Raw genomic sequence first — 115,343 nt, forward strand, 5'->3', positions numbered from 1 at the left:
AACATAGGAAATATTTATCTTCTTATATTATAACAGAAGATACAAAACTTCTCTATTTCCCTAAAAATGGTATAATCCATTTAGGAGGTGCACCAATAATGATTGCTGTCTTTTGTATCATCGCTACGTTTCTCTCTGTTCTATTCGCTATCATGCATCGGCACAAGTATCCTGGTTATAGCATTTTAGCGGTAGCTATTATACCAGCTGTTTCCTTCTACGTATTGGGTAAATATCAATATACGGAAGTGTTTATCGGTTTTGCAATCTTCTACTGCGTCTTCGGATACATACTAACAATGAAAAAAATTTTATTAAATCATTAAAAGGGACCGATTTCTGCTAACAGAAATCGGTCCTCTCACGTATCTTTCGGTTGCCCACACGAAAGATACGACTTCATTCAATTATTTCTCATCTTTTTTCATAAAAAACTTATGGTGCGGTAAATCAACATTCAATGCCTCTAATTGTTTCTTTTCATTGTCTAAAATCGCTTTTGCTTTTGTTTTTGTTGCCTCATCTAATCCTGCAAATATATCTTCATGCTTCTCTTTCTCTGGAAGTTTCACACCTAATTTTGTTAATTCTTCTTTTGCTTGCTCATGCGTTAATTTTCCAGATTTCTTTTGCTCTAAAATTGACTTTGCTTTTTCTTTTGCCTGTTCATCTAAGTTAGCAAACATGTCTCCATGTTTACCTTTCTCCGGCATTTTCACGCCTAGCTTTGTTAATTCCTCTTTTGCTTGCTCATGCGTTAATTTTCCAGATTTCTTTTGCTCTAAAATCGACTTCGCTTTCTCTTTCGCCTGTTCATCTAAGTTAGCAAACATGTCTCCACGCTTACCTTTCTCCGGCATTTTTACGCCTAACTTTGTTAATTCCTCTTTTGCTTGTTCTCGTGTTAATTTTCCAGACTTTTCTTGCTCTAAAATCGACTTCGCTTTTTCTTTCGCCTGTTCATCTAATCCCGCAAACATTTCTTTACGTTTTTCTTTTTCTGGAAGCTTTACACCTAGCTCCTGTAACTGTTTCTTTGTATCGTCCATAATCGTTTTTACTTTTTGTTTTGTAGCGGCATCTAAATCTTTTTTCGCTGTTTTTGTCGCTTGCTCAGCTGTTGGAGTATTTGTTGCCGCGAATGCCGGAACACCGACTCCTCCAATGATTCCGAATGATAAAGCACCTGCAATCGCTAAATAACCAACTGTTTTCTTCTTCATAGGAAATTTCCTCCTTCATATTTCTAAAGCATGTACACTTTCGTATACAACGCCAATAGTAATATTGGTTTCTTAAAATTTCCTTAACGATTCAAATAAAAAACACCGCTCGTAATGAGCGGTGTTTCTCTATGCTTTTTGTAATTGTAACTCTTCACGTTCCATTATTTTTCTTAATACAATTGTTTGTGTCATTGTAAATAAGTTACCTGTTATCCAATACAACACAAGTCCTGATGGCGCCGCAAACCCCATAAATAGAATCATTGCTGGCATCATAATTTGCTGCATCTTTAGCATCTGTACTTGTTCTCCAGGTGTAATATTCGATTGGAAAACTTTCATCTGAATAAATGTCGTTAACGCTGCAATAATCGGTAATATATGATATGGATCTGCATGTCCTAGGTTCACCCATAAAAACGAAGATGTGCGAATCTCTTCCGTTCTGCTAATCGCATAATACAAAGCAGAGAAAATCGGCATTTGTATAAAAATTGGCCAGCAACCAGCAAGTGGATTCCAACCGCCTGATTTCATTAGTTCTGACATTTCTTTTTGATACTGCTTTTGTTTTTCAAGGTCTTTGCTTACATCACCGTATTTTTTCTTTAGCTTCTGCAATTCAGGTTGCATTTTCTTCATTTTCGCTTGGCTGCGATATTGCGAAACAGCTAATGGAATCATGGCTGAACGAATAACGAGCGTCATAATAATGATAGCAACCCCGAAGCTAGCTCCCGGTATATGATGAGCAACAAATTGAATCATATACGAGATTGGATATACGAAATAATGGTTCCATATTCCCGTACTATGTGAATCAATTGTGCCTGCATTACTGCAGCCAGATAAAACAAAAACAAGTACTACTGATAAACTAATGAGCGCAGCTCGGTATGATTTTAACATGTTCATTCCTCCAATGTTTCGTAATTATTTAGCGAAACATTGGTGTATACGGACCAACCTCATCATTCTCTTCACTTGATTCTTGTCTGCGTACGGAACGAATCATTCCATATTTATAAAAAATTGAAAATAGCGGTACATTTCCCGCACTATCTTCACATGTATCAACTAACGCAAAAGCTCTTTGTCTACCGCTTGATGCTTGTTGACGCACAAAGCGAGAAACATTAGTAAGGAAGAAAACTTCTAATAAACAAAGTGCTGTCGTTACAAACGATATATATAGAATTGCATCCTGCAATAAAAATTCCATCGCTTCACATCCTTAATAAGGTCATTTTAGCACATCGAGCAAATATTCTCTATTTCCTTTTATTTTCAAAAAAAGTATTTTGCATATTTTCTCAAGAAAACAATAATTAAGAAACGTTGTATTCGCTTTCTTTAGCATATTCACACACATCAATGAATAGGCTTGATTTATTAGAAATTTATAAAATTTTTGCATTATAATAAAACTATTGCCAGTTTTTGAAAAAACCTTTATTCTCTTCTTGTAATCAAAAATGAATATGGAGATGAAACATACTATGGGTCAACTAGGAGACGCCGATTACGTTCCCGACACCGCCTTTTTATCCTTCCCAGCAGCTAAAACATTTCACTTAGAATTTATGATACAGTTGGTTGTTATTTTTATAGCTTCTATTTTGTATGCAATTTCTATGAATATGTTTTTTATCCCGCATAATATGATTAGCGGTGGATTCGCTGGTGTAGGGATGATTATCGGTTATTTAATGCACTACAATATCGGTGCACTTATCTTTTTACTAAACATTCCTCTTCTTATTTTAAGTCACTTTTACTTAGGAAAGAAGACAACCTTTTTAACAGCGTACTTTGTAGCTGTATCATCGTTAGCGATGAACATTATCCCGGTACACCAAGTTTCAGACGATATTTTACTTTCTTCTGTATTCGGTGGTGTTATCTGCGGAGCAGCTTCAGGAATTATATTCCGATTTGCTTCTTCAACAGGTGGTTTTGATGTTGTTGGATTGATTGTAGCGAAATACCGAGATGTTTCAATTGGAGCAATCATATTTGTATTCAACTTAATCTTACTTGTAGCAGCAGGTTTTATTTTCGGATGGGATATTACACTTTATACGTTAATTAGTCGATTTGTAGTCAGCAAAGTTATCGACGCTGTGCATACGAAACATATTAAATTAACGATAATGACTATTACAGAAAAAGGCGAGGAAATAAAAAGCGCACTACTACATCACGGCATACGCGGGGTGACAATGGTAGACGCTGTCGGCGGCTATACAAACCATAAGAAAAAAATGATTTACACTGTCGTGACTCGCTATGAGTTAGGCGAAATGAAACGTATTATCCGTCAAGTGGATAACAAAGCATTTATGAACATTACTGAAACAGTTGAAATTGTCGGCCGTTTCAAACGCATATAAAACCGGTTAATAAATTAAAGGGCATAACATATTATATATGACTAATATGTTATGCCCTTTGTTATTCAACTAACGTACCTTTTAGCATAATAAAATCACTAAGTTTATTACTACAAATCGGAGGATAGCATTCCATATACAATACTATCTGTCCATTCCTCTTTATTCCAAAAATCTTGTATGAAATGGGCTTCCTTTCTCATGCCTATTCGTTCACACAATTTTTGTGAAGCTGTATTACGTGCATCAAGATTAGCCTGTATACGATGTACATTACATTCATTAAATAATTTCAATACCAAACTACTTACTGCTTCTGTTGCCAAACCTCTCCCAGCTACTTCATTTGCAAAACTATAACCAATCTCAACAGTGTCTTTCATATTTGTGTACCATACTGATAAATCACCAACTACTTTAGTTTTGTATATAACTGCCAAACTTAATATTGTTTCTTTAGTAAGTACATTATTTGCTAGCTTCTTATTAAATCTTTTCTGCATGTCTTCATGAGTCCACTTATTATGTAATAGGAACTTACATGTATCATCACTATTATAAATAGCAAATACATCCTGTAAATCAGTACTCTTAAAAGGTCTAATTATTAATCTTTCTGTTGTGAACTCCAAGTTAGCTCTCCTCCCTTACATTCATGCTATAAAACATTTTTTATAGTATTTAAGCCTCATTCTTAGATCTCACCTTGATTACATATTTCATCATAATAAATTAAAATCCTTCTTCCACTAAACTGCACCGTTAATTGTATTTCCTTACGCTTTTTATTTTTTACACTTATTACAAAATCAGATAATTCTATTATTATGTCCCTAAATGTGTTATAATGAAAGCAGACTCACAAAAAAAGAGTATATAGACTTGGAAGTTTCTCTTATTTTACAAGCAAAAAGAAACGAGCAGTCGGGTATATTTCAGACACCATACACGTAACGGTTTAAATAACCGATCATCTTAGTTACTCTTCAATGATCTTTTTATAAAAAGATACGTACAATTAAAACTCACTTCAATATACTATACCTACCTTTTTGACTTCCAAATCATCTTATTACATAGGGAGATGAACATATGAATCAATATATACGATATACAATAGCTGTCCTGTTTGCTATTATCGGCGGAGCAATCTGCTTCTGGACAAACACTCAGCTTGGAGAGAATATCATCTTTAACGGAATTGAAACACTTGTAAGCGCTTCAATTCTAGGCGGATACATTTACTTCCTCTTCAATCCAGAAGAAAATGCTCAAAAAACAATGTTATTAACAATGATTGGAATCGTTGGTGGATGTATTTCCTACTCAATGACAAACTATACATTACCACTTCAATTAAGCTCAGCTTTCTTCCACGGTCTATGGACTTGGTTCATTGCATTCTGCCTAGCAGACGTATTCAACCTATTACAAGACACTGAAGAAGATAGCGGTCGTCAAATTGAAAGTAACTCTTAAGCTGGAAGATACTCTTCCAGCTTTTTATATTGTTTTGCATATCCCCGCATCACGATAAAAAGAAGTTACCCTCACGGCAACTTCTTTCTCACATACCCCATCCAGTACCAACCGGATTATATCAGCGATTCTCCATATATATCGGCGATTTCTCCACTTATATCAGCGATTTTTTCATTATATCGACCGTTCGACACAGGATATCGACTTACCGGCAATTTTCGGCAACCTATTTATGCTCTATACCCTGCCACTACAATAAAAAGAAGCTACCCAACGGCAACTTCTTTTCCACATACCCCACTTCGTATTCACTAAAATATATCAACGATTTTTCAAATATATCGATCATTTCTCCACTTATATCAACGATTTTTTCATTATATCAACGGTTCAACACAAGATATCGATTTAACGACAACCTTCGACACTCGAAACACACCACATACCCTATCCCCCAAGCAACTTACTGCCGAACTCTACGATTAAAAAGATAATTAATAGGATCGCGAGTATCTTTAATGCTACATATGCCACTTTAAAAACAACATAAATGAGCAAGACTATCAAAATAATTGATAAAATTTCCATATCTACTTCCTCCAAGCTTTGCTCTTCTTATCTCATTTTACTCGCCCCGGGCTATTTATGGAACGGCATAAGATGACATATAAAAAAGAGGATACCTCACCCATCGTAAGATACCCTCACCTTCAACTGCTCAAACCATTCTCTTTCTAATTGTAAATATCCCATCTCACTCTTCTCGGCGCTCTCCAATTCTTTATCAGCTTTCTTCATATAAGTATGGGAAGCTTCTAGATCATTCTCTAAATATTTGATAATTCCTTGTGTACGGTAATATCCACTTAGGTCCATTTTTGTAATAGCCTTTGCATGTTCCTTTGCTTCTTGCAAAGAAAGACTATCCATCTGATAAAGGGCTTTATATAAAAGATACCAACTATGAAAACTACTAACGAAAAACTTATTTTCTTTCGTTACAGGTAGTTGAACAATTCGTTCTATATACGGTATCGCTCTTTCCATTCCCTCTTGATCTGCACGAGCAAAAAAGACAAGCATAAGTCTACTCATTATCTCTCTTATCCCTTTATTCTCTTTTATTTTCTCCTCACTCAATTCTACTAATCTTTCATCCCAATCTTTCGGTCTTTTATAACTAAATAACTCACTCGATATTTGAATCTCATATAAATGATTTCTAGCTCTTTCATCATCTTTAATTAAAATAAGAAATTGCATCCCATCACTCATAAGCGTTCCTTTTATCGGCACAATTGTAACCGCAAAGATTGCAAAATGGAAAAAGGAAAAATATAAAAGATATTGATAATAACTCACCATGTATATGTAACCGGAAGTAATACCAAACAGTAAACTCGTAATTGGTCCACCTAAAGTGAGCCACGCCCATTTTTTCGAAAGATTCGGTGTCTCTATAGAAGTTGGTACTAGTGTTGCAACGCCTCCAAAGTACGCCCATAATTTATTTTCTCGAATGCGTAATTTTCCCTTTTCTTTTTGAATAGTAATGGGTCCTACTGTCATAAATTTAAATGTTAAACCACCTATTACACCAAATACTACATGTCCTAGCTCATGAATGGCTAACACTAACAATGAAATTCCAACTATTGCCCATAGGTTCAAAATTACTTCTAATTTCCCAGTTCGGATTACTCCGTATAAAATGGACAGAATTAACGCCACTGTCATTGAGCCAGCTGGCCTTCTTAAAATATCCACCTTTTTCTCCCCTTAATAAATCATTTTCCTCTGCATTTCGTACATGAACTTCCCGAGATGCAATATCCAAATAAATGAGATTAGGCCAATTAATACAAAATCGATATTACTAGCAGCTGTATATATAACGGCAGCCCACCATACATATGCCAATATTGTATTCGTAAATTCATATGCTTTATATCCAGCCTCATGCACAATGTGCTTTAATCCTTCATCTGCATTTTTCGTCCACATTTTCATAGATTCCATATACGTTACACCTTGTTCAGGATATAGCTTATTATAACGATTTTTTGTTATGAGTCCGATAATTACTACTGTAGTTAAACAAGCAATAGAAGCTACTAAATTCCACACCGCAAATGAAACATCTGTATCCTGCAACAGTGCACGTCTACATGTAATAACTGCATATACAAACCATGCCTGCGTAACTATATCACCTACACGTAAATATATACTTATAATGCCTAATTTTCTGCCTTGTACGCTCTCTTCTTCATCGCGTGCCTCTGCTAACATACGTGTATTCTTCCAAGTATAGTACATCATTAAAATTCCAAAAATAGTACATATACCTATAAATGTATTGGATGATAATTTTCTCGGTTCATCCGAGAGTAAATTTAAAGCTATATAAGACGTTAAAAATCCTCCTATCATACTTAATGCTATTTTCCCCACAGAATCAAATTGTTTTTTTCGCTTACTCTTCATCGTCCTCTTCCCCCTCTACTAACGTAAATATTTCCTCCACCGGTACATTGAAAATTTGTGCGATTTTTAACGACAATACGATAGATGGTGCATAATCCCCACGCTCAATTAAACTAATCGTTTGCCGTGATGATCCAATCGCTTTCCCTAAATCCCCTTGTGATAAACGATGCTTTGCTCGCAATTCCCTCACTCGATTTTGAAGCTTCATGTCTTCCCTCTTTTTCATTTATTTAATTAAAATTGTAAATAATATCCTTATATTTGTCAATTATAATTGTCATTACGACTATAATAATTGACAAAATACTTATTTCTTATCCTGTATCAAATTCCTATAAAGAATGTAAAATGTGCATTAAACATAGTCTTAAAAATAAAATAAAAAAGGCAGTGCTTTTGCACTACCTTCCTAAATTCTGACATAGAATGGATTTCATATTAACTTGCGTTTTGTAGTAATACTCGTTTTAACTGCTTACGGAAACGAATACCCAACGTAACCGCTACAATCACAATAACTCCAAAAATGATTTTACCGATATGACCTTCTAGCACTCCAAAGATATCATGTAAGTTTCCACCTAACCAGTAACCACCGATTAAGAAGAATGATACCCAAAATAGAGCGCCTGAATAAATTGTAATGGCAAAACGACGGAATGGTAAATTAATAATTCCTGCAAAGTATCCTGTGAAATGACGTACACCAGGAATAAAGAAACCAATAAAAATTAGGAAGTACCCATACTTATCAAACCACATTCTCGTTAAGTCAATTTTTCTTTGTGTTAAAAATACGTATTTCCCATACTTTTGAATGAAAGGCATACCTAATTTATTTCCTAAAAAGTATTGAATCGTCATTCCTACACTTGTCCCAATAAAGGATAGAATGATTAAAATCGGTAAACTTAAATCACCCTTATGTGCTAAAAATCCCGCATATGCTAATGTTGGCTCTCCCGGAAACGGAAGTGCAATATATTCTAATAGCAAACCGACAAGTACAACATAATACCCGTATTGCTGAAATAATTCATGAATCCATTCCATGTCATCTCTCCTTTCAATCACGTACAACTTCTTACTATTATTGTATAAAAAAATTGTCGAAATAACTATCACAATAGCTTACATTTTTATTACATTTTTGTAAGGGTCACACTAATGATTTTCGTTCTTTATTAAATAGTAAAAATCATTTTTCAATTCGAAATAGCGAAAAGACGCATTAATAACATGCAGATTTTATCCATTTTTTAGCACTAAAAAAGCTCTCTTATTTTGTTCTCAATAAAAAACCATCACAAACTCATGCTAACTTCATATTAGCTTCATATACGTATTGTAAGATTATATCGGAATTTGTTGAAAAATTTAACCAATATATGACTAAGCATTAATTTGAATAAATATAAGTCGTTTTTCGAAATTGAAAAAAGGGTGAATACGAAATGGAAGCATATAAAATGCACGATTTTATTAATACAAATGTTGAATCTCATCAAAATGAAACCGTTTTTAATTTACAAATATGTGAAACAAGTGAATTTGACGTAAGTTTAACAAAATCTACAACACTATCTTTTATCGTTTCAAAAAAGAATATTAAAATTGTCACGAAAAAATGGATTAATTCAAATCAAGAAAGCATGATTGGCAAAAGCTACATCATTCCAACAAAAGCTTTTCACTATTTCTTACCAATCATTTCTGAAAATGAAGATGAGCTAAATATTCAAGTTCAAAGTTTTGGCCTACGTGGTGAGCTTTTATTAAATGAAAGATTACTTATTGATAACAACAAACACAACAGCAAAATCACTACATTCTTTGAAACATTAGATGAAAATGTAAATAAAGCATTACGAGGATTACAACTTCATTGTATGTAAGACTATTACGATAGTAAAAGGAGAATAACAATGAAAAAATTATTATTAAGCGCACTATTATCATTAGGATTTTTGACTCTTCCATTCGCTAGTGCAGAGGCAGCTACAACGAAAGATCAATTAATCGTAGACACTCAGTTAAATAAAATGGATTATTATCAGGATGGAAAATTTATAAAAAGTTTTACTGTCGCTACTGGAAAAGCTGCAACACCTACACCTAAAGGCACTTTTCAAATCGTAAATAAAATTAAAAACCGCCCTTATTATACAGGCAAAATTAAAGGCGGCGATCCACGTAATCCACTTGGTGACCGTTGGCTCGGATTAAATATGGCAGGAACTTACGGAACAACTTATGCGATTCACGGAACTAACAATAATCAAGCAATCGGCAAATGGACAACACTTGGTTGTATTCGTATGTATAACAATGATATACACTGGTTATTTGAGCGCGTTCAGCAGCAAGCTACTGTCACTGTAAAATAGCCTAAAAACAAGATTTATGTGTAGCCAAGAATTTTATGTCTTGGCTTATTTTATTTATTCATTTACAGTAGCAAAACAACTGTATTTACATATATAATAGGAATAGATTTGATTAGCTGATATCTAAACATTGATAAACGTAGATATTAAAATTATACAGTTATAATGTTTTATAAATTTTATAATACATACTATAATAGAACTACTGTAATTCTGAACTATTCAGTAACACTAAACTATTCCCCTTGCTACCTTCATGATTATTTTATAGCGGGGGCTTATTATATGTATAAACAATCTGAGTCACTCGAAAAATGATGAATTCGAATATTGCAGTAAAAAGCGTTATTTAGGAGGTGTTACTATGACGCATATACTGGTGATTGAAGACAACCCAGATATACAAGAACTTATTCGTGAATTTCTAATGGCACAAAACTTTACAGTTGATGTAGTTGGTGCTGGAACAGAAGGTATTCTTCTTTTCCAAAAAAATTCATACGATCTTGTCCTCCTCGATGTAATGTTACCAGATATAGATGGCTATAGTATTTGTAAAATTATGCGAGGACAATCTGATGTACCAATCATTATGTTAACAGGCTTACATAATGAAGAAAGTGAAATTAAAGGATTTGAGTTAGGTATTGATGACTATATTACGAAACCGTTCCATTACACTGTATTTATTAAGCGTGTAGAGGCTGTATTAAGAAGGGCAGCAACGAAGGAAGCAGAAGCTGCAACTATACTACAATTCCATGAATTGATGTTAAACTCTACAGCATATGCAGCTTATGTTCATGGTAATCAAATTGAATTGACAACAAAAGAATTTGAAATTATTTATACTTTACTGCAAAATCGAGGAAAAGTATTATCAAGAAGTGATTTGTTGAATAAGGTATGGGGCTATGAACATTATGGTGATGTAAGAGTTATAGATACACATATTAAAAACTTAAGAAAAAAATTAGGAATTCCTTATATTAAAACGGTGAAAGGCATTGGCTACAAAATCGAATCGTAGCAAAGACAACATCACCAAAAATATTTTCATCAAAACCTTATTATTTTGTATTCTTTTATCACTTTGCCTTTATCAAATTATTTACTTTCTAGCTTCAAACTACGATAAAGAACGTTTTGCGAAAGAAAATGGAACGCCGACTACAGAACAGGCCGATTCAGATAAGCAAAACGACGGAAGTAAAACGAAGCAAAATAAAGCTGTGTCAGAGGAGAGCATTTCTAATTTCCAATCTTCTATTATAGATTATAAATCTCTTTCTACAGCTATCAATCACCTTTTGCAGCCTAGCCAAACTGTAAAGGCAAAAGAACATACACAAAATCTTTCGGGGAAAAATAGCACTTCTAATCCGCCTACAGAAGCAGAAAAGAAAGCCGCTAATAATGATGCCTTACATACACAAAATGCAGCAAGTAAAACAAATGATACAAATGATAATCCAAAGTTAGCAGATGCGTTGCAGCAATTAGCTCCACATATTGGCGCGACAATGCTTGCATTATCACTACTTGGATCTTTAATTTATACAAAACTAATTGCCAAACCTTTTCAATATATGAGCGATGCTTTAAAAGATATTATGAATCTTGATTTCTCAGATAAAAAGCTACTTAACAAAAATGCAGATCAAACAGATTTTAATTTGCAAGTAGCTGCTTCACAAGTACCAAATATTGTGAAGAATTTACATGAAAGCAATCAAGATTTAAGAAACGAGCTCAAGAAGGAACAACAATTAGAACAATCTCGTAAAGAATTTATGTCTATGGTGTCCCATGAATTAAAAACACCAATCGCAGCCGTTATGGGACAACTAGATGGCATGATTCACGGAATTGGAGCTTATAAAGATAGAGATAAGTATTTGAAACGTTCCTACGAGATGATGCAAGACATTAACATATTAACGGAAAAAATGTCGGAATTATCCAAAATACAAAACCCTCAATTTAAACCGAATTTAGAAGTCATTTCTTTATCTAATATTATTGAGGATGTTATGAAGAAAGTAGATTACTTTGTATCTGTAAAACAATTAAATGTACAATCTAATATTAAACACGACGTACAAATTTTAGCTGATCCTAAATTTATTCAAACTGCTATTTTTAACATTATTTCAAATGCAATTCATTATACAATTGACCATCAGCACGTATATATAAAGCTTTATGAAAAACCAAATGGTTATGCATTAGAAGTATTAAATACAGGTTCACAAATTGATGAAGATAAACTTGCTCATTTATTTGAACCTTTTTATCGCGCAAACCCTGATAAACACGGTTTAGTACAAGGTAGTGGTCTTGGATTATATATCGTGAAACAAATATTAGATAAACATCAGTTTCCTTACGGGATACAAAACACAGCTCAAGGTGTAAAATGCTCCATTGTATTCCCAAAAGCAATGTAACATTCACTATAATTACATACCCCAAACTCATACTTCATGTGTGAGTGGCGGAATTTTGTAGAGTGTCTTACTCTGTTTCGTTCGCCCGTTATCCTTATTTGGATAGCGGGCGTTTTTTATTACTTAAAAGGAGGATTTTTTATGGAAAAGTTTAAATATTCATTGCTCGTTTTATTCGGTGCTTGCAGCTACGGCATACTTTCAACTATTTTCAAACTCGGATTCATAAATGGATTTTCAGCACATCAACTACTAGGGGGACAATATGTCTTCGGATGGATTGGACTATTTCTACTCGTTCTTTTCTTTTCACGTCATAAAGTAACAAAAAAACAATTTTTTTCATTACTAACCGTCGGAACAACAATGAGTATGACTGGGATTTTTTACGCTATTTCTGTAGAAGAACTACCCGCATCTATCGCTGTCGTCCTACTCTTTCAGTTCACTTGGATTGGTGTCATTATTGAAGCAATTGCAAATCGAACATTTCCAAGCCGCGATAAGATCATATCTATCCTTATTTTATTTGCTGGTACATTGTTTGCAGGTGGTGTATTTGAAGGCCTCGGACAAAGTTTTTCTACGAAAGGGATTATCTTTGGGCTATTAGCTGCTGTCTCTTTTTCATTCTATGTTTTTGCGAGCGGGCGCGTCGCTACGGATGTTCCGCCTTATACGAAAAGCTTTCTTATGACAACAAGTGCTACTCTTATCGTATGCCTATTCTTTCCGCCAACCTTTTTAACAGACGGTGCTTTGCAAGCTGGCCTATGGAAATATGCTTTCTTCCTCGGATTATTCGGCGTTGTTGTACCTGTCATTTGTTTTTCAATCGGTGTACCAAAGGTTGGAACAGGGCTTGGTACAATATTAGGTGCAGCTGAATTACCAACTGCTATTATTGCTTCTATTACACTTGTACATGAAGTCGTAACGTTCATGCAGTGGATTGGAATTATTTTTATATTGGTTGGGATTTTCACTCCTCAGCTGCTTACGGCTAGGAAAGAAAGGAAACACAATCGCGTGCACAGCGCTTGAAAAAATACAGAATTTATATAAAAGATATAACTGCAACTAAAATAAGTAAATTTATCTGGAGGTATAAATGACTATTTTAAGCATCGTATTTTTTGCTATTATGTGTATCTTCTTCCTAATAAGATATATGAAAGAAAAGAAATTTTACGATTTACTTCTCGTTCCCGTTTGTATATATGCAGGAGCAGTGAAAACTCCTTTCGTAGAGTACTTAAACTTTAATACTACATTTAAAATAACGTATGATATTGCAGCTATTATTCTTGTAATCCTTGCTGTACTTTTCTTTTTGAAAGATAAGAAAGAGAACCATACTGCATAACAAAAGACCTTTCATTTACTTGAAAGGTCTTTTTCTCTATCTCATTTTACCGCTCCATACAGCTTCTCTATCTCATGCTCAATTTGTTTTACATCGATTCGCTCAAATAATGGCTGTACGCTATCAATTCTACTTGGCAACGTATTTTGCGGTTCCCAATTTTGTTTCACAATCGACAATGTGTTTCGAACTCTTTCACTTGAAAATGGTAAAAATGGCTCAAGGAGATGGGCAAAATTAACGATAAGATACACACAGTTATAAATCGTTTCTTCACATGAAACTGGATCATCTTCTCTTTGTTTCCAAGGCTGCTTTTCATCAAAATATTTATTTGCAAAACGTACTGTATCAAATATTGTTTCTAGCGCCACCTTAAATTTAGTTTGCTCAATCGCCTCTCCTACCTGTTTATATAATCCTTCTACTTTATCTTTCAGCTCTACTTCAATACTTCCTTTCGGCACGATACCACCATAATATTTTTCAATAAACTTTAATGTCCGGTTCACAAAGTTCCCGTATGCACCTAATAATTCACTATTATGACTGTAAATAAATTCCCGCCATGAAAAATCAGTATCGCGATTTTCTGGTGCGTTGACGGTTAAAAAGTAACGAATAGAATCTGGATCATAGCGTTCTAATATGTCAGGCACCCATACTGCCCAGTTTTTACTTGTAGATAATTTTCTTTTTTCAACTGTTAAATATTCATTCGAAACGATATGACGCGGGATTGCTTCCTCCCCTATTCCAAGTAATACCGCTGGCCAAATGACGGAATGAAACGGAATATTATCCTTTCCGTGCACATAATATGTTTTCGCTTCGCTATCCCAAAACTCTTGATCATCTTTCCCTGTTTCTTCAACCCAATGTTTACTCGCTGAATAATAGCCTGTCACTGCTTCAATCCATACGTAAATTTTCTTATCTTCATACCCTTCTACTGGAATTGGTACCCCAATTGGTAAATCACGTGATACGGCCCTATCTAGTAATCCTTCCTTTACATACCTCTCTGTTAGTTGAATCGCATTGTCGCGCCATGTCCCTGTTTGTTTGGCAATTTCTACAGTCCTTTTAATTTGCTGCTGAAATGTATGCAATGCAAAATAGAAATGCTCTGTTTCCTCTACAGATGGCGTACTACCACATAACTTACATTTCTTCTCTAACAAATCGAGAGGATCTAAAATAGCTGAACACGCATCGCATTGATCTCCTCTTGCTGCTTCATGGCAATGTGGACATATTCCTTCTACATAACGATCCGGTAAAAACTGCGTACACGTTTCACAATACGCTTGTTCCACTGTTTTTTTATAAATATGTCCTTCTTCTAATAAACGTAAAAAAACATTTTGAACCGTTTCATGATGGTGCTCACTATCTGTACGTGTATAGCAATCATAAGTAAAACCAAGGCTACGAAAACATCGTTCAAACCCTTCATGATACTTATCAGCAATTTCCTTCGCTGTCACACCTTCTTGTTTTGCTCTAATTGCAATCGGTGTTCCATTACAATCACTCCCTGAAACATACAGCACATTCTCACCTTTTGCCCTGTAATAACGCGCTAAAATATCTCCAGGTAACAAACTCGCAATATGGCCAAGGTGTAACGAACCATTTGCATACGGCCAAGCGCCTCCAATAAAAATACTCATCTTACATTCCTCCTTTTAAATATAAAAAGCCCCGCCCTTATCTTAAAAAAGATAAGGGCGGGGCTGTATAAACAGTCGCGGTACCACCTTATTTCGCCAATTACTCACATAATTAGCCTTAACAAGTACGGAGCTATATGCTCTTATACTGTGGTTTTGATAACGAGTACCAACTCTCGTCGCCGCCTACTATTATCATTTGATAAGTTCAGGACGAAGCTCAAAGGCCATTGTTCAAATGAATATTCTTGCTTCTTCTCAGCTACCGAAGCTCTCTGGAAAGAATGTGTTCATCCTACTTTTCCTTTTCAACGCTTTTACGTATAAAAAGTATTGTACGACTTAATCACAGAAAAATCAAACTTTTATTCAGAAAGAAAAGGAAATCCCATCCCCCTGCCGAATAACTATACGTTCACAAAAGGAGTGATAACATTGAACCCAAAACAACTAAGCACTATAAATGCAAAAAGCTGGAATACAGCTGCTTATGAAGCTTGGACGAATCGCCACGGGGCACCAGCTGATTATGCGAAAAAAATCATGAAAGATCCCACGCGCGAAGTAGCACATTATTTACCTTACATACAATCTCCAAAAGGAAAATGTATTATTAATTTACTCGGCTCAAAAGGAAATAAAGCTGTCGCACTCGCTCTTTTAGGAGCTGACGTAACAGTTGTTGATATTTCAGCAAGTAATGCAAAATATGCAAATGAACTTGCGGAAGCCGCAGGCGTCTCTATTCATTACATCGTTTCTGATGTACTAGATGTAAATCTCTCCAAATCATTTGATATCGTATTACTGGAACTTGGTGTACTTCATTACTTTCTAGATTTAAAACCACTTTTTACAACAATCTCTCAACTACTAAAGCCCGGTGGAATACTTATCCTTCGCGATTACCATCCAATATATACAAAGCTATTAGGAGTAGACCATCCATCATTTCGAGCAAGTGGAAATTATTTCGATGAAGAATTAATTGAAGATGATGTTGCTTATAGCATCCTTCTTACAGAAGCACAGAAAGAATCGCTACCTAAAACAACCATCCGTCGCTGGACGTTAGGAGAAATTATTACAACACTCGCGGAAGAACATTTTAAAATTGAAAAACTAGTTGAAGAACACGGACCTCATCAAAGATGGCTCTTCCCTTCTGCTGCACCGGAAGGAATCGAAGAACGTATCCCTGGTCTATATACAATAATTGCGACAGCATGCAAAAAAGGATCCCTTCACGGATAGGATCCTTTTTGCATGCTCACGCATATAAGTTGAGGTTGGAGATTACCATAATTCTGTAGAATAGGACACAAGATATTTCAACATTTCGTCTCTGACTTACGTCGTCAAAAAGGGGTATGACCAACATAACGAAGAGTAATGTTTCAGTTGATACTGATAATCGTTATCAACTAATTAGAAGTATACATGATGTCATTTCAAATTTCAATAGCATTTCTAATATTTATTTATGAATTTTATGATATGCAAATGTATACATTTTAAGAACTTTTTCTAATACCAATCTGACTCCTTCCATTATCTGCTATAATTTTCATTGAACAGATTAATAACTTCATAATAATGTTTTTATTAATTTCGTTTTAAATATCCATAAATCATAATAAACAGTTTAAATGAGGGTAGGGGTAACGATGAAATATGTTAGTATTCGAAAAAAACTACTGTTCACACTCTTAAGCATTTCTTCTTTATTTAGCATTGCTCTTATAGTTATTCTTTCATTCGCCATGAATCAAGCAAGTGAAATCGAAACGTTAAAAAATGATGTATCAAAAAGAGCGACGATTTTAAAAGAACGTGGCGATTGGTTCCAAGCACAAGTTGCTGGTTTACAAGAATATTTACTATCACATGATCAAAAAGGATTAGATAAGTTCAACCGAGAAGGGAAAAAATTAGCTGATACTAGAGAGAAAGTAACAAGTGACAAGAAGCTCCCAGAAGGAATGAAAGAAGCTATTTTAATGGGGGGAAAATGGCGTAGCGTCATAGATAATGAGGTACTACCTCTTGCTCGTGAAGGAAAATGGGACGAAGCATCCAAAATTGCTTTAGCACAAACAGATTATGTAAATGATCTGTTAGATCGTTTTAATAAATATACAAATGAAGAGAATGAGAAACGTGACGCATTAATTGCTGACGTTGAGTCTTCTTCATCACTTATTCAATATATTATTTTCTTCTCACTCATTACATGTACATTAACGTCTATTTTATTAGCATGGTGGTTCTCTGGTAAACTCGTTAAACCAATTCGAAAAATTGATGAGAAGTTAAAAGAATTAGCTTCTCAAGATGGAGATTTAACGGCTAGATTACACGTAACAAGTAAAGATGAAATAGGTGACATTGCAAATTCCTTTAATCAAATGCTCACTAACTTACAGCTTATAATAAAACAAGTTCAACAAACATCAACAAGTGTAAAAGAAGCTTCCGAAAATGTATTTATCGAAACGACTGCTTCTATGGAAAATACCGCAAGGACCCAAGAAACTATGAATGCTCTTGAACACAATATTCGTTCACAAGTTTCTAGCATTGAAGAAAGTTCAACTGCAATGGATGACATGGCAACAAGTGTTCAGCGTATCGCTGAGTCCGCCTCTTCTGTTACTAGTTTAGCTGTCACAACTTCAGAAAAAGCAGATGATGGGAATAAAGTCATTGAGAAATCTATTACACAAATGCACACAATTAACGAAGCTGTTAACGCTACATCACAAGTAGTTGAGCGACTCATTACACATACAAATCATATCGATACTGCACTTCAATCTATTTCGAATATCGCCGAGCAAACAAATTTACTCGCTTTAAATGCTTCTATTGAAGCAGCTCGTGCTGGTGAACATGGAAAAGGATTCGCTGTTGTTGCTGATGAAGTTCGAAAACTTGCTGAACAATCTCAACTAGCCGCAACTGACATTAACCATTTACTGCATCAAATTCAAGCCGATACTAAAATAGCAAATGACATGATGACACAAGGTCAAGCAGAAGCTTCTGAAGGAATTACTGTTATTCGTACTGCCGGATTTTCATTCTCAGAAATTGTTAACCACATTAACAAAGTCTCTACGCAAATGCAAGAAATGTCTGCAACTGCTGAAGAGATGGCTGCAAGCTCTGAAGAAATGAACGCAGCTTTAAATAATATCGCCTCTATTTCAAATGAAGTTGCTGCAGAAACATTACAAACAGCACATTCAGCTGGTGATCAAGTAAACAAAATGAGTATCGTGGCTAACAAATCATCTGAAATGAAAAAAATCGTACAAGAACTTGAAGTTCTCGTCTCTCATTTCAAAACAAACGCTTAAAGTGAAAATGACACGAACTCAAAGGTATAGGAAAGAAAGTTTTACAGGTTCTCCTTTTTCACTTTAAAATATCTCTTTCTATCTCTCATTCCGTCTGCTATAATTCCTAAAGGAAATAAGAAAGCTTTATTCCAACTGGAGTAAAGCTTTCTTTCAATTTTTTACATTTATTAATTCTAATACTAAGATTTCACAAAGGAGGCTTTTAATTATATGAATTTTGTAAGTATCAGAAAAAAACTTATGTTCATGATGGGAACGATTTGCGCTTTATTTGGCATCGCCTTAGCTTTTATTTTATTTTTTGCTATTGACCAATCTCGTAAAGCTGAAACATTACAAAAAGAAATTTCTCCACTGGCAACAGAATTGAAAGAACGTGGAGATGCTTATCAAGTACAGCTATCTGCTTTAAGAGGTTATTTACTACAACATGATCAAGTCGAAATAGACAAGTTTAATGAGATGAGTAAACGTCTTGAGGATTCAAAAGATAAACTTCTTTCTAATCCAAATCTTTCTTCGTCCGTAAAAAGTACAATGGAATTAGGTTCTACTTGGAGAAAGTTCGTTGAAGAAAAAGTATTCACTCTTGCAAAAGAACAAAAATGGGAAGAAGCTTTACAAGTAGCTTCTTCAGAAAACGGAACGGTCTATAAAGTAATTGGTGACTTCACAAATTACAGTAATGAACAAGCTAAATTACGTGAACAATCTATTGAACAAATTGATCAATCTTCACTAGGAATTGAATATGCAGTCTTTCTATCACTTGTTATTTGTATTATCGTTGCAATTATTCTTGCATGGTGGTTCTCTGGTAAACTTGTGAAACCAATTCAACAAATTGATACAAAACTAAAAGAATTAGCCTCTGAAGAAGGTGACTTAACGGCACGTCTACAAGTAAATAGCAACGATGAAATCGGTGCTATTGCAGCATCATTTAATAAAATGTTAGAAAACCTACAACATATCATTAATCGTGTTCAAAAAACATCAGTGGAAGTACAAACCGCTTCTGAAAATATGCTAGAAAAAACGAATACATCACGTGAGGCGACATTAAGAGTCCAAAGGTCGATGTCCAACTTAAATGCAAGTATTCAATCACAAACTTCTAGTATGGAAGAAAGTTCAACTGCAATGGACGATATGGCAGTAAGTGTTCAGCGTATTGCTGAATCTGCTTCATCTGTAGCGGAACTTGCTGTTGCCACATCTGAACATGCTAGCGATGGAAGTACCGTTATTCAAAAATCTGTTTCACAAATGACAACAATACACGAAGCTGTAAATGCTACGTCAGAAGTGGTTGAACGTCTAATCACTCATACGAAATATATTGATACTGCTGTACAATCTATTTCTAATATTGCTGAGCAAACAAACTTACTTGCTTTAAATGCTTCTATTGAGGCAGCTCGTGCTGGCGAGCAAGGAAAAGGATTTGCTGTCGTAGCTGACGAAGTTCGAAAACTTGCTGAACAATCTAAAACAGCTGCAACAGACATTAATCAATTACTACATCAAATTCAAAATGATACAGAGACTGCTAGCTCTATGATGTCTCAAGGCCGTTCTGAAGCATTTGAAGGTATCAATGTTATTCGTGAAGCTGGTACTTCTTTCACAACAATTGTGGAACAAGTAAATAAAGTATCTACTCAAATGCAAGATATATCAGCAACTGCTGAAGAAATGGCTGCAAGTGCTGAAGAAATGAATGCTTCACTTAATAACATCGCTTCTATCTCTACTGAAGTATCCAGCGAAACTGCCGCAACGGCACAATCTGCTGAACAGAAAGTTATTGTTATGAATGAAATGACAGTAACTGCTAGAAAAATGAAACAAACAGTTGAAGAGTTAGATCAGCTCGTATCTCATTTTAAAACAGAATAGATGTTCAAAAAATATCCCTCTTGCGAAGAGGGATATTTTTTTGAGCTCATTTCCTGCACATTATGCTCATTTCCGTTATAATGAGAATCGATATCATTAAAGTGTAGGAGGGGCTGCTTATGTCACAAGAAGCATTTGAAAATAAATTACTTGTCAATTTAGAAGCTGTTATTGACCCTGAACTAGGTGTTGATATCGTTAATCTTGGATTAGTGTATGATGTTACAGCAGATGAAAATAATAATGCTGTCATTACGATGACTATGACTTCTATCGGTTGTCCAATGGCTGGGCAAATCGTATCAGACGTTAAAAAAGTATTATCAACAAACGTACCTGAAGTTAATGAAATAGAAGTAAATGTCGTTTGGAATCCACCGTGGTCGAAAGAACGTATGTCACGTATGGCGAAAATCGCATTAGGTATTCGCGACTAAATAAAGTGGAAATTTCATCATTTGCGGATAGCGGGATAAAGAAAAGACCTGACTAGGATGTCAGGTCTTTTCTCTTATTATTTTACACCTACTGCATCATAAGCTTTCGTTACAGCTTGTACAGCTTTAGAGTTTTTACCGTATAAATCTTCAGCTGACTGAAGTGCCGCTTGACGCATCATTTTGAAGTCAGAGTTTGCAGTTAAATATTTCGTAAGCGCACGGTAGTAAATTTTTTCTGTCGCTTCACGGCCCACTCCAGTTACTTTCACGCCGTAATGATCTCCGCCTTCAGAAACTAAATAAGCAGCTTTATTATTAATACTACTGTTAATATGAACGCCGCCATTATCAGCTGTTCCAGTATAACGTTTACTATAGTGATCTGGGTAACCTTCACTTGGTTTTAATGGGTTTGGAATAGACGCTGGATCTTTTAATGAACGAAGCGCATCACCAGGTTTATCAGGTGTATAAATATCAGCACCTAAATCCCAGCTCTTCTTCTCAACCATAACACCCATAATATCAGATAACGATTCATTTAACGCCCCTGACTCATTTTTGTAAACAAGGTTTGCTGTATGTTCAGTTACAGCATGCGTTAATTCGTGACCGATAACATCAAGTCCAGCAGATAATGGAATGAATGTTTTTCCATCGCCATCACCGTACATCATTTGCACACCATTCCAAGCTGCGTTATTCCAAGCTGTACCTACGTGAACAGTTGAAATAAGCTTCGCACCTTTATCATCGAAAGAGTCACGATTAAATGTCTTTTTGTAGTAATCATATACTTTTCCTGCATTTACATGCGCATCAACTGCAGCTTTATCTTCGAAGAACTTAGATTTACTTTCAACTTCTTCTCCTGTATATCCAAGCCATTGTGAGAATAAATTAAACCAGTTCTCGTCCATATTTTCTGCATCAAATGTATGAACACCTTGTCCTCGTTTACCATCAAACAAGTTGAATTGTCCTGTTTTCGTATCTTGAGCAATTTCAAATGATTGTCTAGCACCTAATACTCCGTAACCAAATCCAGTAATGTTATCTACAGCGTTATATTTCTCAATAACATTTCCATTCGTTGCATCAACAAAATAATGCCAATATCCTGGAGCTGGTTTTGAAATCGATGCCTTAACTAAGTATGCAAGGTAGTAATTACCGTCCTTTTCATATACAAATAAATCTTTTTTCACACCGTCATAACTCTTTACTTTACCAATTTCTTTCTCAATATCTGCCTTTGCAATCGTTTCTGCTTGTTCCGCAGTAATGCTTGCAGCTGCAGGAATATTTTTATCATCTAAATTCGGAATAACTTGTCCGAAGAATGCTTTTACATTATTCTCTTTATCAAGTGTAACAGTTTGATCAGAACCGTACACAGGAATGTTATTATGTTTCTCAACTAGCTTCACATGTGTCGTATCAGATTCAGCGTCTTTTTCTTCCCCAACGATATTAAAATGCTTTTCAATATTTCCTGCTAATTTAAACATATCTTTCTTACTCTCTAAGTATTGAAAGACTGTCTCTTTTTTATCTAGTCCTTCCGGTGCTTTCCATTCTTCACCTATGTATGCAGGTGTTTTAAATTCTTGATGATATTGAATTTTTTGTTCTTCCGCTTTCGTTGTCGTTGCCCCAAACGCTCCAAATCCCCCGGCGATAACAGTTAACGCTAATGCTGATGAAATGACTTGCTTTTTCACTATAACATTCCCCATTCCCATAAAGATTTTTGACACTTTTATACAATTCTTATTTTCCCAGCCGATACCTCTACTAAAATTTTGAGAAACATTTTTCAGACAATTCCAATCAAAAAAAGAGGACATCTATCGGATGTCCTCTTTTCTATAAACCTTTTATTGTTTTTTCAATTCAATTGCTAAATAATGAGATTGCTCTTTTGCTTCAATATGAATATCTTCTTCTACCGCTTCTGCTGCATCACGCATAACAAGATTTTCACCATTGATTACACTGCTTCCTTCAATTTGTACAAGGTACAATTGACGGCCTTCTTTCACTGGAAAATGAATTTCTTTTCCAGCCTCTAATGATAAGGAATATAAATTCGCATCTTGGTGAATTTGAATTGGTGCATTTCCTTCTACTGAAGATACCATATGGAACCATTCATTTTCACGCTTGCTCCAATCAAATTTAAACTCACCATAGTTTGGTTTATGATCTGCACGGTCTGGTAAAATCCAAATTTGTAATAAACGCAGCGTTTCATCGCCTAAATTATGCTCGCTATGAAATACACCCGTGCCAGCACTCATATATTGAACATGTCCACGCTCAATCGTTCCGCGATTTCCCATGCTGTCTTCATGTGTTAAAGCACCATCTACAACGTAAGAAATAATCTCCATATCACGATGTGGATGCATATCAAAACCAGTTTGCGCCGCTACTAGATCATCATTAATAACACGTAACGCTCCGAAGTTCATGTTATTTGGATTATAGTAATTGGCAAAAGAAAAATGAAAATGTGTATTTAACCAACCATGATTTGCTCTGCCCATATTTTTATGATCAACTTTTCTAAACATATCCTTCACCTCATACTATCTCGAATTCGAGATTTATTTTAAAATTTTTTCTTACTGTAACTTTTTTAGTAGTGTTAATAATTGCTTTTGTTCCTCTATATTTAAATTATGAAACTTCTCTGCTTGGAACGTTTCTTGAGGTGGGACGATTTCCTCATATAAAGCTCTTCCCTTTTCTGTTAAAGAAATATATTTCGTAGTACCCTCTTGTTCACGCAAAATCCACTCAAGCTGCTCCATTTTATTTAAAAGCTGCGTTACATTTCCTTTCGTAACAAATAGCTTATTTCCAAGTTCTTGCTGCGTTAAACGATTATGTCCTCCAACTTGAGCTAACACATCAAACTGGGCGGCAGATATATTCCATTTTTTCAAATGCTGATTCGTCTCACGAATACTCTTATTATAAAAGCGTGACAAACGAAACCATAATAGTAGCCCTAGTCTATCTTCTGTTTTCATTTCATCACCTCGCTCGTTTCATATCATTAGTTTAGAACTAAACTTAATAAAAGTCAAATACTTATTTTTAATAAGCATAAAAAGCACAGCGCTATTTCTCCACTATGCTTTACATTAACTTTCTACTCTTATATTCATCCAATTTCCTCTCCGCGAACTTCCTCGCATCTTTTTCAATCCACCGCTCTTCGTACCGTTCACTTCCCACATACAATATATCTCTCTTATGCTGCATCGCATGGCGAAATTCATGCAGTAGCGTTTTGAGAACTTGCTCATACTCTTCCCACATACAAACGAAAATTAATTGCTTTTCTTTATGATAAAAACCACCTACTGGGAATAGGAACTCTTCTTCCTCTTCCCCTAATGATAGAAGTACATCATTTGCATCGCACGTATCACAAAAAATAACGGGCGTTTTACATACTTCAATAAGAGAACACAAATCCTCTCTCAGCTTTTTGACATCCCAAGGAAGCTCCGAATCCAACACATACCAATTCTCTACCTGTTGATATACATTTTGAAACTGGAGTTCCATTTTTCTTTATTCCCCTTTCCAAACTCCCTTTTCCTATATGTATGCCACAATATGGCAAATATTAAACGTATTCTTTCATCCTTGAAAAAATGCCAATAAAGAAGGGATCTATGTCGACATAAATCCCTTTTTTCATAAATATCTTGTACTTTGATTTTAAAAAATTCAGCTCTTCTTCATATCCCACTTAAAGATTTTATTTAAGAATTTATATACATTCTTCGACTCCTTTGTCAGAAGTGGGCCTAAAATGGATAGTATAAGCACGTATAGTGCTGAGAATGGTTTCAGTACTGACATTAAACCACCAGCGATACCGATATTAGCCATAATGATGGAGAACTCTCCTCTTGAAACGATTGTTAATCCGATATTTGTTGATGCTTTATGAGATAATCCAGCTTGTCTTCCTGCAATCATTCCTGCTACAAAGTTACCGATTATCGTAAGAAGGACAGCACCTAACGTTAACCATATCGCTCCGCCTAATGAGAACGGATCAATACTTAACCCGAAGCTGAAGAAGAAAATAGCTCCGAAAAAGTCTCTAAATGGAACAACAAGATGTTCAATTCGGTCACTATGCTCTGTCTCAGAGAAAACTAATCCTAGAAGAAGTGCTCCAATTGCTTCTGCAACGTGAATTGTTTCTGAAAAACCAGCAATGAAGAATAATGAAGCAAATACTACAATAATAAAGATTTCATCTGAGCTAATATTGAGCAATTTATTTAATAACGGCGTAGCCTTTCTAGCTACTATAAAGAATAGAAGCATATATCCTAAAGCAATTCCAATTGAAGTAAGGGCACCTAAGAAGGAAGCGTGATCCCCAAGTACTAAACCAGAAACAACTGATAAATATACAGCAAGGAATATATCTTCAAACATAATAATTCCTAAAATTAATTCGGTTTCATTATTACCAGTTCTTCTTAAGTCCACTAACACTTTAGCAACGATAGCGCTAGAAGAAATCGTAATAATACCCGCAATAATTAAGATTTCTAGTAATGGGAATCCCATTATAAATCCGTATAACAAACCAAGTGAAAAGTTAATTAAAATATAAATCGTTCCGCCAATCGCAATAGATCGTCCAGATTTAATTAGTTTTTTCATTGAAAATTCTAATCCTAGATAGAATAGAAGGAATAGAACCCCAATTCGTCCAAGGAAGGAAATTACACTTGCACTTTCAATAAATTTGAGATCGATAACACCTATTGTCGGTGCATGCGGTCCTACTAACATTCCAAGAACGATTAGAAAAGGAATTACTGAGAATTTAAATTTCCCAGCAATTACTGCTGCAATTGCCACTAAAACTAAAGCTGTACCAACTTCAAAAATTAACGTATCCATCTAATCAGTCCCCCCTATTTGAAAATAATTCATTAATGATTTTTTTAATTTCTTCTCTCTCACCTGACACTACAAGCATATCTCCTTCTTCAATTACTGTTTCTGGTCCTGGATTAAATAGCTTCTTCATGTTCTTCTTCATAACCGCGATTATCGTTACGCTATATGTTTTTCTTATTTCAAGATCGCCAATTGTTTTTCCGATTGATGGAGCTGTATTCTCCACTTTGAACCACTCAATCGCTAAACCTTCAAAAACCATCTCAACATTTTCTAACGCCCTAGGCTTATATACCATTCCACCTAATATTGCAGCGATTTGTCTCGCCTCTGAGTCACGTAGTGAAATACTTGAGATGCTTTCTTCATGATCTGAATCAAAATGATACATTTCTCTACGACCATCATCATGAATGACAATTACCATCTTTTCGTTACCTTTCGTAACGATTTGAAACTTATAACCAATACCTGGAAGTTCACTTTCTCTAATATTCATTTTTAGCTCCTCCATAACTTATTTATTTTAATTTTCTGTTTTTCTGCCTTTTATTCATCCAATCAACTTTAGAAATTCTAACCACTCAGGATATTTGTGATTTGGAAATCTTTTATTGTAATAATAAGTGGACCCTAAAAAGATACTTAAAGATGTAATGATAAAAAATATATTACTTCTCATTTTCAAACTCTGAAGGCTTACTTTCCATAAAGAATCTTCTTTCAAATTAGCCCCACCTTCTCGCTTTAAATTTAGTTTTTTAAAATGTAAATAATTCTAAAAATATTATGATGTAACATAATCATAACACAAAAACATTTTAAGTAACATAACTTTTTAGAAAAATTGATTCTCGTATATTTTTTGCATATAATTTTCTTATTACGAAAAAAAGGAAGTGTATTATATGGTTGATATCTTTAGCAGATTCCTTGAGGTAACGAATAATATTTTATGGTCATATATTCTTATTGCAATGCTAATCGGCTTCGGTCTTTACTTCTCTTTTAAATTAAAATTTGTCCAAATTACTCATTTCAGTGAGATGGTCAGCTTAATTAGTAAAGGGTTTAATCGAAAAGAAAAAAAGAAAGATAGCATCTCACCATTCCAAGCATTTTGCTTAAGTGCAGCAGCACGTATCGGTATCGGAAACTTAGCTGGTGTAGCATTAGCAATTTCAATGGGTGGACCTGGCGCAATATTTTGGATGTGGTTTATCGCAATTATCGGAGCAGCTACTAGTTTTGTAGAATGTACACTTGCGCAAATTTATAAAGTAAAAGATGGAAGTAGGTTCCGTGGTGGACCAGCATATTACATGGAAAAAGGGTTAAACAAACGCTGGATGGGCGTCTGGTTCTCACTTCTTATTACAGTTGCGTACGGATTAATTTTCAATTCAGTGCAAGCGAATACAGTAACAATAGCGTTTGAAAATGCTTTTGGACTAGAGCGAACTCTTGTAGGAGCTCTATTAGCTTTATTAGTTGCAGTTATTATTTTCGGTGGTATCAAAAGCATTTCACGTATTACAGAAATGATTGTTCCTCCAATGGCAATTATTTATATTGGTGTGGCAATTTTCGTCGTAATTAACAACTTCAGTATGTTACCAAGCATTTTTATAGAAATATTTAATGGTGCATTCGGTTTAGACCAAGCCATCGCTGGTGGTATTGGAGCAGCAATCAAGTTCGGAATTCAGCGCGGTTTATTCGCTACAGAAGCAGGAATGGGTAGTTCTCCTAATGCAGCCGCAACATCTGATGTATCTCACCCTGTAAAACAAGGGCTTGTTCAAGCGTTAGGCGTTTTCGTAGATACATTCTTAGTATGTACATCAACAGCATTTATCGTATTATGTTCTGGACTTTACAAAGGATCAAATTTAGAAGGTATCGAATTAACACAAAACGCATTAAGTTCACAAATTGGACCGTGGGCAAGCACTTTCTTAGCGATTATTATTTTCCTATTCGCTTTCAGTTCACTTCTAGGAAACTACTATTATGGTGAAACAAATATCGCATTCATTAAAGAAAGTAAAACATGGTTAATGATTTATCGTGTTGCAGTTGTCGGAATGGTATTCTTCGGATCAATCGCTGCTCTTAAAACAGTTTGGAGTTTAGCTGATTTATTCATGGGACTAATGGTATTCACAAACTTAATTGCCATCTCATTCCTTAGCAAATTTGCTTATGCTGCATTAGTAGACTATTTGAAGCAAAAGAAACAAGGAAAAGATCCTGTCTTCGTTGCAAACTCTATCCCTGGCTTAAAGAATACAGAGTGCTGGGATGGGCAAGATGTAGAAGAAAAACAAAAGGCTGTTTAACAAACAAAGGCCCTATTACTTCACCGTAATAGGGCCTTTTATTTACAACAGTTCATAATTTGTTCAAATTAATTCCAGCAAAAGGGTTGATTTATAGAGATTACTAGATTATAATTATTATAAATTAGTAATTGATATCACATAACAACTCAAAAGGAGATTGATCATAATGAACAAACAAGTAATCGAAGTATTAAACAAACAAGTAGCAGACTGGAGCGTTTTATTCACAAAACTTCACAACTTCCATTGGTACGTAAAAGGACCTCAATTCTTCACATTACACGAGAAATTCGAAGAACTTTACACAGAATCAGCTACTCACATCGATGAAATTGCAGAACGTATTTTAGCAATTGGCGGCAAACCAGTAGCAACAATGAAAGAATACTTAGAACTATCTTCTATTCAAGAAGCAGCATACGGAGAAACTGCAGAAGGGATGGTCGAAGCAATCATGAAAGACTACGAAATGATGCTAGTCGAACTGAAAAAAGGCATGGAAATCGCTCAAGACTCTGACGATGAAATGACATCTGACCTACTACTAGGCATCTACACAGAACTAGAAAAACACGCTTGGATGCTACGTGCGTTCTTGAATCAATAATAATTAAAAGCGGAAGCGGCTCGTTCAGAACAGGAGGGTGTTGGAACTCCTGATTACGAGGCGCTTTTTGCCTCGAATGAAGGAGTGAAACAACCGACTGTTCTAGCCGCTGGAGCTGGATATTACTTTAAAGCGGAAGCGGCTCGTTCAGAACAGGAGGGTGTTGGAACTCCTGATTACGAGGCGCTTTTTGCCTCGAATGAAGGAGTGAAACAACCGACTGTTCTAGCCGCTGGAGCTGGATATCACTTAAAAGCGGAGGTAGCTTGCTCAGAATGTGAGGGGGATGGAGCTTTTGACGTAGAGGCGCTCTTTGCCTCGCAGGAAAAAGCGAAGCCACCGAACATTCTAGCTACCGGAGCTGGATATCATTTAAAGCGGAAGCGGCTCGTTCAGAGTCGCTTTTTTCTATAGATTGATCGCGCATGCTGGTACATGAAATTTATATCAGCGATTTTTCCAACATATCGGCGATTCTCCCCAATATATCAGCGATTTTTCAATTATATCGGCGATTCCCTCCAATATATCAGCGATTTTTCAATTATATCGGCGATTCCCTCCAATATATCAGCGATTTTTCAATTATATCGGCGATTCCCTCCAATATATCAGCGATTTTTCAATTATATCGGCGATTCCCTCCAATATATCAGCGATTTTTCAATTATATCGGCGATTCCCTCCAATATATCAGCGATTTTTCAATTATATCGACTTATCGACAAATCACGACAATATTAACACACCCCTCTCCCCTACTTTTATCAATATATTACAATCTCATCTATGTTAAAATATAGGAAACACCCTTTTGCTTTTCCAAATTCATCATTTACTACTTAAATGACGGGAGTGGTTCAGTTGAAAGACTACTTAATTAGAGCATTTTTTGCGTTAATAACAGTTGGGATTCTCTTACTTATAGCTAATATTTTCAATATACGTGTCGAGGTTAAGGACTATGCTTTCCTCGTTGTCGTAGCAATTGGTGGCGGCTGGGGTGGCTGGTACCTGTATAAAAAACAAAGCAATCAAAATAATAAAGGCATTCCAAAGTAATACGGAATGCCTCTTTTTATTGCCTTCTGTAATAAATAATGAAATTCAGACCACTAATACAACCAATCGCAATAAACATACAAAACGATTGTGGACCTCCACCTAGATTATACTCATCAACGATGAATCCGGACATAAACAACGTTATCGCGGAAACACCGATACACAATACCGAGATAAACCAAAGCGAAAATTCATTAATCAACTCTTTCTTCTGTCTCAAAACAATTAGCATAACAAGAATAGACGCTGCTAAAATACTTTTAAAAACCGGTCTTAAATACACAAACTCCTCCATCTCTTTCTCCTTTTCCAAAAACATTACATCTAAACATTAACATATTTAACCAAATTAAAAACACATGCCGTCTTAAATTAAAACGACATGTGTTTCCGTATTTGCTATGATAGTTGCTTCCACTTCGTTCCCAAAACAGGACGTTCATAATTTTGGATTGCATGAATTAGTTTATCTGCTGTCTCTGCTGAAACGATCAATTCTTTATTTGATGGATTCATAAATCCTTCTTCCGCTGCACGTTCAACCATTTGCAAAATTGGTCCGTAAAAACCTTTTATGTTTAATAAACCAACCGGCTTATTATGTATACCAATTTGTGACCAACATACAACTTCAAATAGTTCTTCAAACGTTCCGTATCCGCCTGGAAGCGCAATAAAAGCATCTGCAAGCTCTGCCATTTTCGCTTTACGTTCATGCATCGTCTCTACTTCAATTAATTCTGTTAATCCTGTATGCACAATTTCTCCTCGGAATAGACCGCGTGGCATAACACCTGTTACACGTCCACCTAAACGAAGAACTTCGTTTGCTACTTCTCCCATTAATCCGACACATGAACCACCGTATACGAGCTCATAGTCGTTCTCAACAAACATTTTACCTAACTGAATTGCCTGCTCTTTAAATTCTGGTCTCTCCCCTAAATTAGAACCTGCAAACACACAAATCTTTCTCATCCCTACACCCCGAAACTATATATTGTTATGATACAATGAACATTGTACAACATATTGAGGAGATGAGGAAGAAATGGATATCGTTGCATTTCAAAGATGGGTTGAGGAATTTTACGAAAAACGAAGCTGGTCACAGTATAATGCCTTTATTCGCTTAAATTTCTTAACCGAGGAAGTTGGGGAAGTTTCACGAGTCGTTCGTGCTATTGAAATTGGCCGCGATCGCCCTGATGAAGATGCGAAAACAGAAGAAGAGCTAAAACAAGAACTAAAAGAAGAACTTGGCGATGTACTATCTAACCTTATTATTCTTTCGCAAAAATATGATTTAGACTTACAAGACATTATGGACGCACACGTCACAAAGCTTTCGAAAAGGTTCGAAGTATCTAAATGAGAATATTATCAATTATGGTATAATATTCTTGTCACAATACTAAGGGGGATTTTATGTTATCAAAAAAATTGCACGACGCATTAAATGAACAAATGAACTTTGAATTTTACTCTGCCCATGCTTATATGGCAATGGCTGCTTACTGTACATCTGAGAGCTATGATGGATTCGCTAACTTTTTCCTTGTACAAGCTGAAGAAGAACGTTTCCACGCAATGAAGCTTTACAACTATATTAATGACCGCGGAGAGCGCGCTATTATTACTGGATTTGATAATCCAAATAACGAATACGAATCTGTATTAAACGCTTTTGAAGTCGCACTTGAGCACGAGCGTGAAGTAACGAAACGTATTTATAACTTATCTGATATCGCTTGGGACGAGCGTGAACATGCAACAATTACATTCTTAAAATGGTTCGTTGACGAACAAGTTGAAGAAGAAGCTTCATTCGATAGCATCATTCAAAAATTAAAACGTATTACAAGCGATTCAAACGCACTGTTTATGCTAGATGCTGAATTAGAGAAACGTACATTTACGCCTCCAGCTGAATAATATTTCAATCACCTTAATACATGTATTAAGGTGATTTTTTTGTTTGCTCTCTATCTTAAAATCACCTTAAATTTCCTCATATTTGACATAGTGCCAGCTATAAAATGGTATTATTTTCAATATAAAAACGAATATACGAGGAGAGGAAAAATGAATCAACGTGTAGAAGCTGTTGATGCAATTCGTGGTTTCGCTTTGTTTGGCATTTTACTAGTCAATATGACATTAATTCAATTCGGGTTCTTCACCAGTGAAAAACCAACTTATCTATTCGGCGATCTTGATAAAGGCGCTAATTGGTTTATTCAATTCTTCGGTACACATAACTTTATATCCCTATTTTCTTTTCTATTTGGGCTTAGCATTATTTTGTTACAAAAAAGTATTATCGCAAAAGGAAAAAAATTCTTCCCCACATACATAAGACGTATTATCATTCTTTTACTACTAGGCTACATTCACGGCACTTTTGTTTGGGAGGGCGATATTTTATTTGCATACGGAATAATCGGGATTTTCTTAATGATGTTCATCAATCGAAAACCGAAAACTTTGCTCATTTGGGCGATTATTCTACTCGCACTTATTACACTTATGTCTTATCAAACTGATCCATCTACAAATATAGATGATTTTGCACCTTATACTGAAAAAGAACATAAAGTCCATCAAACTGGAAGCTATATGGATCACGTCAACTTTAGATTGACTGAAAATCCTTTTGATTACATGGGAATTGACGGTGCATTCGGATTATTTTTCATATCAGTTTTCGCAATAATTTTTATGTGTCCACTGTTCCTATTCGGAATGTATGTAGGGAAAAAAGGCTGGCTATTTGAGGTCAATAAACATATACATGCTGTCAAAAAAATATGGTTTGCCACCGGTCTCTTCTCTTTTACAATTAAAATCTTAGCTATGTTTGTAAAGCACCCGCTTTTAATTATGTTACAAGATGGCCTTACACCAGTAACTATGACCTTCTTTTACGGAAGCACAATCATTTTATTATTCCATTACAAAAAAGCAACCCGTCTACTAACATACATGGCGAACATAGGGAAAATGTCCGTTAGTAATTACTTAGCACAATCTATTATCGTAACAACCATTTTTTACGCATATGGATTTGGCTTATACGGGAAAATTGGCTATTTCTTCGGTATTCTTTTAACCATCGGAATTTATACGATTCAATTATTCGTTAGCACCTATTGGCTCCAAAAATACCGGATGGGGCCAGTGGAATATGTGTGGAGACTGGGAACTTATTTAGAGAAACCACGTTTTAAAAGAGACTTGGATAAAGCAAGTTAAACAAAAAAAGCAATGAGCCTACGCTCATTGCTTTTCTTAATTTATTAAAGCATAACCCCAACGATAATCGCTGATAATATACTTACTAACGTTGCACCGTATACAAGTTTTAAACCGAATGATGATACAACGTTTGCTTGTTTGCCATCGATACTCTTCGTTGCACCTGCGATAATTCCGATAGATGAGAAGTTCGCAAATGATACAAGGAAGATAGATAAAATACCTACTGTACGAGCTGATAAATCACCAGCTACTTTACCAAGGTCAAGCATTGCAACGAATTCGTTCGTTACTAATTTTGTTGCCATAATTTGTCCTGCTTGTAGCATCTCTGATGTTGGAATACCCATTACGAATGCTAATGGTGAGAAGATATATCCTAAAATGCTTTGGAATGTGATTCCGAAAATTGAATCGAATACACCGTTAATTGCTGTAATTAATGCTACGAAACCGATTAACATCGCCGCTACTGTTACAGCGATTGAGAAACCAAGCATAATATATTCGCCTAACATTTCAAAGAATGTTTGTTTCTTGTCTTCTTGTAATTCTAAAATATCGTCTTCTTCTTTTACTTCATATGGATTAATGATATGAACGATAATGAATCCACTGAATAAGTTTAATACAAGTGCTGTTACTACATATTTTGGATCAATCATTTTCATATAAGAACCGACGATTGACATCGATACTGTAGACATTGAAGATGCACAAAGTGTGTATAAACGATTTTTCGGTAATTTGCTTAGTTGATCTTTTACTGTAATGAATACTTCCCCTTGACCAACGATTGCAGCTGCTACCGCATTATATGATTCTAGTTTTCCTAAACCGTTAACTTTACTTAATAGGAAACCGACTGCACGAATGATAATCGGTAAAACTTTAATATGTTGCAGAATCCCGATTAATACTGCTAAGAAAATAATCGGTAATAATACTGTTAAGAAGAATGGTGCTTGTCCATCGTTTGCTAGACCACCAAATACGAAATTAACCCCAGCTTCCGCAAATTTTAAAATAGCGCCAAATCCATCTGCGATCCCTTTTACTAATACGAATCCGACCTTTGTATTTAGTAAGAAATACGCAAGTACCAATTGAATGACAAGCATAAGTGCAATTGGTTTATATTTAATTTTCTTACGATCTGAACTGATAAGGAAACCTAGTACAAACACTACAAGTAAACCGACTAGAAACATTACGAACTTCATATGTGAATCCTCCACTTCTCCCACGAGTTATTGGTCGTATAACGTATAACGAATGACGTCTGACCATTGTTGTTAAAAAAATTTTAAACCCCTAAAACTATTCAACTGTCATCTAAAATCAGTAAGCGTTTACATAAATTGCAATTTATAAAAGGTAGCTTCTTCTCTCCTACCATAATTGAAAGTCTGAAATTGATACCACCTACAAATCAAATTGTAAGCGTTATCTAGACGAAATGCAATATAAATTTTAAAAGATTTTTATATGTTAATATATTCCTAATTAATTGGTTTTTTCATGCAAATTTACCATAAAAATAGCCCTAGCTATGAGCTAGGACCATCCTTTTTCACCCCGATTGTTGAGGGCTAATAATGATCGTGGGATAAAGCCACCCCACTGATTAAAGTTTCACTTTATAACATAACACCAACGATAATCGCTGATAGAATACTTACTAATGTCGCACCGTATACAAGGCGTAGACCGAATGATGATACAACATTTGATTGATTTTCATCGATACCTTTCGTTGCACCTGCGATAATTCCGATAGATGAGAAGTTCGCAAATGATACAAGGAATACAGAAAGGATACCAACTGTACGAGCCGATAAATCACCAGCTACTTTTCCAAGATTAAGCATCGCAACAAACTCGTTTGATACTAATTTTGTTGCCATAATTTGTCCCGCTGTTACCATCTCAGCTTGAGGGATACCCATTACGAATGCTAATGGTGAGAAAATATATCCTAAAATAGCTTGGAATGTAATACCGAACATTGAATCAAACAAGCTATTAATTGCTGTAATTAATGCTACGAAACCAAGTAACATAGCTGCTACTGTAATCGCAATCGTGAAACCAAGCATAATGTACTCGCTTAGCATTTCAAAGAATGATTGTTTTTTCTTATTTTCTAATTTCAGTGTATCTTCTTCTTCTGTAATATCGTACGGGTTAATAATATGAATGATAATGAAACCACTAAATAAATTTAATACAAGTGCTGTTACTACATATTTCGGTTCGATCATTTTCATATAAGAACCAACGATTGACATCGACACTGTCGACATAGAAGATGCACATAATGTATATAAACGATGTTTTGGGATTTTACTTAATTGATCTTTTACTGTAATAAATACTTCTGCTTGTCCAACAATGGCAGCTGCTACTGCATTATATGATTCTAGTTTTCCTAGACCATTTACTTTACTTAACAACGTACCAATAGCACGAATAAATATCGGTAAAATTTTAAAGTGTTGCAGAATTCCGATTAAAACCGCAAAGAATACGATTGGTAATAGCGCTGTTAAGAAGAATGAAACCTCTCCTTTATTAACAAGACCACCAAATACGAAAACGATTCCAGCTTCCGCATATCCAAGAAGTGCGCCAAATCCATCTGAAATTCCTTTTACTAAAATATAACCAACTTGCGTATTTAATAAGAAATAAGATAATGCTAGCTGAATAATAAGCATAATTGCGATTGGTTTATACTTAATCTTCTTTCGATCGGCACTTATAAGAAAACCGAGTACAAACACAACGAGTAATCCTACAAGGAACATAACAAACTTCATTAATAAAATCCTCCATTTAACTCTTCATTAACGTTGAACGTCTGACTATTCAAAACAAGAAATAATCCGAACTTTCCATTTCTCCTCCGTAACCTTCGATTGGATAGGAAATGTCATAAAAACTCTTTGTTTCAAAGGCATTTTCCATTCTAACATAAATCACAACTCATATCCGCACTTTTCTTTAAAAAATTACATTTAATTATGAAATGCTCATAAATGTTCGTCTTTTACCATCTATAAACAACTGGATAAAACAAAAAATGAGCATCAAGTTTCACTTGATGCTCACCTCATTATACTGCTTTTTCTTTATCAGCTACTGCTGACTTATCCCAGCACTCTGTATTTTTCAAACCTGGAATAGAATCCGCATAGAATACCGGATCTTTCCCTTGTTTCTTTTGCTTTACGTAATCTGATAATGCCGCAAAAGCATACTTAGAGAGGAATACAATCGCCACTAAGTTAATAACAGCCATAATACCCATGAATAAATCTGCTACATCCCAAACGATTTGAATTGTCGCTACAGATCCTAACATAACCATACCAAGTACAGCAATGCGGTACGCTGTTAATAGCACTTTACTTCCATTTAAGAATTCAATATTTGTTTCACCATAGTAGTAGTTACCTACTAATGAACTAAATGCAAACAAGAAGATTGCAACTGCTACAAATATAGAAGCCCATGGACCGATATGTTGACTTAACGCCTGCTGCGTTAATTGAATTCCATTTAAATCAGCTGCATTATGCACATCTGATAAAAGAATAATAAATGCTGTACAACTACAAATTAATAATGTATCTGTAAATACCCCTAAAGTTTGAATGAAACCTTGTTTAACTGGATGGGTTACGTTTGCAGTCGCAGCTGCATTCGGCGCACTACCCATACCTGCTTCATTTGAGAATAATCCGCGTTTTACCCCTAGTAAAATCGCGGCTCCTAGTCCCCCACCTACTACTTCTTTAATTCCGAAAGCATGTAAGAAAATCTCTTTAAATACATACGGAATTGCCGTAATGTTTGTCACAACAACGAATAATGCCACTGCTACATAAATAATTGCCATTACTGGAACAATCATTTCAACCGCGCGAGCAATTCGTTTTACTCCGCCGAAAATAATAACTGCAAGTAAACCAGCCATAACAAGACCTACTAACCTACTATCTGTTTTGAATGCCCCATCAAAAGCTGCTGCTACAGTATTAGACTGTACAGCATTAAAAATCAATCCGAAACTTACTGTTATTAGAACAGAGAACACAACACCTAACCAGCGTTTATTTAAACCCTTTTCCATATAATACGCTGGGCCCCCACGGAATGCATTCCCATCTTTCACTTTATAAATTTGCGCTAATGTGCTCTCTACAAATGCAGAAGCACCCCCAATTACTGCGATTAACCACATCCAAAATACTGCTCCTGGTCCACCTGCTGAGATTGCGATAGCTACACCAGCTAAGTTACCAGTACCTACACGAGAAGCTGTACTCATACAAAAAGCCTGGAACGATGATACACCGCTCTTCTCCTTTTGCGCTTTCCTCGTTTTCGAACTTGCCCCATCCCCAAGCAATCGAATCATTTCACCGAAGTAACGAACTTGGACAAATTTCACACGAAATGAAAAATAGAGCCCTAACCCAATTAACATCGCAATAATGACATATGACCAAAGGATATTATTTACATCCCCAATTACCCTAGCTAAAAAATCCATATTTGCATTGCCCCCTCTTCCTAACAATAAGAAAATTATATTCTAAAAACTTTTAGTAATCAAGAACTTTATGTTAGGTTTTATGACATGATTGCGTTAACTATCTTAACATACGTGTTTTTTTCATAAAAATATAGCTATTACATGCATTTATCCAATACTCAATCTCTTATCCTCTTCGACCAGCCATACTTTTAAAACAGTACGTTCCCCACAAATAACGAGAGGAACAAACAAAAAGTTATATTAATAATTACCCCTCACCCTTTTCATCATTTACTACAACAAAAAAGGCGAGCATCAAATTTACCTCGATGCTCGCCTTTTCAATTACACTGCTTTTTCTTTATCTGTTACCACTGGCTTATCCCAGCACTCTGTATTCGTTAAACCAGGAATAGAATCTGCACTGAAGACTGGATCTTTCCCTTGTTTCTTTTGCCTTACATAGTCTGTTAATGCCGCGTACGCAAATCGGCCAAGAAGTGTAATCGCAATTAAGTTCGTTATTACCATTAGACCCATAAATAAGTCTGCCATATTCCATACAACTTGAAGCGTTGCTACGGAACCGAATAATACCATTCCAACTACCGCAATACGGTAAATTGTTAACCACGTTTTGCTTTGCTTAATAAATTCAATATTCGTTTCACCATAATAGTAGTTTCCTAGAAGCGAACTGAAAGCAAATAAGAAAATAATAATCGCTAAGAAGCTACTTGCCCACGGGCCAATTTGTGAACTTAATGCATTTTGTGTTAATTCAATACCTTCTAAGTTCGTTGCTTTATATGCACCAGAACATAGTACGATAAATGCTGTTGATGTACATACTAAGAATGTATCTACTAAAACACCAATTGTTTGAATAAAACCTTGTTTAGCTGGATGCGTTACATCAGCCGTCGCTGCCGCGTTTGGTGCACTACCCATACCTGCTTCATTCGCAAATAATCCGCGCTGAATACCATATTTCATCGCAGCACCGATACCACCGCCTACAGCTGAATCTAAACCGAATGCACCTTTAAAGATTTCTGTAAACACATCTGGTAGTAAATAGAAGTTTTTAATAACAACAAAAATCGCTACCGCAATATAAAGAATTGCCATTGGTGGAACAATCATTTCCGACATACGCGCGATACTTTTTACACCACCAAAAATAATAACCGCAACTAATACTGCTAATACAATCCCAACAACGTAACGCTCAATACCAAATGCATTTTTAAACGCTAATGTAACTGTATTTGCTTGTACTGAGTTGAAAATTAAACCGTAACTAATTGTAATCAGAATAGAGAACCAAATCCCCATCCAACGTTTATTTAAACCTTTTTCCATATAATAAGCAGGACCACCACGGAATCCACTGCCATCTTTTATTTTATAAATTTGTGCAAGCGTACTTTCGACGAAACTTGAAGAAGCCCCGATAATCGCAATCACCCACATCCAAAATACTGCTCCAGGTCCTCCCATAGAAATAGCTAACGCTACACCAGCTAAGTTACCGATACCAATACGAGCTGCAGAACTCATACAAAATGCTTGGAAAGAAGATACACTGCCTTTTTTACGCGTCTTTCCAGTTAACCCATCACTCATTAAACGAATCATTTCCCCTAAATGAGTAATTTGTACGAATTTCAATTTAATAGAAAAATAAAGACCTAAACCAATTAACATTGCAATAAGAATATATGACCAAAGAATTGTATTCGTTGACGAAACGAATTGTTCCAAAATATTCATACAATTAACCCCTCCTTTTCTCCATAAAACGAATTATATTTAAAAAACATTCAAAAATCAACATTTTTCGACAATTTGCAATTTCCAAATATTAGACAGGATCGCAGTAATAATACCTTTATGACTACCCTCCCTCTAACTGTGCATACTAAGACAAAAAATAAATTCACAAACAACCCTATTGACAAAAACACCAACCTGTAACTATAATGATTACATCAGGTTGTAACAAACCTAATTACAACGTATTCATTTACTTTCAGATATACACTTTAACAAAACACTTTGGAGGAATTTATTATGAAAATCGGAATCATCGGAGCAACTGGTAAAGCAGGAAGTCGTATTTTAAGAGAAGCATTAGATCGCGGACATGAAGTAACTGCAATCGTAAGAAACGCTGCAAAAATTACAGAAGAAAACGTAAAAGTTTTAGAGAAAGATGTATTCTCTCTTACATCTAACGACTTGCAAGCATTCGATGTCGTTGTAAATGCATTCGGTGCTCCAGCAGGCGAAGAACACCTTCACGTAGATGCAGGAAACGTACTAATTGAAGCTATGAAAGGTGCCCCTAACACAAAATTACTTGTAGTTGGCGGCGCTGGAAGCTTATTTGTAGACGAAGAAAAAACAACACGTGTATTTGATACACCAGGTTTCCCGAGCGAATACCTTGCAACAGCTCAAAACCAAGGTAAAAACTTAGAAATCTTAAAGCAAACAAATGATATCACTTGGACATTCATCAGCCCTTCTGCACTATTCGCATTAGGAAAACGCACTGGTTCTTACAAAGCTGGCAAAGACAACCTTCTTGTTAACGCAAAAGGTGATAGCTACGTAAGTTACGAAGACTTCGCAGTTGCAGCACTTGATGAAATCGAAAATCCAAAACATGTAAACGAACGCTTCACAGTTGTTTCTGAAGCTGAATAATAAAAAAGCTCGTAAAACATAATGTTTTACGAGCTTTTTTTATTATTGCACTTGCTCTAAACCATTTGGAGTAATCTTAAAGGAAATTTCTTTAAACTTTTTCTTATCTCCTTTTCCAACTAACTCACTATTTTTATACCAATTCAAACGATCTGATTCCGCATGATACACTTTCACTACATCTCCATATTGGAAGGAAGTTCCGTTTACTTGCTCAGCAAAATTCTTTGAAGTTTCTTGTCCTTCTGCTGTTACATGTTTTTTCTCCGTTCCATTTTGATCATATAGGGTAATTCCCATATATAATTCATTTTTAAAGTAACTATGAATTTGTTCATTTGTATGCGTTACATGTAGCTTCTTATCTTCATGATTGAACGTTACAATAGAACGAATATCATCACCCAGCCCTTGGTATACAAGACTATCTCCATACGTTACTGTTAGAGGAACTTCTGTCACTTGCTTATTTCCAAACATATCTTTCGTTTCTACTTTTACTTTTTGTTCACCGATTTTTGATGTAGTTGGTTTCTCTACAAATCCAACTACCTCTCCATCTTTTACTTCAACAAAATTTTTCGCGTCTAACTGTTCGCTATCAGTTCCAATTACTACTTTTTGTGGCACTGCTTTTACTTCTTGCAACATATCCATTCTCTCAAAGCCTTTTTCTGTTACTTTGAAGAATAGTTCTTTTGCCCCTTTTTTCTCACCTTGACCAGTAAGTGTATTATTTTGATACCATTTCAAACGAATCGGTTCTGCGTGGAATACTTTCACTACATCTCCATACTCGAACTGCATACCATTCACTTGCTTCGCAAAGCTCTCTGATGTTTCTTGTCCCTCTGCTGTTACATGTTTTTTCTCTTTTCCTTCTCCATCGTATAACGTGATCCCCATGTATAGCTCTTTATTAAAATACTCATGAATTTCGCTATCCATATCAGTTGCATGGAATCTCTTCTCTTCGTGCTTTAAAGTTACAATTGAAGCAATATCATTGCCATATCCTGCATATGCAATGCTATCTCCATAAACCACTTCTAATGGTACTTCTGTTACTTGCTTATTTCCAAAACGATCTTTCGTTTCTACTTTGGCTGTTTGTTTTCCGATTTTCATTGTAGTTGGCTTTTCTACAAAGCCAATTACTTCTCCGTCTTTCACTTCAACAAAGTTTTTCGCTTCTAGCTTTTCTGCTTCTGTTCCGACTACTACTGTTTGTGGCTTTGCTGTTACTTCTTGCAATGATTTTAATCTCTCAAATCCATTTTCAGTAATTTTGAAGAATAATTCTTTTATTTCTTTATTTTTTCCTTCTCCCACATATAAACCTTTTTGATACCAATGTAAACGTGAAGACTCTGCATGGTATACTTTCACCACATCTCCATATTCAAATGCTAACCCATTTAATTCCTTGGCAAGAACTTCTGTATTTTCCAAGCCTTTTACCGCTACATTTTTCTTCTCTCTTCCTTCTTTATCGTACAGTGTGAACTCAAAATACTTTTCATCTTTAAAGTAATCATGAATTAAATTTTTTGTATCTGTTGCACTAAATTTTTTTGTACCATGATGTAGAGTTACGGTTGACTTCAAATCTCCCTCCCTAGTATAGTTCAATCCATATACAAGTAGGCTATCCCCATATCCAACATTCACTACAACTGGAATAAAATTCTTATTCCCTTTTCTATCTACAATTTCTACTTTTACAGTTTTTTCTCCAACTTCAGGCTTATCTTGCATAATCACACCTGTTGTCTTTACACCTTCTCCTAAATTCTGTACAAGTTCCTTTGCTTTTTTCTCATCATGTGTAGTACCGATTACTACATTTTGTATTTTTTCATTATTTGGCTCGCCATATGGAACTTCATATAACTCAGTTTGTTTTTCACGAATTGGATTGCTATCTGTAGATAACCATATTTCTTTTTCTAATTTTGGTAAATTTAATTTTTCAATCTTTTCTCTCGTAGCATCATTTGCAAATAATCCCCATTTATCAAAGAAAGGAATTAAATTTTGTCCTGCCACTTTTGACGTCATATAAATAAACATCTGCTTTTTCTCTTCATCAGATTTAGGCAGTTCTGTGTCATGTAACAAACGATACATTTGATGTAAATTCGGATAGAATTGATCCCCATAAGCTAAATGTAACTGCCAAAACATAACTAATTTCTCAAATACATCCATCTTTTCTTGTGCATCCGGTTTACCTAAATAAGCAAATGCAGCTTCATAGCGCCCCTCTTGCTCTAACCTTGTTTTATGCCCGAATGTAGTTTGAACTGCCAAAGAATAAATATTAACGGTTACTTCTCCAAGTCCATCCCATAACCAAGTGTCTTGTTGATGTTGATGTCCAACTTCATGCCAAGGCCCCCATCCATCATTAGTTAACTCTTCTAGATTTAGTACTGACTCTAAATTGCCTTTACTATAAGCTGTTCGATAATAAGTCGCATACATATAATCGTCTGTATACCAGTCTTCAACAAAATGAATGGAATGTTTACCTTGATTCGCAACACCCGCACCATCTTTTGATAAACCTGATATCTTATGTTCTATATTAATTATTTCATCGTGCTTCTTTAATAACTCAGCTGGATCTTCTTGCTTCAAATGTTCCGCCACAGTTTCAGGATGCATAGTTAATAAACTATTTTCTCCCTTCATTTCTATTGCATATGGATCAGGATTCTCTGCCAACATACGCTTCCAATCTTTTGTCGTATGCTTTCCTAAAATAAATAAAGGATTTGATGTACCACCTTTTTTCACTTTAGCCACTACTTCTCCTGTGTTGTGATAATTATAAAAGTATAATAGCCCCCCATTTGGAGAAGAAATTTTATTCTCACCAGAATTTAAGTTGAATTGTTTAGGTTCTTCTTTTTCATAAGAATATGTACCAATATAAGCTTTAATCTGTTGAGTCCCTTCTACTTGAATAACTACTTCTTCACCTGGCTTTACATAAATGCCAGTTGGTTCATAAGGAGAAAAACTCATTCGACGCTGATGCAACTCACGCATCCCTTCTACATCACCTTTTGGCAGCAATTGATACACTCGCTCTTCTTGCTGTTTCTCCTTATCTTCAATCGTCATCTCTGCATACACCTTAGGTAATTCAAGTCCATATGGCGTCAATAACGTAGCTAAACAAACACTAGCTACTAATACCCTACTTGTCTTTTTCTTCGACATAATCTGTGTCCCCTGTTCCTTTATTTAGATAAACTATCCTATATATTCACCTAATAAGTAATCCTATTATTTCTATAAAAACATTTGATGAATGGACTAACACCTCGCGCACCTGTATATATTACTACCGCATTTCTCTCCATGCATTCGCTTTCTTACATTGTAAAATTTTTATGTAATATGCCCTCCTCACTTCTCTCTATTTGTGATGAGTTCTCTTGCTACATAAAAAAGAGAATAGTAAAAGATATTTGTCAGTATTGTCATCTATACATCTAAAAATAAAAATAGCAATAAAAACTTACATTTTCTTCATATATGACCATCTATAGGTAGTTTTTCCAACTGAATTTTACACGCTTTTACCTTCATTTAATAGCCTCCCCCCCAAGAATAATATTACAATTTTGTGAATTTAATCTATTAATCGTAACGTCAGGATTTTATTATATTTATATTATTTTTAAATATAATTTAACCTTTAAAAACACTATTTCTATCCATTTTATTTTTTTCAATATAACTTTTATCCTCACATACAAAAAGCATTGGCATACGCCAATGCTTTTTCATTATCTCTTTTGATTCGGTTTATGCGGTTCATTTGGAGTATATGGCTTATTTGGTTTATTTGGAGCCTCAGCCTTTTTCCAACTTACCGCTAACTCTGGACTTGTTTTTTCTTCACTACGCTCAAGTAATACTACTGCATTTTGAATAGTCGGTGTACCTTTATGCGCAATCCCTTGTAATTTCGTTAAATTTCCTGATACTTTAAAGCTAAATCCACCAGCTGGTGTTTGTTTCGGAATTAAAATGCGGAACTTGTCTCCTACATTAAATTCTGTTTTTGTTTCGCCTTTTTCATTTGCAAATTTCACGCCCGCTGGTGCACCTGTTGCTTGCACTTTATACGTTCCGCTTTTTGCATTTGTTTCTACTGTATATAAACCTGTTTCAAAGAAATCATTTTTTAATACTGCTTCTTGTTCTTCTGTAGGAGTTACACTCATCGTAATTTCTTGTAACTCTTCACTAGCGCTTGCTTTTGCAACGATGTCTTTCGTTACTTTCTCTACATTTTTATTGCGGAAATCTAAATCATTAATATCGATTTGTTTTAACGCATTCCACACTGCAAGCTGCGTTGCGTAATGTGCTTCTCTCCAATCAGAAACACCTAATTCTTGTGGACTCTTTTGTGGATATCCATTCAATAGTACACGGTATACGTTAATATCCACTTTCCCCATTTCCGGTAAATCTTGACCGCTTGGAGATTTCAAATCTACATTTAAGCAAAAAGCAATTTTGCCATCTGCCGTTTTAATAAGCTCTGTTCGAATTGGTTTCTTCTTTGACTTACTATAACTCCAATTCATTTCATACTTTGTATGGTCCATAACTTCTGCAAATGCTTTTTGAAGCGGGAATAACACAAATAAAACACTTAAAAACATAGCTAAAATCTTGAACGATTGCTTTATATTCATGTTTACAGCCCCTTATCACAAACTTAATACTAAGTAGTATTTATTTAGAAACTATTTTTATGCACAAAAAAAGAGTGCTTTTACGCACTCTTCTTTCTTACTTTAATCTTAGAAATCGAAGTTATCAGGATCCGGACCAACGCGGTGATTTTGATTTAACGCATCGATTTTTTCCATATCTTCTTTCGTTAATTCGAAATTAAATATATCGGCATTTGCAATAATGCGGTGTTCTTTCGTTGATTTTGGAATAGTGATTACTCCATTTTGAAGATCCCAACGTAAAATAACTTGCGCTGTTGTTTTACCGTGTTTCTCAGCAATTTCTTGTAATTTTTCATTATCTAATAATTGACCTTGCATAAGTGGTGACCATGCTTCCATTTGAATACCTTGTTCTTTACAGAAAGCTTGTAATTCTTTTTGTGTTAAACGAGGGTGGTATTCTACTTGGTTAATCATTGGTTTAATTTCTGCATCTTTCATTACATCTTGTAAGTGATGAATTTGGAAATTACTTACCCCAATTGCACGTACGCGTTTTTCTTTATAAAGTGTTTCTAACGCTCTCCACGTATCTTTGTATTTCCCTTCTACAGGCCAATGAACAAGGTATAAATCTAAATAATCCAGCTCTAATTTTTTTAAGCTTTCTTCATATGCAGCAAGTGTCGTTTCATATCCTTGATCCGAATTCCACACTTTTGAAGTAATAAATAAATCTTCACGAGAAATGCCTGCTTCTTTTATACCCGCGCGAATGCCTTCACCTACAGCTTTTTCATTTCCGTAAATTGCAGCTGTATCAATGCTGCGGTATCCTGCTTTAATCGCCGATTTCACTGCTTCTACAAGTTCTGGTCCATCCTCTACTTTAAATACACCTAAACCGAACCAAGGCATTTCTACACCATTATTTAATACTGTTTTACTTTGTAAGTTTTTCATTTTATTTTCTCTCCTTTTATTTTACTTGATCTCTTTTTTCTAATGTCATACTCCACGCAGTTAAAACAACAGCACCTACTACCATAATTCCACCTACCCAAGCCGTATGAATTAATCCTAACGAGTTCGTTACAATACCGCCCAAGTAAGCACCAAGAGCAATTCCTGCGTTAAATGCTGCAATGTTAATCGCCGATGCTACATCAACAGCGCTAGGTACAAACCTCTCAGCTAATATAACAACATACACTTGTAGTCCTGGAACATTCATAAATGCGAATAGTCCCATGAAAATAATTGTGATGAATCCAGCGACTTTAAATGGCGCTGTAAATGTTAAAACAAATAATACAATCGCTTGAATAAAGAACATGTAAAATAACGCTCGAATCGGATTATGATTTGATAATTTTCCCCCGACCATATTCCCAATCGCAATTGCAATTCCGTATACTAACAAAATAATTGTAACGGTACTTGCTTTAAATCCTGTTACTTCTTGTAATAACGGAGATAAATACGTAAATGTTACGAACGTTCCCCCGTATCCTAATGCAGTAATAATAAATACAAGTAACAGTCTTCCATTCGTAATCAGCTTAAATTGATCGCGAAATGATACAGACGTACCTTTTTTTAAATTAGAAGGAATTAGCATACTATTGGCGATTAAAGCAACGATTCCAATGGCCACAATAACAATAAACGAGGCCCTCCAGCCAAATTGTTGACCGATAAATGTTCCAATTGGTACACCTGTAATAGTCGCAACCGTTAAACCAGTAAACATAAATGCTATTGCACTTGCACGTTTATTCTCAGGTACAAGCGCAGCCGCAATTGTAGATCCAATTGACATAAAAACACCATGCGCAAATGCAGATACAACCCTCGCAATAAGTAACACAGTAAAACTTGTTGCTACCGCCGCAATTCCATTACCAATAATGAAAATAATCATAATCCACATTAATAACGTCTTTCGCGACATACTAGCTGTTAATGACGTTAATACTGGAGCACCAAACGCTACTCCTAATGCATATAAAGAAACAGTTAACCCCGCTGTTGTAACAGAAACATGTAAATCCTCTGAGATAGATGGTAATAAGCCGACACTAATAAATTCAGTTGTACCAATTCCAAACGCACTAATTGCTAGTGCTAATAAAGCAAACATACTTCTCCGATTCGTCTGCATAACCGAAGAAGATACTGTATATGAATTCAATTGAACTCCTCCTTAATGCGAGAAATCCAATCATAATAGTATGATAAAAAGGCCTTTTTATCTTCTACAAAAATAACTTTACTGTTGATATACGCTATTATGAATGGCTTTACTCTTTTTTTGAAGAACGCACTTAAAAGTACGATAGGTACCTAAAAGTAACATAGGCACTTTTTAGTACCGTACTACTCATTTTCCTCTTACGTATGCTATTATGGAACATATTCAACATGATAAAAAGTACGTACTTTAAAGTGCTATAGGCACTTTTTAGTAACATTTAATTATTTAGCTTCTTTTGTTGGAGAACTTAAATCTACATTCATCAAAGGAGATTTTTATATGAAGAAATATAATATTCCCGTTGAAGCGACTTTAGAGGTTATCGGTGGAAAATGGAAGGTTGTTATCCTTTGTCATCTAACGAAAGGCACAAAAAGAACGAGTGAACTAAAACGTTTAATGCCTGGGATTACACAAAAAATGTTAACTCAGCAATTACGTGAATTAGAAGACGATGGGGTCATTCAAAGAAAGGTATACAATCAAGTACCACCAAAAGTAGAATATTCACTTACAGAATACGGTTGGTCTTTAGAGTCCATTCTTGATTCTCTTTGTACTTGGGGCGAATGCCATCTTGAAAAAAGCGGTAACACATCGATGCTAATTGTAGAAGGTGAATAATAGGAAAAAGGAAAAAACGAACATGAATTTGTTCATTTTTTCCTTTTTTTCTTTATATGTATATACATTTCTAACTGGAACAAAATATTTTATACGCTTTCATACCTTGTCAGCACTACGTTATACACTCAATATCAAATAATTAGGAATCATTTTTATGTTAACATAGGTGTATATAGTATATAATATAGGATATATATTATATACACTTTCCGGTAACGGAGCTTTTCCATTATGCGGACAAGCCATGTATCGGACAGTTCATAAATAATAAGTAAGACGTTATGGTTTTAGATTTATGTTTGCAGCTTACTTGCTGTCGTAAATTTAAAGGCATTTTATTGTGTTTTGTGAAACTTTGTATAAAGTTTCGTAAACGTTTACTATCTTACTTATAAAAAATAAGAGTATTGCTATCGTAAAGGAGAATTGGAGATGCCAGAAACTATGACTCAAACAAAGCCAGAACAAGAAACTGTACAAATTTCTGCTAGCCAAGGACAACTTGATGTACTTGATCAGTTGTTAAAACCTGAGGTACAAGAATCATTAACAACACTAGTAGAACAGCTTCCAAAATTAACTGAGCTTGTTAACATTTTAACTAAATCTTATGACTTCGCTCAAACTGTTGCTACTGATGAAGTATTAAAAAGCGACACTGTTGGTGCAATTACAGAGCTTGTAGAACCTGTAAAAGATACAGTGAAAAGCATGGCTGCAACTGCAATCGAAGCGAAAGATCGTGCTGAAGAAAGCAACGAAGTTATCGGCCTATTCGGTCTTTTAAAATTATTAAAAGATCCACAAGCACAAAAAATGTTCCGCTTTGTGAACGCATATCTTCAAATTAGTGCAGAACGTAACAATAAATAATTTAACTTATAACAACAATTAGTAAAGACGGGGGATATCATACTATGTCAAAACAAATTGTCATCTTAGGCGCTGGTTATGGCGGTCTTCTTGCCGCTTTAAACGTACGTAAATATTACAGCAAATCAGAAGCACAAGTTACAGTGATTAACCAATACCCAACACACCAAATCATCACTGAACTACACCGCCTTGCAGCTGGTAACGTGTCTGAGCAAGCAGTTGCAATGCCACTTACAAAGCTTTTCAAAGGGAAAGACATCGATCTTAAAATCGCAACAGTTGAGTCATTCTCAGTTGATAGCAAAGAAATCAAACTAGCTGGTGGCACTACTTTATCTTACGATGCACTTGTAGTTGCTTTAGGAAGTAAAACTGCTTACTTCGGTATTCCAGGACTAGAAGAAAACAGCATGGTATTAAAATCTGCTGCTGATGCAAACAAAATCTACAAACACGTTGAAGACCGTATTCGTGAATACGCGAAAACGAAAAACGAAGCTGATGCTACAATCGTAATCGGTGGTGGCGGATTAACTGGCGTTGAGCTAGTTGGTGAGCTTGCTGACATTATGCCTAAACTTGCAAAAAGCCACGGCGTAAATCCAAAAGAAGTGAAACTTCTTCTTGTTGAAGCAGGTCCAAAAATCCTTCCAGTATTACCAGACCACTTAATCGAACGTGCAACTACTAGCCTAGAAGCACGCGGTGTTACATTCTTAACTGGTCTTCCTGTAACAAACGTTGCTGGCAATGAAATCGACTTAAAAGATGGTCAAAAACTTGTTGCTAACACATTCGTTTGGACAGGCGGCGTACAAGGTAATCCATTAATCGGTGAATCAGGTCTTGAAGTTAACCGTGGACGTGCAACAGTTGATGCATACCTACAATCTACTTCTCACAAAGACGTATTCGTTGCTGGAGACAGCGCAGTTGTCTTCGCTCCAGACGGACGTCCATACCCACCAACTGCACAAATCGCTTGGCAAATGGGTGAGTTAATTGGATACAACTTATACGCAGCACTAGAAGGCAAAGCATTAGAAGAGTTCGCACCTGTAAACTCTGGAACACTTGCTAGTCTAGGACGTAAAGATGCGGTTGCTACAATTGGAGCAAGCAATACTCCACTTAAAGGCTTACCAGCATCATTAATGAAAGAAGCAAGTAACGTTCGTTACTTATCACACATTAAAGGTCTATTCAGCTTAGCTTACTAATCTGAATATAAGCCCGAATCATGCCCTGCATGGTTCGGGCTATTTTTTATCCGTAATTTTCTCTAACTTATTTATTCGTCAAAAAAATTATATACCCTTTAAATTTATCTAAATATACTGACTTTTTACAATAAAAGCTGTCCCGTTCGGAACAGCTCTTATTGTCGCTTTTTGTCGATAAATCGATATATTGGGAAAATCGCTGATATATTCGGATTTGCGCTGATATATTTCAAAAATCGCCGATATAATTCGAGTTACGGTCGATATATTCGAAAAATCGCCGATATATTTTCCAGCCTTACTTATTATCCTAATTTCACAAGACTGTAGTTCTTCTTCCCTTTACGAATAATAATAAATCTTCCATCAAATGAATTTTCTACAGTAACATCTGTACCCACATCTGTTACTTTCTCACCATTCATAGAAATCGCACCATTATTAATGTCCTCGCGTGCTTGTCGTCTAGATGGTTCAATCCCTAAATCGACTAGCCACTCTACGATGTTTTTCGTCTCTTTTGAAGACTGGAATGTTGGCATTTCTTTAAAGCCTTGTTCAATTTCATCAGCTGTTAACGATTTAATATCTCCGCTAAATAACGCTGCTGTAATTTTCTCAGCTTGCAGGAACGCCTCTTCTCCATGAACAAATTTCGTCATTTCTTCCGCTAACACTTTTTGCGCTTCACGTTTATGAGGTTCCGCTTCTACCTTCGTTGCTAATTCATCAATACGCTCTTTCGTTAAGAACGTAAAGTATTTCAAGTATTTAATTACGTCACGGTCATCTGTATTTACCCAGAACTGGTAAAATTCAAACGGCGTCGTTTTTTCAGGATCAAGCCAAACCGCACCACCCGCTGATTTACCAAACTTCGTACCGTCCGATTTTAATAATAACGGAATCGTTAATCCGAATACTTTCGCCTCATGACCTTCTAACTTACGAATTAAATCTAAACCACTCGTAATATTTCCCCATTGGTCACTACCACCAATTTGCAGCTGAACATCCTCTTTCGTGTATAAATGGTGGAAATCCATCGCTTGCAAAATTTGGTACGTGAATTCTGTGAAAGAAATACCTGTATCTAAGCGACTTGCTACAATATCCTTCGCTAACATGCTATTGATGCTAAAGTTTTTCCCGTAATCACGTAAAAACTCAATAATATTTATTTCATGTGTCCAATCATAGTTATTTACCATCTTCACTTCGCTATTTCCACCAAAATCAAATAGCTTTTTCATTTGTGCTGTTAACGCATCTACATTATGCTGAACCACTTCTAACGTTTGAAGCTGACGCTCTGATTGTCGTCCACTCGGATCACCAATTGTTCCTGTTGCCCCGCCAATTAAAATAACAGGATGATGGCCAGCTAATTGGAATCTCTTCATCATCATAAACGGAATCAAATGTCCGATATGCATACTATCACCAGTTGGATCAACTCCGCAATATAGTGAAATCTTTTTCTCTTCTACTAGCTTACGTAAGCCTTCTTCGTCAGTCTGCTGATTAACGGCGCCGCGCCATTCTAATTCATCAATAATATTCATCATTTGTCATCCCCTTTACTTTTTAAAAACAAAAAAGCCCCTATGTCTACGATAGACATAGGGACGATTATTCACCGTGTTACCACCCAGTTTGCATAAATAGCATAGCTACTCATACCACTCTTAGCAATAATATCGATTGCTAGTCCGCTTAGCATTACCTAAGATACTCCAGAGTGTAATTCGCAAGTTTGTTTGTGCTAGGTTCCAGCAACCCCTAGCTCTCTCGTTAACAGTGACAAACTGCTACTGGGCTCTTTCAACGTATGTTATTTGTTAAATTATTAGCCATTATATTGAATCGAAAACAAATTGTCAACAATACCCAAATGTTATTTTAAAATAATTCATATCTTCATACGTATTTCGTTATTCTTTATCTTCTCCAATAATCCTTACTTCTCGCTCCAACTTCACGCCAAATTTCTCTTCAACTGTCTTTTGTACGAAGTGAATTAAATCGATGTAATCTTGTGCTGTTCCGTTATCAACATTCACCATAAATCCAGCGTGTTTTAAAGAAACTTCTACTCCACCAATTCGCTTACCTTGTAGTCCTGAGTCTTGAATTAACTTACCAGCAAAGTTATTTGGTGGGCGCTTAAATACGCTACCACATGAAGGATATTCTAGAGGCTGTTTTGACTCACGTTTAAACGTTAAATCATCCATTTTGGCTTTAATTTCTTCATGTACACCTTCTTCAAGTTCAAATCTCGCTTCAAGAATAATGTAATGGTTGTTCGCAAATACACTCTTACGATATCCAAATTCAAATGCTTCTTTCGTCAAAGTACGTAGCTCTCCATCACCTGTCATTACGACAGCTTCTGTTAATACAAACGAAATTTCACCGCCGTATGCACCAGCATTCATATATAATGCTCCGCCAACTGAACCTGGAATACCACAAGCAAACTCAAGACCCGTTAAGTTATGGTCTAAGGCAATACGTGATACGTCAATAATTGCTGCACCACACTGTGCTACAATCGTCGTTCCTGTTACAGTAACACCTGTAATATGAATTAAACTTACTGTAATCCCGCGAATTCCACCATCTTTAATAATGACATTCGATCCATTTCCTAAAAACGTAACTGGAATATTATATTCGTTCGCATATTTAATAACTTCTTGAATTTCATCATAATTTGTAGGCGCAACAAAAACATCTGCTTTTCCGCCAACTTTAATATGCGTATGATTCTTTAACATTTCATCTTGTTTAACATGTCCTTCAGGCAATACCGTACTTAAATATTTATAAACCTCTTGCATATTCATTTTACGATTCCTCTATTTCTATATTCATTTTATCCCGTTATACGGGCCCATAATATCCCCACGTACATGAAAGAACCTAAAGTGGTGGATACAGTGTACCCAAAATCAATTCGAGACACCTATAAACCTCTTAATTTATAAGAGGTGCCAATCATATTAAAATATATATTGCATAATAAAGCAACCCAAATGGACTACTAAACTTGACATGTCATCAGAAAGACAACAATTTGTAAAATATGTGACTTTTTCAAAACACTATCCCTCAGTATCTTACTATACCATATAAAAAGAAAGTGGTATTTTTTTGTACTTTTTACTTTATTTACATCAACAAAAAGAGCACATCCCACAGAATGTGCTCTTTCTATACTCTTTATATTACTTTTCGTTCTCTTCTTTTTCTTTATCAAACCATAACAGCTCATCGTTATCAACTTCACCATTATAATTGATTAAAATTTCTTCTCCTGCTTTTATATCTTTATAAGCATAGAAGTTAAATGTATGATTCTCAAAAACGATGTCATACGTTGCATTCGGTGTATATGAATGATTAAATAACATACCATATCCTAAAAGGATTGCCGTATGATTGATTCCATACTCAAATGCGTAATCAGCAAGTAACGTTTTCTCAATATGTTCATGCTGTTCATTCGGATAAGAGATAACTGGTGCTGCGTGTATCAACTCACCCTTTTTAATATCACGAGTTGCAAATACACCTCTATTAAATTCTCCATCACTAAGTTCAGAAGTCTTAACTTCGATCATATGCGTCACCTATATAATTCTTTCTTTGAAGTATTTTATTCCGCTATTTGCGGATAGCTTGATTGGTGAGGGCTAATAATCAGTATGTACTAGTCTCACTTTATCTCCTTAAGCTTGGCAGAAAACGCGCAGAAAAGCAATTAAATTCCTATCAAGTATTCGTTTCAATGAAAAAAGAGCACATCATTCGTGCTCTTTCTAAGCAATATTACTTTTCTAAAATATCTTCTAACAACTTCACTTGCTCGCTAACAGTTTGTAACGTCTTCACTGACGTATCATTTCGATGTTTTTCTTCTTCCACACTCGCTAGCACTTCTTCTGTAGCTGTAGAAGTTTGCTGAATTACGTTAGAAGCATGCGTAACATCCTTTACGATATTCGTCGTTTTAACTTGGAAACTTTCTTGATGAACAACAACCTCTCGCATTACTTCATTAATCGCATCAATAAACTTCCCTAAATCAGTTACATTTGTTAAAACACTTGCTAACATCTCGTTACATTCTTCTTGTACTCTTTCTGATTTCTCTACCTGCACTTCTACCTTACTTGCTTGATTACTAAACTCCTTCAAAATCCCTTGAATTCTTCCCGCAGAACGATTTGATTCTTCAGCAAGCTTTAACACTTCACTCGCTACAATAGCAAAACCTTTTCCATGCTCGCCTGCCCTCGCAGCTTCAATATTTGCATTTAAAGCTAGCAAACTCGTCTGACTTGAAATATTCGTTATTACATCTACAATTTCATTAATTTGTTTCGATTGCATCATTAAATCTCTAAATATAATTCCAGACTGTGAAACAACATCATTTAAACTTCTCATGTTAGTTTCAAAATTTCTTAGAGTATGTACACTACCTTTTGAAATTTCTAAGCTTTCATCCACACGAGCCGATGCAGTTCTTACTTGAGAGATGATTTGTTCAATATTTCCCTCCATATCATTCAATACTTCTACCGAACGATACATCATCTCTGATTGTGATTGCGTACCAACTGCCACCTCTTCAAAGGCAAAATTAATTTCACTCATCGATTCCATCGACGTGTTCATATTTTGTCTTAAATGATTGAAATTACTATCTAGTTTCACAACTGTTTCTTCAATAAGTCTTTGCGTCTCTTCTAACTCCTGAGCTTTTCTCATTACTTCTTGCTTCTCATCACTTAAACGAAGGAGCAGATTAGAACCGATTTTCGTGACGCCCCACATAGCGATTGTTACAATCGCTAACAAACTTGCGAAATTAGCAGCTTCAGACGAGGCTGTATAAGCAAAAAATTGCTCCGGCCAATAGCTACAAAGGATAAATGTGATCACAACAGCTATCCCGCCAAGAATTAAAATGAGGCGCTCACTTAAGTAAATAAGTGAAACAGCTAATGTAAAATAGACCATTTGAAATACAGCCGGGCTTTCATTAAAAGCTTGTACCATAATGTAAGACATTGTAAGCAACATAAATGTCATGATATATTTATACACTGATTCCATACTTTTTATAAAAGTAAAAAGCGTTCCAAATGCAACGACAGAAATACCACAAATCCAAAATGCTATTGCTCTCTCTGTAAAAATATATCCATAATACCCAATCGCGATTATCCCAAGGAAGAAACTACAAATCGTTATAAACAGTAATAAATGATTTTTCTGTGATTCTTTCTCAAGGTTAGAAAAACAAGTCCTCTTTAACCACTCCATATGAAGCCCCACCTTCTACTTATACATATCAATTACTTCAGTTTAAATACCGCACTTACTGGGTTATGATCGCTATTTTCAAACTTTAAATCTTTCCCTTGTACATTTACAATCTCTACATTCGGTGAAACGATAAAGCCATCAATAATAGTGACGAAATTTTCACCTTCTACATATTTCTTTACATCATCTCTTACAGTCATAACAGACGGATCTACAGCCCACTTAAAGCCACCGTCTGTAAAGTCCTTCGGTAACTCTACTAACCACTCAGGACGCTCTTTCACGAACTTCGGATCACTTAATTGAGCGTTCGAAACCAATTGATTCCAATCTCCACCCATTATTACGTAATCACCATTTTCATAATGCTTGTTCATATATTCTTTTAAATACTCTACTTGCTGTTTTCTAATTTTCCCGCCTTCATCATAAGCAGACAAATGTAAATTTACGAGTCTAACATGTTTCCCATTATTAACAGGAATTTTATATTCCACAATTGCTCGATCTAAATCAAACAAACGCTTTGGCCAAGGCTCCATTCCAGGAAGCTGGAACCTCTTCGCTTCTTGAACAGTGTATTTAGAAAACGTACTTAATCCAGCCTCCGCATATCCCATTGGATTTGTTATTGGCACTGGAACCCATTTCGTATCGTAGTTCTTGCCAAATGACGAAACATAATCAGGTAATCCTTTTTTCAAAAATTCATGTCCATTTACATCAAATGAACGAAGTGACTTTATATCAACTTCTTGTAATAGCGCAAAATCACTATTCTCATTTTGTAAAAACGAAAGCATATTCTTTAAATTAGTTTCCGTTTGCTCTTTACTACTTGAACCAGATCCCTTTCCACCATCCATAAAGAAATCTTGGTCCTTATCTAACCCAGCATATCCAATATTAAATGTTGTAACTTTAAATTCATTTCCAGTCGCTAATACGCGCTCCTTATTATTCTCCACCTTCAAGCTTATAACATCAGCAGGCTGTTCTTTAGTAAGTGTCATATACGCTAGAAACCCTCCTACAATGCCCGCTACTACTAAAACACATATAAATACGATTTTTAAAAATTTCTTCAAATAAATGACTCCTTTTCACGCGAATTTATTTTTCTTTATTTTCAGTCAAATGAAACAAAACGACACACATAAGAAACATTTTATCATAATTAAAACTGTATATCACTATATTTAGTTGATAAGTAATCGATCCCATTTTAATTACTTAAAAAACCTTCAGACATCAAAAAAAGAAAAGTTACACCCACCTCCTCACTGGAAATTAAACGGTATATTTAGTACACTATATGTAATAATCATAGGCGATGGAGTTCGCCATAAACGCTGCTTAGCTAATGACTCCTACCAGTATACATACTGGTAGGAGTCTATTTTTTTGAGCAAGCTATTTAAAGAGGTGAGAAAATTGATTTATATTATCGTCGGCATTGCCGGTATATTAGGAGCTCTTTCTCGTTATTATTTAGGCCTTAATATCACCACATTTTGGCATCATTCATTTCCATTAGCAACATTACTCATTAACTTAATTGGTTGCTTCTTCTTAGCGTGGCTAACTACTTATATCGCTCGGCTAAACATCTTACCTTCAGAGATTATCACAGGCATCGGAACTGGATTCATCGGTTCCTTTACGACTTTTTCAACATTTAGTGTAGAAACTGTGCAATTGATCAATCATTCTGAGTGGAGCATAGGCTTCTTATATGTATCATGTAGCATACTTGGTGGCCTCATTATGTCTGGCCTTGGCCATACAATTGGAGATTTCTTAATTAAGAAATCTCTTACGGAAGGTGATTACTCATGATAGAAGCCTTATTAGTCGCAACAGGAGGATTTTTCGGTGCGATTACACGATTTGCAATTAGCAATTGGTTTAAGAAAAGAAATAAAACACAATTTCCAATTGCTACATTCCTTATTAATATAACAGGGGCATTTTTACTTGGATATATAATTGGCAACGGATTCACTACAGGCTGGCAACTATTATTAGGTACTGGATTTATGGGCGCATTCACTACATTTTCTACGTTTAAATTAGAATCTGTTCAGCTTCTCAATCGTAAAAAACTATACATCTTTCTTTTATATTTAAGTGCTACTTACATAATTGGTATCGCCTTTGCCTTCCTTGGAATGAAGTTAGGCGGAATATAAAAAAGCGACTCTATTGAGTCGCTTTTTTTCATAAGAAATATGTCCCGCCATATGGAATGGAAAATAAACCAGCTGGATGTACATCGTAATGTATAATTTGCATCGGAAGTTGTGAATAGGGCATATACTGACTTTGCATCATTTGTGCAAAATATGCTTGTTGCTGCATTTGAATAGCTTGATTCACAGCATGAATTGTCCCTTGTGCCCCAGCCAGCGTAATAGCAGCTCCTACTTGTCTACCATTATAAAAATAATAATTCATCATGATTCATCTCACTTATTCTTTTTCTTCCATATAGTATGTTTCTATTTCATAGTGAGTGTTTTGTCCCTATCTATTGCCCTTTTTCAGCTTTGAAGTAATAAATCCAAATAGCAATATACCAATACCACTAAGGAACAATATATAACTTATCGGTACTAGGAAAAAGAAAGGTTCTTCAAGAAATCCATCCGCTCCTACTTTACTGTTTGAAGCATGTATCGTTAAAGAAATAATCGCTAAAATCATGAAAGAAATAGCTACTACGTATTTATTTTTCATTTCACATTCTCCTCTACTTATGTAATTCCCCTTAGATTCTTACCATCATATTATCTAAAAAATAATTATTGACTAAACAAACAAAAAAAAGGTTTGCAAAGCATCTTAAATCACTTCGCAAACCTTCTAAATTATAAATATTTACACTTCAAACCTCTTGCTTAATACAATATACATTGCGCAAAATAGCACGAATATCCCAGCATAAATTAACAAAATCTCTACACTAAACATATCCGACAATGGACCAAATATTATCATTCCTAAAGGAAGCGCGCATGAATTCGCAATTTGTACAAGGCTAAACATCCGTCCGTGCATTGATGGTTCTACTTTCTCTTGCAATAACACAGTAACTGGTGTATTGAAGCACGGCATTGTTATACCAATTAAAAAGTTAAATACTAAATACATAATAAATACCGGAGCGATCCCTAGTCCAATCATAAGCAGTCCATACAACGCACAAGCTAGCGCTGTTGTATGATTACGGAAACCACCCCACGCTGCAATCAAAATGCCACCAGCTGCCGCTCCCACACTAAAGGTCATCTCACTAGCAGTAAGTCTCCACATTTCGGCCCCGAAAGAACGAGTTACCATTAAAGGTGTTAAAAAAGCAGCTGGACTTATTAAAATCATGACGATAATCAATAAAACGATTAGCCTTTTAATAAATACATTTTCTTTTAAATAAGAGAATCCTTCTTTAATTCCTTGTAGATTAGATTTTTGCTTATTCTCTACATTCGCATGTCCTTCCACCTGAATAATAAACATAATACTAATTCCAATCATAGCCGTAATAACATCAATAAAAAATGTTGTTTCAATGCTGGAAATAGAAAGAATCGTCGCACTTGCTGCTGGAGAAAGAAACATAATTAAAGATGTAATACTGCTATTTATTCCATTTACTTTCATCAGATACTCTTTCGGAACGATTTGCGGAATTAATGCATTCACAGCTGGCGTTTGTACTCCTGTTCCAGCTGAACGAATGAGTAACACAATAAAAAGTAACCAAATACTTTTATATCCTGTTAAAAATAAAATTGCTAAGACTAACGTCGCAATCGCTATAATTCCATCCGATAACATAATCATCTTTTTACGGTCATAACGATCAATCCAAACACCTGCAAACAAAGATATCGCAATTTGTGGTAAAAAACCGCAAACAGTTGAAATAGTCAACATCACTCCTGATGATGTTGTAAGGGTGATATACCATATAATCGCGTATTGCATGAGAGAGGAACCGAACAACGAAATAGTTTGAGCGGTCAAAAATAATATAATTTTCGTTTTCCAATTGTTTTCACTCATATGTTTCACCCCCCCTTAACTAATCCTGTCTCTATATGAAAGATGCTATCTGCCCAATCAAGATAAAAACTTGCTTCGTGAGATACGAGTATAATGCTGCCCTTAAACTTAATTAACGCCTTTTGCAAAGCTTCCTTCGCTTCTGCATCCAAATGATTTGTCGGCTCATCTAAAATTAAGAAGTTACAAGGTGATAGTAATAATCCACACAGTTTCACCTTCGATTGTTCACCACCACTTAACGTACGAATTTCTTGCGAAACGTGCGTATCCTTCACTCCACACGCAGCTAAATGATGGCGTATTTCCTTCATATTCAGTTTAGGAAACTGTTCTGAAATAATTTGAAGCGGCGTTAAAGAATCATTGCTCCAATTTAAATCTTGCTCATAATATCCAATCTTTATTTGCTCTGAAAAGTGAAACTCTCCAGAAATACTAGCAATATTTCCAACGATTGTTTTTAATAAAGTAGATTTCCCTACTCCATTGAAACCTGTAATAACAAGTTTTTGCCCACCCATTACTGAAAAATTCAACTTTGGTAAGAGAGCGAAGTCGTAACCAACTTCAAGATTATTTACTTCAAGAACTGTCTGAACTGAAATGGGAAGTTCCTGAAAATGAATAGACGGTTTATGATTAAAACTTGGTGGCGCAATTCTTTCCATACGCTGTAATTGTTTTCTACGACCTTGCGCTATTTTTGAATTCACCCCAGCAATATTTCTACGAATATACTCTTCCGTTTTTTCAATTTTCTTTTGCTGTGCATAATATTGGCGAATATAATCTTTTCGCAAATGCTCCTTTTGTCTTACAAAATCTGAGTATTTGCCGTAATACTTCTTAACTGTTCCGAACTCTACATCACATATGCAAGAAGTTACCTTTTCCAGAAAATCAAAATCATGTGATACGACAATAAACGCTCCTTCAAAATTCATTAAATAATTAGCAAGCCACTCCACATGCTCCTTATCGAGAAAATTCGTCGGTTCATCTAGCAATAAAATATTAGGCTCTTCTAATAAGAGCTTTGCTAAAATTACCTTTGCACGCTGCCCTCCGCTTAATTCACCAATCACACGATCCATCCCAATCACATCAATACCTAAACCGGCTGCCACCTTATTCGTAATACTATCTACTGAATAAAAATCACGGGCCTCGAGCAGTTCTTGAATTTCTGCCGCTTTCAATAGTTGATTTTCATCTCCAGTCATCGCACTTTCTTCATATAACTTGTTCATTCTCTTTTCCATTGCATACAAATCATAAAAGGCTCTCTTTAAATATTGTGAAATGGTATAACCCTCATCAATTTCTGCGTATTGATCAAGATGTCCAATTTGAATATTAGGTTGCCACTTTATGTCTCCCTTATCAGGAATAATTTCCCCCACCAATATTTTCATTAATGTGCTTTTTCCTGCACCATTCTGTCCAACAATTCCCATATGCTCCCCTTTATGCAAATCAAAAGAAGCATTTTCGTATAATACTTTATCTATAAAACTATGTGATAAACTTTCAACTTTAAGTAAACTCATTTTTATTCCTCTTTTCCTGAAATTAAAAAAAGCAGAGAGATAGCGTCATTCGACACTAGCCCTCTGCTTCGTGGTTTTTCCTATACTACTCCAATTTACAGTAAAGACTCATCGGAATAATATACACAAAGGGCCATAGACAAAGCATTGTCTATGGCCCCTTAATCTATTTTATACACCAGCTGAAAAACCATAACGAAATAAGCATAGATACACTATACTTTTTTAGAAAAGTTATTCAGCCGATGAATATAGGGGATTTATACCCCTTGATTAAGCTCCGTACAACGCTTCACCGTATACATTTGTGCGGAGCAAAGTTTTCTAATGAGTTTTACAAATTTTATATAAAGCATATTATGCACCTTCCTTAATACTTAAAAAGGATTTTAGCATACGGTTTTACGAAGCGTCAACATTACTTCCGAATCTTTCAACTACTTGTTTTCAAAATATTGCTTCTGAAACATACACATTCTTATCGCATTATGATAGTTACCATCAACGAAAAACTCATCGATAAGCTCACCTTCTACCATAAACCCAACTTTTTTATAAACATGTACTGCCTTTTCATTTTCCTTATCCACAACTAAATAAATCTTATGCATATTTAATACAGAAAAAGCGTAATCCATTGCTAAACGCGTCGCATCCACTGCATAACCATATCCTTGATAATTCGGATCAATAATAATTTGGAATTCTGTTCTACGGTGAATATAATCGATTTCTACTAACTCAACTAATCCAACCATCTCATTGTCTTTCTCAACGATAAATCGGCGTTCGCTTTGATCATGTATATGTTTATCGTATAAGTCTTGCAGCTCCACAAATGCCTCATACGGCTCTTCAAACCAATACGACATAATATGCGCATTATTATTCAGTTCGTGTACAAACTTTAAATCTTCTCGTTCTAATGGACGTAACTTCAATTCCTGATTCATTCCTATAACCTCCAAGTAAAAGAAACCTCTTCACTTAATTTCTCAATTTTTTTCGATTTCAAACGCCCTAATTTCATTGTAAACTTTCAAGCAACTTGAAGGTCAAGATGTAAAAAAGTAGTGCAAACTTACGTCTGCACTACTACTCTTTTCTCAAATCTCTCATATTTGATATGTATAAAGCAATAACTAAAACAAGAATTGCCCCTGCGTATAATAACGTCTCCATCGGTTCCTCATGAGACACAATAATTAATCGAATTAAGGCCGTAATTCCGATATAAATAAAATAGCGTAACGGGAAATGATAGTTCGATTTAAAATACTTAATAATTAATGCAATGAACTCGAAGTATAAGAAGTAGACGATGATACTTTCAACCAATTTATAAGACGTATACTCTTTTGCCGAAAAAATATACTGTACAAACGTAATTGTCTCATTCACTAAGAAAATTGATAACACAATGGATAATATAATTAAGGCTATATTTAATATCCATTGCAAAACACTAGCTATAACATGATCGATATTAAATGACTTCATTTTCTCTTTAGACTCCCCTTCGTATAAGTACTTATTTATTATAGCAAAATTACGATTGGAAAGAAGTTAAATCATATATTCGTCCTTTGTTGTTGCCAGTGAAGGTGATGTTCATTGTTTGGAGGAGTCTTTTAACCGCAGAACTAGATTCCATATTAAGAAATTCCCTCAATTCGCTATTAGTAGTTATCACACTAAACAGAAGTGTGTAATCTTGTACAGCACGTAAATGAGCATGTTTAGACATACTATTGCAATTTGAACAACGCCATCCCTGTCTTTCTTTTAACATTGCCATTGTAAAACATTCCTCACACTGTACACCCTTTAGCAATTCCTCTTTTTTAATTTTATATTGCGCAAGAACATTTTGACGTTGCGGAATGTGCTCATTCATAATCTGGCCTATAAGTCCATTTATATTATCAATCACTTTTTCTTTATATTGATTTTTAATCTGTTTTATTCTATTAGGTAAATTTGCACTGTGGATAATTTTACTAGACAGTATTTCATCTGAAGTTTTAATAATTGTACGAGGGGAACTAATTACAACGAGGGATTCAATCGGAATATTATGTAAATCATGTAGATTCAGCCATTTTCTCAGTTGCATCTCTTGCCGTTGCAGTTGTAAAAGCGGATTTGGGAATCCTTCTTCCGTAGTACCATCTACTATTCGAATAAGTTGATTGAACTTTGCATCAAAAATTAATGTACCAATAATATTTTTTATTTCAAGAAAAAGAAGAAAATAAGATGAAACTATGAGAGTATCAATTTGGAAATAATGTTTTTGATCAAATAACCTAATATCATGTAAAATACTGTATTCTGTTTCGGGTAAAAAACTAAGTGGATATTCAATCGCCTGCTCTCCTTTATAGCCGGCCATAAATTTCGCTAGACTTTCAACCACCACATTCCTTTTTGGATGATGAGCAGGCAATCTTCTAAGTAAAGCTTCTAATTGCAGCAAATATACGGGCATTTTCCGCTCTTTCACAATCATTTTTATCCCCCTCCAAAATATATCAGCGATTTTTCAAATATATCAGCGCAACTCCAAATATATCAGCGATTTTCGAAATATATCGGCGCAACTCCAAATATATCAGCGATTTTCGAAATATATCGACTTACCGACAAAAACCGACACAACATACACACATAAAATCTTATACACAGTATAACATCACATCTAAAATCGCAATGTAAGCATAATGTGTATACCCCAATGTGATTACGCCAGTTTCAAAATAAGAAATTTACATTCACCCCCATGTAAAAGACCTTTTTATAAGTATGAAAAAATTTTAGGAATTAGTTTATCTTTTTTTAATGTTTTATTTAGAGGCAGTTTATAGTCGGGGATTAACATAAGAAACGTAGCAATTAAGTTTATATATGACGCACTGCTACTATAATCGCTAACCGTACTACTTGAAATCATAAAATAAGGAGACGATAAAACATGAACAAAAAAACAAAAGCACTATCATCCGTACTGCTCGGATTCACATTAGCATTAACAGGGTGTGCTGGTACTAAAGCTGAAGAAAATCATGGGAAACAAAAACAAGAACAAGTTGCTAAAGAAACAAAACAGGAAAACAAATTAACTAAAGGGCAAAAAATGGCTAATATTCTTAGCGAGACAAATTGGCAAGGTACACGAGTGTATGACAAAGATAAGAATGACTTAACAAAAGAGAATGCGAACTTCATTGGTCTTGCAAAATATGATGTGAAGTCCGGCAGATATGAATTTTTTGATGCTAAAACAGGTGCAAGTCGTGGCGATAAAGGAACTTTCTTTGTCACAAATGATGGGAAGAAGAGAATATTAATTTCAGAATCAATGAAGTATCAAGCTGTTGTTGACATGACAAAACTAAATAAAAATATATTTACTTATAAACGAATGGGGAAAGACGCTAACGGTAAAGATGTAGAAGTTTTCGTTGAACATGTTCCATATAAAGAAAAAGAACTTTCTTTCACTGATCCGGACAAGCAGCTGAACACGACTACAGGAGATATTGTTAAAAACGTTGATGGAGATAAAATTTTAGGCGGTACCCTTTGGCACGGAACAAAGGTATTAGACGAAGCTGGTAACGATGTAACACAGTTTAATTCGAATTTTATAAGTCTAGCAAAATTTGATGACAAATCTAATAAATATGAGTTCTTCAATAGCGAAACAGGTCAAAGCCGCGGTGATTATGGCTACTTCGATGTTGTACACAAAAATAAAATAAGAGCCCATGTTTCAATTGGAAATAACAAATACGGTGCTGCTCTTGAACTTACTGAACTAAATAAGAATAAATTTACGTATAAGAGAACTGGTAAAGACCAAGCTGGTAAGGATATAACTATATTCGTTGAACATGAACCTTATAAAGGTGATATGAAACCACAATTTAGCTTTTAAAAACGTTTGATTAAAGATCCTGTACTGAGTTACAGGATCTTTCTTATTAAGCAAGAGAACGAAAAGACGAAAAACATGTAGCTTTTCGTCTGCACAATATTCCCACCTTATAGTTGATGATTTACAAAACTTAAAAACATACCGATACAAAATAAAATTTGTGACCAAGTAAAAAGCGCCCTACTTATAGGGCGCTTGTTTTATACTTAATGACTAATACTAGCTGTTGGGTATAATGTTGTTCCTCCAATTGAAACTTTTATTTCATTTGTTAATGGAACGTTTTGTTCATTAATAATTGTTCTCCACCATTCCCATGCAAGACCTGTACATTCTCTTGCTACAATTTTTATATTTTTTGAGTTCGGTGGAAGAGGGATAACTGTAGAGTAATGAGCCGTTTTGTCTTTTCCGCTACCATCCCACGTTTTATGTGTTAATACTTCGTTACCCTTTTGGTCAAATGTGAATTCATCCCAAGATACATCAAATTGAGCAACGTAAGCACCGTAATGATCAAGTGTCATTTTAGCACTTGAATATTCTGTAGTTGTCGTCTCAATATAATCTGTATTGTTATGAACAGCAGCAGTTGCATTATCTTTTAAGAAAGTGCTTGTATATGAAATTGGGTATGCTGGATTTTTAAGACTTAATTCAGCATTATCTTTAATGATATTTCGGATTTCATTGAAATCTTTAGTAACAACCTTGTTATGCTCTTTCGCATCTCCGCCTAATACTACAGCAGTAAAGGTACTTTCTTCAAAAATATCTTTATACTGTCCACTTGTTTCAACGCTGTTATTCTTAAGTAAGGCTTTAAAAGCAGCTTGTACATCTTTGCTCTTAGATGTTGTTTCTAATTTTACATAAATCGTTCTACCATAAGCTACATTTGAAACCATAACAGGTGGAGCCGAATTACTTACGCCTTTTCGAGTTAACTCGTCAAAAGTAACGCTATTATCAAAAAGGTCGGATGGATTGTTAGGTAGTTCAGCACTTACCGTATAAAATATTTGCTTATACGCCGCTACCATCACTTTTTTCTCTCCATTTGCAACCGCATTAAAATCAATGTTTAGACTGTTATCAAGATATTTAGCGTTAACATTAAGAGCACTTGCGATTTGTGATTTACTATAAACCATAGATTCCGTATACTGCATTCTTGCAGGTAACGTATGTGTTGTAGAATACTTTTCATTCCAAGTAGATACTAAATCGTCTACTGCTCCAGCTACATTACCATATGTCGGATTTTGGACAGTGATTGTATTTTCTTTTCTCATGCCCGGTAAGTCTATACTAATATTCAAAGGTTTTCTCTTAGCCACTAATAAACTCGGTTGATTGTCTGCAAAAGCTTTATTTGCAAGTTGTACAGCTCCTGGATACGTACGATTCACTACAGAATCAATAATTGAAATATCGACTGGCGACGTTGTAAGTGATTTTTTCTCGCGTTCCACTACTACAAATTTACCATTTGAATTGATACTTTCTTTCGGAACAAAACTTTCTACTTTATCACCATTTACAGCTAAAACCTCTTGATTATTATATTTAAGATTTGCTATACCATTATCAATGCCACTAGCATTTTTGGTTACATCAGTTGTATTACTTACTTGTGTTTCTGCGAAGGAAATAGATGAATAATTAATAGTGCATAGACTAACTAATAAACATGCAAGGAACTTTCTTCTTTTAGTGTTTTTCTTAATATTCAGAAAAATCACCCCGTTCTTTTTTTAGTAAAATACGATAATGATTGCTAACTAATAAATTTACATAAATGCTTTTAAAAGTTCTTGAATTAACGGGATTACGCCACCTACAAATTTTAAAACTGCCATTGCGATTTCCATATTATTTCCTCCTTTTTATTGCTACGAAATTTTGATTTATCTTTATGCCCTCATTATAGTGACCCCTTACACTTTTATCAATACACTCTGATATGCAATATTACATATACAAAAAACAAGCTGAATTCTTTTAAAAAGTTATACAGAGATATTTTTTTCGTTTAGTACATACTTGAAAAGGTGAAGCATTCTTTTGCATTTTATGAGTAGTCACATAAAAAAGCTGCTGCCTATAAAATATAGACAGCAACTTCAACTAGAGTAGCTTGCATAATCTACGCAAGCTACAGTATTTTTTTACATTTTATAACTAATAAACTGCGATTGGCCCATAAGGACCATTAATAATTTCTATTTTTGTTTCAAAAATATCTGTCAAAAGTGTTGGGTCCATAACTTCTTCTACTGTTCCGAAAGCAGCAATTTGTCCATCTTTCATAGCACAAATTTTATCCGAGTATTTAGCTGCAAAATTTATGTCATGCATGACAGTCAAAATTGTTCTTCCAAATTCATTAGCTGCACGTCTCAAATGCTCCATCATTTGAACAGAACGAGCAACATCAAGGTTGTTTAAAGGTTCGTCCAAAAGTACATATTCCGTCTCTTGGCACAATACCATCGCTACATATGCCCTTTGTCTTTGACCACCAGAAAGCTCATCTAAATATCTATTCTCTAAACTAGTTAAATCTAAGAAATCGATATATTTAGAGATGATAGCCTCATCTTCTTTAGTCAATCTTCCCTTTGAATAAGGAAAGCGCCCAAATCCAACTAATTGTCTCACAGTAAGCCTAGTTACAAAATGATTTTCTTGTCGCAATATAGTCAAAACTTTTGCTAAATCTTTTGATTTGGATTCAGAAACATCCATATTTGCTACCTGAATTTGACCTTCATCCATATCTAAAAGTCTGCCAATCATCAAAAGTGTCGTTGACTTTCCAGCGCCATTTGGTCCAATTAAAGAAGTAAAGCCTGCTTTTGGTATTTCAATATCCAAAGGTCCTATTTTTACCTTATCAGTATAGAACTTTTTAACATTATCAATTTTTATCATAAAGCCCTCTTCCTTAAAACTATAGTTAAGAATATGATTCCACCAAATAATTCAATAATAACTGAAACTACACCTTGAGCATGGAATACATGATACATTAAAAAGTATGCGCTCGTCATTATTAAAAATCCTATAGCAAAAGCCATCGGAAAAATATATCTATGATCATACGTTGACGCCGCCTGATAACTCAACGTTGCTACTAAAAAGCCGTAGAAAGTAAGTGGCCCAATTAGAGCTGTTGAAATAGACATCAAAATAGCTACTAATACAAGCGTATAAATTACACTAGGTTGATATTTAACTCCAAAAGAAGTAGCAACATCCTTTCCTAGTGACAAAACGTTCAAATTCTTAGAATGAGCAAAAATTAATACTGCTACAATTATGATCATCGGAATTACAATAGGAAAATATGCAGGATCTGCATGATTAACAGAACCAAATAATCTTGCTTGTAAAATATCAAATTCTGAAGGCGCAAGTAGTTTTCTCATGAAAGTTGACACAGAATTTAGCCCGGTACCAATAATAATTCCAACTAAAAGCATAAGTTGTAAATTCCCGTATTTACCGGAAAGTAACCATCCATAAAGTATCAAACTCATGAAGACCATAACAACAACTTGGAATAAAAAAGATCCAATTCCATTAAAATTCATTAATGCACTAGCACCAAAGAAGAATATTGTACTCGTTTGAATTGCTGAATAAAGTGATTCGAAACCTAAAAGCGAAGGAGTAATAATTTTGTTATTCGTAATAGATTGGAAAGCAACTGTCGACAAACTATGGCAAACTGCAGCGATAATCATCGCAACAATAGCTACTATCCTTCTCTTAACAACTGGGATAAAAGAAGGTGAATCTATCGGAACTGGATTGTTATAAACTAAAAGTCCATATGAAGAAAGGAGACCTAAAGCAATCAATGTAATCAGTAAAAACCAATAACGTCTTGCTTCCTTCTTAGACCGAAAAGCACTAGCTGATCTACTTTCATTATGAAGGCTAGAATCGATTTCGACATTTTCTTTATTTCTATAATCTAATGTGATCATCGCAGCCTCCTTGGTTTTCTTTGTCTCAATAAAATAGTAATAAACACGACTGCTCCCACCGTTGCAAGTATTAAAGAAACAGGTACTTCAAAAGGCTGTATAATTGTTCGAGAAATGATGTCACAGGCAGTTATTGACCCCATTCCGATCACACAAACCCAAGGTAAATTACTCCTAAGATCATCACCTCTAAACATTGAAACGATATTTGGCACAATTAATCCTAAGAAAGGCAAGTGTCCAATAACAGCTGCAACAATTCCAACTGCAACAGAGATAAGGGCAGTCCCCAAAAGAACAATTCTATTATAATTAACTCCAAGGCTTGTTGCGACATCTTCTCCTAGTCCAGCTAAAGTCAATCTATTAGCATACATAAAAATAAGAAAAGTAATGATAACAATCAGCCATAAATATTCATATCTTCCCACCTGAATGTTAGCAAATGAACCTACAAACCAAGTTTCAATACTTTGCGTCTTTTGAAAAAGGAGTCCTAAAAAAGTAGACACTGCAGAAATTACTGCTCCAAGCATCAATCCAATAATCGGGACAATTAAAGACGAACGAAGCTTAACTCTTCTTAAAAATAGAAAGAAAATCATAGTTCCTATAAAAGAAAAAATGATTGCACCAGTCATTCTTTGAACTAAAGTCGGGGCAGGAAATAGTAAATACACAAAAAGCAGGCCTAAGCCTGACCATTCAATCGTCCCCGTTGTAGTAGGTTCAACAAAGCGATTCTGTGTAATGAGTTGCATTACGAGCCCTGCCATCGCCATTGCAGCTCCAGTAAGCATTAATGCAACTGTTCTCGGAACACGAGTGATGAAAAACATCTCCATTCCATCCTCTTGTCCACGTATATCATAAACTCCAGTAAACAGTGATATAATCCCTAAAATTATAACAACTATAACCGCTATTATAAAAGGTTTTGTCCATATTTTATTGTGATTATAAAACTGGGGTTGAGAAATATTCTCAACCCTAGAAATCATATTTTTTGACACTGTTTCGTACCCCTTTACACTACTTAGCTAAAGTTTTTGCAAGATTTCCAAATAACTCTACATAAGTCTGAATTGATTCATTTGTGTAAGTATCTTCTGGTGCATAAACAACTTGTTTTTTAGAAACAGCAGTTGTGTTTTGAAGAGCTGGTGATTTAGAAATAACATCCTTAGCAGGTGTTGACTTAGCTGCATCAGATGTTGCAGCATCACGATCTAATACGAAAAGCCAATCAGGATTTGTTTGTGCGATAGCTTCAACAGAAACGTCATCACCTTTATGACCTGCAGTAGAATTAGACACTTCTAATGCTGGAGTCCAACCGAAAATTTCATACATTGGTCCCCAAACGCGACCAGAGTGCGGCGCAGCAAAGCCAATATTTCCACCAGTAACGATAACACTCATAACTTTATCTTTTCCGTTATAAGCAGATTTTGCTTTTTCAATAGATTTATCGAAATCAGCTATTAATTGTTTAGCTTCTTTATCTTTAGCAAAGATTTTACCTAAAGTAGTTGTAGAATCTTTAAGTCCTTTTACTAAGTTTTCTCCAGGCTTAGTAGCCTTCTCAGAAACATCAAAATTAAGATCAATAACAGCTGCATTTGGCACTAATTTTTTAATTTCTTCGTAATGATCAGCAAATCTTTGACCAACGATTACAAGGTCAGGGTTTGCCGCTGCAATAATTTCAAGATTTGGTTCACGGTGATTTCCAATATTTTGAACTGAATCATCCTTTTTATATGCTGAATCTGCAGGCATGATATCTTTTGGAGCAGCCGCTAGTTTAATTCCCCAATCAGATAAAGTTTCAAAAGTTCTGTTATCCAAAGCAACTACATTCTTTGGGTTTACAGGTACTTTAACAGTTCCATGAGCATCAGTGATTTCAACCGTTTTTGGCTTATCACTACCATTATCTTTATTATTAGCCTTCGAAGTTTCTTTACTTGAATCTGAGCAAGCCACTAACATTAAAGTGAAAATTGCTAGAATACTCACTAATTTTAAAAGCATAGATTTTTTCATATGTATACTCCTTATAGTGTGATTTATTTCGAAAATGATGACATCCATAGATTGAATTAGAAAGTAACTTTTATTCAATTGAATCGCTATTGATAATCATTTTCATTTGAACATCCTGTTAATTAGTATAGTCATTAATTCTGTGAAAATCTTGTGAATGGTGCGAATTCATAAAATCAGGCATAGAAAGTAATATGTGAAGTCGGGCGTATTGATTAACCATGATTTCCTCTACAAAACACGCCCATTAATAGCTAATATTTTCATAATCCATTTTTTACGTCTTTTAATACTTCTAAGAAACTTTTTTCTATTACCTTATTTTATCATTCAATCATTGAATAGCCTCTGCCGTGTATCGTTTGAATATATCTGTCTTTCTTCTCGCACTTTAACTTTTTTCTTACATACCCAATATATAAATCTACTACATTTGGATTTACTACTACGTTATATCCCCAAACTTGATTCAAAAGCATTTCACGGCTCAATATCGTGTTTTTGTTTTTGATTAAAAATACAAGTAAATCGTACTCACGCTTAGTAAGTGAGAGATTTTCGCCACCTTTTTTCACAATATTGCTTGATGCATCAACAAAGAGATCTTTAAACTGAAAAAAGTTTATCTCCTTTTGCTGGTTACAATCACTTCTCCTTAAAATTGCTTGAACCCTTGCTACTAATTCTTCTTTCGCAAATGGTTTTCTTATATAATCATCTGCTCCTGCTTGTAACCCTGCAACGCAATCCTTACTAGAAATATTGTCAGTCACAATAATAATCGGTGTCGTTTTAACAAGTCGTATTTGTCTGCAAATTTCTGGTCCTGATATACTTAATGAATCCCAATCCAATATGATAATATCCCAATCTTGTTCATATATTATATTTAAACCTTCGTTTTCATTGTGAAGTTTTAAAATGAAATAGCCTTCTTGCGTTAGACCGCTTACGATTTTCTTTGCTGAAGACCGTTCATTTTTAATCACCAACACCTGCTTCACCGATGGTTCACCTCTACTTCAATATAACTTATTTATATAAAAAATTATTCCGAAAAAACAATTTATGATTTACAAATTCCCCCCCTAAATAATCCATTAAAACAGCTTATTAGGAGAACTCTATATAATCTTACAATAGGTATGGATAAAAACACAAAACATATGAAGATTCAAATAAAGTGAAGTATTAATTGATCAAACAGGGATGTTCATCCCCACTAATTATCAGTCCTCACCACTCAGGCTTTGACGGGATAAAATTGTGATCATTAAGGGATAGCACACAAGATACATTGAGGATGTAAGTGAAAGAACCAAAGAATTAGATACATTCTATTTTTAGAACTATAACTTTTCCATAAACAAAAAGAACCATAACCTCGCCAACCTGGCAAAATTATGGTTCATATCATACAAAATAAAAAACCACCAAATATGTATTGGTGGAGACGGTGGGAGTCGAACCCACGTCCAAAAATATCGGCACTTAAGCTTCTACGAGTGTAGTCGATATATTAGCATTTCGCGAACTCTTCGGCCTATCGACAGGCTTCCAAGTTGCTAGTCTGGTTGTTCTCTTCCTTTGTCCTCAGACGGCGAACTCCGGCGTAGTCCACTTAGTTTGAGTCCCTTACCCTACCACATGGACGATGGAGGGAGGAACCTTTAGTGCAATTAAGCAGCTAAAGAAAGATTGTTTTGTTTGCCAATTATAGGCTTTGACGTTTTAACGAGGCCGATCCCCTCGACTCGCAACCTAAGCTCGAACTATCCCTGTCGAATCCGTAACGTCCCCATGATAAAAATGGAGCATACGAAGAAAATATCGTGATAGCTACTAAGAGCTGTTTTTCAATGTGCAACAACCTTACATAAGTTATTATAACATACGAGCTCCATTTTACAAATGTAAATATCTGTATTACATCTTTTGGCGATCACGGAACGCGCGTGCAATTTCACGTTTAGCTTCTTTCTCTTTTAAATCGTGACGTTTATCGTATTGTTTCTTACCTTTTGCTAAACCAAGTGCCATTTTTGCAAATCCATTTTTCAAATAAATTCTAAGTGGAACTAATGCGTAACCTGTTTCTTTCGCAGCGCCCGCTAGTTTATCAATTTCTTTTTTATGCAGAAGTAATTTTCTAGTACGAAGTGGATCATGGTTGAAACGATTCCCTTGTTCGTACGTATTAATGTGCATATTATGAACCCATACTTCACCATTATGTACACGTGCAAACGCATCTTTCAAGTTTACGCGTCCAGCGCGAATCGACTTAATTTCCGTTCCTTGAAGGACAAGCCCTGCTTCGTATGTTTCTTCGATGAAATAATCATGAAATGCTTTTTTATTTTGTGCAATAACCTTACCTGTACCCTTTGGCATATAACGTCCCTCCTCTATTTTTACTATTGTAACAAATGTTAATAAAAAGCGAAAGTGGCTCGCTCAGAATCTTTGGACATTGGAACTCCCGACAGAGAAGCGCTTTTTGCTTCGTCCGAGGGAGTGAAATGGCCAACAGATTCTAGCCACTGTAGCTAGATTCCATTAAAAAGCGAAAGTGGCTCGCTCTTAAGCCACGAAGAAAAAAGAAAAGGCCCCGCTTTTCATCAAAGCGAAGCCACTCTTTTCTTACTTACGCTTTTTCTTTTTCTTCTTGAATCCTGGTACGTTTTCGAAGAATGCTTTTTTCTTCTTACCGTTACCATCTTTTTTTCCTGGCTGGCTAGCAGAAGCGGATGCGGATGCAGATCCTCTTCCTTTTCCTTTACCACCACGGTCAAATTTTCTACCTGTGCCACGTTCACCGCCGCGCTCATTACTGCGCTCGCTACGTCCACCGCGTTTCTTTCTGCCTGTTCTTGGCTGCTCGATAACGACTGGACGATCTTTGAACTTACGGCGAGGTGTGCCTTTCATGCCAACGATTTCAAAGTCGATTGCACGCTCGTCTTTGTTTACGTTAATAACGCGAATTGTAATTTCGTCACCGATGCGGAATACGTTTCCTGTACGTTCTCCGATCATAGCGAAATGTTGCTCGTCATAACGGTAGTAATCATCCGTTAAGTAGCTAACGTGTACAAGACCTTCAATTGTATTTGGAAGCTCTACGAATAAACCGAAGTTTGTTACAGAGCTAATCATACCGTCATACTCTTCACCGATCTTATCAACCATATACTCTGCTTTTTTCATCTCATCTGTTTCACGCTCTGCTTCAACAGCACGGCGTTCCATATTAGAAGAGTGCTCTGCAATCTCAGGTAATTTTTCACGCCATTTTGCTTGCGTTTCGTTGTCGACTTTACCATTAATAATGTATTCACGAATTAATCTATGAACGATTGTATCTGGGTAACGACGAATTGGTGATGTGAAATGTGTGTAGAACTCAGTTGATAAACCGAAATGTCCTAAACTATCCGCATCGTAACGAGCTTGCTTCATAGAACGAAGCATAACTGTTGAAATAACTACTTCTTCTGGCTGTCCTTGAACCATTTCAAGTATTTGTTGCAGCGCACGAGGGTGCACTTCATTCGCACGTCCTTTTACCGCATATCCGAAGTTCGTTACAAACTCGAAGAAACGCTCAAGCTTATCTTCTTTCGGATCTTCATGGACACGGTACATAAACGGTACGTTCATCCAGTGGAAGTGCTCTGCTACTGTTTCATTCGCAACAAGCATAAATTCTTCAATTAACTTCTCTGATACAGAACGATCGCGCATGACAACGTCTGTCGGTTTTCCTTCTTCATCTACTAATACTTTCGCTTCTTTAAAGTCAAAGTCAATTGCACCACGGCGCATACGTTTTTCACGTAAAATTTGTGCCAATTGACCCATCTCTTTAAACATCGGTACGAGCGGCTCATAACGCTTAATTAACTCTTCGTCCTCATCTTCTAAAATGCTTCTTACGTCAGCATACGTCATACGCTCTGTCGTTTTAATCACACTTTGGAAAATCTCGTGTTTAACAACATCACCTAAGTTGTTGATTTCCATTTCACAAGATAATGTCAGACGGTCTACTTTCGGATTTAATGAACAAATACCGTTAGATAGACGATGTGGAATCATCGGGATTACACGGTCAACAAGATACACACTTGTCGCTCTTTCCGCTGCTTCAACATCAATTGGAGAGCCTTCTTGAACGTAATGACTTACATCCGCAATGTGAACGCCTAGCTTGTAGTTACCGTTCTCAAGCTTCGTTACTGTAACAGCATCATCTAAATCTTTCGCATCTGCACCATCAATCGTTACGATCATTTGATCACGCAGGTCGCGGCGATCTTTTAAATCTTCTTCTGAAATCGTTTCTGGTACACTGTTTGCATGCTCCATCACTTCCTCAGGGAATGCTAAAGGTAAATGATGTTTATGAATGACAGATAAAATATCTACTCCTGGATCATTTTTATGACCTAGAATTTGAATAACTTCACCTTCTGCACTTAAACGATTCTCTGGATAGCTCGTAATTTTCACAACTACTTTATGACCTTCTACAGCACCCATTGATGCGCTTTTCAAGATAAAGATATCACTCGTCCAACGCTTATTGTCAGGTATAACGAATCCAAAGTTTTTCGATTCTGTATATGTACCAACTAGTTCTTTCGTTCCACGCTCTAAAATGCGTACAATTGAACCTTCTTGACGTGAACCGCTTGATTGAGAACTAAGGCGTGCTAATACTGTATCGCCATGAAGTGCACCGTTTAATTCTGTAGGCGGGATGAAAAGATCATCGTCTCCTGTTTTCTTCTCGTCTGGTACAACGAATGCAAAACCACGTGCATGTCCAATTAATTTACCGCGTACTAAATTCATCTTTTCAGGAAGACCGTAACGGTTGCTACGTGTACGAATAACAAGTCCCTTCTCTTCCATCGTTACAAGTGCCTTTACAAAATCTTTAAAACCCTCAGAACCTTCAATTCCAAATGCCTCTTCTAACTCTTGTATCGTTAGCGGTTTATACGCTTCTTCTCTCATAAATAATAACAACTTATCAATATGTTCTTGTATGATTTCTTCCAAGCAAAAATACCTCCTTTAAAACCTTATATTATTTAGTGTATCCGAAAGATAGGGGATGTATAAAGTGAAACTTCAATACTCCCCTTATGATTTTTACAGTTTTCACAAAAAATTCCTTATGAAAAAAAGAGGCAACTAGATCTTACCAATCTAGTTGCTCCAAGAAGTTATATACATCCTCATGTAGCTCGTCACGTTGTTTATCAAGTGTAATGACATGCGTAGAGTCTTCATACCATTTAATGTCTTTTAACGTAGATTCTACACCGTTATAAATAATGTTAGCACTATCTGTATTAATCATTTCGTCATGACGTGCTTGTACAACAAATGTTGGTGCATAAATCATATCCACATTGTTACGTACGTCAGCAATTAATTGTTGTAATGCTTTTAATGTATTCATCGGTGTCTTTTGGAATTCCAACATTTCTTGTTCAATTTGTTCAGGTGATTTTTGCTCACGTTTTTTATATTCGCGGGCATATGCCAATATACCTTGGTACATCGTTTCTTCGCTCTTAATATACATCGGTGCACACATTGGTACTACACCTAAAACCGGTACTGTATAACCTAATTTTAAAGAAAATACGCCGCCAAGTGACAATCCAACAACAGCAATTTTCTCAAAACCTTTATCTTTTAAAAGCTGATATGCCTCCGTTACATCTTGCCACCAATCTGTAGGCCCTGTATGAACAAGCTCTTCTGGTGGTACACCGTGCCCTTTATAAATTGGCGCATGACAAGTATAGCCCTTCTTTTCTAAGAAACGCCCTAACATACGTACATCAGCTGAGTTCCCTGTGAATCCATGTAGTAATAAAACAGCGCGGTCTCCACCCTCAAATGTAAATGGTTTCGGAGATGCTAATTTCATCATGTATTTCTCCTCTTTCTCTTCTGTAATCTAGTCGTATTCTTTCTATATCTAGTGTACCATATTTGTATTTCTATAATCTAATTAGAAACATCTTTCAAATGACAAAACAAAAAAAGAAGAACCATTAGTACCATTCACTAACGCTTCTTCTTTCAATTCTATAAATTGAAGTACGTAACACCAATTGTTAATACAAAGAACAATACAGCTAAAACAATTGTAATACGGTTTAATACCGCTTCAATTCCACGTGCCTTTTGCTTACCAAATAATTGCTCCGCACCGCCTGAAATTGCACCTGAAAGGCCTGAGCTATTACTAGATTGCATAAGTACCATAACAATCATTAAAATCGATACAATAATAAGTAAAACTGATAATAACGTATGCACTTGGCGTACCTCCTACAAAGATTCAGTTATTGTAACTGTAGCATAAATTCTATAGAAAAGCGAGAGCTATAGAGGCGCTCTCGCTTTTCTTCTATTACATAAACATCATCGCAAATAACGGTCCAAGTAAACATGTCAAAATTGCTGTTAATGTCATTGTTACCGATCCAATAACACCTTCATGTTCGTTATTTTTCATCGCTCTCATAACACCCATAATATGAGAAGCACATCCAAATCCGATACCTTTACCAACTGAGTTTGTAACACGGCTCCATTTTAATAAAAGGGGTCCTGTAATCGTTCCAGTAATACCTGCGATAACAACGAAAGCTGCTGTTAAGGAAGGTACACCACCAACTTGTTCTGAAACACTCATCGCAACTGGCATTGTCACCGATTTTGGTAAAGACGATAAGATTAAGCTTTTATCTGTTCCCATAAGTGAAGCAATCGCAAAATCACTAGCGATTGCAACTGTTGTACCTACTAATACCCCACCAGCAATCGGTACAACATATTTTTGCAGAACATGACGTTGTTTATAAAGAGGAATTGCAAATGCTACAACACCGGGTCCAAGTAGCTTTGCAATCCAGCCACCACCACTTTCCATATAATGTTGATATGGTATATCAAGCACGATAAATAGGAAAGCCATTAATCCAGTTGCTACAAGCATTGGAATGGTGAATGGTGTTGGAAATAATTTATAGATTTTTTTAGATAATTGATATAATAGCACCGTAAAAAGAACCCAACCGATTCCGATTAATATTTGGCTCATCGCGACTCTCTTTCCTTCCTATTCGCAAGATATTGTCCTGTATGTCCTGCGACAATAATAATTAAAAATGTACTCGCTACAACTGTAATGAAAAGAGAAATTCCTTTACTCATAAAAAAAGCACCGTAATTCATTAGGCCAAGCGTCGGCGGAATTAATAAAAACGGCATAATAGCAACGAGTGTTTCTGCTCCTAAATCGAACCATTTCACTGGAAGAACTTTTAGGCTAAGTAAAACAAGTAAGAGGAACATTCCAATCAAACTTCCTGGAATCGGAATATTTAACATTTCTTGCACCCAAGTTCCAACCATATAAAACACGTAAAGAGCAGCAATTTGGACAAGAATCTTTGTAAATTTCATGTTCATCATCCCTCATGTTTATACGATCTTCTGTTAATATCTTTATCATAGTATAAATTGTAAAAAGCTGCAATTTATCAACTTGACAGCAAAAACAGCCTATGTTATACGCTTACAACCTTGATATGACTGCATTTTCAAATGAAAATTACGTCAAAAACCTTGACCTAATATAAAAAGTTTTTATTTTCTGAATTTAAAATACTATTATTTCAATAAAATAATCTTTTTATCCTTAAACTTACATATATATAAAGTGAAACTTTAATCAATGAGATTTCCCTTATCCTTATTGATTATTAGCCCTCACCAAGCGGATTTGTACGGGATAAACAAGATAGGTGGTGAACATATGCCCAAAAAAGTTCTCATTTTTTGTGATCCTGGGATTGATGATACGATGGCTCTCCTCTTAGCATTCTTTATCGATGAAATAGAAATCGTCGGTATCGTTGCTGATTACGGCAATGTTCCAAAAAAAATGGCCGTAGAAAATGCTCATTTTTTTAATAACGAAACAAAGAATAGAAATATCAAGATATTCGGTGGTTCAGAACGTCCCCTTACTGGTGCCCCACCTGCGTTTTTTACGGATGTACATGGGAAACAGGGGCTCGGTCCAATTATTCCAAAGGTGAATGTGACTAACGGAGAAATGGAGAATTTTTTTGAAGTCATTCCTCTTATTGAACAGTATAAAGATGAATTAATCATTGTGAGTTTAGGAAGACTTACCTCCCTAGCAATTTTGTTTATCATGTGCAAACAGTTAATGAAACAAATTAAATCTTACTACGTAATGGGCGGTGCCTTTTTACATCCTGGTAATGTTACCCCTATTTCCGAAGCAAACTTTTATGGCGATCCTACTGCCGCTAATATAGTCCTTCAATCCGCAGTTAACATGTACATATACCCATTAAACGTCACTCAATACTCCATCATTACACCAGAAATGGCAGAATACATTGAGGCAAAAGGAAAAGCTCCACTTGTCAAACCGTTATTTGATCATTATTACTACGGATATTATAAAGACGCCCTACCACATTTAAAGGGGAGCCCCTTCCATGACACAATGCCAATACTCGCTTTATTTGATAACTCTATGTTCACATATCATAAATCACCTATTGTTGTCATGACAGAATCCTCTGCACAAGGAGCAAGCATAGGGGAATTTCGCTCTCTAGTGAACCAGAAGCCATTTATTGATTGGCCGGTTCATCAAATCGCAATTGATTTTGACTATAACCGCTTCTTCAAACATTTCATGTCACTTATGACGGGTGAACAATTTTAGCATAAAAAAACAGACCGTGATTTCTCACGGTCTGTCGTTTATTTTCTACAATTATCGTTTGATGTTATAGAAAGATTTGATACCATCGTAAACAGCGATTTCGCCTAGTTCGTCTTCGATGCGTAATAATTGGTTGTACTTAGCAATACGGTCAGTACGGCTCATAGAACCAGTCTTGATTTGGCCAGCGTTAGTTGCAACTGCGATGTCAGCGATTGTAGCATCTTCAGTTTCACCAGAACGGTGAGATACAACTGCTGTGTAACCAGCACGTTTAGCCATTTCGATAGCTTCGAAAGTCTCAGTTAAAGTACCGATTTGGTTAACTTTAATTAAGATTGAGTTAGAGATACCTTTTTCGATACCTTCAGCAAGTTTTTGAGTGTTAGTTACGAATAAATCGTCACCAACTAATTGTACTTTATCACCGATACGCTCAGTTAATAATTTGTGACCATCCCAGTCGTTTTCGTCTAAACCATCTTCGATAGAGATGATTGGGAAGTCTTTGCAAAGCTCTTCATAGAAATCAACCATTTCTGCAGAAGTTAAGCCAGTACGGCCTTCGCCTGCAAGGTCATATTTACCAGTTTCTTTGTTGTAGAACTCAGAAGAAGCAACGTCCATTCCTAAGAATACGTTCTCGCCAGCTTTGTAACCAGCTTTTTCGATAGCTTCGATGATTACTTCTAAAGCTTCACGGTTAGAACCAAGGTTTGGAGCGAATCCACCTTCGTCACCTACTGCAGTGTTAAGACCTTTGTCATGTAATACAGCTTTAAGTGCATGGAATACTTCAGCACCCATACGGATTGATTCTTTGAATGTTGGAGCACCAACTGGTAAGATCATGAACTCTTGGAAGTCAACGTTGTTATCAGCGTGAGAACCACCGTTGATGATGTTCATCATTGGAGTTGGTAATTGTTTTGCATTGAATCCACCAAGGTAACGGTATAATGGAAGACCTACGAAGTCAGCTGCTGCGTGAGCTACTGCCATAGATACACCAAGGATAGCGTTAGCGCCTAGTTTACCTTTGTTTGGAGTGCCATCTAATTCGATCATAGCACGGTCGATACCAGCTTGGTCAGTTACATCGAAACCAGCGATTTCTGGAGCAATAATTTCGTTAACGTTGTTTACTGCGTTAACAACACCTTTACCAAGGTAACGAGATTTGTCACCGTCACGTAATTCTACTGCTTCGTGCTCACCAGTAGATGCACCACTTGGTACGATAGCGCGTCCGAAAGCGCCGCTTTCTGTGTAAACTTCTACTTCTACAGTTGGGTTACCACGAGAGTCAAGGACTTCGCGAGCATAAACATCAATAATTGTTGACATAATAAATTCTCTCCTTTTTATATAAGCAAATTATTTAATAATTGTTTTACCTGTCATTTCTTTCGGTTGTTCCACATTTAAAAGTGTAAGCATTGTTGGAGCGATATCTCCTAAAATACCACCTTCACGAAGCTCTACATCATTTTTTGTAACGATGAAAGGAACCGGGTTAGTTGTATGAGCTGTCATAGGACCGCCATCAGCAGTTAACTCCTGATCAGCATTACCATGGTCAGCAGTAATAAGTGCTACACCATCTTTTGCAAGAATCGCTTCTACAACTTTTCCTAAACATTCGTCAGTTGCTTCTACTGCTTTAATTGTTGGTTCCATCATCCCAGAATGGCCAACCATATCACAGTTCGCAAAGTTAAGAATGATAACATCATGTTTATCATTTTCGATTTCATTTACTAAAGCGTCCGTTACTTCGTAAATGCTCATTTCAGGTTTCAAGTCATACGTTGCAACCTTCGGTGAGTTAATTAAGATACGCTCTTCTCCTGGGAATTCAGCCTCACGACCACCGCTAAAGAAGAATGTAACGTGCGGATACTTTTCAGTTTCCGCGATGCGAAGTTGCTTTAATCCCGCTTGCGCAACAACTTCACCTAAAGTGTTATCAAGGTTCATTGGCTTGAATGCCACGTAACCATCTACAGTTTCACTGAAGTGTGTCATACATACGAATTCTGGAATGTGAGGTACTTTTTCACCACGATCGAACTCACGGAAGTCTTCGTTTGTAAATACACGAGCAATTTGAATTGCACGGTCTGGACGGAAGTTATAGAAGATAACTGCATCATCATCATTGATTGTTGCAACTGGCGTGTTATCTTCGTTAACAATTACAGACGGCAATACGAATTCATCATAGATACCGTTCGCATAAGAGTCTTCTACACACTCTTCTGCTGATTTATAAGTAGGGCCTTCACCATTCACCATAGCACTGTAACATTTTTCTACGCGATCCCAACGCTTGTCACGGTCCATAGAGTAATAACGACCAGAGATAGTCGCGAATTGTCCTACTCCTGTTTCTTTAATTACTTCATTCGTTGCATCGATATAACCTTTTGCTGTTTGTGGTCCAACATCGCGGCCGTCTAAGAATGCATGGATATAAACTTTCTCCACGCCTTCTTTTGCTGCTAGGCGAAGAAGAGCAAACATATGGTTCATGTGACTGTGCACACCACCGTCAGAAAGTAAACCGAATAAATGAAGTGCAGTACCTTTTTCTTTTACGCTTTTAATTGCATTTTGGAAAGTTTCGTTCTTATCGAACTCACCTTCACGAATTGCAACGTTAACGCGTGTTAAGCTTTGATATACTACGCGGCCAGCACCGATATTTAAGTGACCAACCTCAGAGTTACCCATTTGACCTTCTGGAAGACCTACTGCCTCGCCACAAGCTGTAAGCGTTGTGTGAGGGAATTTGTTCCAGTAACCATCAAAATTAGGTTTCTTAGCTTGTGCTACAGCATTCCCGTAAGTTTCTTCACGAAGTCCGAAACCGTCAAGAATGATTAAAGCTGTTGGCTTTCTCATTTTACCGCCCCCAGAAGACCTAAGAACGAAGCAGGCTCTAAGCTAGCACCGCCAACTAAAGCGCCGTCGATGTCAGATTGTGCCATATACTCTTTAATGTTTTCTGGTTTTACGCTACCGCCGTATTGGATACGAACAGCTTCTGCAGCTTCTGGAGAAACAGCTTCTGCAACAACTTTACGGATGTGCGCACATACTTCGTTTGCATCTGCAGAAGAAGAAGATTTACCTGTACCGATAGCCCAGATTGGCTCATAAGCGATAACAGTTGCTTTAACTTGCTCTTCTGTTAAACCTGCAAGTGCTTTTGTCACTTGACCTGCTACTAGATCAAATGTTTTTCCGCTTTCGCGCTCTTCTAAAGTCTCACCACAACATACGATTGGTGTTAAACCATGTTCAAATGCTGCGATAGTCTTTTTGTTTACTGACTCATCTGTTTCAGCAAACATTTCACGACGCTCAGAGTGGCCAAGTACTACATAGCCAACTTTTAAGTCGCTAAGTGCTACTGGGCTAATTTCACCAGTGAATGCACCATTTTTTTCGAAGTGCATGTTTTGTGCACCTACTTGTAAGTCAGTCCCTTCAGTTGCTGCTACAAGGCGCTCTAAGAATAGAGCTGGAGAGCAAACTACTGCATCAACAGCTGAAGCTGCTGGGATTTGACCTTTAACTTCCTCTACGAAGCTAACTGCTTCTGATAGAGTTTTATTCATTTTCCAGTTACCTGCGATAATTGGTTTACGCATGCTTTGCACCGTCCTTTTTCTTTGGCTGCTACTTATTTGTCGTTAAGACAAACTACACCTGGAAGCTCTTTACCTTCCATGAATTCTAATGACGCACCGCCGCCAGTAGAAATGTGGCTCATTTTATCAGCCATACCGAATTTTTCAACAGCTGCTGCAGAGTCACCACCGCCGATAACAGAGTATGTATCTTCTGCATCTGCTAATGCTTGTCCTACTGCTTTTGTACCTTCTGCGAATGGAGTCATTTCGAATACACCCATTGGTCCATTCCATACAACAAGCTTAGAATTTTTAATTACATCTGCATAAATTTCACGTGTTTTAGGACCGATGTCCACGCCTTCCCAGTTAGAAGGGATAGAGTCGATACCAACGATTTTAGTTGTTGCAGTTTCAGAGAATTCCTCAGTGATTACAACATCAACTGGCATGTAGAAGTTTACGCCTTTTTCTTTTGCAAGTTGCATAAATTCTTTAGCTAGTTCGATCTTGTCGTCTTCACATAGAGATAGACCAATTTCATGACCTAAAGCTTTAACGAATGTGTAAGCAAGTCCACCACCGATGATTAAGTTATCTACTTTGTCTAATAGATGACGAATTACACCGATTTTATCTTTTACTTTCGCACCACCGATGATAGCTGTAAATGGACGTTCTGGGTTAGAAAGTGCTTTACCAAGTACATCTAACTCTTTTTCCATTAATAGACCAGATACTGCTGGTAGGTAGTCTGCGATACCTGCTGTAGAAGCGTGAGCACGGTGAGCTGCACCGAATGCATCGTTTACGAAGATGTCAGCAAGTGCTGCAAATTCTTTCGCAAGTTCTGCATCGTTCTTTTCTTCGCCCGCATAGAAACGTACGTTTTCAAGAACTAATACGTCGCCTTCGTTCATTGCTGCAACCATTTCTTGTGCAACTGGTCCGAATGCTTCGTCCGCTTTTTTAACGTCTTTACCAAGAAGCTCGCCTAAACGTGCTGCTACTGGAGTTAAACGCATTTCTTCTACTACTTGACCTTTTGGACGGCCTAAGTGACTTGCTAAAATAACTTTCGCACCTTGCTCTACTAAATATTGAATTGTAGGAAGAGCTGCACGGATACGAGTTTCATCTGTAATTTTGCCTTCTTTCATAGGTACGTTGAAATCAACGCGGCAAAATACACGCTTACCTTTTAAATCTACGTCACGAATTGATTTTTTGTTCATTGGATTTCCCTCCGACTACTAGTTAGGATTGACAAAACCCACTCAAAAGCTTAACACATTTGCTTTTAAAACGAAAGAAGAGAGAGAGGGAACAAACCCTCTCCCTCGTTTTGTCATTGATAACTTATATAATTAAGAATTAAAGACCTTTTGAAGTCATGTAAGCTGCTAGGTCTACTACGCGGTTAGAGTAACCAGTTTCGTTATCGTACCAAGAAAGTACTTTAACCATGTTACCTTCCATTACCATTGTAGATAATGCATCGATTGTAGAAGAAGCTGTACATCCGTTATAGTCGATAGATACTAATGGCTCTTCGCTGTATCCAAGGATACCTTTTAATTCGCCTTCAGCTGCTGCTTTGAATGCTGCATTTACTTCTTCAACTGTTACTTCTTTGTCAAGTTCAACAACTAAGTCAACTAGAGAAACGTTAGCAGTTGGAACACGTACAGCGCCACCGTTTAATTTACCTTTAAGTTCTGGTAATACTAATGCTACAGCTTTAGCTGCACCAGTAGATGTTGGGATCATGTTTTCAGCTGCTGCACGAGCACGACGTAAATCTTTGTGTGGTAAGTCTAAGATTTGTTGGTCGTTAGTGTAAGAGTGAATTGTTGTCATCATTCCGCGTTTTACGCCGAATTTTTCGTTTAATACTTTAGCGAATGGAGCTAGACAGTTTGTAGTACAAGAAGCGTTAGATACTACGTTGTGGTTAGCTGCATCGTATTGTTCGTGGTTAACACCCATAACTACAGTGATATCTTCGTCAGAAGCTGGAGCTGAGATGATAACTTTCTTAACTGATCCACCTAAGTGTTTCTCAGCATCTGATTTTTTAGTGAAACGGCCAGTAGATTCTACTACTACTTCTACTCCGTAGTCGCTCCATGGTAATTGAGCTGGATCACGCTCAGCGATAACTTTAATTTCTTTACCGTTAACAACGATGCTGTTTTCGTTAGCAGATACTTCTGCATTTAAAGTTCCGTGAACTGTGTCATATTTTAAAAGGTGAGCTAATGTTTTAGCATCTGTTAAGTCGTTGATTGCTACTACTTCTACCTCAGAGTTGTTAAGAGCTGCGCGGAATACGTTACGTCCGATACGTCCAAATCCATTAATACCAATTTTAGTCATTTGAATTTCCTCCTTGGGGGATTATATTAAAGGGTAAAACCCTTTGTTAACTGTTTTGCTGCACCTTCATCTGTAATTAGAATTGAAGTGTGCCCTTGTTTAATTACAGCCTGTATTGCTTTTGCCTTTGAAGAACCTCCAGCGACTGCAACAACATGAGATACATTTTGTAAGTCCTCTAGTTGCATACCAACTGTTCTTACTTTATGAACAACATTTCCTTCTTCATTAAAGTAGTAACCGAAAGCTTCGCCAACTGCTTCGCTTGCCTGAATCTTTAACCAATCTGCTTCTGAAGTACTTCTGCGACGTGCCATTGTTAACGCATCACCTATTCCATGAATGACGATATTGGAAGATCGAATCAACTCAAGAACTTCTTTCACGGAAGGCTCTGTCACAATAGACGCATATGCTTCGCTACTAACATGGTCTGGAACATACAATAAGCGATAATTACTCATCGTATTTTGCGCCATCTTGGCACAAATGGTATTGGCTTCTAATTCAACACCTTCTCCAATTCCACCACGTGCTGGGACAAACAGCATATGTAAATCTTTGCAATCAAGTTGCATCATGTCCGCAGCAGCAGCTAGCGTAGTTCCTCCAGCCACAGCAACGATATTATTCGCTGTCAGACGGTCTTTTATACAAGTCACACAAGCACGGCCCATCTCCAGTTTGACCCAAGGTGATTCATCACTATCACCAGGGACAACGAAAACTTCATCCAAGTCTAATGTTTCCTTAAGTTGCTTTTCTAAAACCTTTAACCCGGAAATTTCTTTCATAAAGTCTTCCAAAGCAAGAACTAAAGCTGTTCCTTCTTCTGTCAAAGTCATTCCAGAAGAAGCGACGTGAACTAAGTTTTGTTCTTTCAAAACTTGAACTTCACTTCGCAATACTCGTTCTGTCATACCGAGACTTGCTGATAAGTTTCTTCTTCCAATCGGCTGCATGAGCCTAATGTATTGAAGAATTTGCATTCTCGTTTGCATAACAGGTAGCAGATCAGGTAATAATTTTTTTGTGTTCTGAATCCATGAGCGCATATCTTTTCTCCTCACTACATCGGTTCATTTTCCCTCGTGGTCACTTTACGTCCCGTAGTGACATTTTGTGTCCCACATAGGTTAAAAAAATAATCCCTGCTACGTGTATTATTGTAACAGGAGATAGAAACTTATTCAACTCTTAACTGCATTCTTTATATAGTTTATTATGACACCTTTGTGAATGTTACCATATTCTACTTGTTTTCCGTCCATTTCTACAACCGGAATCATTAAGTGATATTTTTCTAAAAGGTCATTATCTTCATATATATCTATTTCCTCGATTTGAAAAGAATATTCACATTGTACTTCCTGTAAAACTTGTTTTGCCTTCACGCAAAGGCCACAATCTTTTTTAGTATACAGTACAACTTTCATCTTCTTCACCTATCCGATCGTTTTTCGTAATGACGAAGCTGGGATATGCATTTGTTCTCTATACTTCGCCACTGTTCTTCGAGAAATAACAATTTCATGCTCTTCTTCTAATAATTTTGAAATCTTTTGATCTGAAAGTGGCTTTTTCTTATCCTCTGCCCCAATTAGCGTTTGAATAAATTGTTTTACACGTTTTGTAGAAACTGCTTCATCTTCAGTCGTCGAAACGGCATTGCTAAAGAACGATTTCATCTCAAATAAACCGTGTGGTGTTTGCACATATTTATTTCGCGTCGCACGACTAATTGTCGATTCATGCACACTTAACTCTTCCGCTACCTCTTTTAAAGCGAGAGGTCTTAAATACTCTGGACCTTTCCAGAAGAAATCACGTTGTTTTTCCATAATAATAGTCATTACTTGCAGCAATGTCTGTTTTCTCTGCTTCAAACTGCGCATAATCCACTGCACATGCTGATACTTTTCTGATACGTAAGATGCTACTTCACTTTCACTATTATTAAGAAGCGCACTATATTCAGAATGAATTTCAATTCTCGGCATATTTCTCTCATTCATTTGTAAAACGAGGCGATCGCCATCTTTTTTCACCGCCATATCAGGTACAATGTAAAGTGGTTTATCTGAAGAAAACGCAAGACCTGGTTTTGGTTGTAATGACGTTATACAATTTACCGCACTCTGTAATTCCTCATTACTACATTTCAACACTTGAACGAGCTTTCGCCAATCTTTCTTCACGAAATAAGCGAAATGATCTTCTACAACCTCTTCTGCTAATCCATTACGCCTTTGTAAGCGCTTCAATTGTAAGGTTAAACATTCCTGAATATTACGCGCCCCTACCCCTGCTGGCTCCAGTGATTGGACAAGCTCTACAGAACGGTCGACTACATGAATATGTGCAGAAAGGAGCTCTGCTAACTCTTCATTCGTTTCTTGTAAATATCCATTTCCATCCATGTTCATAATAATGAAAGAAGCTACTTTTCGCTCTTCTTCATCTATTTTATAATACTGTATTTGATTTAATAAATGTTGCTGAATCGTTGTAGAATCCACACTGTAGATCTCCATCTGATTCTCGACTTGTTTGCTGGTACTTTTACTGTTGTTAGAGCTCTTTTTCTTCTCCCTCTCAAAACCACCTAACTCAATAAGGGGATTCTCTAACGATTGCTCATACAAAAACTCCGATAATTCTTGTACATTATACTGGAGCATTGTAATCGCTTGCCTTAACTCTTGTGTCATTGCCAAACGTAAGCTTTGTTCTTGTAAAAGACTTGCCTTCAAACTAATCTCCCCCTTGTTTCTATTGTACAATAAGTTTGGTAAAAGGAGAATCCTCACGCAGACACCCATTCCAAAATATTATTAATTTATATGTATTAATGAGATTTACAACTTACAACCGAAATTTGAATAATATTGAAAGAAAATAATAAAGTTAAAAATTATTATCAAGTACTAATAGTAAATCTTATTACTAGATATAACAAGAGGTAAATAAAAAAAGTCCTAACCTACAAAACGTAAGTTAGGACTTTTTGACGCGCCCAGAGGGATTCGAACCCCCGGCAGACGTGGTACCGGAAACCACCGCTCTATCCGACTGAGCTATGGGCGCATGATTATAGAAAACACTTCATTTTCTTCTCATAATAATAGCAACAAAATCCATCTAAATCAATAAAAATATCCCCGTAATACCTTATGCATCTTAGCTAAGAGCATATAAAATCCATTCCACCCCTAAATTTTCCAATCATAAATTCTCCCCAACTCACAAATTATAATCTTTGAATTGATATTCCAAAGGGGGCTTCATTCAATGACTGTAATTACAAAATTAAAGCAGACTGTTTCTGGATTAAAAAGTGCCCAAGCTAGCTTAGAGGGATTCGCTCTTGATACGGATAACCAACAAGCTAAGCAACTTTTCCAAACAGCTGCGCAGCAAACACAAACGATTATCGATTCTTTAAACCCACGTGTTGAAGAAGTCCAACAAGAAGAACCACAATACTCACAGCAATAACGAACCAATCTTGCTGTGAAATAGAAAAAGGATGATATGCAGTCATCCTTTTTCTATCACATTACATATTGCAATAGAAATGGAATGATAATTATGCGAAAACTCGGCCTCATAACCGCATTATTTGCACTTCTATTTAGCTCTTTTACCGGATGTGATAATAGTCCTTTAGATAAAAAAGTGAAAGAAGAAGCAAAACGAACGGAGAAAGAAAAAGGTCCAAAGTTAACAAAGACGAGTACGGAATCCTTTAATCAATCTATATCACAAGGAGCGAAAAAAAGAGCTCTCGCTATGGATGAAATTATAAAAAGCACAGCAGTGAATTCAAATTTAGATCTCTACATAGCAGTTACACCGGAGCATCACGAAAGGTTTGGATTAAAGCCGTTGCGCAGCAAACTTCAAAAGCAACTAAGTGATGAGCACCCTACTTTCGATGTTCGTGTCAGTACAGATAAAAAAATCTTTATGTTACTCGAAAAACTCGAAAGAAAAATTAAGGAAAAAGAAGTATCTAAAGATGAAATTAATAAACAATTAAAATTCATTGGTAAAAAAATGGAGTCTAACACTTAACGCTTTTTAAAAGAAAAGGAAGGATTGCAATGTCTAGTAAAGATAAAAACTTAACCCCTGTACAACAGGAGTATAAAAAATTCGAACAAGAACGCGAACCGAAACGACCTGTCTTAAAAAATTGTATAAAAGCCTTTTTCGTCGGTGGTTTTATTTGCTTCATCGGACAACTCATTTCTACTTTTTACATCACATATTTTGATTTCACTGAACGCTCAGCAGGCAATCCAACAGTCGCAACTCTCATTTTCATCTCCATGTTACTAACTGGATTTGGTATATACGATCGTTTTGGACAGTTTGCCGGTGCTGGTACAGCTGTACCTGTTACTGGATTTGGTAACTCTGTTATTGCCGCATGTATTGAGCATCGAACGGAAGGATTTGTCCTTGGCGTTGGTGGCAATATGTTTAAACTAGCTGGTTCTGTTATTTTATTTGGTGTATTTTCCGCTTTCGTCATCGCGCTTATTAAAACTATTCTCGTTCAATGGGGAGGGCTATAAATGTTACAAGGACACCGAACGTGGGTATTTGAAAACAAACCAGTCATTATCTCAACAGGGGTTGTCGGTGGACCATTTGAAGCAAAGGGGAACATCCCAGAAGACTTCGATATCCTTCATGAAGATTTATGGCTCGGACAAGATTCCTATGAAAAAGCACATAAGATTTTATTCGAAGAAGCTTGTAGTCGCGCTACTGAAAAAGCAGAGCTTCGTAAAGATGATATTCAATTCGTACTCGCAGGAGATTTAATTAATCAAATTACTCCAACAAGCTTTGCTTGCCGCACACTTGGGACTCCTTATCTCGGATTATTCGGGGCTTGCTCTACTTCTATGGAAGGTTTAGCACTTGGGGCAAGTATCGTAAATGCAAAAGGTGCAAAATATTTATTAACTGGAGCTTCAAGCCATAATACAGCTGTAGAAAAACAGTTCCGCTACCCTACCGAATACGGTGGACAAAAGCCGCCTACTGCACAGTGGACAGTAACCGGAGCAGGAGCCGCTATTTTAAGCGATACTGGACACGGTCCAAGAGTAACCTCTGCAACAATCGGCCGAGTGGTTGATATGGGATTAACGGATCCGTTTAATATGGGAGGCGCAATGGCTCCAGCTGCAGTTGATACAATTGAAGCCCATTTACGTGAACGTCAAATTGATGCCTCTTACTACGATTTAATCGTAACAGGCGATCTCGGACATGTAGGACGCGAAATTGCTTATGACTTACTACATAAACACGGAACGAAAGTAACGAGCGAACAATTTCAAGATTGCGGAATTATCATTTATAGAGAAGGACAACCTGTCATAGCTGGTGCTAGCGGACCTGGATGTTCCGCAACAGTCGTATACGGTCATTTATTAAACCGAATGAAAAGAGGAGAGTTCAAAAAAATACTTGTCGTTGCGACAGGTGCTTTACTATCTCCACTTACATTCCAACAAGAAGAAACGATTCCGTGTATCGCTCACGCCGTTTCGATTGAATTTGGAGGTGCAACGCAATGATTTTTTTCTGGGCTTTCGTCATTGGCGGACTCATATGTGTAATCGGCCAACTTATGTTTGATGTCGGCAAACTAACACCTGCTCATACAATGGCAACACTCGTTGTTGCTGGAGCTATATTAGATGGATTTAATTTGTATGAGCCATTAATTGATTTCGCTGGAGCCGGGGCAACTGTACCTATTACAAGCTTTGGTAATGCCCTCGTTCATGGCGCAATGGAAGAAGCTGCAAAACATGGCATCGTTGGCGTTATTACCGGCATGTTTAAAGTAACGAGCGCCGGTGTATCAGCGGCTATTATTTTCGGCTTCATTGGAGCATTGTTATTCAAACCGAAAGGATAAGAGGTGTTTATATGACTGTTATCGCTAGCGTAAAAACTTGCCTTGCTAGTGTAAGGGGCGCTCAAGCAAGTTTAAGCTCCCTTTCATTAAATTCACAAGACGAAGAATCAAAACGCGTATTTCATGAATGTATGTTAGAAATGGACAGCGTCATCGCTGATTTAAAGGATAGAATTTCAGTATTAGAACGTGAAGAACCTCAATATAAAGGGTTTTAAGTAGACTGGAGGAAACGACTATGTCTCACCTGCCGGAATGGACACTTGTCATTCTTCGCTCTGTATTCATATTAATTATTTTATTCGCTATTACGAAATGGTTAGGCAAAAGACAAATCTCTCAGCTTTCCTTTTTTGAATACATAGCCGGAATGACGATTGGTGACATCGCTGCCCAAGTATCTACAGGGCTCGATTCAAAATTTTTTCACGGCGTCTTTGCGATACTCATTTTCGCTGTGGTACCTTTTTTAACAGGAATCCTCTCTTTAAAGAACAAAACAGCTCGGGACTTCTTTGAAGGGAAATCTACCGTATTAATAAAAGACGGAAAGATACTCGAAGATAACTTAAAGAAAGAAAAATATACGAGTGACGAATTACTGGAACTTCTCCGTGGAAAAAGTGCGTTCAGCGTAGCTGAAGTCGAATTTGCTGTCTTAGAACCGAGCGGAGAATTAAATGTATTATTAAAGAAAGATTCCCAGCCACTTACAGCAAAAGACATCGGTTTAAAAGTACCAAACGAGAAAGAACCACAAACTGTTATTATGGATGGAAATGTACTAGATGAACCTCTTTCAGCAAGCGGACATAACCGCGCTTGGCTACATTCAGAATTAGAAAAACTCGGTGTTGTTATTGAAAATGTCTTCCTCGGTCAAGTGGATTCATACGGACAACTTACTATCGACATTTACAATGACAAACTCCAAATGCCTTCTCCTCAAAACAAACCTTTATTATTAGCATCTTTAAAAAAATGTCATGCTGATCTTGAACTATTTTCCTTAGAAACAAAGTCGAAATCAGCAAGTGAAATGTATAGTAAAAACGCGAAACAAATCGAAAAGATTTTAAATAAAGTAACCTATCTTTTAAAAGACTAATTATCGAAAGAACGCTTCAGTTAAAAGGCGTTCTTTTCTTTTTTTCTCCAGTTTTCATAACGTTTAAATTTATGTAATTCGGTTATGATGTTGAAGATACATAAGCAGGGAATTTCGAAAACATAGCGAATATTTCATGGTACAACTACATATTTTTTTGATTTAAAGTGGTTTCGTTTGACCTTTATTGACCATAATTGTATTATAAGACTAAGAAAGCTTTATAAGGAGGAAATAACAGATGAATTTAATTCCTACAGTAATTGAACAAACAAATCGTGGAGAACGCGCTTACGATATTTACTCTCGACTATTAAAAGACCGCATCATTATGCTTGGTAGTGCAATTGATGACAACGTAGCTAACTCAATCGTTTCCCAGCTTTTATTCTTGGAATCTCAAGATCCAGAAAAAGATATTCACATCTACATCAACAGCCCTGGTGGTTCTATCACAGCGGGTATGGCAATCTATGATACAATGCAGTTTATTAAACCACAAGTATCAACAATCTGTATCGGTATGGCAGCATCTATGGGTGCATTCTTACTTGCAGCAGGTGAAAAAGGAAAACGTTATGCACTTCCAAACAGTGAAGTAATGATTCACCAACCACTTGGTGGAGCACAAGGTCAAGCAACTGAAATCGAAATCGCTGCAAAACGTATCCTATTCTTACGTGAAAAACTAAACCAAATTCTTGCTGACCGCACTGGTCAACCACTTGAAGTACTACAACGCGACACAGACCGCGACAACTTCATGACAGCAGAAAAAGCTTTAGAATACGGTTTAATCGATAAAATCTTTACAAATCGTTAATACTTAAAAGCGAAAGCGGCTCGTTTAGAATCAAAGGGCGATGGAGCACCTGATTCCGAGGCGCTTTTTGCCTCGAATGAAGGGGCGAAACAACCGGAGATTCTAGCCGATGGAGCTGGATATAACTAAAAGCGGAAGCGGCTCGTCCAGCTCTGACTGGCTAAGGTTCTTTCGCATAAAAGGCGCTTTTTGCCTTCTTATGCGGAAGGTTCTTAGACACGAAGAGCTAGCCGATGGAGCTAGATACATAAAAAAGCGCCCTATTACAGGGCGCTTTTTTATTATCATGCACCTCCGTCTGGATACCCACCCTGGTATTCACCTAAATATATCAGCGATTTTTCAAATATATCGACCGTAACTCCGATTATATCGGCGATTATTTTAATATATCGACGTTTCGACACCACTTATCGACTTACCGACAATCCTCGACAAGCACATCCCCCTTAAATACCCCTCCCCGCTAATTCGCACAGACAACAAAACAAAAAAGCTATCGCATATACGCGATAGCTTTTTATTGTACATATGCAGCTAATGCTTCTAAAGCCTCTTCTGCATCTGAACCTTCTGTTGTAATTGTTATCATGCTTCCAGTTCCAATTGCTAAGCTCATAATCCCCATTATGCTCTTTGCATTTACTGTCTTTCCATCTTTCTCGATGAAGATATCTGCATGAAAGCGATTTGCCTCTTGTACAAACAACGCAGCCGGACGTGCTTGTAAACCGTTTTTTAATGAAACCTGAACTCGTTTTTGAACCACAGCTCCATTTCCCCTTTAACCTCTTATTTTTTTGCTACCGTTTCCCCCGCGCGTAATTTCTCTGCAATTTCATCGATTTTACGCAAACGATGATTAATACCCGACTTACTAATCTTCCCCCCGGATACCATCTCACCTAACTCTTTCAATGTTACATCTTGATAATCTCTTCGTAATTGTGCAATCTCTTGTAGTTTATCCGGCAATATATCAAGACCAACTGTCTCATCAATGTAACGAATATTTTCAATCTGCCTTAGTGCTGCACCAATTGTTTTATTTAAATTAGCTGTTTCGCAGTTCACTAAACGATTTACAGAATTACGCATATCACGTACGATTCGAATATCTTCAAATCTTAAAAGTGCATTATGAGCACCTATAATATTTAAAAACTCTGTAATTTTTTCTGCTTCTTTCAAATACGTAATGTACCCTTTTCTTCTTTCCAACGTCTTACTATTTAAATCAAATCCGTTCATCAGTTCACATATAGCATCATTATGTTCCTTATATAACGAAAAGATCTCTAAATGATAAGATGATGTTTCTGGGTTATTTACTGAACCACCTGCTAAAAATGCGCCGCGTAAGTACGATCGTTTACAACACTTCTTCTCAATCAGTTCTTGTGATATATTTCGAATAAATGAAAAGTCATCTCGAACGATATGAAGATCAGCTAATATTTCACGAGACTTCTCAACAAGCCGCACAATATATACATTATTTTTCTTCAAGCGCATTTTTTTACGAACAAGCAATTCTACCGTCACGTCATATCCTTTTTTCAAAAGCGTATAAATCCTTCTTGCAATTGCCGCATTTTCCGTTTGAATATCGATAGATAGACGACGGTTTGAAAAAGAAAGCGACCCGTTCATTCGAAGTAACGCTGATAATTCTGCTTTCTCACAGCATTCCTTCATCTCAAGATTCGTCAACTCTTTCTTTGTTTCTGATGCAAATGACACAGTCAACACCTCCTTATACGATTATTATGGAACAAAATTCTTGTCCTATATGAATGAGGAGCGCTACCTCAAACGAGGCAACGCATATTTATAACAATGAATATAAAATGGAAGCTAACTTTAACGTATCATGCCTTACAACATGATCATCATACTTCGCTAATCCCTCTTGAATAACATCAATATTATTTTCAACAAAACGTTCTTCATCCACTACAACTGGTGTAGACATTTCTTCATCATATAACTTACGTAATTCACAAGGAATCTCACGGTTATTTACAATTGCAGTATTGATAAATGGTTGCCCTAAATGATCGTGTAACGCCTGCACATGATCAAAAGCAGTATATCCCATCGTTTCACCCGCTTGTGTCATAACGTTACATACATATACCTTCTTCGCCTTTGCAGCAAGAACAGCGTCTCCAATTTTGTTAACAACTAAATTGGGCAATATACTCGTATACAAACTGCCAGGACCGAAAACAAGTAAATCAGCTCGTTTAATCTCAGCCAACGTTTCATGCAATGGCTCTACATCTTCTGGAGTTAAAAAGACACGATTAATCTTCTTTCCGTAATAAGGAATCTTTGATTCACCTGTTACAATTTCCCCATCTTCAAGTTCCGCATGAAGTACCGCACTTTGATTCGCTGCTGGTAATACACGTCCTCTGACATTTAATACTTTACTTGTTTCTGTAATTGCATGGAAAAAGTCTCCTGTAATCGAGGTCATACCTGCCAATAATAGATTTCCTAACGCATGACCTTTCAGTCCGTCTCCTGTTGTGAAACGGTGCTGAAATAAAGCTTCCACCAGTGGCTCTACATCCGATAACGCAACAAGTACGTTACGGATGTCACCTGGAGGTGGAATTTCTAGCTCATCACGTAATCTACCCGAACTACCACCATCATCAGCGATTGTAACAACTGCTGTAATATCAACAGGATATTGCTTTAATCCTCTTAATAAAACAGAGAGTCCAGTTCCGCCTCCCATGATGACAATTTTAGGCTTTCTCTCTTTTTTCATCCCTTAATGGCCCTTTCTCTTCTCCACATCACGATGAGATACATGAACACTATACTCTGGTTTCAAATGTTTCCCAAGGTATTCTGTAAGCGTAACAGAACGATGCTGTCCACCTGTACATCCAATTGCAATTACAAGTTGACTTTTGCCTTCTCTTTTATAATGAGGCAGCATGAAAGTAATCAGATCCGTCAACTTCTCTAAAAACTTATGTGTCTCATTAAATTTCAGTACATACGAAGAAACTTCTTCATCTAGTCCTGTTAATGGCTTCATATGTGGAATGTAATATGGATTTGGTAAAAAACGAACATCAAATACTAAATCTGCATCAATTGGAATACCGTACTTAAATCCAAATGACATAACATTTACACGAAATGCTTGCTCAGTTTCTGTTGAGAACAAGTGAACAATTTTTTCACGTAATTCTTTCGGTTTTAAATCCGATGTATCAAGCACAATATTCGCTCGTGCCTTCATATCTGTTAATAAATTACGCTCTGCTTCGATTCCCTTTAACGGCAAACCAGTTGGTGCAAGTGGATGCGAACGTCTCGTTTCTTTATAACGAGTTACAAGCGTACTATCTTTCGCATCTAAAAATAAAATATGAGGAATAATCCATGTACGTTCTGATAAATCATCAAGTGCTCCCCATAAATGTTCAAAAAACTCGCGGCCACGTAAATCAATACCAAGTGCCACTTTATTCATTTTCCCTTTTGAATCCGCCATAAGCTCAATAAACTTCGGCAATAACATCGGTGGTAAATTATCCACACAAAAATATCCTAAATCTTCAAAACTTTGTAAAGCTACTGTTTTTCCAGCTCCAGACATCCCTGTAATAATTACCATTTTTATATCATTATTCTCTGTCATTGTATCCTCTCCTTGACGGTTTAACTCGGATCTAATCGATATGAAAGCAACTCAAAATCTGGGGTATATACAAATGTACCGTAGATTATGCCATTTCCTTTAATTAAATAATCAATAATGTGATAATCTCCTGGCGCCATTGCTAAATCATCAATTTTATCAAATGTATGCCAACCAATGATGCCTTCTTCGCTCTCTAGTTTGTTTTCTCCTGCAAAATCTGTCGCTAAAAAGGAGAACATCATCCATTCAGAAACAACTTTATCACCTTCTTGGATGACAAAGGTGAAGACCCCCTTTAACGCTGGGTTTTTCAAATAAATACCTGTTTCTTCACGATACTCGCGAACAACGGAATCTCTTACAGTCTCACCACGCTCCATTTTCCCGCCTGGTGCAACCCACCAATTTCGGCGAGGTTTTTGGAGTAAGAGTACTTCATTATCTCTAATTAACACACAGTTTGTCACTCTTTGCATGTTTCTTCACCTCAGCTACTTGCAGTAAAATTCCTCACTGCATACTTCTTTCATTATACTATCAAAAACAGTTTGCTACAACGAAGGAGCCAGTCCTCTTTCGCTAAGCATATGCTACTCAGCAATTTTAAAAAAGCTTTCTATAACAAGCAATGTAAATGCTTAGACTTTTAATGAATAGCATGAAAAATCCCCTTAACGCTTTTTATCGCCAAGGGGATTAAAGTACTTATTTCTTACCGAAATAAGTAACAATCGCAAATCCTAAAACAAAGGTAATAATTGAACTTATAATTGAAAATCCGCCAGTCGGAATCCCAGGGAATACAATTACAATCGAACCGATTACAAGTCCAATAATTGCCGCAAATGTCATACTTTTATAACGATCTAATAAAAAACTAATGCCTTTACTACTTACAACAAATCCAACCATAACACCAGCACCGATAACCACGATTAAAGGTAAGTTAAGTGTAGTTAAAGCGTTAATTGCTGTTGGATACACACCAATAATTAATAAAATAAACGATCCACTAATTCCAGGAAGCAGCATGGCCATACTAGCCATCCATCCTGCGAAAAATAAACCAATTGCATTTAAAATTGTTAACGTCGTAATCGGATCTGCTGCCTTATCTGGTTTAAAGAAAGCTGTAATCGCAACAAGAATTGCTGCAACTATTAATAAAACGATGTGCTTACCTTTAAACGACGACTTTGCATCAGCTTCCCTCATTAACATCGGTAATATACTAATAATTAAACCGAGGAAGAAAAATTGAGTCGGTTCATAATGATTTGCAAGTAAATATTTAATAACGTGACTTAACGTTAAAAATGCCGCTGCCACACCAGCTGCAAGGGGAATTAAAAATCCTAAATGTTTTTTCCATTCACGACTAAAGAATCCACTAATTGCCGCAAGCAATTGTTCATAAATCCCTAACACAACAGCGATTGTACCGCCGCTCACACCAGGAATTAAATCACTAACGCCCATACAAAATCCACGATATATATTACGCCATTCCATACTGAATAAATTCCTCATTTCTTATAGTGATTTTTTCCGTAAAGTTCAGTATATCAATAAGAAAGCTTATAATCCTTATATTTTTTGACAAAACTTTGACATTTTCACACAAAAAAAGAAGAAAGCTCCTGTCGGTAGCTTTCTTCTCACAAGGTATATTATCCCTTATTTTTCTGATACAGTTTTTAATTCCTCTAATAATTCTTCTACGTAATGTTGTGCACTTTGCGCTGCAATACTACCGTCACCTGTTGCAGTTACAATTTGACGAAGCATTTTTTCACGAACATCACCAGCTGCGAAAATACCAGGGATTTTCGTTTCCATACGCTCGTTCGTTTCAAGGTAACCATTTTCATTTGTAATACCTAGTTCAACAAATGGTTTTGATAAAGGTAACATACCGATGTATACGAATACACCGTCAGTTTTGACTTCTTTCTCTTCTCCACTATTTACGTCCACAAGTGTTACACTTCCTACTTTACCACTTGCTTCGTTGATTTCTTTTATAGTGTGATTCCAAATGAAATCTACTTTTTCGTTTTGGAAAGCACGGTCTTGTAAAATTTTCTGTGCACGAAGCGTGTCACGACGGTGAACGATCGTTACTTTTGATGCGAAGCGTGTTAAGAACACACCCTCTTCAACAGCAGAATCTCCGCCGCCAATTACGATAAGCTCTTTTCCTTTAAAGAATGCTCCGTCACATACTGCACAATATGATACACCGCGGCCGCCAAGTTCTGTTTCACCCGGTACACCAATTTTTTTATACTCTGCACCGCTTGCAACGATAATTGCACGTGCTTTATATTCTTTTTTACCAGCAATAATTGTTTTGTATTCTTTACCATCGATGACTTCTTTCACATCACCGTATGCATATTCAGCACCAAATTTCTTCGCATGCTCAAACATTTTATTTGATAAATCTGGCCCTAAAATAGACTCATAACCTGGGTAGTTTTCTACATCTTCCGTGTTTGCCATTTGGCCACCTGGAATACCACGCTCAAGCATTAATGTGCTTAAATTTGCACGAGATGTATATACTGCAGCTGTCATACCAGCTGGTCCTGCACCAATAATAACGACATCATAAATTTTTTCTTCTGACACACTATTCACTCCTATCCATTCCTACACAATTAAGTTACCCTCATTATACTGTTAGCATCATTTTTTTCCCAATGATTTGCTTATCTTATGTGTGCGTACGCTTAACAGCTTGCACATACTTTCGGACAGTCGCTACAGATACATTATATACATCTCCAAGCTCCGACTGTGTCATTTTATTTCCTTGTTCGCCGCGTACAATGTATTCAATCGCAGCTGACCAGCCGTACACATTTGTAAATATGTCTCCAGATGTATATAAACGTATGAACGTACAAAACCAAAAGTGTAAACACTCTTCGATTAATTCATCATCTTTTTTCGTATAATTGTATAATGCATCCGCAATTCTCGCGCACTGCTCAAATTGCTGTAAATCAGCTGGAATACTCTTATGACTATTAAGTAAAAAGAAGTACTTTGCAAGTTGCGATACGATGGGAACACCGTTCTTCGCTTGCGTTATATCAAAGAAGAATCCAACCTTCTCCGGCGTTGACAATTCATTCATTAAATATAAAGCTAGCATTTGTTCTTCTAGCGTCGCACTTTGCTGAAATGATTTTCGTAATTCTTCAAATAACACGTTTTGCCCTTCATCTGCTAAATTCAGCGCATTCCACGGTTCTTTTCCCTTTTTATCAGGATGTAATTCCACGACATATTGCCACATTTTTTCAGCTAGTTGCTGGTCTTTCACCATATACGCAGAATATGCAAACCAATAATAAAAACTAACGTCTCCCTCATATCCTTGACGCTTTAATAGTTTGAACCACTTATATGCATGCTCGAAATAACCAATTGTTGCGAGTGTAGTTCCCAGTTTCAAACGATGTTCAAATGAAATCGGATATACCGAAACTAGCTGTCCCGCTAATGCCTCTACTTGTTTATGCTCTCCAATTGAATATAGAAAAATAAGCGTATTACAAAGCGCATGTATATTACCAGGGTTTTTCTCTAAAATCATTTCTGTTAACTTCAGTGCTTTGTCTACATTACCAGATTGAAAATGTGCAATGGCTAAATTATTATGGCCTGACCAAAATTCCGGATAATCTTTCGTAACAATTTCTAATGTAGCAATTGCTTCTTCCAATTGTCCATTACGAATATAGCGATTCGCTTCTTCCTGCATAACAATTAAATCATCTTCATCTTCAATCTCTTCCGCACCCATTGCTTCTTCTTCCATAATCTCAAGAAGTTCTAATGTATCTTCTACGAATTCCTTCTCTTTTGCAACTTCTAAATAACGATCTGCATATTTCTTCGCCTGTTGAAATAACCCCATATATGCATAATTATTTGCAATAAAATAATAGCACTGTTCAAGTTCTGGATTAGATCTAACTAACTTTAAGAAGATTTGATTCGATTCTTGATATTCACCAGCCTCAGATAATACTGATGCTAATTGACATAAAATAAACGGCTCCTTCTCACTTTGTGCCGCTCTTCGAAAATATTTAATTGCATCTTGCAATTTTTGTCCTTTGTAAGCTCTCATCCCTTTTTTATAAAAGAAGTCCGCTAATTGATTAAAAGAGATAACTTGTCCGTTCTCCTTATATATCCTTTGATTTTTCCCCATATATCCTCCAGTTTTTTGTTTTCTTCGTTCACACATTCTTCTATCTATAAGTATAAACGATTCCGTAAAAAACAAAACAGTATATTATACTCAATTATTTCCTTTTTATTCATAAAAAAAGAGGAGAAATGTTACATTTTCACCATGAACCTTCTCTTGCGGTCATTTGCTCTTTCGTATAAATAATACGCATTGGATTTCCACCTACGAAAGCACCGCTCGGTACATCTCTATGAACAAGTGTGCCAGCTGAGACAGTCGCACCGTCTCCAATTTTCACACCTGGTAATATTGTTACATTCGCTCCAATCATTACTTCATTTCCAATGACGATTTCGCCAAGTCGATATTCACGAATTAAATATTCATGTGCTAAAAGCGTTGTGTTATAGCCAATAATCGAATTCTCTCCCACAGTTATCTTTTCTGGGAACATAATATCCGGCATTACCATAAGCGCAAATGATGTTTTCTTTCCTACTTTCATCCGTAAAAAAGTGCGGTACAACCAATTTTTGACGGATAAAAATGGTGTGTAACGCGCAATTTGGATAATAATAAAGTTTTTCATTACCTTCCAAAAAGACACTGTTTTATATACATTCCATAACGAATTTTCTCCTGAAACAGGATAGCGCGTTGTCCGTCGCACTTAGCTCGCTCCTCTACTAACTTACTTGGACCTTTATGAACGGTTCATATTAGACAAAATCGGTAGCAAATCACTCATTTTATCTAGCATAAAGTCCGGCTTATAAGCCTCTAAATACGCTCTACCTTTCAACGTCCATGAAACCGCAGCTGTTTTCGTCCCCGCATTTTGACCACCGACAATATCATGATGATTATCCCCAACCATCAATGCCTCTTCTGGTTTTGCATCTAATAATTCAAGCGCTTTTTGAAGTGGCTCCGGATGTGGTTTCACATGCTCTACATCATCAATTGTCACGACAACATCAAAAAATTCATCAAGCTTTGACAACTGTAATCCCATCTCAACGGTTTGTCTCGCTTTCGTTGTAACAATACCAACTTTATAACCTTGCTTCTTCAACTCTCGAACTGTTTCATATACAGTTTCATATTCTTCTACTAATTCATCATGATGATCATGGTTAAATTTGCGATAGCTAGTAATCATCTCTTCAACCTTACTTTCATCAATCTTGCTGAAAGTATCATGCAAAGATGGACCGATAAATGGCAACACATCTTCACGCTTATATTGATTTGGATAATATGTATTTAAAGTATGTAAAAACGAAGAAATAATAAGTTCATTTGTATTAATTAAAGTTCCATCTAAATCAAATAACACGGTATTTATTCTCATCGCCTTAGTCCTTTCGCCTTCCTGAATATGAAAGAAGCAGCATCTTATAATAAGATGCTACTTGTCTCTAATTTTCTAAATATCTTTTATCAGCTTGCCCCATTTTTCGTCTCACAATAATGAAAATAATAGAAATAACAACAAGTCCAATTGACATTACTTGTGCAATACGAAGTGGTCCTAGCATTAAACTATCTGTACGTAAGCCTTCTACGAAGAAGCGTCCTACTGAATACCAAATTAAATATGTGAAGAATAACTCCCCGCGACGTAAATTCACTTTTCTTAATGCAAGTAGTAAAATTACACCTGCAAAATTCCATAATGATTCATATAAAAACGTCGGATGATAGTACACACCCTCAATATACATTTGATTAATAATGAAGTCTGGTAAATGAAGACCTTCTAAAAACTGTCTCGTTACTTCATCACCATGCGCCTCTTGGTTCATAAAGTTTCCCCATCGGCCAATTGCTTGTCCTAGTAAAATACTTGGTGCAGCAATATCAGCCAACTTCCAGAAGGAAACCCCGCGTCGCTTCGCAAAAAGAATTCCGGTAATAACAGCTCCGATTAAACCACCATGAATCGCCAAACCACCTTGACGAATATTAATAATTTGACTCGGATTTTGTGCGTAATATTCCCATTCAAAAATAACATAGTACATTCTCGCAAAAAGAATAGCGATCGGTACTGCAATTAATACAAGGTCAACAAATGTATCTTTTGGAATACCTAGCCTTTCTCCCTCGCGAGTTGCCAGCCAAAGACCTAATAGCACACCTGTACCGATAATAATCCCGTACCAATACACAGGAAACGGCCCAAGTTGGATAGCTACACGGTCAAGCTGTGGTACAGAAGCTAACAGCATATGTATATGACCTCCCTCTCCAAAGTTTACTCCTGATTTCCTAACTCAATTGCACTCATTAATCGTTCAGAGAACTGCTGTGCTGCATTGACTCCCATACGTTTTAAACGGAAGTTCATCGCTGCTACTTCAATAATAACAGCCAAGTTTCGACCAGGACGAACTGGAAGTGTAATCTTCGTAAGTTCTGTATCAATAATTTTCATCTTCTCTTCATCAAGACCTAAGCGATCGTAATTTTTCTTTTGATCCCAAATTTCAAGATTAATAACAAGTGTAATACGCTTATAATTTCGCACTGCCCCTGCACCGAATAACGTCATAACGTTAATAATGCCTAGACCACGAATTTCTAATAAATGCTCAATTAAATCTGGTGAACTTCCGACTAACATGTCTTCATCTTCTTGACGAATTTCTACACTATCATCCGCAACAAGACGGTGACCACGCTTTACAAGCTCAAGAGCTGTCTCACTTTTACCAACACCACTTTGACCTGTAATTAAAACACCAACGCCGTAAATATCTACTAACACACCATGAACAGCTGTTGTTGGTGCTAACTTACCTTCTAAATAGTTTGTTAAACGACTTGATAATCTCGTTGTCGTTTGAGAAGAACGTAATAAAGGCATACCTGATTCACGTGATGCTTGTAATAACTCATCTGGTACATCTTGATTGCGAGTTACAATAATACATGGCGTCTCCTCAGTACAAAGCGCTTTCATTCTCTCTTGTTTTTGCTCTGACGTTAACGTGTCAAAGAAAGTAAGCTCCGTTTTACCAAGAAGCTGCACACGATCTGCTGGATAGTATGTAAAAAATCCTGCCATTTCAATTCCAGGTCGTGATAAATCACTTGTATCAATTGGACGATGAATACCTTCTTCACCACTGATTAACTCCAATTGAAATTGTTCAATTAAATCTTTTGTCCTTACTTTCGGCATATGTATAAACCTCCACTCCGCTGCGGGTTCAGTCTCGTTTGATGTAAAATTCCATTCTATCGGATATTGTACCATTTTTTTCTGAAAACAAGAAATACGGTTTCTAATAAATAGAAAAAAACATTTCATACGAATAATGAAATGTTTTTCTTTTTGTCACTTTCTCTTTTTTTCATATAGAGGCTCAACAATTGCCTTTTCAATTATCATATTAAAAATTGAAATACAAATTGCCGCAACAATCGCTACACCAAATCCTGATATATTAAAAGCATCTCCTAATAATGAATCTGCTATTTTTAACGTAATCGCATTAATAACAATTAAGAAGAAGCCGAAAGTTACAACAGTAATTGGTAGCGTAATTAAAATTAAAAATGGCTTTACGAACACATTTAAAACCGCCAATATAATACTCGCAATAATTGCAGTTTGTATATTTGCTACATAAAATGCATCTGGTGCAATCCCTTTTAAAAGTCCCGATACAGCGATTAACACAACGCTATTTACAAGAAGTGATACAATCCATCTCATTTCGTTACACATCCTTTTAAACATATATATTTCATCATACGCTAATAGATAAGAAACGCAAGTATGATACGAACACTTATATCAACTTATTCTATCTTTCATGCTTGTATACCTACTAACATTTCTTAGTAAAATAAGGGCCGCACCATCTATGTTCATGAGTTTTTACAAAAGTCCAAGTGAACTCCTTATCTACAATATAGATATCACCTTTATACATATCGTCCCTCTCACACAATATATCATCCATATGTAACAAACTCGCATCCTTTATTAACAGTACCTCATCACAGTGTTGATAGAAAATGTAGCAATCCTTTTTCACTTCATTATGAAACGCGTTCTTTGCTTCTTTCCCCTCTAAACACTTCTTTTTCTCATAACTAAATATGTGCCAAAGATACCCACATCCATACTTATCTCCATAAAGAAAAATGTCTTCTTTTTCTTCATCACTTAAATGATTTGCAAAGTGATCCTCCCAGAGCTTTCGAAAATATACACCCCAACTTTGAAACTCTCTTACCTTCATATTTTTCTTCCTTAACACCTCTAAAAACTCCATCTTCTCCCCCTATACAATAAAAACCGAGCGTCATTTCCACCCGGTTTTCATCAATAAACTTATTGCGATAACTCTACTTCTTTTATTTTCTCTTTCATTCTTGCTTTATCACGATTTAAAATCTCTTTTAAATATTTACCTGTGTACGAGCGCTCTTCTTTCACTACTTGCTCTGGCGTTCCGGAAGCAACGATTTGTCCACCTTTATCTCCACCCTCTGGTCCAAGGTCAACTATATAATCAGCTGTTTTTATCACATCTAAATTATGTTCAATTACAAGTACCGTCTCACCGCTCTCAACAAGACGTTGCAACACTTCTAGAAGACGTGCAATATCATGCGCATGCAAACCAGTCGTTGGTTCATCTAAAATGTATAACGTACGTCCTGTAGAACGACGATGTAATTCAGAAGCTAATTTCACACGCTGTGCTTCCCCACCAGATAATGTTGTTGCTGGTTGACCTAATTTCATATAACCAAGCCCAACGTCTACAAGCGTTTGAAGTTTACGCTTAATTTTTGGGATATTAGCGAAGAACTCTACTCCATCTTCAATTGTCATCCCTAACACTTCAGAAATATTCTTATCTTTATACTTCACTTCTAACGTTTCGCGGTTATAACGTTTACCATGACAAACTTCACATGGAACGTATACGTCTGGTAAGAAGTGCATTTCGATTTTAATAATTCCATCACCACGGCACGCTTCACAACGGCCACCTTTTACGTTAAAGCTGAAACGTCCTTTTTGATATCCGCGCACTTTCGCTTCATTCGTTTGTGCAAACACATCACGAATATCATCAAATACACCTGTGTACGTCGCTGGATTAGAACGTGGTGTACGACCGATTGGTGATTGGTCAATATCAATTACTTTATCTAAATGTTCAAGACCTTTAATTTCTTTATGCGTACCCGGCTTCGCTTTCGCTTTATATAACTTTTGCGCTAACGATTTATATAGTACTTCATTAATCATCGTACTTTTACCTGATCCAGATACACCTGTTACCGCTACAAACGTACCAAGCGGGAATGACATCTTCGCATTCTTTAAGTTATTCTCTTTTGCGCCGACAATTTCCACTTTCCTTCCGTCACCTTTACGTCTTTCAAGTGGAACAGGAATAAACTCTTTACCGCTTAAATACTTCCCTGTTAATGAATTATCATCTTGCATCACTTCAGCCGGTGTACCTGCTGATACGACTTGTCCACCGTGAATACCTGCACCAGGCCCTATATCAAGTAAATAGTCAGCAGCCATCATCGTATCTTCATCATGTTCAACAACAATTAACGTATTACCTAAATCGCGCATTTCTTGCAATGTACGAATAAGACGATCGTTATCACGCTGGTGTAAACCAATTGAAGGTTCATCAAGAATATAAAGTACGCCAGTTAGACGAGAACCAATTTGCGTCGCTAAACGAATACGCTGCGCCTCACCACCTGATAAAGTTCCTGCGGCACGACTTAACGTTAAATAATCTAAACCAACGTTCACTAAGAACCCAACGCGCTCCTGAATTTCTCTTAAAATTAAATGAGCTATTTTTTGTTGCTTCTCCGTTAGCTCTACATTCGAGAAGAATTCTTGTACTTCTTGAACTGAATACTTCGTTACGTCAGCAATCGTTTTATTGCCAACAAATACAGCTAAGCTCTCAGGCTTTAAGCGTCCACCTTTACACTTCGGACAAGCTTGTTCTGCCATATACTTTTCCATTTGCTCACGAATGTAATCGGAGCTCGTTTCACGATAACGACGTTCAATGTTTGGAATAACACCTTCAAATAAAATCTCATTTTCCTTTACTTGACCAAATTCATTTACATAGCGGAAATAAACCTTCTCTTCCCCGCTTCCGTACAACACTTTATCAAATAAATCTTTCGGTATATTTTTCACAGGCACATCCATATCAACGCCGTAGTGATTACATACAGATTGTAAAAGTTGTGGATAGTATTGTGAACTTGTCGGTTCCCAAGGTGCAATTGCATGTTCATTTAATGATAAATCCCAGTTCGGGATAACAAGCTCTAAATCTACCTCTAGCTTTGAACCAAGTCCATCACAAGAAGGACATGCTCCGAACGGACTGTTGAATGAGAACATACGCGGCTCTAATTCTCCGATTGAAAAACCACAATGCGGACAAGCATGATGTTCACTAAATAGAAGTTCCTCTTCTCCCATTACATCAATTAACACTCGGCCTCCGCCAAGCTTTAATGCACTTTCAAGTGAATCAGCAAGACGGCTTGCGATTCCTTCTTTTACAACAATACGGTCAATTACAACTTCAATGGAATGCTTCTTATTTTTATCTAACGTAATATCTTCAGATACATCAAGCATTTCACCATCAACACGTACACGAACATATCCTTGCTTCTTAATATCTTCAAGTACTTTCACATGTGCACCTTTACGCCCAGACACGATAGGAGCTAACACTTGTAATTTCGTACGTTCAGGATATTCAAGAACACGGTCTACCATCTGCTCTACTGTTTGTGATGTAATTTCAATCCCATGATTTGGACAAATTGGCGTACCAATTCGCGCAAATAATAAACGTAAATAATCATAAATCTCCGTTACCGTTCCGACAGTTGAACGTGGATTACGACTCGTTGTTTTTTGATCGATTGAAATCGCTGGTGACAATCCTTCAATCGTGTCCACATCCGGCTTATCCATTTGTCCTAAAAACTGGCGCGCATACGCAGATAATGATTCTACGTATCTGCGCTGCCCTTCTGCATAAATCGTATCAAATGCTAATGATGATTTCCCCGAACCAGACAATCCCGTTACAACGACAAGCTGATTTCTCGGAATGGTTACATCAATATTTTTTAAGTTATGTGCTCTAGCACCTTTTACAACGATAAAATCCTTGCTCTTACTCACTTTTTTCACCCTTCCGCTTTTAATTCTAATAGTAAATCTCTTAGTTCAGCTGCACGCTCGAAGTCTAACGCTTTTGCTGCTTCTTTCATCTCTGCTTCCATCTTCGCAATTGTCTTTTCGCGCTCTTTTTTCGTCATCTTCTTAGCTGGTGCTGCTTCGTATGTTTCTGTCTCTTCAGCAGCTGTCGTTGCACGGATAACATCACGAACGCCTTTTTGAATCGTTTTCGGCGTAATACCATGCTCTTCATTGTAAGCTTCTTGTATACTACGACGACGCTTCGTTTCTTCAATCGCAATCCCCATAGATTTCGTGATACGATCTGCATACATAATAACGCGGCCGTTTTCATTACGCGCGGCACGACCAATTGTTTGAATTAATGAACGTTCTGAACGCAAAAATCCTTCCTTATCAGCATCTAAAATAGCTACAAGTGATACTTCCGGAATATCTAATCCTTCTCGCAATAAGTTAATACCGACAAGTACATCAAATTTACCGAGGCGGAGATCACGGATAATTTCAATACGTTCTAACGTTTTAATTTCAGAGTGAAGATAGTTAACTTTAATTCCTACATCTTTTAAGTAATCCGTTAAATCCTCTGACATTTTCTTCGTTAAAGTCGTAATTAATACACGTTCATTTTTTGCAATGCGATCTTGAATCTCTCCTAATAAATCGTCAATTTGCCCTTCAATTGGTCGTATATCAATTGGTGGATCTAAAAGCCCTGTTGGACGAATAATTTGTTCGATTACTTCTGGTGACTGCTCTAACTCGTACGGTCCTGGCGTTGCTGAAACGTAAATAACTTGATTCGTTTTCTCCTCAAACTCATCAAACATGAGCGGTCTATTATCTAAAGCTGATGGCAGACGGAATCCATGATCCACAAGCACTTGTTTACGTGCTTGGTCACCGTTATACATCGCTCTTACTTGCGGTACTGATACGTGCGACTCATCCATAACGATTAAGAAATCTTTCGGGAAATAGTCTAATAACGTATACGGCGTTGCCCCCGCTGGACGAAGTGTTAAATGACGGGAGTAGTTTTCAATACCTGAACAAAAGCCCATCTCGCGCATCATTTCTAAATCATAACGTGTACGTTGCTCTATACGCTGCGCTTCTAACAACTTACCGTTATCATTTAACTCCTTTAAACGTTCTTCTAATTCTTTTTCGATATTTTCAATAGCGACCTTCATTTTCTCTTCACGTGTAACGAAGTGAGATGCTGGGAAGATTGCTACATGATCACGTTCCGCTAATACTTCACCTGTTAACGCATTTACTTCACGAATACGATCGATTTCATCACCGAAAAACTCAATTCGAATACAATGCTCATCAAGTGATGCTGGGAAGATTTCAACTACATCTCCGCGTACACGGAATGTACCACGCTTGAAATCAATATCATTACGTCCATACTGTACATCAACAAGTTCACGAAGCAATTGATTGCGGTCTTTTTCCATACCAACTCGAAGCGAAACAACTAGCTCGCGGTATTCTTCTGGGGAACCTAAGCCATATATACACGAAACACTCGCAACGATAATTACATCGTCCCGTTCAAATAATGCAGACGTTGCCGAGTGACGCAATTTATCAATTTCATCATTAATCTGCGCATCTTTTTCAATAAACGTATCTGTTTGCGGCACATACGCTTCTGGCTGATAATAATCGTAGTAACTAACAAAATATTCAACTGCATTATTCGGGAAAAAGTCTTTCAACTCACTATACAACTGCCCTGCTAACGTTTTATTATGAGCCATAACAAGTGTTGGCTTTTGCACTTCTTTAATGACATTTGAAATCGTAAATGTCTTACCCGTTCCTGTCGCTCCAAGCAACACTTGCTTTTTCTTTCCACTATTAATTCCCTCTACAAGCTTCTCTATAGCTACCGGCTGATCACCTTGCGGGGAATACGCTGAGACAATTTCAAATTGACGTTCCAAGAAAATCCGACCTCCTCATAAAAATCTGTATTATTATTTTACCACGAATACCTATAAAAAACCTAAAAAAACGAACAGATATTCGGTAAAGTTTTCGACAATATACACATAGAAAAAGGAAGGAGTAAATACCTCCTTCCTCTACTAATTCTATTTTTTAGGTACATATACTAAGTCATATCCATTGCGCCCAGCTTCATTCATACAATCTATTAACCGATAAGTACTTTCTGATTCGCGCTGCTCTTTAACAATACCTTTACAACTATCTTTATGTAACCCTTTATCCTTCCCAGCAAATTTGTCTTTTCTATTATCTGACACATAAAATATATCCTTCCCACTATACTCTAACGTTTGAAAAATCGGGTCCCCTTCAAGGGTATACTGTACAATTCTTATTTTATCAACTTCCCTTTGCTCGACATTCAAAACGAACTTTTCAAATTTATCTAGATTGAGAATTCCTGCTCCCTTTACAATGACATCATTCTTCTTATCAATTGTAGTGCTAGATGGTGAACATGCTACTAAACTAAAGAGAAATAGACTTATAAAACTGGTTCTTTTTCCTATTGTCATCCTCTCCTATAAAAATTATTTTATACCAGAAAAGCTACTTTCAACTATGAAAGTAGCTTTTCTTTTCCTTTCTCCTTCTTCGGAAAAATCACATATGAAAATGAAATCGCTGTATCAACTAAAAATATAATCGCCCACACTTGACTCACGCGACTTGCAGCTTTATTTAAAACGATTCCCGATTCTAACCAATTACCCCATTGTTCAAATGGAATAAATCCATACGCGAAGAAAAAGAATATGTGCACACCAACGAATAAAACAAGATGTAATACCCAATTTTTTATTTCCTGCTTTGCATAGGCCATACCTGTTAATTCTACCTGTTCTTCAATAATAGGCGCCGGTTCATTACGCCATTTCGCAACTGATTTTTGTACAAATATATCAAGCTTCTTTAAATCCTTTTTCCCGTAGAAAACTGCATATAATAAAATGATTACAGTAATAATCTGAAAGTTAGAGAACTTTCCTGTTTGATAATAGTCCACTACCCCTAAAGTTAAAATAAATACTTCATTTACGAGGAGTACAATCCCCATAATAAAACTCGCTCTTTTCAAACGGAATCCGTAGCGAAGTAAAAAGAAACCGATAGCTGATAACCAAAATACAATTTCTGCCCCAATTAAAAAATACCAACGATATTCTGCGAGTATACTCATTTATCCTTCTCCCTTTCATCATAAATACGAAAAGCCTCATCCATATATGCTAAAAGTTCTTCTTCAATTGGATACATGCTCATTTTCTGTGAATCTTCCTTCGATTTTCTAACTTCCCATAACTTATCTAAAAACGCTTCGTCACCATTAGCCATTTCTAAACATTTCTGCATTAATTTCTTCGTTGCCTCTTGTACTTCATCACTTGCGACTTCTTTACCGTCTTTCATAAAAGTACGTAATTGCTTTAATAAATCTACCCATTCTAAAACATTCGGATCTTCCTCACTCATATTTGGCAAATTCTGAAGCAATTTTTGTTCTTCCTTTGAAAATACTTCATTTTGAAATATTTCACGTATACGAGGAGACTGTTTTGAAAGCTGAATAAGTTCAAACATAACTTTCCAATCAAGTTCTCCCTCTACATCTACCGAATAAACAACTGCTTGTAAAACACGCTCCATTCGATTAAATTTCTTTTGTTCTTCCTGTACAAACCGAAGTTGTTTTTCAAGCGAATTTTTTAAATCCAGCTCACCTTTTACTAACATATTCGCAGCTTCTTTTAATGAAAATCCCATTTCTTTCAAAAATAAAATTTGTTGCAAACGAATAACGTCATTTTCACTATATAACCGATGTCCACCCTCTGTTTTTCCGCTCGGCTTTAATAAATCTATTTGATCATAATAACGTAGTGTACGTACTGTAACCCCTGTTTCTTTCGTCAATTCTTGTATTGAAATCACTACCATCACCTCTTCCCTCTCATTATAAAAGATGACGTTACGTAACTTTCAAGCGTTTTGTAAAAAAAATACAAAAAGCTGTTTATACTCTTCGTATAAACAGCTCTTACGGAAGTAATCCTTTTTGTACAGCGCGCCCACAAAATAAAATAAGTGCTCCAACGACAACACTCGTTGCTGTTTTATGATAATGAGCTGACATTAATAAATAATATGATAAACCTACAGTGCCAAGCATAATACAAATACTCGGTACTGGATTACGAGAGAAGTTCTGCATTCCCCAAAACAAAGCAAAAATAGCCGTAGCGACACATAATACCGGTAATCCCATCCCAGTTCCCCTTTTTCTATCTATTATTCTTTGTTGCTAACACGCTCGTTGATGCGATACTAATTAATAAATCAAAACCAATCCTTATATATTTAAACGTTTACTCTAATTGAAATCTCTCAAACTTATCGTTCATTTTCTCTCCCCTTACTCCAGCGTAAAGATTTCCTCCACCTTCACTCCAAAATACTTGGCGATTTTTAAAGATAACTCTAGACTCGGATTGTAATGATGGTTTTCAATCGCCACTATCGTCTGCCGCGTCACTTGCATCGCCTTTGCCATTTCAACTTGCGTTATATGATTTTGCTTTCTTAACTCTTTTATTTTATTTTTCACACCCATAGGCTCCACCTTCAAAAGTAAAGATATCTTTACTTAAATTATAAATATTTTCCAGTTATAAGTAAAGATATCTTTACAAATTTTAGAAAAACGTTTCATTAAACATCTACTCTAACGAAGTACAAGAGTAATTCAATTTATATCAGCGATTTTTTTAATATATCAGCGCAACTTAAATTATATCGGCGATTTCCCAAATATATCAGCGCAACTCCATTTATATCAGCGATTTTTCAAATATATCGACATCCGTAGCGCTACTATAATCATAAGAAAAAGCTGTCCCCAAATACCTTCGGGAACAGCTTTCTCCTCTACTACATAAATCCTAACGCATATACAAGAACGTATCCAAGAACCGATAAGCAAACCGAGCCAATCAGCCCTGCCACGAATGCTTTACTTCCTAATTTACGGAACGTTTTAAACTCTACATTTAAACCGAGCCCTGCCATCGCCATTGCGATAAGCATGTAAGCAAGAACAACAATGTATCCCGCAACAACTTCTGGAATAATCCCGAGCGAATGCACTGCACTCATCGCTAAGAACCCGAAAATGAACCATGGTATTGGAAGTTCGCGCCACGATTTCTTTTCTTTGCTACCTTCACTCTTACCAAACCATAGACCAATTAAAATCGCTACTGGCACAAGCATTGCTACGCGCGTTAACTTCACAATAACTGCGATGTCTACAGCAGTACTTCCTCCTGGCGCCGCAGCTGCGATGACATGAGCGATTTCATGAAGCGTCGCACCTGAGAATACACCATAACCGTACGGAGATAAACCAAGCACTGGATATAATAACGTATAAATAAGCGTAAATATGGTACCTAAAATCGCGATGATTGCTGCCCCAACTGCTGTTTCATCGTCCTTCGCTTTCACTTGCGGTGCAATTGCCACGACCGCGGCTGCGCCGCAAATTGCCGTACCGCATGCTGTTAAAATCCCAAGTTTCTTTTCTACTTTAAATACTTTCGTTAGTCCGTATACAACAAAAATAGTAAATGTAATAACAACCGCCGCGATGACCAATACTTTTGGTCCCGCCTTCGCAATATCAACAAGATTTAATCGCATTCCAAGTAAGATGATCCCAAAGCGCAGCAACTTCTTACTCGCAAAGTTCGTTCCTGCTATCGCATCGTGAGGAACTCCAATTGCAGCGCGCCAAACCATCCCAATTAGAATAGCAATTACTAATTGTCCCATAATATTTAAAAATGGAAGCTCTGCTAAATATTTCGCGGCAATTGCGATTAATAATGTAATCCCAATTCCTTGCGAAAATCCAAAACGCTTCTTCTTTTGTATAACAAGTGTTTGTTCCATTTTGAACCACTCCAATAATCGTATTGGAACATGCATGTTCTTTCTACTTACATTATAAGAGAGTTTCTATAATAAGTTAAATACCAATACCAAATCTCTATCATCAGAAATACTTATGATAAGATGATAGAAAAAGAAAGGAGCCCATTATATGAACGTAGACATTTTAAAAATTTTTGTTACTGTCGTTGAACAGAAACACTTCTCCCGTGCAGCAGAATT

The 115,343-nt window shown here is 36.3% G+C and carries 117 protein-coding genes, 1 tRNA gene, 1 other RNA gene, 1 riboswitch and 2 other annotated features (1 of these 122 only partly in view); of the genes, 37 read left to right on the forward strand and 82 right to left on the reverse strand.

Annotated elements, in window-relative coordinates; all coding sequences use genetic code 11:
• The first annotated feature begins 98 nt into the window (after positions 1 to 98).
• Complete coding sequence (locus NST86_RS25690; RefSeq protein WP_000562238.1) at positions 99 to 326, forward strand: hypothetical protein; 228 nt, start codon at positions 99 to 101, stop codon at positions 324 to 326.
• A gap of 81 nt (positions 327 to 407) precedes the next feature.
• On the opposite strand, the gene NST86_RS25695 is transcribed toward NST86_RS25690, so the two are convergent.
• The 3 genes from NST86_RS25695 to NST86_RS25705 form a co-directional block, all read right to left on the reverse strand.
• Positions 408 to 1,223: a hypothetical protein gene (locus NST86_RS25695; RefSeq protein WP_000730878.1), complete on the reverse strand. Its 816-nt coding sequence runs from the start codon at positions 1,221 to 1,223 to the stop codon at positions 408 to 410.
• A 129-nt stretch (positions 1,224 to 1,352) separates the two neighbouring features.
• Positions 1,353 to 2,135, reverse strand: a complete 783-nt coding sequence (locus NST86_RS25700; protein ID WP_000920519.1) for a membrane protein insertase YidC — start codon at positions 2,133 to 2,135, stop codon at positions 1,353 to 1,355.
• A gap of 28 nt (positions 2,136 to 2,163) precedes the next feature.
• The gene (locus NST86_RS25705; protein ID WP_000394936.1) at positions 2,164 to 2,448 is read right to left on the reverse strand and encodes a hypothetical protein; all 285 of its coding nucleotides are present in this window, start codon (positions 2,446 to 2,448) and stop codon (positions 2,164 to 2,166) included.
• A 277-nt stretch (positions 2,449 to 2,725) separates the two neighbouring features.
• Here NST86_RS25705 and NST86_RS25710 point away from each other — a divergent pair, with 277 nt between their 5' ends.
• Positions 2,726 to 3,619, forward strand: a complete 894-nt coding sequence (locus NST86_RS25710) for a YitT family protein (protein WP_000530044.1) — start codon at positions 2,726 to 2,728, stop codon at positions 3,617 to 3,619.
• A gap of 110 nt (positions 3,620 to 3,729) precedes the next feature.
• Here NST86_RS25710 and NST86_RS25715 read toward each other — a convergent pair whose 3' ends face one another.
• Positions 3,730 to 4,251 carry a GNAT family N-acetyltransferase gene (locus tag NST86_RS25715; RefSeq protein ID WP_016118849.1) on the reverse strand — a complete coding sequence of 174 codons (522 nt, stop codon included), beginning with the start codon at positions 4,249 to 4,251 and terminating at the stop codon, positions 3,730 to 3,732.
• 460 nt (positions 4,252 to 4,711) lie between these two features.
• On the opposite strand from NST86_RS25715, the gene NST86_RS25720 reads away from it, so the two are divergent.
• Entirely contained in the window at positions 4,712 to 5,098 is a 387-nt protein-coding gene (locus NST86_RS25720; protein WP_001077763.1) for a DUF3938 domain-containing protein, read from the forward strand.
• 450 nt (positions 5,099 to 5,548) lie between these two features.
• Here the strand turns inward: NST86_RS25720 and NST86_RS25725 are convergent, their stop codons facing one another.
• From NST86_RS25725 to NST86_RS25745, 5 genes are all read right to left on the reverse strand, one after another.
• The gene (locus NST86_RS25725) at positions 5,549 to 5,689 is read right to left on the reverse strand and encodes a DUF3985 family protein (protein ID WP_000404758.1); all 141 of its coding nucleotides are present in this window, start codon (positions 5,687 to 5,689) and stop codon (positions 5,549 to 5,551) included.
• A 96-nt stretch (positions 5,690 to 5,785) separates the two neighbouring features.
• The gene (locus tag NST86_RS25730; protein WP_044795035.1) at positions 5,786 to 6,838 is read right to left on the reverse strand and encodes a cytochrome c oxidase subunit II; all 1,053 of its coding nucleotides are present in this window, start codon (positions 6,836 to 6,838) and stop codon (positions 5,786 to 5,788) included.
• A 42-nt stretch (positions 6,839 to 6,880) separates the two neighbouring features.
• Positions 6,881 to 7,588 (reverse strand): DUF3169 family protein, encoded by a 708-nt coding sequence (locus NST86_RS25735; protein WP_000837710.1) that lies wholly within the window; start codon positions 7,586 to 7,588, stop codon positions 6,881 to 6,883.
• Positions 7,578 to 7,799 carry a helix-turn-helix transcriptional regulator gene (locus NST86_RS25740; protein ID WP_000776168.1) on the reverse strand — a complete coding sequence of 74 codons (222 nt, stop codon included), beginning with the start codon at positions 7,797 to 7,799 and terminating at the stop codon, positions 7,578 to 7,580. Before NST86_RS25740 ends, NST86_RS25735 begins: the two co-directional genes overlap by 11 nt.
• Before the next feature lie 230 nt (positions 7,800 to 8,029).
• Entirely contained in the window at positions 8,030 to 8,644 is a 615-nt protein-coding gene (locus NST86_RS25745) for a DedA family protein (RefSeq protein ID WP_000454754.1), read from the reverse strand.
• Positions 8,645 to 9,045: 401 nt separating this feature from the next.
• Here NST86_RS25745 and NST86_RS25750 point away from each other — a divergent pair, with 401 nt between their 5' ends.
• The 6 genes from NST86_RS25750 to NST86_RS25775 all read left to right on the forward strand — a co-directional run bounded on the left by NST86_RS25750 (position 9,046) and on the right by NST86_RS25775 (position 13,794).
• On the forward strand, positions 9,046 to 9,486 hold the full coding sequence (locus tag NST86_RS25750; protein WP_000388768.1) for a DUF3978 family protein: 441 nt from the start codon (positions 9,046 to 9,048) through the stop codon (positions 9,484 to 9,486).
• 30 nt (positions 9,487 to 9,516) lie between these two features.
• Positions 9,517 to 9,978: a L,D-transpeptidase gene (locus tag NST86_RS25755; protein WP_000735058.1), complete on the forward strand. Its 462-nt coding sequence runs from the start codon at positions 9,517 to 9,519 to the stop codon at positions 9,976 to 9,978.
• Between the two features lie 364 nt (positions 9,979 to 10,342).
• A complete protein-coding gene (locus NST86_RS25760) occupies positions 10,343 to 11,008 on the forward strand; it encodes a response regulator transcription factor (protein ID WP_000148833.1) in 666 nt (221 codons plus the stop codon).
• Positions 10,986 to 12,428, forward strand: coding sequence for a sensor histidine kinase (locus NST86_RS25765; protein WP_016118851.1), 1,443 nt, complete (start codon positions 10,986 to 10,988; stop codon positions 12,426 to 12,428). Before NST86_RS25760 ends, NST86_RS25765 begins: the two co-directional genes overlap by 23 nt.
• 141 nt (positions 12,429 to 12,569) lie before the next feature.
• Positions 12,570 to 13,472: an EamA family transporter gene (locus NST86_RS25770; protein WP_000410483.1), complete on the forward strand. Its 903-nt coding sequence runs from the start codon at positions 12,570 to 12,572 to the stop codon at positions 13,470 to 13,472.
• Positions 13,473 to 13,539: 67 nt separating this feature from the next.
• Complete coding sequence (locus tag NST86_RS25775; protein WP_000154132.1) at positions 13,540 to 13,794, forward strand: hypothetical protein; 255 nt, start codon at positions 13,540 to 13,542, stop codon at positions 13,792 to 13,794.
• A gap of 41 nt (positions 13,795 to 13,835) precedes the next feature.
• Here NST86_RS25775 and metG read toward each other — a convergent pair whose 3' ends face one another.
• Positions 13,836 to 15,470, reverse strand: a complete 1,635-nt coding sequence (metG, locus tag NST86_RS25780; protein WP_061663180.1) for a methionine--tRNA ligase — start codon at positions 15,468 to 15,470, stop codon at positions 13,836 to 13,838.
• 50 nt (positions 15,471 to 15,520) lie between these two features.
• Positions 15,521 to 15,791: a binding site (T-box leader), on the reverse strand.
• Positions 15,792 to 15,905: 114 nt separating this feature from the next.
• On the opposite strand from metG, the gene NST86_RS25785 reads away from it, so the two are divergent.
• The 4 genes from NST86_RS25785 (at position 15,906) to NST86_RS25800 (ending at position 21,174) form a co-directional block, all read left to right on the forward strand.
• A complete protein-coding gene (locus NST86_RS25785; protein ID WP_061663179.1) occupies positions 15,906 to 16,724 on the forward strand; it encodes a class I SAM-dependent methyltransferase in 819 nt (272 codons plus the stop codon).
• Between the two features lie 413 nt (positions 16,725 to 17,137).
• Positions 17,138 to 18,832, forward strand: coding sequence for a methyl-accepting chemotaxis protein (locus tag NST86_RS25790; protein WP_061663178.1), 1,695 nt, complete (start codon positions 17,138 to 17,140; stop codon positions 18,830 to 18,832).
• A 213-nt stretch (positions 18,833 to 19,045) separates the two neighbouring features.
• On the forward strand, positions 19,046 to 20,737 hold the full coding sequence (locus NST86_RS25795; RefSeq protein WP_061663177.1) for a methyl-accepting chemotaxis protein: 1,692 nt from the start codon (positions 19,046 to 19,048) through the stop codon (positions 20,735 to 20,737).
• Between the two features lie 119 nt (positions 20,738 to 20,856).
• Positions 20,857 to 21,174, forward strand: a complete 318-nt coding sequence (locus tag NST86_RS25800) for a metal-sulfur cluster assembly factor (RefSeq protein WP_061663176.1) — start codon at positions 20,857 to 20,859, stop codon at positions 21,172 to 21,174.
• Between the two features lie 77 nt (positions 21,175 to 21,251).
• Here NST86_RS25800 and NST86_RS25805 read toward each other — a convergent pair whose 3' ends face one another.
• From NST86_RS25805 to NST86_RS25830, 6 genes are all read right to left on the reverse strand, one after another.
• Positions 21,252 to 22,901 carry a M4 family metallopeptidase gene (locus NST86_RS25805; protein WP_043308787.1) on the reverse strand — a complete coding sequence of 550 codons (1,650 nt, stop codon included), beginning with the start codon at positions 22,899 to 22,901 and terminating at the stop codon, positions 21,252 to 21,254.
• A gap of 156 nt (positions 22,902 to 23,057) precedes the next feature.
• Complete coding sequence (locus tag NST86_RS25810; RefSeq protein WP_000488928.1) at positions 23,058 to 23,756, reverse strand: pirin family protein; 699 nt, start codon at positions 23,754 to 23,756, stop codon at positions 23,058 to 23,060.
• Positions 23,757 to 23,807: 51 nt separating this feature from the next.
• Positions 23,808 to 24,218: a MarR family winged helix-turn-helix transcriptional regulator gene (locus NST86_RS25815; RefSeq protein WP_000845467.1), complete on the reverse strand. Its 411-nt coding sequence runs from the start codon at positions 24,216 to 24,218 to the stop codon at positions 23,808 to 23,810.
• A gap of 109 nt (positions 24,219 to 24,327) precedes the next feature.
• Entirely contained in the window at positions 24,328 to 24,762 is a 435-nt protein-coding gene (locus NST86_RS25820) for a DUF3920 family protein (protein WP_000422797.1), read from the reverse strand.
• A gap of 165 nt (positions 24,763 to 24,927) precedes the next feature.
• Positions 24,928 to 26,127: a cation:proton antiporter gene (locus tag NST86_RS25825; protein WP_000380222.1), complete on the reverse strand. Its 1,200-nt coding sequence runs from the start codon at positions 26,125 to 26,127 to the stop codon at positions 24,928 to 24,930.
• A gap of 4 nt (positions 26,128 to 26,131) precedes the next feature.
• Positions 26,132 to 26,626 (reverse strand): cation:proton antiporter regulatory subunit, encoded by a 495-nt coding sequence (locus NST86_RS25830; protein WP_061663175.1) that lies wholly within the window; start codon positions 26,624 to 26,626, stop codon positions 26,132 to 26,134.
• Positions 26,627 to 27,035: 409 nt separating this feature from the next.
• Between NST86_RS25830 and NST86_RS25835 the strand changes: the two genes are divergently transcribed.
• From NST86_RS25835 to NST86_RS25850, 4 genes are all read left to right on the forward strand, one after another.
• Positions 27,036 to 28,469, forward strand: coding sequence for an alanine/glycine:cation symporter family protein (locus NST86_RS25835; protein WP_000227596.1), 1,434 nt, complete (start codon positions 27,036 to 27,038; stop codon positions 28,467 to 28,469).
• A gap of 169 nt (positions 28,470 to 28,638) precedes the next feature.
• Positions 28,639 to 29,079, forward strand: coding sequence for a Dps family protein (locus NST86_RS25840; RefSeq protein WP_001041895.1), 441 nt, complete (start codon positions 28,639 to 28,641; stop codon positions 29,077 to 29,079).
• An 84-nt stretch (positions 29,080 to 29,163) separates the two neighbouring features.
• The gene (locus NST86_RS25845; RefSeq protein ID WP_144575722.1) at positions 29,164 to 29,493 is read left to right on the forward strand and encodes a hypothetical protein; all 330 of its coding nucleotides are present in this window, start codon (positions 29,164 to 29,166) and stop codon (positions 29,491 to 29,493) included.
• A gap of 450 nt (positions 29,494 to 29,943) precedes the next feature.
• Positions 29,944 to 30,141 (forward strand): hypothetical protein, encoded by a 198-nt coding sequence (locus NST86_RS25850; RefSeq protein ID WP_000656313.1) that lies wholly within the window; start codon positions 29,944 to 29,946, stop codon positions 30,139 to 30,141.
• A gap of 16 nt (positions 30,142 to 30,157) precedes the next feature.
• Here the strand turns inward: NST86_RS25850 and NST86_RS25855 are convergent, their stop codons facing one another.
• A complete protein-coding gene (locus tag NST86_RS25855) occupies positions 30,158 to 30,439 on the reverse strand; it encodes a hypothetical protein (protein WP_061664384.1) in 282 nt (93 codons plus the stop codon).
• 104 nt (positions 30,440 to 30,543) lie between these two features.
• Positions 30,544 to 31,122 (reverse strand): LOG family protein, encoded by a 579-nt coding sequence (locus NST86_RS25860; RefSeq protein WP_001225751.1) that lies wholly within the window; start codon positions 31,120 to 31,122, stop codon positions 30,544 to 30,546.
• Positions 31,123 to 31,195: 73 nt separating this feature from the next.
• On the opposite strand from NST86_RS25860, the gene NST86_RS25865 reads away from it, so the two are divergent.
• The 3 genes from NST86_RS25865 to NST86_RS25875 all read left to right on the forward strand — a co-directional run bounded on the left by NST86_RS25865 (position 31,196) and on the right by NST86_RS25875 (position 33,399).
• Complete coding sequence (locus NST86_RS25865; protein WP_000355749.1) at positions 31,196 to 31,519, forward strand: MazG nucleotide pyrophosphohydrolase domain-containing protein; 324 nt, start codon at positions 31,196 to 31,198, stop codon at positions 31,517 to 31,519.
• 53 nt (positions 31,520 to 31,572) lie between these two features.
• Positions 31,573 to 32,079: a ferritin gene (locus NST86_RS25870; RefSeq protein WP_000949406.1), complete on the forward strand. Its 507-nt coding sequence runs from the start codon at positions 31,573 to 31,575 to the stop codon at positions 32,077 to 32,079.
• Positions 32,080 to 32,229: 150 nt separating this feature from the next.
• On the forward strand, positions 32,230 to 33,399 hold the full coding sequence (locus tag NST86_RS25875) for a DUF418 domain-containing protein (protein WP_061664385.1): 1,170 nt from the start codon (positions 32,230 to 32,232) through the stop codon (positions 33,397 to 33,399).
• A gap of 44 nt (positions 33,400 to 33,443) precedes the next feature.
• Here NST86_RS25875 and NST86_RS25880 read toward each other — a convergent pair whose 3' ends face one another.
• The 4 genes from NST86_RS25880 to NST86_RS25895 form a co-directional block, all read right to left on the reverse strand.
• Positions 33,444 to 34,625, reverse strand: a complete 1,182-nt coding sequence (locus tag NST86_RS25880) for a NupC/NupG family nucleoside CNT transporter (protein ID WP_000673874.1) — start codon at positions 34,623 to 34,625, stop codon at positions 33,444 to 33,446.
• A gap of 417 nt (positions 34,626 to 35,042) precedes the next feature.
• On the reverse strand, positions 35,043 to 36,224 hold the full coding sequence (locus tag NST86_RS25885) for a NupC/NupG family nucleoside CNT transporter (RefSeq protein ID WP_061664386.1): 1,182 nt from the start codon (positions 36,222 to 36,224) through the stop codon (positions 35,043 to 35,045).
• A 296-nt stretch (positions 36,225 to 36,520) separates the two neighbouring features.
• Positions 36,521 to 37,963: an alanine/glycine:cation symporter family protein gene (locus NST86_RS25890; RefSeq protein WP_000346415.1), complete on the reverse strand. Its 1,443-nt coding sequence runs from the start codon at positions 37,961 to 37,963 to the stop codon at positions 36,521 to 36,523.
• A 330-nt stretch (positions 37,964 to 38,293) separates the two neighbouring features.
• A complete protein-coding gene (locus NST86_RS25895; RefSeq protein WP_001022939.1) occupies positions 38,294 to 39,724 on the reverse strand; it encodes an alanine/glycine:cation symporter family protein in 1,431 nt (476 codons plus the stop codon).
• Between the two features lie 300 nt (positions 39,725 to 40,024).
• Between NST86_RS25895 and NST86_RS25900 the strand changes: the two genes are divergently transcribed.
• Positions 40,025 to 40,663: an NAD(P)-dependent oxidoreductase gene (locus NST86_RS25900; protein WP_061664387.1), complete on the forward strand. Its 639-nt coding sequence runs from the start codon at positions 40,025 to 40,027 to the stop codon at positions 40,661 to 40,663.
• Between the two features lie 42 nt (positions 40,664 to 40,705).
• Here NST86_RS25900 and NST86_RS25905 read toward each other — a convergent pair whose 3' ends face one another.
• The 4 genes from NST86_RS25905 to NST86_RS25920 all read right to left on the reverse strand — a co-directional run bounded on the left by NST86_RS25905 (position 40,706) and on the right by NST86_RS25920 (position 47,536).
• Positions 40,706 to 43,894: a putative mucin/carbohydrate-binding domain-containing protein gene (locus NST86_RS25905; RefSeq protein ID WP_061664388.1), complete on the reverse strand. Its 3,189-nt coding sequence runs from the start codon at positions 43,892 to 43,894 to the stop codon at positions 40,706 to 40,708.
• Positions 43,895 to 44,466: 572 nt separating this feature from the next.
• Positions 44,467 to 45,387 carry a thioester domain-containing protein gene (locus tag NST86_RS25910; protein ID WP_001022513.1) on the reverse strand — a complete coding sequence of 307 codons (921 nt, stop codon included), beginning with the start codon at positions 45,385 to 45,387 and terminating at the stop codon, positions 44,467 to 44,469.
• A gap of 108 nt (positions 45,388 to 45,495) precedes the next feature.
• Complete coding sequence (locus NST86_RS25915; RefSeq protein ID WP_000793548.1) at positions 45,496 to 46,335, reverse strand: aldo/keto reductase; 840 nt, start codon at positions 46,333 to 46,335, stop codon at positions 45,496 to 45,498.
• A 16-nt stretch (positions 46,336 to 46,351) separates the two neighbouring features.
• The gene (locus NST86_RS25920) at positions 46,352 to 47,536 is read right to left on the reverse strand and encodes an MFS transporter (RefSeq protein ID WP_162840098.1); all 1,185 of its coding nucleotides are present in this window, start codon (positions 47,534 to 47,536) and stop codon (positions 46,352 to 46,354) included.
• Positions 47,537 to 47,908: 372 nt separating this feature from the next.
• Here NST86_RS25920 and NST86_RS25925 point away from each other — a divergent pair, with 372 nt between their 5' ends.
• The 3 genes from NST86_RS25925 (at position 47,909) to NST86_RS25935 (ending at position 50,352) form a co-directional block, all read left to right on the forward strand.
• Entirely contained in the window at positions 47,909 to 48,253 is a 345-nt protein-coding gene (locus tag NST86_RS25925) for a winged helix-turn-helix transcriptional regulator (protein WP_000760475.1), read from the forward strand.
• Between the two features lie 435 nt (positions 48,254 to 48,688).
• Positions 48,689 to 49,129 (forward strand): DUF1641 domain-containing protein, encoded by a 441-nt coding sequence (locus NST86_RS25930; protein WP_001115311.1) that lies wholly within the window; start codon positions 48,689 to 48,691, stop codon positions 49,127 to 49,129.
• Positions 49,130 to 49,173: 44 nt separating this feature from the next.
• Positions 49,174 to 50,352, forward strand: coding sequence for an NAD(P)/FAD-dependent oxidoreductase (locus NST86_RS25935; RefSeq protein ID WP_000043203.1), 1,179 nt, complete (start codon positions 49,174 to 49,176; stop codon positions 50,350 to 50,352).
• A 308-nt stretch (positions 50,353 to 50,660) separates the two neighbouring features.
• On the opposite strand, the gene tyrS is transcribed toward NST86_RS25935, so the two are convergent.
• The 5 genes from tyrS to NST86_RS25960 form a co-directional block, all read right to left on the reverse strand.
• Complete coding sequence (gene tyrS, locus NST86_RS25940) at positions 50,661 to 51,920, reverse strand: tyrosine--tRNA ligase (protein ID WP_016118864.1); 1,260 nt, start codon at positions 51,918 to 51,920, stop codon at positions 50,661 to 50,663.
• Positions 51,921 to 51,976: 56 nt separating this feature from the next.
• Positions 51,977 to 52,192 (reverse strand) — a binding site (T-box leader).
• Positions 52,193 to 52,289: 97 nt separating this feature from the next.
• Positions 52,290 to 53,207: a UDP-N-acetylmuramate dehydrogenase gene (murB, locus tag NST86_RS25945; RefSeq protein ID WP_001057102.1), complete on the reverse strand. Its 918-nt coding sequence runs from the start codon at positions 53,205 to 53,207 to the stop codon at positions 52,290 to 52,292.
• A 381-nt stretch (positions 53,208 to 53,588) separates the two neighbouring features.
• Entirely contained in the window at positions 53,589 to 53,984 is a 396-nt protein-coding gene (locus NST86_RS25950; RefSeq protein WP_000573649.1) for an SET domain-containing protein, read from the reverse strand.
• 208 nt (positions 53,985 to 54,192) lie between these two features.
• Complete coding sequence (locus tag NST86_RS25955) at positions 54,193 to 55,695, reverse strand: DUF4077 domain-containing protein (protein WP_061664389.1); 1,503 nt, start codon at positions 55,693 to 55,695, stop codon at positions 54,193 to 54,195.
• 32 nt (positions 55,696 to 55,727) lie between these two features.
• Positions 55,728 to 56,786 carry an endonuclease/exonuclease/phosphatase family protein gene (locus NST86_RS25960; protein WP_063263852.1) on the reverse strand — a complete coding sequence of 353 codons (1,059 nt, stop codon included), beginning with the start codon at positions 56,784 to 56,786 and terminating at the stop codon, positions 55,728 to 55,730.
• Between the two features lie 232 nt (positions 56,787 to 57,018).
• Positions 57,019 to 57,078, forward strand: a riboswitch (Fluoride riboswitch).
• A 54-nt stretch (positions 57,079 to 57,132) separates the two neighbouring features.
• Here NST86_RS25960 and crcB (NST86_RS25965) point away from each other — a divergent pair.
• Both crcB (NST86_RS25965) and crcB (NST86_RS25970) read left to right on the forward strand, forming a co-directional pair.
• Positions 57,133 to 57,537 (forward strand): fluoride efflux transporter CrcB, encoded by a 405-nt coding sequence (gene crcB, locus NST86_RS25965; RefSeq protein WP_000639314.1) that lies wholly within the window; start codon positions 57,133 to 57,135, stop codon positions 57,535 to 57,537.
• Positions 57,534 to 57,890 carry a fluoride efflux transporter CrcB gene (crcB, locus tag NST86_RS25970; RefSeq protein WP_000568575.1) on the forward strand — a complete coding sequence of 119 codons (357 nt, stop codon included), beginning with the start codon at positions 57,534 to 57,536 and terminating at the stop codon, positions 57,888 to 57,890. Before crcB (NST86_RS25965) ends, crcB (NST86_RS25970) begins: the two co-directional genes overlap by 4 nt.
• A 28-nt stretch (positions 57,891 to 57,918) precedes the next feature.
• Here the strand turns inward: crcB (NST86_RS25970) and NST86_RS25975 are convergent, their stop codons facing one another.
• From NST86_RS25975 to NST86_RS26005, 7 genes are all read right to left on the reverse strand, one after another.
• A complete protein-coding gene (locus NST86_RS25975) occupies positions 57,919 to 58,158 on the reverse strand; it encodes a DUF3947 family protein (protein ID WP_061664390.1) in 240 nt (79 codons plus the stop codon).
• A 66-nt stretch (positions 58,159 to 58,224) separates the two neighbouring features.
• Complete coding sequence (locus NST86_RS25980; RefSeq protein ID WP_000792610.1) at positions 58,225 to 58,437, reverse strand: DUF3955 domain-containing protein; 213 nt, start codon at positions 58,435 to 58,437, stop codon at positions 58,225 to 58,227.
• 141 nt (positions 58,438 to 58,578) lie between these two features.
• Positions 58,579 to 59,766: an MFS transporter gene (locus NST86_RS25985; RefSeq protein ID WP_061664391.1), complete on the reverse strand. Its 1,188-nt coding sequence runs from the start codon at positions 59,764 to 59,766 to the stop codon at positions 58,579 to 58,581.
• A 5-nt stretch (positions 59,767 to 59,771) separates the two neighbouring features.
• Complete coding sequence (locus NST86_RS25990; protein ID WP_061664392.1) at positions 59,772 to 61,319, reverse strand: ABC-F family ATP-binding cassette domain-containing protein; 1,548 nt, start codon at positions 61,317 to 61,319, stop codon at positions 59,772 to 59,774.
• A gap of 437 nt (positions 61,320 to 61,756) precedes the next feature.
• The gene (gene speG, locus NST86_RS25995; RefSeq protein WP_001071092.1) at positions 61,757 to 62,272 is read right to left on the reverse strand and encodes a spermidine N1-acetyltransferase; all 516 of its coding nucleotides are present in this window, start codon (positions 62,270 to 62,272) and stop codon (positions 61,757 to 61,759) included.
• A gap of 142 nt (positions 62,273 to 62,414) precedes the next feature.
• Positions 62,415 to 62,819 (reverse strand): phosphate-starvation-inducible protein PsiE, encoded by a 405-nt coding sequence (psiE, locus tag NST86_RS26000; RefSeq protein ID WP_000834708.1) that lies wholly within the window; start codon positions 62,817 to 62,819, stop codon positions 62,415 to 62,417.
• A 49-nt stretch (positions 62,820 to 62,868) separates the two neighbouring features.
• The gene (locus NST86_RS26005; protein ID WP_061664393.1) at positions 62,869 to 63,831 is read right to left on the reverse strand and encodes a nuclease-related domain-containing protein; all 963 of its coding nucleotides are present in this window, start codon (positions 63,829 to 63,831) and stop codon (positions 62,869 to 62,871) included.
• Between the two features lie 462 nt (positions 63,832 to 64,293).
• On the opposite strand from NST86_RS26005, the gene NST86_RS26010 reads away from it, so the two are divergent.
• Positions 64,294 to 65,259 (forward strand): DUF4822 domain-containing protein, encoded by a 966-nt coding sequence (locus NST86_RS26010; RefSeq protein ID WP_061664394.1) that lies wholly within the window; start codon positions 64,294 to 64,296, stop codon positions 65,257 to 65,259.
• 206 nt (positions 65,260 to 65,465) lie between these two features.
• Here the strand turns inward: NST86_RS26010 and alo are convergent, their stop codons facing one another.
• The 13 genes from alo to NST86_RS26075 all read right to left on the reverse strand — a co-directional run bounded on the left by alo (position 65,466) and on the right by NST86_RS26075 (position 78,806).
• Positions 65,466 to 67,004, reverse strand: a complete 1,539-nt coding sequence (gene alo, locus NST86_RS26015; RefSeq protein WP_000576742.1) for an anthrolysin O/cereolysin O family cholesterol-dependent cytolysin Alo — start codon at positions 67,002 to 67,004, stop codon at positions 65,466 to 65,468.
• Between the two features lie 439 nt (positions 67,005 to 67,443).
• Positions 67,444 to 68,196, reverse strand: a complete 753-nt coding sequence (locus NST86_RS26020; protein WP_000590061.1) for an iron ABC transporter ATP-binding protein — start codon at positions 68,194 to 68,196, stop codon at positions 67,444 to 67,446.
• Complete coding sequence (locus NST86_RS26025) at positions 68,193 to 69,257, reverse strand: iron chelate uptake ABC transporter family permease subunit (RefSeq protein ID WP_016118873.1); 1,065 nt, start codon at positions 69,255 to 69,257, stop codon at positions 68,193 to 68,195. Before NST86_RS26025 ends, NST86_RS26020 begins: the two co-directional genes overlap by 4 nt.
• Positions 69,254 to 70,270, reverse strand: a complete 1,017-nt coding sequence (locus NST86_RS26030; protein WP_016118874.1) for an ABC transporter permease — start codon at positions 70,268 to 70,270, stop codon at positions 69,254 to 69,256. The genes NST86_RS26025 and NST86_RS26030 overlap by 4 nt, the downstream gene beginning before the upstream one ends.
• A 19-nt stretch (positions 70,271 to 70,289) precedes the next feature.
• Positions 70,290 to 71,306 carry a siderophore ABC transporter substrate-binding protein gene (locus tag NST86_RS26035; RefSeq protein ID WP_061664395.1) on the reverse strand — a complete coding sequence of 339 codons (1,017 nt, stop codon included), beginning with the start codon at positions 71,304 to 71,306 and terminating at the stop codon, positions 70,290 to 70,292.
• Between the two features lie 326 nt (positions 71,307 to 71,632).
• Positions 71,633 to 72,310: a response regulator transcription factor gene (locus NST86_RS26040; protein WP_000815815.1), complete on the reverse strand. Its 678-nt coding sequence runs from the start codon at positions 72,308 to 72,310 to the stop codon at positions 71,633 to 71,635.
• A 441-nt stretch (positions 72,311 to 72,751) separates the two neighbouring features.
• Positions 72,752 to 73,106: a transfer-messenger RNA gene (gene ssrA, locus NST86_RS26045) on the reverse strand.
• 126 nt (positions 73,107 to 73,232) lie between these two features.
• A complete protein-coding gene (smpB, locus tag NST86_RS26050) occupies positions 73,233 to 73,700 on the reverse strand; it encodes an SsrA-binding protein (RefSeq protein WP_001123919.1) in 468 nt (155 codons plus the stop codon).
• Positions 73,701 to 73,949: 249 nt separating this feature from the next.
• Positions 73,950 to 76,376, reverse strand: coding sequence for a ribonuclease R (rnr, locus tag NST86_RS26055; RefSeq protein WP_000391096.1), 2,427 nt, complete (start codon positions 76,374 to 76,376; stop codon positions 73,950 to 73,952).
• 142 nt (positions 76,377 to 76,518) lie between these two features.
• Positions 76,519 to 77,259, reverse strand: a complete 741-nt coding sequence (gene estA / locus NST86_RS26060) for a carboxylesterase (protein WP_000761986.1) — start codon at positions 77,257 to 77,259, stop codon at positions 76,519 to 76,521.
• A 161-nt stretch (positions 77,260 to 77,420) separates the two neighbouring features.
• Positions 77,421 to 77,654 (reverse strand): preprotein translocase subunit SecG, encoded by a 234-nt coding sequence (gene secG, locus NST86_RS26065; protein ID WP_000557264.1) that lies wholly within the window; start codon positions 77,652 to 77,654, stop codon positions 77,421 to 77,423.
• Between the two features lie 94 nt (positions 77,655 to 77,748).
• Positions 77,749 to 78,441 (reverse strand): LrgB family protein, encoded by a 693-nt coding sequence (locus tag NST86_RS26070; RefSeq protein WP_000078304.1) that lies wholly within the window; start codon positions 78,439 to 78,441, stop codon positions 77,749 to 77,751.
• Positions 78,438 to 78,806: a CidA/LrgA family holin-like protein gene (locus NST86_RS26075; RefSeq protein ID WP_000673222.1), complete on the reverse strand. Its 369-nt coding sequence runs from the start codon at positions 78,804 to 78,806 to the stop codon at positions 78,438 to 78,440. Before NST86_RS26075 ends, NST86_RS26070 begins: the two co-directional genes overlap by 4 nt.
• A 352-nt stretch (positions 78,807 to 79,158) precedes the next feature.
• Here NST86_RS26075 and NST86_RS26080 point away from each other — a divergent pair, with 352 nt between their 5' ends.
• The gene (locus NST86_RS26080; RefSeq protein ID WP_001125050.1) at positions 79,159 to 80,109 is read left to right on the forward strand and encodes a nucleoside hydrolase; all 951 of its coding nucleotides are present in this window, start codon (positions 79,159 to 79,161) and stop codon (positions 80,107 to 80,109) included.
• A 51-nt stretch (positions 80,110 to 80,160) separates the two neighbouring features.
• Here the strand turns inward: NST86_RS26080 and eno are convergent, their stop codons facing one another.
• The 9 genes from eno to NST86_RS26125 form a co-directional block, all read right to left on the reverse strand.
• Complete coding sequence (gene eno, locus NST86_RS26085) at positions 80,161 to 81,456, reverse strand: phosphopyruvate hydratase (protein WP_000103951.1); 1,296 nt, start codon at positions 81,454 to 81,456, stop codon at positions 80,161 to 80,163.
• Between the two features lie 30 nt (positions 81,457 to 81,486).
• A complete protein-coding gene (gpmI, locus tag NST86_RS26090; protein ID WP_001231158.1) occupies positions 81,487 to 83,016 on the reverse strand; it encodes a 2,3-bisphosphoglycerate-independent phosphoglycerate mutase in 1,530 nt (509 codons plus the stop codon).
• The gene (gene tpiA / locus NST86_RS26095; RefSeq protein WP_001231038.1) at positions 83,013 to 83,768 is read right to left on the reverse strand and encodes a triose-phosphate isomerase; all 756 of its coding nucleotides are present in this window, start codon (positions 83,766 to 83,768) and stop codon (positions 83,013 to 83,015) included. The genes gpmI and tpiA overlap by 4 nt, the downstream gene beginning before the upstream one ends.
• Before the next feature lie 32 nt (positions 83,769 to 83,800).
• A complete protein-coding gene (locus NST86_RS26100; RefSeq protein ID WP_001036350.1) occupies positions 83,801 to 84,985 on the reverse strand; it encodes a phosphoglycerate kinase in 1,185 nt (394 codons plus the stop codon).
• 139 nt (positions 84,986 to 85,124) lie between these two features.
• Positions 85,125 to 86,129, reverse strand: a complete 1,005-nt coding sequence (gap, locus tag NST86_RS26105) for a type I glyceraldehyde-3-phosphate dehydrogenase (RefSeq protein WP_000161236.1) — start codon at positions 86,127 to 86,129, stop codon at positions 85,125 to 85,127.
• A 26-nt stretch (positions 86,130 to 86,155) separates the two neighbouring features.
• On the reverse strand, positions 86,156 to 87,184 hold the full coding sequence (gene cggR, locus NST86_RS26110) for a gapA transcriptional regulator CggR (RefSeq protein WP_001258185.1): 1,029 nt from the start codon (positions 87,182 to 87,184) through the stop codon (positions 86,156 to 86,158).
• Between the two features lie 135 nt (positions 87,185 to 87,319).
• Positions 87,320 to 87,565, reverse strand: a complete 246-nt coding sequence (locus NST86_RS26115) for a glutaredoxin family protein (RefSeq protein ID WP_000869730.1) — start codon at positions 87,563 to 87,565, stop codon at positions 87,320 to 87,322.
• Positions 87,566 to 87,574: 9 nt separating this feature from the next.
• Positions 87,575 to 88,882: an RNA polymerase factor sigma-54 gene (gene rpoN / locus NST86_RS26120; protein ID WP_000647955.1), complete on the reverse strand. Its 1,308-nt coding sequence runs from the start codon at positions 88,880 to 88,882 to the stop codon at positions 87,575 to 87,577.
• 258 nt (positions 88,883 to 89,140) lie between these two features.
• A tRNA-Arg gene (locus NST86_RS26125) sits at positions 89,141 to 89,216 on the reverse strand.
• Positions 89,217 to 89,420: 204 nt separating this feature from the next.
• Here NST86_RS26125 and NST86_RS26130 point away from each other — a divergent pair.
• The 8 genes from NST86_RS26130 (at position 89,421) to clpP (ending at position 94,007) form a co-directional block, all read left to right on the forward strand.
• A complete protein-coding gene (locus NST86_RS26130; RefSeq protein ID WP_000216166.1) occupies positions 89,421 to 89,627 on the forward strand; it encodes a DUF1657 domain-containing protein in 207 nt (68 codons plus the stop codon).
• Positions 89,628 to 89,720: 93 nt separating this feature from the next.
• The gene (locus NST86_RS26135) at positions 89,721 to 90,206 is read left to right on the forward strand and encodes a YhcN/YlaJ family sporulation lipoprotein (protein ID WP_001228546.1); all 486 of its coding nucleotides are present in this window, start codon (positions 89,721 to 89,723) and stop codon (positions 90,204 to 90,206) included.
• Between the two features lie 29 nt (positions 90,207 to 90,235).
• Positions 90,236 to 90,712 carry a stage V sporulation protein AC gene (gene spoVAC, locus NST86_RS26140; RefSeq protein ID WP_000095399.1) on the forward strand — a complete coding sequence of 159 codons (477 nt, stop codon included), beginning with the start codon at positions 90,236 to 90,238 and terminating at the stop codon, positions 90,710 to 90,712.
• On the forward strand, positions 90,713 to 91,729 hold the full coding sequence (gene spoVAD / locus NST86_RS26145) for a stage V sporulation protein AD (protein ID WP_000938972.1): 1,017 nt from the start codon (positions 90,713 to 90,715) through the stop codon (positions 91,727 to 91,729). It abuts the gene before it with no gap.
• A complete protein-coding gene (spoVAE, locus tag NST86_RS26150) occupies positions 91,726 to 92,076 on the forward strand; it encodes a stage V sporulation protein AE (RefSeq protein ID WP_000575919.1) in 351 nt (116 codons plus the stop codon). The genes spoVAD and spoVAE overlap by 4 nt, the downstream gene beginning before the upstream one ends.
• 11 nt (positions 92,077 to 92,087) lie before the next feature.
• The gene (locus NST86_RS26155) at positions 92,088 to 92,294 is read left to right on the forward strand and encodes a DUF1657 domain-containing protein (RefSeq protein WP_000215909.1); all 207 of its coding nucleotides are present in this window, start codon (positions 92,088 to 92,090) and stop codon (positions 92,292 to 92,294) included.
• Between the two features lie 20 nt (positions 92,295 to 92,314).
• Positions 92,315 to 93,184, forward strand: coding sequence for a DUF421 domain-containing protein (locus NST86_RS26160; protein WP_000018924.1), 870 nt, complete (start codon positions 92,315 to 92,317; stop codon positions 93,182 to 93,184).
• A gap of 241 nt (positions 93,185 to 93,425) precedes the next feature.
• A complete protein-coding gene (clpP, locus tag NST86_RS26165) occupies positions 93,426 to 94,007 on the forward strand; it encodes an ATP-dependent Clp endopeptidase proteolytic subunit ClpP (RefSeq protein WP_001049162.1) in 582 nt (193 codons plus the stop codon).
• 520 nt (positions 94,008 to 94,527) lie between these two features.
• Here the strand turns inward: clpP and NST86_RS26170 are convergent.
• The 22 genes from NST86_RS26170 to NST86_RS26275 form a co-directional block, all read right to left on the reverse strand.
• On the reverse strand, positions 94,528 to 94,776 hold the full coding sequence (locus tag NST86_RS26170) for an HPr family phosphocarrier protein (protein ID WP_000250307.1): 249 nt from the start codon (positions 94,774 to 94,776) through the stop codon (positions 94,528 to 94,530).
• A 23-nt stretch (positions 94,777 to 94,799) separates the two neighbouring features.
• The gene (whiA, locus tag NST86_RS26175; RefSeq protein ID WP_000006560.1) at positions 94,800 to 95,750 is read right to left on the reverse strand and encodes a DNA-binding protein WhiA; all 951 of its coding nucleotides are present in this window, start codon (positions 95,748 to 95,750) and stop codon (positions 94,800 to 94,802) included.
• Between the two features lie 88 nt (positions 95,751 to 95,838).
• On the reverse strand, positions 95,839 to 96,792 hold the full coding sequence (locus NST86_RS26180) for a gluconeogenesis factor YvcK family protein (RefSeq protein ID WP_000712186.1): 954 nt from the start codon (positions 96,790 to 96,792) through the stop codon (positions 95,839 to 95,841).
• Positions 96,793 to 96,795: 3 nt separating this feature from the next.
• Positions 96,796 to 97,677, reverse strand: coding sequence for an RNase adapter RapZ (rapZ, locus tag NST86_RS26185; protein ID WP_000138459.1), 882 nt, complete (start codon positions 97,675 to 97,677; stop codon positions 96,796 to 96,798).
• Positions 97,678 to 97,697: 20 nt separating this feature from the next.
• Entirely contained in the window at positions 97,698 to 98,156 is a 459-nt protein-coding gene (locus NST86_RS26190) for an NUDIX hydrolase (RefSeq protein WP_001190080.1), read from the reverse strand.
• A gap of 229 nt (positions 98,157 to 98,385) precedes the next feature.
• Positions 98,386 to 99,192, reverse strand: coding sequence for a DUF368 domain-containing protein (locus NST86_RS26195; RefSeq protein ID WP_000455197.1), 807 nt, complete (start codon positions 99,190 to 99,192; stop codon positions 98,386 to 98,388).
• 165 nt (positions 99,193 to 99,357) lie between these two features.
• The gene (trxB, locus tag NST86_RS26200; RefSeq protein WP_001288078.1) at positions 99,358 to 100,314 is read right to left on the reverse strand and encodes a thioredoxin-disulfide reductase; all 957 of its coding nucleotides are present in this window, start codon (positions 100,312 to 100,314) and stop codon (positions 99,358 to 99,360) included.
• An 85-nt stretch (positions 100,315 to 100,399) separates the two neighbouring features.
• Complete coding sequence (locus NST86_RS26205; RefSeq protein WP_000517720.1) at positions 100,400 to 101,911, reverse strand: tetratricopeptide repeat protein; 1,512 nt, start codon at positions 101,909 to 101,911, stop codon at positions 100,400 to 100,402.
• A gap of 139 nt (positions 101,912 to 102,050) precedes the next feature.
• Positions 102,051 to 102,563: an acyltransferase gene (locus NST86_RS26210; RefSeq protein ID WP_001255070.1), complete on the reverse strand. Its 513-nt coding sequence runs from the start codon at positions 102,561 to 102,563 to the stop codon at positions 102,051 to 102,053.
• A gap of 33 nt (positions 102,564 to 102,596) precedes the next feature.
• Positions 102,597 to 103,247, reverse strand: a complete 651-nt coding sequence (gene ppaX / locus NST86_RS26215; protein ID WP_002097946.1) for a pyrophosphatase PpaX — start codon at positions 103,245 to 103,247, stop codon at positions 102,597 to 102,599.
• Positions 103,248 to 103,314: 67 nt separating this feature from the next.
• Positions 103,315 to 104,127 (reverse strand): prolipoprotein diacylglyceryl transferase, encoded by an 813-nt coding sequence (lgt, locus tag NST86_RS26220; RefSeq protein ID WP_000922848.1) that lies wholly within the window; start codon positions 104,125 to 104,127, stop codon positions 103,315 to 103,317.
• A gap of 26 nt (positions 104,128 to 104,153) precedes the next feature.
• Positions 104,154 to 105,083, reverse strand: coding sequence for an HPr(Ser) kinase/phosphatase (gene hprK, locus NST86_RS26225; RefSeq protein WP_001127250.1), 930 nt, complete (start codon positions 105,081 to 105,083; stop codon positions 104,154 to 104,156).
• A gap of 156 nt (positions 105,084 to 105,239) precedes the next feature.
• Positions 105,240 to 105,620: a phage holin family protein gene (locus NST86_RS26230; RefSeq protein ID WP_001267308.1), complete on the reverse strand. Its 381-nt coding sequence runs from the start codon at positions 105,618 to 105,620 to the stop codon at positions 105,240 to 105,242.
• A gap of 115 nt (positions 105,621 to 105,735) precedes the next feature.
• Positions 105,736 to 106,185 (reverse strand): DUF4275 family protein, encoded by a 450-nt coding sequence (locus NST86_RS26235; RefSeq protein ID WP_025966382.1) that lies wholly within the window; start codon positions 106,183 to 106,185, stop codon positions 105,736 to 105,738.
• Positions 106,186 to 106,244: 59 nt separating this feature from the next.
• Positions 106,245 to 109,121 (reverse strand): excinuclease ABC subunit UvrA, encoded by a 2,877-nt coding sequence (gene uvrA / locus NST86_RS26240; RefSeq protein WP_000045583.1) that lies wholly within the window; start codon positions 109,119 to 109,121, stop codon positions 106,245 to 106,247.
• 5 nt (positions 109,122 to 109,126) lie between these two features.
• Entirely contained in the window at positions 109,127 to 111,103 is a 1,977-nt protein-coding gene (gene uvrB, locus NST86_RS26245; RefSeq protein ID WP_000441053.1) for an excinuclease ABC subunit B, read from the reverse strand.
• A gap of 150 nt (positions 111,104 to 111,253) precedes the next feature.
• Positions 111,254 to 111,685 (reverse strand): DUF4362 domain-containing protein, encoded by a 432-nt coding sequence (locus NST86_RS26250; protein WP_137026338.1) that lies wholly within the window; start codon positions 111,683 to 111,685, stop codon positions 111,254 to 111,256.
• 44 nt (positions 111,686 to 111,729) lie between these two features.
• On the reverse strand, positions 111,730 to 112,350 hold the full coding sequence (locus tag NST86_RS26255; RefSeq protein ID WP_000025225.1) for a hypothetical protein: 621 nt from the start codon (positions 112,348 to 112,350) through the stop codon (positions 111,730 to 111,732).
• Complete coding sequence (locus tag NST86_RS26260; protein WP_000260337.1) at positions 112,347 to 113,108, reverse strand: MerR family transcriptional regulator; 762 nt, start codon at positions 113,106 to 113,108, stop codon at positions 112,347 to 112,349. Before NST86_RS26260 ends, NST86_RS26255 begins: the two co-directional genes overlap by 4 nt.
• A 100-nt stretch (positions 113,109 to 113,208) precedes the next feature.
• Positions 113,209 to 113,436 carry a hypothetical protein gene (locus NST86_RS26265; protein WP_016118883.1) on the reverse strand — a complete coding sequence of 76 codons (228 nt, stop codon included), beginning with the start codon at positions 113,434 to 113,436 and terminating at the stop codon, positions 113,209 to 113,211.
• Between the two features lie 147 nt (positions 113,437 to 113,583).
• A complete protein-coding gene (locus NST86_RS26270) occupies positions 113,584 to 113,781 on the reverse strand; it encodes a helix-turn-helix transcriptional regulator (protein WP_000538364.1) in 198 nt (65 codons plus the stop codon).
• A gap of 317 nt (positions 113,782 to 114,098) precedes the next feature.
• Positions 114,099 to 115,121 carry a YeiH family protein gene (locus NST86_RS26275; RefSeq protein WP_000438432.1) on the reverse strand — a complete coding sequence of 341 codons (1,023 nt, stop codon included), beginning with the start codon at positions 115,119 to 115,121 and terminating at the stop codon, positions 114,099 to 114,101.
• 151 nt (positions 115,122 to 115,272) lie between these two features.
• Here NST86_RS26275 and NST86_RS26280 point away from each other — a divergent pair, with 151 nt between their 5' ends.
• Positions 115,273 to 115,343: the 5' end (the start) of a LysR family transcriptional regulator gene (locus NST86_RS26280; RefSeq protein ID WP_001099987.1), read on the forward strand. It continues 823 nt past the right edge of the window; 71 of the gene's 894 nt are visible here — the first part of the coding sequence; the start codon lies at positions 115,273 to 115,275; its stop codon lies beyond the right edge, outside the window.

The sequence above is a fragment of the Bacillus sp. FSL L8-0199 genome, from assembly GCF_038005705.1.
Taxonomy (GTDB): Bacteria; Bacillota; Bacilli; order Bacillales; family Bacillaceae_G; genus Bacillus_A; species Bacillus_A cereus.

What these genes read in the sequence shown, in the direction of transcription:
- NST86_RS25690 (WP_000562238.1), top strand. Translation starts at nt 99, where the DNA reads ATGATTGCTGTCTTTTGTATCATCGCTACGTTTCTCTCTGTTCTATTC.
- NST86_RS25695 (WP_000730878.1), bottom strand. Translation starts at nt 1,223, where the DNA reads ATGAAGAAGAAAACAGTTGGTTATTTAGCGATTGCAGGTGCTTTATCA.
- NST86_RS25700 (WP_000920519.1), bottom strand. Translation starts at nt 2,135, where the DNA reads ATGTTAAAATCATACCGAGCTGCGCTCATTAGTTTATCAGTAGTACTT.
- NST86_RS25705 (WP_000394936.1), bottom strand. Translation starts at nt 2,448, where the DNA reads ATGGAATTTTTATTGCAGGATGCAATTCTATATATATCGTTTGTAACG.
- NST86_RS25710 (WP_000530044.1), top strand. Translation starts at nt 2,726, where the DNA reads ATGGGTCAACTAGGAGACGCCGATTACGTTCCCGACACCGCCTTTTTA.
- NST86_RS25720 (WP_001077763.1), top strand. Translation starts at nt 4,712, where the DNA reads ATGAATCAATATATACGATATACAATAGCTGTCCTGTTTGCTATTATC.
- NST86_RS25725 (WP_000404758.1), bottom strand. Translation starts at nt 5,689, where the DNA reads ATGGAAATTTTATCAATTATTTTGATAGTCTTGCTCATTTATGTTGTT.
- NST86_RS25730 (WP_044795035.1), bottom strand. Translation starts at nt 6,838, where the DNA reads ATGACAGTGGCGTTAATTCTGTCCATTTTATACGGAGTAATCCGAACT.
- NST86_RS25735 (WP_000837710.1), bottom strand. Translation starts at nt 7,588, where the DNA reads ATGAAGAGTAAGCGAAAAAAACAATTTGATTCTGTGGGGAAAATAGCA.
- NST86_RS25740 (WP_000776168.1), bottom strand. Translation starts at nt 7,799, where the DNA reads ATGAAGCTTCAAAATCGAGTGAGGGAATTGCGAGCAAAGCATCGTTTA.
- NST86_RS25745 (WP_000454754.1), bottom strand. Translation starts at nt 8,644, where the DNA reads ATGGAATGGATTCATGAATTATTTCAGCAATACGGGTATTATGTTGTA.
- NST86_RS25750 (WP_000388768.1), top strand. Translation starts at nt 9,046, where the DNA reads ATGGAAGCATATAAAATGCACGATTTTATTAATACAAATGTTGAATCT.
- NST86_RS25755 (WP_000735058.1), top strand. Translation starts at nt 9,517, where the DNA reads ATGAAAAAATTATTATTAAGCGCACTATTATCATTAGGATTTTTGACT.
- NST86_RS25760 (WP_000148833.1), top strand. Translation starts at nt 10,343, where the DNA reads ATGACGCATATACTGGTGATTGAAGACAACCCAGATATACAAGAACTT.
- NST86_RS25770 (WP_000410483.1), top strand. Translation starts at nt 12,570, where the DNA reads ATGGAAAAGTTTAAATATTCATTGCTCGTTTTATTCGGTGCTTGCAGC.
- NST86_RS25775 (WP_000154132.1), top strand. Translation starts at nt 13,540, where the DNA reads ATGACTATTTTAAGCATCGTATTTTTTGCTATTATGTGTATCTTCTTC.
- metG (WP_061663180.1), bottom strand. Translation starts at nt 15,470, where the DNA reads ATGAGTATTTTTATTGGAGGCGCTTGGCCGTATGCAAATGGTTCGTTA.
- NST86_RS25790 (WP_061663178.1), top strand. Translation starts at nt 17,138, where the DNA reads ATGAAATATGTTAGTATTCGAAAAAAACTACTGTTCACACTCTTAAGC.
- NST86_RS25795 (WP_061663177.1), top strand. Translation starts at nt 19,046, where the DNA reads ATGAATTTTGTAAGTATCAGAAAAAAACTTATGTTCATGATGGGAACG.
- NST86_RS25800 (WP_061663176.1), top strand. Translation starts at nt 20,857, where the DNA reads ATGTCACAAGAAGCATTTGAAAATAAATTACTTGTCAATTTAGAAGCT.
- NST86_RS25810 (WP_000488928.1), bottom strand. Translation starts at nt 23,756, where the DNA reads ATGTTTAGAAAAGTTGATCATAAAAATATGGGCAGAGCAAATCATGGT.
- NST86_RS25815 (WP_000845467.1), bottom strand. Translation starts at nt 24,218, where the DNA reads ATGAAAACAGAAGATAGACTAGGGCTACTATTATGGTTTCGTTTGTCA.
- NST86_RS25820 (WP_000422797.1), bottom strand. Translation starts at nt 24,762, where the DNA reads ATGGAACTCCAGTTTCAAAATGTATATCAACAGGTAGAGAATTGGTAT.
- NST86_RS25825 (WP_000380222.1), bottom strand. Translation starts at nt 26,127, where the DNA reads ATGGATACGTTAATTTTTGAAGTTGGTACAGCTTTAGTTTTAGTGGCA.
- NST86_RS25830 (WP_061663175.1), bottom strand. Translation starts at nt 26,626, where the DNA reads ATGAATATTAGAGAAAGTGAACTTCCAGGTATTGGTTATAAGTTTCAA.
- NST86_RS25835 (WP_000227596.1), top strand. Translation starts at nt 27,036, where the DNA reads ATGGTTGATATCTTTAGCAGATTCCTTGAGGTAACGAATAATATTTTA.
- NST86_RS25840 (WP_001041895.1), top strand. Translation starts at nt 28,639, where the DNA reads ATGAACAAACAAGTAATCGAAGTATTAAACAAACAAGTAGCAGACTGG.
- NST86_RS25855 (WP_061664384.1), bottom strand. Translation starts at nt 30,439, where the DNA reads ATGGAGGAGTTTGTGTATTTAAGACCGGTTTTTAAAAGTATTTTAGCA.
- NST86_RS25860 (WP_001225751.1), bottom strand. Translation starts at nt 31,122, where the DNA reads ATGAGAAAGATTTGTGTGTTTGCAGGTTCTAATTTAGGGGAGAGACCA.
- NST86_RS25865 (WP_000355749.1), top strand. Translation starts at nt 31,196, where the DNA reads ATGGATATCGTTGCATTTCAAAGATGGGTTGAGGAATTTTACGAAAAA.
- NST86_RS25870 (WP_000949406.1), top strand. Translation starts at nt 31,573, where the DNA reads ATGTTATCAAAAAAATTGCACGACGCATTAAATGAACAAATGAACTTT.
- NST86_RS25875 (WP_061664385.1), top strand. Translation starts at nt 32,230, where the DNA reads ATGAATCAACGTGTAGAAGCTGTTGATGCAATTCGTGGTTTCGCTTTG.
- NST86_RS25880 (WP_000673874.1), bottom strand. Translation starts at nt 34,625, where the DNA reads ATGAAGTTCGTAATGTTTCTAGTCGGTTTACTTGTAGTGTTTGTACTA.
- NST86_RS25885 (WP_061664386.1), bottom strand. Translation starts at nt 36,224, where the DNA reads ATGAAGTTTGTTATGTTCCTTGTAGGATTACTCGTTGTGTTTGTACTC.
- NST86_RS25890 (WP_000346415.1), bottom strand. Translation starts at nt 37,963, where the DNA reads ATGGATTTTTTAGCTAGGGTAATTGGGGATGTAAATAATATCCTTTGG.
- NST86_RS25895 (WP_001022939.1), bottom strand. Translation starts at nt 39,724, where the DNA reads ATGAATATTTTGGAACAATTCGTTTCGTCAACGAATACAATTCTTTGG.
- NST86_RS25900 (WP_061664387.1), top strand. Translation starts at nt 40,025, where the DNA reads ATGAAAATCGGAATCATCGGAGCAACTGGTAAAGCAGGAAGTCGTATT.
- NST86_RS25905 (WP_061664388.1), bottom strand. Translation starts at nt 43,894, where the DNA reads ATGTCGAAGAAAAAGACAAGTAGGGTATTAGTAGCTAGTGTTTGTTTA.
- NST86_RS25910 (WP_001022513.1), bottom strand. Translation starts at nt 45,387, where the DNA reads ATGAATATAAAGCAATCGTTCAAGATTTTAGCTATGTTTTTAAGTGTT.
- NST86_RS25915 (WP_000793548.1), bottom strand. Translation starts at nt 46,335, where the DNA reads ATGAAAAACTTACAAAGTAAAACAGTATTAAATAATGGTGTAGAAATG.
- NST86_RS25920 (WP_162840098.1), bottom strand. Translation starts at nt 47,536, where the DNA reads ATGCAGACGAATCGGAGAAGTATGTTTGCTTTATTAGCACTAGCAATT.
- NST86_RS25925 (WP_000760475.1), top strand. Translation starts at nt 47,909, where the DNA reads ATGAAGAAATATAATATTCCCGTTGAAGCGACTTTAGAGGTTATCGGT.
- NST86_RS25930 (WP_001115311.1), top strand. Translation starts at nt 48,689, where the DNA reads ATGCCAGAAACTATGACTCAAACAAAGCCAGAACAAGAAACTGTACAA.
- NST86_RS25935 (WP_000043203.1), top strand. Translation starts at nt 49,174, where the DNA reads ATGTCAAAACAAATTGTCATCTTAGGCGCTGGTTATGGCGGTCTTCTT.
- tyrS (WP_016118864.1), bottom strand. Translation starts at nt 51,920, where the DNA reads ATGAATATTATTGATGAATTAGAATGGCGCGGCGCCGTTAATCAGCAG.
- murB (WP_001057102.1), bottom strand. Translation starts at nt 53,207, where the DNA reads ATGAATATGCAAGAGGTTTATAAATATTTAAGTACGGTATTGCCTGAA.
- NST86_RS25950 (WP_000573649.1), bottom strand. Translation starts at nt 53,984, where the DNA reads ATGATCGAAGTTAAGACTTCTGAACTTAGTGATGGAGAATTTAATAGA.
- NST86_RS25955 (WP_061664389.1), bottom strand. Translation starts at nt 55,695, where the DNA reads ATGGAGTGGTTAAAGAGGACTTGTTTTTCTAACCTTGAGAAAGAATCA.
- crcB (WP_000568575.1), top strand. Translation starts at nt 57,534, where the DNA reads ATGATAGAAGCCTTATTAGTCGCAACAGGAGGATTTTTCGGTGCGATT.
- NST86_RS25975 (WP_061664390.1), bottom strand. Translation starts at nt 58,158, where the DNA reads ATGATGAATTATTATTTTTATAATGGTAGACAAGTAGGAGCTGCTATT.
- NST86_RS25980 (WP_000792610.1), bottom strand. Translation starts at nt 58,437, where the DNA reads ATGAAAAATAAATACGTAGTAGCTATTTCTTTCATGATTTTAGCGATT.
- NST86_RS25985 (WP_061664391.1), bottom strand. Translation starts at nt 59,766, where the DNA reads ATGAGTGAAAACAATTGGAAAACGAAAATTATATTATTTTTGACCGCT.
- NST86_RS25990 (WP_061664392.1), bottom strand. Translation starts at nt 61,319, where the DNA reads ATGAGTTTACTTAAAGTTGAAAGTTTATCACATAGTTTTATAGATAAA.
- speG (WP_001071092.1), bottom strand. Translation starts at nt 62,272, where the DNA reads ATGAATCAGGAATTGAAGTTACGTCCATTAGAACGAGAAGATTTAAAG.
- psiE (WP_000834708.1), bottom strand. Translation starts at nt 62,819, where the DNA reads ATGAAGTCATTTAATATCGATCATGTTATAGCTAGTGTTTTGCAATGG.
- NST86_RS26005 (WP_061664393.1), bottom strand. Translation starts at nt 63,831, where the DNA reads ATGATTGTGAAAGAGCGGAAAATGCCCGTATATTTGCTGCAATTAGAA.
- NST86_RS26010 (WP_061664394.1), top strand. Translation starts at nt 64,294, where the DNA reads ATGAACAAAAAAACAAAAGCACTATCATCCGTACTGCTCGGATTCACA.
- NST86_RS26020 (WP_000590061.1), bottom strand. Translation starts at nt 68,196, where the DNA reads ATGATAAAAATTGATAATGTTAAAAAGTTCTATACTGATAAGGTAAAA.
- NST86_RS26025 (WP_016118873.1), bottom strand. Translation starts at nt 69,257, where the DNA reads ATGATCACATTAGATTATAGAAATAAAGAAAATGTCGAAATCGATTCT.
- NST86_RS26035 (WP_061664395.1), bottom strand. Translation starts at nt 71,306, where the DNA reads ATGAAAAAATCTATGCTTTTAAAATTAGTGAGTATTCTAGCAATTTTC.
- smpB (WP_001123919.1), bottom strand. Translation starts at nt 73,700, where the DNA reads ATGCCAAAGGGTACAGGTAAGGTTATTGCACAAAATAAAAAAGCATTT.
- estA (WP_000761986.1), bottom strand. Translation starts at nt 77,259, where the DNA reads ATGAAATTAGCATCTCCGAAACCATTTACATTTGAGGGTGGAGACCGC.
- NST86_RS26070 (WP_000078304.1), bottom strand. Translation starts at nt 78,441, where the DNA reads ATGAGCCAAATATTAATCGGAATCGGTTGGGTTCTTTTTACGGTGCTA.
- NST86_RS26075 (WP_000673222.1), bottom strand. Translation starts at nt 78,806, where the DNA reads ATGAAATTTACAAAGATTCTTGTCCAAATTGCTGCTCTTTACGTGTTT.
- NST86_RS26080 (WP_001125050.1), top strand. Translation starts at nt 79,159, where the DNA reads ATGCCCAAAAAAGTTCTCATTTTTTGTGATCCTGGGATTGATGATACG.
- eno (WP_000103951.1), bottom strand. Translation starts at nt 81,456, where the DNA reads ATGTCAACAATTATTGATGTTTATGCTCGCGAAGTCCTTGACTCTCGT.
- gpmI (WP_001231158.1), bottom strand. Translation starts at nt 83,016, where the DNA reads ATGAGAAAGCCAACAGCTTTAATCATTCTTGACGGTTTCGGACTTCGT.
- tpiA (WP_001231038.1), bottom strand. Translation starts at nt 83,768, where the DNA reads ATGCGTAAACCAATTATCGCAGGTAACTGGAAAATGAATAAAACTCTA.
- NST86_RS26100 (WP_001036350.1), bottom strand. Translation starts at nt 84,985, where the DNA reads ATGAACAAAAAATCAATTCGTGACGTAGATTTAAAAGGTAAGCGTGTA.
- gap (WP_000161236.1), bottom strand. Translation starts at nt 86,129, where the DNA reads ATGACTAAAATTGGTATTAATGGATTTGGACGTATCGGACGTAACGTA.
- cggR (WP_001258185.1), bottom strand. Translation starts at nt 87,184, where the DNA reads ATGCGCTCATGGATTCAGAACACAAAAAAATTATTACCTGATCTGCTA.
- NST86_RS26115 (WP_000869730.1), bottom strand. Translation starts at nt 87,565, where the DNA reads ATGAAAGTTGTACTGTATACTAAAAAAGATTGTGGCCTTTGCGTGAAG.
- NST86_RS26130 (WP_000216166.1), top strand. Translation starts at nt 89,421, where the DNA reads ATGACTGTAATTACAAAATTAAAGCAGACTGTTTCTGGATTAAAAAGT.
- NST86_RS26135 (WP_001228546.1), top strand. Translation starts at nt 89,721, where the DNA reads ATGCGAAAACTCGGCCTCATAACCGCATTATTTGCACTTCTATTTAGC.
- spoVAC (WP_000095399.1), top strand. Translation starts at nt 90,236, where the DNA reads ATGTCTAGTAAAGATAAAAACTTAACCCCTGTACAACAGGAGTATAAA.
- spoVAD (WP_000938972.1), top strand. Translation starts at nt 90,713, where the DNA reads ATGTTACAAGGACACCGAACGTGGGTATTTGAAAACAAACCAGTCATT.
- spoVAE (WP_000575919.1), top strand. Translation starts at nt 91,726, where the DNA reads ATGATTTTTTTCTGGGCTTTCGTCATTGGCGGACTCATATGTGTAATC.
- NST86_RS26155 (WP_000215909.1), top strand. Translation starts at nt 92,088, where the DNA reads ATGACTGTTATCGCTAGCGTAAAAACTTGCCTTGCTAGTGTAAGGGGC.
- NST86_RS26160 (WP_000018924.1), top strand. Translation starts at nt 92,315, where the DNA reads ATGTCTCACCTGCCGGAATGGACACTTGTCATTCTTCGCTCTGTATTC.
- clpP (WP_001049162.1), top strand. Translation starts at nt 93,426, where the DNA reads ATGAATTTAATTCCTACAGTAATTGAACAAACAAATCGTGGAGAACGC.
- NST86_RS26180 (WP_000712186.1), bottom strand. Translation starts at nt 96,792, where the DNA reads ATGAAAAAAGAGAGAAAGCCTAAAATTGTCATCATGGGAGGCGGAACT.
- rapZ (WP_000138459.1), bottom strand. Translation starts at nt 97,677, where the DNA reads ATGACAGAGAATAATGATATAAAAATGGTAATTATTACAGGGATGTCT.
- NST86_RS26190 (WP_001190080.1), bottom strand. Translation starts at nt 98,156, where the DNA reads ATGCAAAGAGTGACAAACTGTGTGTTAATTAGAGATAATGAAGTACTC.
- NST86_RS26195 (WP_000455197.1), bottom strand. Translation starts at nt 99,192, where the DNA reads ATGGAATGGCGTAATATATATCGTGGATTTTGTATGGGCGTTAGTGAT.
- NST86_RS26205 (WP_000517720.1), bottom strand. Translation starts at nt 101,911, where the DNA reads ATGGGGAAAAATCAAAGGATATATAAGGAGAACGGACAAGTTATCTCT.
- ppaX (WP_002097946.1), bottom strand. Translation starts at nt 103,247, where the DNA reads ATGAGAATAAATACCGTGTTATTTGATTTAGATGGAACTTTAATTAAT.
- lgt (WP_000922848.1), bottom strand. Translation starts at nt 104,127, where the DNA reads ATGCTGTTAGCTTCTGTACCACAGCTTGACCGTGTAGCTATCCAACTT.
- hprK (WP_001127250.1), bottom strand. Translation starts at nt 105,083, where the DNA reads ATGCCGAAAGTAAGGACAAAAGATTTAATTGAACAATTTCAATTGGAG.
- NST86_RS26230 (WP_001267308.1), bottom strand. Translation starts at nt 105,620, where the DNA reads ATGAGATGGATTGTATCACTTCTTGTAAATAGCGTTGTGTTAATCGCT.
- NST86_RS26235 (WP_025966382.1), bottom strand. Translation starts at nt 106,185, where the DNA reads ATGGAGTTTTTAGAGGTGTTAAGGAAGAAAAATATGAAGGTAAGAGAG.
- NST86_RS26250 (WP_137026338.1), bottom strand. Translation starts at nt 111,685, where the DNA reads ATGACAATAGGAAAAAGAACCAGTTTTATAAGTCTATTTCTCTTTAGT.
- NST86_RS26255 (WP_000025225.1), bottom strand. Translation starts at nt 112,350, where the DNA reads ATGAGTATACTCGCAGAATATCGTTGGTATTTTTTAATTGGGGCAGAA.
- NST86_RS26260 (WP_000260337.1), bottom strand. Translation starts at nt 113,108, where the DNA reads ATGGTAGTGATTTCAATACAAGAATTGACGAAAGAAACAGGGGTTACA.
- NST86_RS26265 (WP_016118883.1), bottom strand. Translation starts at nt 113,436, where the DNA reads ATGGGATTACCGGTATTATGTGTCGCTACGGCTATTTTTGCTTTGTTT.
- NST86_RS26270 (WP_000538364.1), bottom strand. Translation starts at nt 113,781, where the DNA reads ATGGGTGTGAAAAATAAAATAAAAGAGTTAAGAAAGCAAAATCATATA.
- NST86_RS26275 (WP_000438432.1), bottom strand. Translation starts at nt 115,121, where the DNA reads ATGGAACAAACACTTGTTATACAAAAGAAGAAGCGTTTTGGATTTTCG.